Consider the following 115,343-nt stretch of genomic DNA (forward strand, 5'->3'; position numbering starts at 1 on the left):
GGGCCAGCTCGCTGTCTATCGCGGCTGGGAGGACGGGCGCCCCTGCTACCGCTGCCTCGTCGGCAACGACCCCGATCGGCCGGACGTGAGCTGCGCCGACCAGGGCGTGCTCGGCGCGCTGACCGGTGTGCTTGGCAGTCTGGCGGCGATCGAGGCGGTGCGCCAGATCGTCCCCTTCGGCGAGGAGACGGCGGGCAAGCTGCTGCTGGTCGACGCCCTCGCCTTCCGCTTCCGTACCATCGCCGTGCCCAAGGATCCGGGGTGCCGGTGCGCGGCCTGACCATCATCGTGACCCGCCCGCAGGGCCTGCGCGCCGCACTCGAACTGGCGGCCGCCAATGCCGCGCTGGGCGGGCCTGCTCGCATCTTTACGCAGGGCGAGGCGGTGGTGGCGCTGGCGCAGCCGATGCTGGACCGCCACGACGAGGATTACCGCGCCGCCGGCCTGCCGATCCTCGGCGAGCTGTGCGAGGAGGCGCTGGCGCTCGGCGTCGGTATCATCGCCTGTCAGAGCGGTCTCGCCTTGATGGGGATCACCGCCGACCGGCTCGACGCGCGGGTGGAATATGGTGGCCCGGTGAGTGTGCTGGCGGCGCTGGGCGAGGATCGTCTCGTCACCATTTGAGAGCGGACGATCAGCCAGGAGGAAGCCATCGATGCCCGCATCCCCCGCCCCGCAAGACTGGCCGCTTCTGCCGCCGATCCGGACAGGCACAGGCGCCATTGCCCATGCTGCGGCGAGGGTCGGCTGGCGGCCGATGAGGAGGACAGGCGCCGATCGCCTTACGCCTGCGCCAATTCCTTGACCCGCATCGTGCTCACCCTTGCCGTGGTGATCGCACTGGCCGCCTGTTCCGATGGCCGTCCGGCACATCGCGTCGCGTCCAACGCGCCCTTGTCGAAGCGGCTGGCCGAAGCGGATGCGGACTATGGACGCCAGATCTTCTACCGCTGCGCCGCCTGCCACAATATCAGCGAGGGCGCGGGTGATCGGAACGGGCCGAATCTCTGGGCGATACTCGGCCGGCCGGTCGCGACCGGCAGCAAGCGGTTCGGCTATACCGGCGCGCTCAAGGCGTTCGGCGGCACATGGACCTGCGCACGCCTGGACGACTGGCTCGCCGATCCGATGCGGACCGTGCCGGGCACACAGATGACCTTCGGCGGACTACCCGACGGCGCCGACCGGGCGGACGTCATCGCGTGGCTGGCGCGCAACGGCGGCGTGCCCGCCGCTGCCCGGTGCCAGGGCCTGCGAACCGAGCGCTAGATACCCCTCCAGAACCCAGGCGCATACGCCGAACACCGCCGCCCCTCCCGCGCGAACCGGCGCGGCGGAGGATGCAGGCCAGCGAACATGAAAAAGCCCCGGAAAACCGAAGTCTTCCGAGGCTTGATCTGGTGGGCGTGGCAAGGATTGAACTTGCGACCCCTGCGATGTCAACACAGTGCTCTACCACTGAGCTACACGCCCGTGGGGGGTGCCTCTAGCCATGCTCCCCGGCGATGGCAAGCGGCTTTCCCGCCTTTTTTACAGGTCGCCCTCCGCAACGCTGCCAAGACCGAAGATTCGGTCCACTTCCAGCACGAGATCGCGCAGGTGGAAGGGCTTTGACAGCACCTTCGCATTGGGGTGGGTGATGCCGCCCTTCAGCGCCACCGCCGCGAAGCCGGTGATGAACATCACCCGCATGTCAGGCGCGATGCGGCCGGCCCGCTGGGCCAGCTCGATGCCGTCCATCTCCGGCATCACGATATCGGTGAGCAGCAGGTCGAACGGCTCGCTCTCCAGCAGCGGCAGCGCCGCCGTGCCGCAATCCACCGCGGTGACGTGGTAGCCGACCTTCTCCAGCGCGCGGGCGAGATACTCGCGCATCGAATTATCGTCTTCAGCCAGCAGAATCCTGATCATCGTCGCTTCCAAACGCCCCCGCCGGCCATCTTGATCCATGACGGGCCCGGCCCGTCCCTGGCGCGTCGATCGTTAAGATTCGGCAAGTGCCGAACGCTTGCCCGACGCGCCTTGCTTCCCTAGCAGATTAGCATGGCTACGCATCCGCCGGAACCGCGCGTCTATGCCAGGTTGGGACAGGTCGGCGCGCGCTCGCCGCTGGTCATCGCGGTGCCGCACGCGGGCCGCTTCTATCCGCCCGAGATACTGGCCGCCGCACGCCTGCCCCAGCACGCGCTGGAGACCATCGAGGATCGCCACGCAGACCTGCTGGTGGCCGACGCGGTGCAGGCCGGCGCGGTAGCGATCGTCGCGCGGATGGCGCGCGCCTGCATCGATCTCAATCGCGACGAGCGAGAGATCGATCCGGCGCTGCTGGGCGGCACCGCCGAGCCGGGCGCCCTGCTGGCATCGGTGAAGGTGGCGGGCGGCCTGGGGGTGATCCCGAGCCGGATCGCGGCCGGCGGCGCGGTCTGGGCGAGGCCGCTCGGCCCCGAGGAGATCGAGCGGCGGATGGATGAGATCCACCGCCCGTATCATGGCGCCATTGCGCAGGCGATGGACGAGGCGCAGGCGGTGCATGGCATCGCCATCCTGATTGATTGCCATTCGATGCCACCACTGGGCGGGCGGAGCGGCAACGCGCAGGTGGTCATCGGCGATCGCCACGGTCGATCGGCCGAGCCGCGCTTCGTGTCGGCCGCGATCGATGCCGCCCGGCGCGAGGGCCTCACCGTGGCGCGCAACCACCCTTATGCCGGCGGGCACACGCTTGATCGGCATGGCGCCCCCCGCGCCGGTCGGCACGCAATCCAGATCGAGGTGGATCGCAGCCTCTATCTGGATGCGAGGCTGCGCACGCCGACCGATGGTCTTGCCGGCGCGCGCCGCCTGATCGCCGCGATCGCCGCCGCGCTGGAGGATGAGGCGCCCGGCCATCTGCTCGCGGCCGAATAGGAGCCTGCCGGATAAAAAAACCGCCCCGCGTTTACACGCGGAGCGGCCAAGGTTCAGGGAGGAACGCACCCGAAGGTGCGTCATGCGCGATCACGAAGGGGGGCATGACCGCGCACTTGCTAAAATAGGCGAACGCGCGATTGGTTCAAGAGATTCGATGCAAAAAAATCACGGCTTCGACTAAATGTGTAGTCTGGCCGATAAAATGCTTGACTCAGGCCGGCCCCGCACCGGGCGCCATGCGATCGAGCGTACGGTCGCGATCGAGAAAGCGGTGCTTCAGCGCCGCGCCAATGTGCAGCACCAGCAGCGCGATCATCAGCCAGGCGAGTTGCTCATGCCGCTCGGCCACCGTGTGGCTGATCTGCTTGTCCTGCGCCACCGGGAACATCGGCAGCGGAAAGAGGCCGAAGAAAGTCAACGGATGACGCTTGGGGCTGGCCGAAGTGAACACCCAGCCCGATAGCGGGATCAGGATCATCAGCGCGTAGAGCAGCCAGTGCACGGCGTGCGCCAGCCCCTTCTCCCAGCGCTTGACGGTGGCGGGCAGCGGCGGCGGCCGGTGCGTGAAGCGCCAGACAAGGCGGATCACGGAAAGCAGCAGCACGGTCATGCCGATCGACTTGTGGACGCCGAAGGCGCCTGCAGGGAGCGAATCCCCGAACAGGCCGATGCCGAGATTGAGGATGATGAGGACTGCGATCGTCCAGTGCAGCGCGATGGCCACCCGCGTGTAGCGGGTCGTCCCGCCGGCATCGAACGCAGTCCCCATATCCCGTTCCCTTTTATCGCTCGTTTAGCCGAGCATCGTTCCATTCGGCGGCGGCAGCTGGCCGCGCTGCGCCTGACGGCCGAAGATATCGGCCATACGCTGCAGTGAGAAGAGGTGCGCGTAGACCAGCGGCATCAGGCCGTTCTGCAGCCACTTGCGGGCGACGTCGCCGCGCAGATTCTTCACCGCATCTTCCGAAATGATCTGGAAACCGCGATAGACGTAGGGCTGCGGCGCGCCGGTCGGCTGCGCGGTGAACTCGCCGTCGGTCAGCAGCTTCTGCTCCTTCACATCGGCGAAGAAGGCGTTGTTCAGCGTGCCGGCCTGCTCGATCTGCTCGCAGAACTGCAGGATCGCCTTGGTGCGCTCGCTGGGCGCGCCATCCTCGAACACCGGCTCGCCTTCGTCATACTGGCCGAACACGTCCGACGTCGGATCGACGCAGAGCGACAGATCGTCGCTGTCCGGGCGCAGGCGCGCGAGCAGGAAGGGATAGCGGCGGACATAGGCCGGCACGTACCAGTCGTCCGGAAACATGCCGCGCTCGTCGACCACGGCGTTCACGCCCTCGTTCAGGCCCATCAGCGCCAGCGGCACCGGATTCTCGCCCAGCGAGAAGACGATCGGATAGAAGCGGCTCGCCTGGATGAACTCCTCGACCAGCAGCGGCACGGCGTGCGCGTTCTTGAGGAAGCTCGCCCCCTCGATCGCCCGCAGCTTCCAGTCGGCATGTTCTTGGTTCGAGATCGGAATCAGATCGTTGTAGAAAAGCGGCAGGCCCTGCTCAGGTGCGCTCGCCATGACATCATACTCCTGACAAAATCCGGTCGGCACGGCCCCCCGCCCCGACGAAGCACCGTCGTCTATTGGCCGGGGGCGTCTTCTGCAAGCGGCAGCAAGGCTCCGGGGTTCATGATTCCGGCCGGATCGAGCGCCGCCTTGATCGCGCGCATCGCCGCGAGGCGAACGGGATCGGCCAGCGCCGCGAAGTCCGCGCGCTTGAAACGGCCGATGCCGTGCTCGGCCGACATGGTGCCGCCCGATTCGGTGACGAGGCCGTGGACGAAGCGCGAGACGGCGGCCGCCTGCGCCTTGAACCAGGCCTTGTCGTCGCCCCCCTCCGGCGCGCGGACGTTGAAATGGACGTTGCCGTCGCCGAGATGCCCGAAGGCGATCGGCCGTACGCCAGGAAAGCGCGCCGTCACCGCGGTGCTCGCCCGCGTCATGAAGCCGGGCATGTCGGCGACCGGCACGGCGATGTCGTGCTTGGCGGCCATGCCGTCTCGCGCCTCGGCTTCGGACAGGCTCTCGCGCAGCTTCCACAGCGCGTCCGCCTGCGCCTCGCTGGCGGCGATGGTGGCGTCACCGGCGAGGCCCTGTTCGATCGCGTCCATCAGCTCGTTCTGCAGGCGCTCACCGATGTCGCCGCTGCCGACGGCCTCGACCAGCACGTTCCAGGTCCAGCTTTCCGCCAGAGGCGCGCGCGTATCGGGGATATGACGCAGGACCAGCGCCAGCCCTTCTGCCGGCACCAGCTCGAAGCTCTCCACCGCCTCGCCCAGCCGGTCCTCCAGCCGCCGAAGCAGCGTGAGTGCGTCCTCCGCCGAACGCAGGCCGATCCAGCCGACCGAACGCGTCTCGAACGCCGGCACCAGCCGCAGCGTCGCGGCGGTAACCAGCCCGAGCGTTCCCTCCCCGCCGATCAGCAACTGCTTGAGATCGTAGCCGCGATTGTCCTTGCGCAGCGGCGCGAGGCCATGGAGCAGCGATCCGTCGGGCAGCACCGCCTCCAGCCCCAGCACCAGCGAGCGCATCGGCCCGAAGCGCAGCACCTGCGTACCCCCCGCATTGGTGGAGACCAGCCCGCCGACGGTCGCATTGCCCTTCGCCGCGAGCGACAGTGGAAAACGGCGTCCTTCGGCCTCCACCGCTTCATGCAGATCGGCGAGCACGACCCCGGCCTCGGCGACCACGGCATTGTCGGCCGGCGACACCGATCGGATCGCACGCATCCGCCGCATCGAGACGAGCAGCGCGCGCCCCTCGGCGGGGCCGGCGGGCGTCGCGCCCCCCACCATCGAACTGTTGCCGCCCTGCGGCACGATCGCCACGCCTTCCGCCGCCGCACGGGCCACGACGAAGGCCGCCTCCTCCGCGCTCGCGGGCGATACCAAAGCCGCGGCCGCCCCCGTCACCCGCCGCCGCCAGTCGGTCAGCCACGGCGCAAGATCGGCGGGATCGACGGTGAAGCCCTGCGGACCCAATCGTCCGGCGAGATCGCCCAGCAGGGCGGCGGAAGGCGCGGGAAAAGGCATGGCCCCGTCCTAGACGTTTGCCCCGCCGTGAGACAATCTCATCGACGTGACAGTGCATTTCACCGCTGAAATTCATCGACTGTTCAAGGCGAGCCGGTCAGCGTCCGCCCCTGTCATGACCAAATCGCCTCTGGGCCGCCGCCGGTGATCGCCGTCGCATTGGCCTCCCTTCTCGCCTTCGGCTCCCACCCGGCACCGCCGCCGCGTGGCAATGCCACCTCGGGCAGCGCTTTCGCCAGCGTGACGACGTTCGTGCAGTCGGTCATCATCCGTATCCCCGCGCGCAAGTCGGCGCGCTATCGACCTGCGGGCGATCCGCCGCCGTCCCCGGCGTTCAAGGAACATAAGGGACCGAAATGTATCGATTCCGCCGCGATCGGCGGCGCCGCGATCACGACGCCGGACAGCGTCGACTTCATCCTGAAGGGTGGCAAGCGCGTGCGCGCCAAGCTGCAGGACGAGTGTCCGTCGCTGGATTATTATTCGGGTTTCTACGTCCGCGCGCCGCAGGACGGGAAGATCTGCGCCGATCGCGACTCGGTCCACACCCGATCGGGCGGTGACTGCCAGATCGACAAATTCCGTGCCCTGACGCCGATAAATCCGGCCAAATAGCCCGTTTCGCTTGACTCTGGCGGCTCAAACCTTAAGCGCGGCGACGCTTCCGCGCGCAGGCACGTGTGCGGACCAATCCGGATTCCTGCATGAGCTTCGCCGATCTCGGCCTGTCCGACGAAACCCTCCGCGCCGTCACCGAGGCCGGCTATACCGAGCCGACGCCGGTGCAGGCGGCCGCGATCCAGCCGGTGCTGATGATGCGCGACCTGATCGCGATCGCGCAGACCGGCACGGGCAAGACTGCCTCGTTCGTGCTGCCGATGATCGACATCCTCGCCCACGGCCGCGCCCGCGCCCGCATGCCGCGCTCGCTGATCCTCGAGCCGACGCGCGAACTGGCCGCGCAGGTCGCCGAGAATTTCGAGAAATACGGCAAGTATCACAAGCTTTCGATGGCGCTGCTGATCGGCGGCGTGCAGATGGGCGATCAGGTCGCAGCGCTGGAAAAGGGCGTCGATGTCCTCATCGCCACGCCGGGCCGCCTGATGGACCTGTTCCAGCGCGGCAAGATCCTGCTCACCGGCTGCTCGATGCTCGTCATCGACGAGGCGGACCGGATGCTCGACATGGGCTTCATCCCGGATATCGAGGAAATCTGCACCAAGCTGCCGACCAGCCGGCAGACCCTGCTCTTTTCCGCGACCATGCCGCCGCCGATCAAGAAGCTGGCGGACAAGTTCCTGTCCAACCCGAAGCAGATCGAGGTGGCGCGCACCGGATCGACCAACGCGTCCATCGAGCAGAAGCTGGTCACCACCACGTCGCGCGGCAAGCGCGGGACCCTGCGCGACCTGCTGCGCGCCGACGACGTGAAGACCGCGATCATCTTCGCCAACCGCAAGACCACGGTGCGCGAGCTTAACCAGTCGCTCCGCCGCCACGGCTTCGCGAGCGGGGAAATCCATGGCGACATGGACCAGTCCTCGCGCCTGAAGGAGCTGGACCGGTTCAAGGCCGGCGAGATCAACATCCTCGTCGCGTCCGACGTCGCGGCGCGCGGGCTGGACATCAAGGGCGTCAGCCACGTCTACAATTTCGATGCGCCCTGGCACCCGGACGATTACGTCCACCGCATCGGCCGCACCGGCCGCGCGGGTGCCACCGGCAAGGCCTTCACCCTCATCACCGATGAGGATGCCGAGAACATCGCGAATATCGAGAAGCTGACCGGCCAGACCATCCCGCGCATCGAAGGCGCCAAGGCCGAAAAGGCCGAAGCATCGGCACCCCGCGCGGAACGGCCAGCGCGTGCGGAGCGCGCCGAGCGCCCGGCCCGTGAGGAGCGCAGCACCTCCAGCCGCCGCGAGCGCGCGCCGCGTGAACGCGACCGCCGCGACGCGCCCGCGCCGCACCACAACACGCCCGAGCCGATCGCGGCGGACGCCGACATCAGCTGGAACGGCCCGGTCCCGGCTTTCCTGTCGGTGCGCATCCTCGACTGACGTCGAAACCCTTTTCGGCATTTCTTAACGCCTGCGCGCTACACCTCACTCCTGCACACGGGAATCCAGACCGCCGGGGGGCGGTGACCGTGGGCTTGAGGGATGGGACGGCCACGCCAGTGAGCGAGAGCAGAGGCACATTCGATCGCATCCGTGCCCTTCTGGAGGAGGGCGCGATCGCGCCCACCCCGTCCAACTATGATTTCCTCTATCGCTACGTGACGGCGGCCGATCCGCAGCTGGTCGACGCGGTGGACATCGCCCGCCGCAACCACGGCACGCTCGCCGATCGCCTGATCGCCAACATCCGCCGCGATCTCTACGGCACCGGCCGCCAAGGCGTCAGCCGCATCCTCGAGGATACCGAGGCGCAGCTTGCGCGCATGAACGATTATGTCGAGCGCCAGGATGCCGGCGCGCGCGACTATGTCGTCAGGCTCAGCCGTTCGGACATCGACGCGTCCGCCACGCTGGAGCGCCAGCGCCAGATGCTCGCCGAGATGATCGACGCGACCAATCACATGCTCGCCACCACCGAGCAGCTGCAGGCCGAACTCGCCGCCTCCAGCCGCGAAATCGACGTGCTGAAGCAGGATCTGGAGATCGCCCGCGTCGATGCGCGATCGGACGCGCTCACCGGCCTGTCCAATCGCAAGGCGTGCTGCGACTATCTCGACGCGCAGCTGGAACGCGCGCGCAAGGAAGGCCGGCCGCTCAGCCTGATCTTCCTCGACATCGATCACTTCAAGAAGTTCAACGACAATTTCGGGCATCGCATGGGCGACGAGGTGTTGCGCCTCGTTTCCGCGAGCCTCGAGCGCTTCTTCCACGGTCGCGGCTTCGTCGCGCGCTGGGGTGGCGAGGAGTTCGTCATCGTCATGCCCGCGCATGAAGCCGAAGAGGCGTTCCAGTTCGCCGACCGCTTCCGCCAGCATATCGGCAGCCGGGCGGTGAAGGCCCGCAATTCCGGACGCGAAGTCGGCCGGGTGACGCTCTCGCTCGGCGTCGCCGGCCTGCTCTCCGACGACAGCGCGCAAACGCTGATCGACCGCGCCGATGCCGCGCTCTACGACGCCAAGGCCGACGGCCGCGATCGCGTCGTCTGCTGGAAGGCGGCGGCGTAAAAATCGTCGCGAGCGCGATCCGCCGCGCCATTCCGGCTTGACGCCCCTCACCCCCGATTTTGTATGACAACGGCTCCACGCAGGAGTCTTCGGTGCTGGTGTTCCTTGCCGCGGCGCAGTTGGCCGCTTCCTCGACTGCGTCCGATACGCAATCCGAGCAGGATCGCGTCACCGCGACCGAGGTGTTCGCCTATGCGCAGTGGCGCAACTGCGTGCTGAAGGCGACGCACCACAAGGCGTCCAAGATCAAGGATCACGACAAGGTGGCCGATGCCGCCATCGCCGATTGCGGAACGAAGGAGGCGAATTACGCCTCCTCGCTCAGCGCGCTGGCGCAGCTCTACAAGCTCGCCAATGCCGCCGATTTCGTGAAGGGCAACACCGACAAGACCCGCAAGACCCTGCGCGACATGGCGATGAAGGAGCTGAAATAGCTCAGCTTTTGGGTCGCGTGTACCGCGCCCGGAAATCATCCGCGAAAGCGGTCAGCCGCCCGTCCGATATCGCATCGCGCAAACCCTGCATAAGTCGCTGATAGAACCAGAGATTATGCTCGGTCATCAACATCGCGCCGAGCATTTCGCCCGATTTGATGAGATGATGGAGATAGGCCTTGGTCCAGGGCGCCGTCGGACTTTCAAGATCGAGCGGGGTCTGGTCCTCGGCGAATTTTGCGTTGCGAATGTTGATCGGCCCGTCCCAGGTGAAGGCCTGCCCGTTGCGGCCCGAGCGGGTCGGCAGCACGCAATCGAACATGTCGATGCCGCGCTCCACGGCCCCCACGATGTCGTCGGGCTTGCCGACGCCCATCAGATAGCGGGGCTTCATTGGATCGAGTTGACCCGGTGCGTAATCGAGACAACCGAACATCGCCTCCTGCCCCTCGCCAACCGCGAGGCCGCCGACCGCGTAGCCGTCGAAGCCGATGTCGAGCAGCGCATCGGCCGACGCCTTGCGCAGCCGCTCGTCGAGCGCGCCCTGCTGGATGCCGAACAGCGCGGCGCGCTCCGCATGGTCGCCCCCCGCATCGAAGGCGGCGCGCGATCGCCTCGCCCAGCGCATCGACCGTTCCATCGCCGCCGCCTGCACCTCGCGGGTCGATGTGGTCGGCACCAGTTCGTCGAACGCCATCACGATGTCGGAACCGAGCAGGCGCTGGATCTCCATCGATCGTTCCGGCGACAGCATGTGGCGCGATCCGTCGAGATGGCTGGCGAAGGCCACCCCCTCCTCACTCCGCTTGGTCAGAGCGGATAGCGACATCACCTGATAACCGCCTGAATCGGTGAGGATGGGCCGGTCCCACTGCATGAAGCGGTGCAACCCGCCCAGCTTCGCGACACGCTCGGCACCGGGCCGCAGCATCAGGTGGTAGGTGTTGCCAAGGATGATGTCGGCGCCCGCCGCACGCACGTCCGCCGGCTTCACCGCCTTGACAGTACCGGCGGTGCCGACGGGCATGAAGGCGGGGGTACGGATTTCGCCGCGCTGCATGGCGATGGTGCCGGTGCGCGCCTTGCCGTCGGTCGCCGCGATGGTGAAGGAGAAACGGGTCATGCGGGGCCTGTAGGGCAACTCTCCCCTGTCCGAAAGGGAGAGGGCTTCAGGCGGCGCGAACCAGCCCTTCCAGCGCCCTCACATCCACCGGCGGCGAGCAGAGGAAACCCTGATAGTAAGTGCAGCCCTCCGCCGCGAGCAGGCTGAGCTGTTCTTCGGTCTCCACGCCCTCCGCCACGACCGCGAGGCCCAGCGAGCGCGCCATGTCGATCACGCCGCGCACCACGATGCGATCGCGCGGAGAGCCGGCGATGTCCTGCGTCAGCCGGCGATCGATCTTGATCGTATCGAGCGGCAGCGCCTTCAGATAGGCGAGGCTCGAATAGCCGGTGCCGAAATCGTCGATCGCGACCCGCAGCCCGCCGGAACGCAATTCGGCGAGCAGTTCGGCCGCACCGCCGAGATCCTCGATCAGCCCGCCCTCGGTGATCTCCACCGTCAGGCGGTTGGTCAGGCCGGCCTCCGCCGCCATCGCCAGCATCCGCGTCGCGAAGCCCGGCTCTGCGATGTCGGTCGCAGTGACGTTGATCGCGACGCGCAGGCCGGCGAGCGCGCCCGTCCAGCCGGCGGCGGCGGCGATTGCCTTGGCCTGCACATGGCGGGAGAGTTCCGCCAGATAATCCGATCGCTCGGCCGCCGCGAACAACGCCTCGGCACCGAGTTCGCCCAGCACCGGATGGTTCCAGCGCGCCAGTGCCTCGACGCCCGCGATCGCGCCGCTCGCCACGGCCACCTGCGGCTGCCAGACGATCTCGATCCGGTCCTCGTCGAGCGCGAGGCGCAGGTCCAGCTCCAGCCGGCGATTCTCGGCGCGGCGCTCCTCCTGCGCGTCGCCGAACACACGCACCCGCGCCGCCTCGCCGTCACGCGCGTCGGCGAGCGCGAGACTGGCGTGGCGAAGAAGCTGCCCCGCATCCGCCCCACCGGCCGTCGCGATGCCGATGCGCGCGGTCAGATTGACGACATGCTCGCCCGCCACGAACGGCCGCGCGATCGCCGCGACCAGTTCGCCCGCCAGCATCTCCGCCTCGTCCAGCGAGGCGGGCGGCGGCAGGCCGATCGCGAATTCGGCGCCCGCCAGCCGCGCGACCAGCCGCCGCCTCGCACCGCCGCTCCCCGCCGCCAGTCGCTCGATCCGTCGCGCCACGGAGCGGATGATCGCGTCGCCCACCGGGCGCCCGAAGGCGGCATTGACCATATCGAAACGCGACAGGCCGATCACGATCAGCACGGGTGCCTGCGCCTGCGCCAGCCGCCCCTCGATCCAGCGCCGCGCGCCATAGCCGTCGTCCAGCCCCGTCAACGGATCGCGCGGGTGCGTATCGGAGGCGCGCATCGCGTCGAGCGGCTCGACATGGCCGACGATCGCATCCTCCTCCAGCATCAGATGGTGCGCGACGCGGCGCCCGTCCTGCGCATTGTGCGCGAAGGGCGAGACGCCCCCCTCCTCCCGTAGCCGGGCGACCGCGTGGAGCGCCGATCGCAGCCCGCCACGGCCCAGCAACCGCTGCGCGACATGACGGGAGAGATCGGTTTCCTCCTCCGCGTGGCCCGTCGCCTGCGCCAGCGCGGGGCTGAGCGCGACGCGCGCCGGGCTGGCCGGCGTCCAGCGCCAGGTCATCGCCTCGCTCTCCACCAGCTTGGCTCGCCCCGCCGCCGCGCGATGCCCTCCGGCCAGCCGCTCGGCATGACGCTGCGCGAAGCGGAGCGCCTGCGCGAACTCGCCTTCCGCGAACGGCATGGCGAGATAGTGCGTCGCCCCCGCCTCGAACGCGGCCGCCACCGCCGAGGCCTCGCGGCGGCCGATCAGGAAGAGGAGGGCCGCACCGTTCGCCTGCACCGCATCGGCCAACTGGCGCGCGGCGGCGAGTCCCTCGGCCAGCGTCGCGCGCGCGTCGATCACCACCACCGAAGCGCCGCTGGCAAGGAAGCGTCTCTCCAGCCCCTCACTGCGCCGCGCCGCGATCGCCGCCCAGCCCGCGCGCTCGGCCATATGCGCCAGCTCGTCACGCTGCCGGAACGACAGCAGAAACAGAGGCGCGGAACCCGCCGGAAACTCGTCGCTCGCCGAAATGGTCGCTCTCCCCCGTCCGGGTGTCAGTGGGCCCGGAGCGGAAGCACGCTAACGCCGCCGCCTCAAGCCTCCAAGCGGCATCGCCGCTCCATCTGTCCCGCTTCGGGCGCGGCTGGGCTTGCTGGAGCGCGGCAGACGCCCTAACTCCGCTTCATGACGAACCCGCCTCCCGTCCCGTCGCTCAGCGACGCCTTCGGCCGGCGGATCAGCTATGTCCGCCTCTCGGTGACCGATCGGTGCGATCTACGCTGCCGCTATTGCATGAGCGAAGCGATGAGCTTCCTGCCGCGCCGGGAAGTCCTGACGCTGGAGGAACTGGCGGAGCTGGCCGACGCCTTCGTCGCGCGCGGCGTCACCCGCATCCGGTTGACCGGCGGCGAGCCGCTCGCCCGGCGCGGCATCGACGATCTCGCCCGGATGATCGGCCGCCAGATCGGCAACGGGCTGGAGGAGCTGACCCTCACCACCAATGCCACGAAGCTGGCAGATCATGCCCAGGCGCTGTTCGAGGCCGGAGTGCGGCGGGTGAATGTCAGCCTCGACAGCCGTGATCCGGACCGCTTCCGCCACATCACCCGCACCGGCGACGTGAAGCAGGTGCTGGACGGCATCGCGGCGGCACAGGTGGCGGGATTACGCATCAAGATCAACATGGTGGCGCTCAAATCTCTCAATGAGGACGAGATCGCGCCGATGCTGGAATGGTGCGGCGCCGAGGGGCACGACCTGACGCTGATCGAGACGATGCCGCTCGGCGTCGTCGACGAGGATCGCACCGATCGCTACCTGCCGCTCGACGGCGTCCGGACGAAACTGGAGGAGCGCTTCACGCTCACGCCCGAGCAGCATCGCACCGGGGGGCCGGCGCGTTATCTCCGCGTCGCGGAGACGGGCGGGCGGCTGGGCTTCATCACACCCCTCACCCACAATTTCTGCGACGGCTGCAACCGGCTGCGCGTCACCGTGGACGGCAAGCTCACCATGTGCCTCGGCCATGACGATCATGTCGACCTCAAGCAGGCGCTGCGCACCGGCGGCCGCGCTGCGCTGGACGAGGCGATCGACGAGGCGCTGCGCCTGAAGCCGCGCCGCCACCATTTCGAGATCGCCGGTCGCGGTGCCGCGCCGGCCGTCGCCCGTCACATGAGCGTCACCGGCGGATGAGCGACCCGATTCATGACTGATCAGCGTGGTCGGGATACCCGGCAGGAGCTTCGCCGCATGGCACTCGTCGCCTCGCCCGCACCGGCCGCGCAGGCGGCGGAGGCGGAGTTGCGCCAGCGCTACGAATTCGTCACGCCCGCCGAAGCCGACGTGGTGATCGCGCTCGGCGGCGACGGCTTCATGCTCCAGACGCTGCACGGGATGCTCGACCAGCATCGCGTCCGCCCGGTGTTCGGCATGAACCTCGGCACGGTCGGCTTCCTGATGAACGAGTGGCGGCTCGATGCGCTGTCCGATCGGCTCGCCCGCGCCCGCGCTTTCTCGGTCGCACCGCTGCGCATGGAGGCCGAGACGATCGACGGCGAGCGCTTCGCCTCGCCCGCGATCAACGAGGTCTCGCTGCTGCGCGAAACCCGCCAGACCGCCTGGGTGGAAGTCAGCGTCGACAATCGCGTAGTGCTGCCGGAGCTGGTCTGCGACGGCGTGCTGGTGGCGACCGCCGCCGGCTCCACCGCCTACAATCTTTCCGCGCAGGGGCCGATCCTGCCGCTCGGCTCCGGCCTCGTCGCCCTCACCCCGATCAGCGCCTTCCGCCCGCGCCGCTGGCGGGGCGCAATCCTGCCCGAGACGGCGCGCGTCTCCTTCCGGGTGATCGATCCGGTCAAGCGCCCGGTCTCCGCGGTGGCGGATCAGCGCGAGATTCGCGACGTATCGGTGGTCCACGTCTCGATGGATCGCTCGATCGCGCTGACCCTGATGTTCGATCCGGAACACGCGCTCGACGATCGGATCACCATGGAGCAATTCGCGGTTTAGCGGTTGTTTACCGCAGCCGTGCAAAGGGGCTTGCAACGCCCCGACGGAAGTTGCATAGGGCGCGCCTCGCTTGGAAACGGGCGGCGGAAATGGTCATTCCTCGGTAGCTCAGCGGTAGAGCTCTCGACTGTTAATCGAGCGGCCGTAGGTTCGAATCCTACCCGGGGAGCCATTTCACACAGGATTATTCCTCCATCGGCGCCACCAGCCGCCGTGTTCCACGGAGAGCAGCGCCGTGCCCATCGCCCTTGATCAGCAAGCCACTCTCCTCGATCTCGACGGCACCGCGCCGCTGGTCGCGCCCCTGTCCGAGTGCATCCGTCATTTCGCGGCGCTCAAAGCTTCGGCGAAGGCGGATCATCGCATCCTGCTGACCCAGCCGGTGCCGCGTAAGGATCGCCCGACGCGGAGGTGGATCCTCAATCCGGACGATATCGAGGCGCTGGCCGCCGAGCAGGCGCAGGGCTGATGCGGGGACTTCGCTACCGCCTGTGGTGGGCGTGGGCGAAATTCCGCTTCGGGTCGGACGTGCTGAAGGCGGCGGGTTACGCGCCGCCGCCCCGCCGCATCAGGTGACCGCCGCGCGGGCGTGAAACGCCGGGTCGTCCCATGCGCCCGTCGTCAGGATGTCGCGCAGGATTTCGGCAGCGTTCCAGACATCCTCGAAACCCACGTAGAGCGGCGTGAAGCCGAAGCGCAGGATGTCCGGCGCGCGAAAATCCCCGATGACGCCGCGCGCGATCAGCGCCTGCATGATCGGCCAGCCCTGTTCGTGGCGGAAGGATACGTGGCTGCCGCGTGTGGCCCCCTCGCGCGGCGTCGCCAGCGTCAGGCCGAGACCGGCGCAGCGATCCTCCACGACATCGATGAAGGCCGAGCAGAGCGCCTGCCCTTTGGCGTAGAGCGCCGGCAGATCGGCGCCGAGCAACAGGTCCACCCCCTCTTCCAGCGCGGCGAGGCCGAGGATCGGCGGGGTGCCGCACAGGAAGCGCGAGATGCCCTCGCCCGGCGCGTAGTCGTCGCCGAAGTCGAACGGCGCGGCGTGGCCCATCCAGCCCGACAGCGGCGATCGCAGCGCCGCCTGATGCCGCTCGGCCACGAACAGGAAGGCGGGCGCGCCAGGGCCGCCATTCAGATATTTGTAGCCGCAGCCGACCGCGAGATCGGCATTCGCGGCGTTGAGATCCACCGCCACCGCGCCCGCGCTGTGGCTGAGGTCCCACAGCACAAGCGCACCCTTGGCCTGCGCGGCGCGGGTGATCGCCGCCATGTCGAACATCGCGGCGCTTTGATAGTGGACGTGGGTGAGCAGCAGGACGGCGACATCCTCGTCCAGCGCCTCGACGATCGCCTCGCGCGGTGCCAGCCGCAGTTCGGCTCCCAGCGTCTCCGCCACTCCCTGCGCGACATAGAGGTCGGTCGGGAAATTGCCCGGCTCCGACAGGATCACGCGGCGCCCGGGCTGCGCCTTCACCGCCGCTGCCAACAGCTTGAAGAGATTGACCGAGGTGGAATCGGCGACCAGCACCTCGTGGGCTTGCGCGCCGATCAACTGCGCGATTTTGCCGCCGACACGTGCCGGGGCATCGATCCAGCCGGCCTTGTTCCAGCTGCGGATCAGGTCGCGTCCCCACTCGCCGCGAACCGTGCCCGCCAGCCGCGCCACCGTCGCGCGCGGCAGGGCGCCTAGCGAATTGCCGTCCAGGTAGATCTCGCCCGCCGGCAGATCGAACGCATCGCGATACGTCCGCAGCGGATCGGCTGCGTCGAGCGCCCGTGCCTCGTCCAGCGACTTCACAGCGCGGTCCTCACGCTCAGCAGTTCGGGGAAGAAGGCCTTTTCCAGCACCTTGGCGAGATATTGCACCCCCGCCGTACCGCCGGTGCCCGTCTTGAATCCGATCACCCGCTCCACCGTCTTCAAATGCCCAAAGCGCCAGAGCTGGACGTGATATTCGATATCGACCAGCTTCTCGGCCAGTTCGTAGAGATCCCAGTAGCGGTCGGTGTCGGCGTAGACCTCCGCCCAGGCGCGCTCCACCTCAGGCGAGGCGGCGTAGGGCTGCGTGAAGTCGCGCTCGGTGACGCTCGCGGGAATGGCTAGCCCGCGCCGCGCCAGCAGCCGCAACGCCTCGTCGTAGAGGCTTGGTTGCGCGAGCCGCATCTTCAGCCGCGCGTGCGTCGGCGGATCGTCGGCGTGGATCTCGACCATCGCCGCATCCTTGTTGCCGAGCATGAACTCGATCTCGCGATACTGGTCGGACTGGAAGCCCGAACTGGTGCCGAGCTTGCCACGCATCTTGGTATAGTCGGCGGGCGTCATGGTCGCCAGCACCTCCCAGCTGCGGATCATCTGCTCCTGAATACGAGCGACGCGGGTCATCATCTTGAAGGCGGGGCGCAGATCGTCGGCGGCGACCAGCGCGCGCGCGGCGTGCAGTTCGTGCAGCGCCAGCTTCAGCCAGATTTCGGAGGCCTGATGGATCGCGATGAACAGCAGCTCGTCATGCGCGTCGGACAGCGGATGCTGGCAATCGAGCAGGTCGGGTAGGCGGAGGTAGCTGCGATAGGTGATCGTGTCGGGCATGGGGCGCTTTAGGCCCGCCAGAAGCGCTTCACGTCAAGCAGTGTGTCGAGCGCGTCCTCCGCCCCCTCCAGCATCCGGCGTCGTTCGCGCTTGCCGGGCACGGGCAGGGCCTCCTCGATGCCGAGCGCGGCGAGCACCTGCGGGCCGGTGACGAGATCGTTCAGTTCGCCCAGCACGTCCTGCAGATCCCCGATCCTCGAAACGAAATCCTTGTGCCGCCGCCGCGCCTTCCTGCCCGGATAGAGCGAGCCGAAGAATTCGGCGGCGTAGCGCATCTTCTTGCCCTCGATGCGGACCTCGTGCCGGTGCGCGTCGTCGAGCTTCGCGAGGCCCTTGCCGCGTTTCTTGAGCTTGCGGCGATGGCGATCGAGAATATCGGCGGCGAAATCCGGAGCCGCCCGCGCGGCGAGCGCCGTGTCTCGCGGATCGACCCGCCATCGCCCGATCGCCAGCCACTCGGCGAGGTCGATCATCAGCAGCCGGGTGCGCGCCGAGGCGAGCGAGACACGCACATGTTCCAGTGCCTGCCCGCGTGCAGTCTCAAGCTGGCCGCGCACATTCTCCGGCATGCGCGGGATCAGCACGTCGAGGTTGCGCACCTCGCCCAGTTCGGCGGCGAGCCATTTCAGCTCCAGCTTGAGCAGGGCGGCGCGATCGTCCCCTTCCAGCAGCGGCTTGAACAGCGAGAAGGCGGAACGCAGCCGCCGCAGCCCGACGCGGGCCTGATGGACTGATCCCGCCCCGCCTTTCTCCATCACGCCGCGCTCGTTCAGGCGGAACTGGCGGATGCAGCTGTGCGCGATCGCAGCGAAGGCGTCGCGCGCGTCCCCTTCGCGATCGAGCACGACCGGTTCGGCCTTGGCCGCGCCGCGCTTCGCATCGCCGGTGAGGCCGTAACCCGTTTCGGACTTGGAGCGGACGCCGAGGCGCAGCGGCACATGCTCGTCCAGTCGCCGGGCGAGATCGAACAGCACGCGCGGATCACCCGATTTCAGTTCCAGCTCGATCTCGCTCAGCGCAGCCCGATGCGGACCGGCGGCCGCTTCGCCGATGTCGAGCGCGAGTTCGATCGCCGCGCCCTCCATCTCCGGCTCGAACACGGTGCGCGTCACGCGCGTCTCGAACAGGGGCGCCAGCATTTCCAGCACATCGGCCGCGAACAGTTCGGCCAGCGGGCCGGCCGAGGCATCCAGCACCGGCCGGTCGCCCTTGACCTCGCATTCCCATTCGGGACGCACGAACAGCCCGGCGGCGCCCTCGCCCTCCGCCTTCACGGTCTGGATGCGCCTGCCTGTCTTGCGGCGGATGCGCAGGCCGAAGCCCTTGCGGCGGAGATCCTCGTCCGGCGTGTCGAAATAGGTGGAGAGCAGCTCCTGCCGCTTGCCCGACAGCCCCGCCAGCACGGGCGCGTCGGCCAGCCGCTCCGCATCAGCCGGATCGATCTCCAGTTTCAGCTCGACTTCGAGAGGTTCGATCACCATGCGGCGCCCACTCCGGTTCGACGACATCCTAGCCGCATCATGCCGGCCAGGGAAACCGATCGTCGCATCCGACGTTCCGGCTCATCCGGGGTTCAGGATGACAGGAGCAGGTTACGCCGCGATGGCTTGGATTCCGTCCCCTTCCGCGCACATGCGCATCCCGCCCATGGGTCAGGGCCTTGCCGTGCTCGCGGCGCTGGGCGGTGTGGCGGTCCTGTCGATCGGGGGCGTCGCCGGCTATCTCTTCTCGCTGCACACCGCCTCGTGGAGCAGTCAGAACCGCGCGCTCGACGCCCAGATTCTCGCCAAGGAGCAGGAAGTCCGTCGCCTGCGCTACGAACTGGAATTCCGCAGCCGCTTCCCCGAACTGGAACGCTGGAGCGATCCGCTTGGCCTGCAACCCGCCGACGGGCGGCAATACGGCCTCAACGTCCACCAGATCGACACGCTGGCCGCCCAGCGCAACCAGCATATCGCCGATCAGCTTCCCCGCGTCGGCGGCGCCAAGGGCTATACCCCGCAGGCGCGCGACCAGATCGATACGCTGATCGACAGGGTCGCGACCAACTGACCTTTTCGTCATTGCGAGCGTAGCGAGGCAATCTACCCGCCAGAATGGATCGCCACGGCGCTACGCGCCTCGCGATGACGGCTTCATCTCACTCCATCGGCCCCAGCTTCTCGGTCAGGAATCGCGCGGTCGCGGCGTCGGCCTTCAACCAGCTGTCGTGGCGCAGGAAGCCGTGGATCTCGTTGGGCAGCACCAGCTCCTCGAACGGCACGCCCGCCTGAGTGAGCCGCCCCGCAAGGTCGACCGTCTGGTCGAAGCGCACGTTGCGATCGTCGTCGCCCTGGATCAGCAGCACCGGCGAGCGCCAGCCGGCGATCTGAGCATCGGGTGAGGATTCGAACGCAACCTTCAGGAATTGCTGCCAATCGCCCTGTTCGTAGCGCTTCGCCGGCTGCGTTTCCTCGGCCACGTCGCGAGACCAGTCGTGGACGCCGTGCAGGTCCGATCCCGCCTTGAACACGTCCGAATTGCGGGACAGCGCCATGCCGGTGAGATAGCCGCCATAGGAGCCGCCCCAGATGCCGATCCGCGCCGGATCGACACCCGGCTGCTGCTGGAGCCAGCGGGCGCCGGCCAGCACGTCCTGATATTCCGATCCGCCGGCCGGCCCCGCATGGTCGGGCTGCTCGAAGGCGCGGCCATAGCCCACGCTCAACCGGTAATTCACCGACAGCACGACGAAGCCCCGGCTCGCCAGATACTGGTTCAGCGCGTAAGCGTTGGAATAATAACCCATATAGTGCCAGCCGAGCAGCATCTGGCGCGGCGGGCCGCCATGCACGAAGATCACGGCGGGGCGCTTCTTCTTCGGCCCCGGCGGCTCGAAGAGCTGGCCCTGGATCGACAGGCCGTCGGGCGCCGCCCAGCTCACCAGCTTCGGCGTGACAAGCGCGGCCGCCGGATAGGCCGGCACCGCAACGTGGAGCGGTTTCAGCGCCTTGCCATCGACCAGCGCCACCGCCTGCGGATGGGTCGCATCCGCCGAAACCAGCGCCACGCCGGAGCCGGCCGCGACCGGCGAGGTCTCAATGCCGGCGCCGCCGCTCAACGCGACCGGCCCGCCGGAAAGCCCGACCCGGAAAGCGTGCCGGCGATCCTCGTCGTCCTTCGCGGCGCCTGTATTCGCCGCATAATAGAGCGTCTTGCGGTCGCGGCTGGCCGAGACATGCTCGACCATGAACCTGCCCGGCGTCAGCAGCTTCGGCGTGCCGCCATCCGTCGGCAGCGCATAGAGATGCTCCCACCCGTCGAGCGTCGTCAGGAAGGCCAGCGTGCCGCCCGCCATCCAGCGCAGGCCGAGGCCGTCGCCGCCTTGTGGATAGGAGCCGTCGAGCGTCACAGGGCTGGCCCATGCCCGCTTGCCCTCGCCGGTGGCGACATCGGCCGTCCAGATCGCGAAAGGATGCGGCACGCGGGTCAGCAGCGGCTCGGGCGCGCCGCCGTCTCCGGGCTGGCGGCTGAACGCGATGCGCGTGCCGTCCGGCGACCAGACCGGATCACCGTCACGCCCGGTCGATGGCGCGAGATAGGTGAGCGGCGTCGCCGCATCCTTGTAGACGGTGATGAAGCTGTGATCGCCACGCCCGGAGACGAAGGCGAGCCGGCCCCCGTCGGGCGACCAGAGCGGCTGGCTATCCTTGCCGCGATCGAACAGCAGCTTCGCCGGCTTGGCCGATCCGTCGAGCGGGACGGACCAGAGCTGATGCTCCTTCACGAAGGCGACGATGCCCTTCGCCGAAACGTCCGGCTCGTCGCCCTCGGCGAGCAGGCGCGGCTCTCCGCCGGCGAAGGGGACAGCGTAGATCCCCACCTTGTCCTCGGTGGCGGTGCTGGCCGGATCGGGCGCGAGATCGCCTTCCGCCGGCCAGTTCGCATCGTGATCGCCGCCGCGCACGAAGACGATGGTGTCCGCCGCGTGATCGAAATGGAGCTGGGTGATCTCCTGCCCATCATCGGCCGTGTAATGCGTGACCGGATGCGCGGCGAAGCCCGGCCCGGCGGCGGCCCAGACGTTGCGCACGCCGTTCACCTCCTCCACCCAAGCGATGCGATCGGCATGATCGGCCGAGACCAGTGTGTCGATGAAGCTGTAGCCGAGGATGTCGGACAGCGTCGGCCTCGCGATCGCCGGCGCCGCGACGCCCGCCAGCAGCACCGCACCCATCACCCATGCCCGAGCCGCCATGTCGATCGCCCCTTTCGTCGTGTCCGGGCGAGACTAGGCCCGGCGACGGCGATCGCAAGCTACCAGCGCGTCACCAGCGGCAGCAGCGCCCGGCCAGCGAACGCGATCAGTACGCAGCCCGATCCGTACCAGAACACGATGTAGAGCGGATCGTCATGCCCGCAGCGAAAGAAGAAGACGAATGCCCCCCAGGCGGCGGCACCCAGCCCCGCCGCCAGCGCGCTCTCGCGACGGTCGGTCGGTGCGCCGCGGCGCATCAGCACGGTCAGCGCGATCAGCAGCGGCAACGACAGCATCACCATCGAGCCGAGGCAGGCCACGCCCGCCTGCCAGTCGAGCCGGGCCAGCAGCGGCGCGTCGGCGTGATGCGTCGTGTCGATCCCCCAGCCGGTGAGCAGCGCGACGCCGCCGAGCCACGCCGCCCAGCGCAGGCCCTTCATCGGCGACACCGACGGATCGAACGAACGGACCGCCGTCACCACCGCAACGCCCGCCAGCAGGCCGAGACTGACGAGCTTCCACCAGAAGGACATCTGCCCCATGGCGTGCGGCAGATCGGGCCGATGGAGGCCCATCATCAGGAAGAGGACAAGCTCGATCGCCGCCAGCCCTGCGATCGCCATGCCATCGCGCATGGCGCTGCGCGAGCGCACCGGGGTGAGGCCCGAGGCCAGTTCGTCGAGCAGCCGCTCACTCGTCATCGCCGCTTACTCTTCATCGGACGTGTCCCGCACGATCGCGGCGAGTTGCTTCAGCCCGCGATGGATGTTCACCTTGATCAGGGAGGGCGACTGGCCTGTTTGTGCCGAGGCTTCCTCGACGCTGAATCCGTCGAGCTTCACCAGACGGATCGCCTGCTGCTGCGCGGGCTTCAGCCGATCGATCAGATCGCGGAGCAGGATGGCGCTGGTCACCTCGCTCTCATGGCCCTCGACGCCGATCGTGTCGGGCAGTTCGTCGCCCCGCTCGCGCCCCATGGCGCGCAGCCGGTCGATCCACTTGTAGCGCGCCACCGCCGCCAGCCACGGGCGGAACGGGCGCGCCGGATCGTAGGTGTGGCGCTTTTCGTGGATCGCGATCAGGGTTTCCTGCACCGCGTCCTCCACCTGCCCCGGCGGCAGGCGGCGCGCGAAATAGCGCAGCAGCCAGATGCGGATGTCGCCGAGCAGCCGGCGATAGGCGCCGCCATGGCCGGCCTGCGCAGCCGCCATCCACGCCCCCCACTGATCGGCTTGCTCGTCGGCCATGCCCGCTCCCGCGCGGCCGGGATCCCCGGTCGCGCGGACGGAATATCGGAAAGGATGCGCCGCTGCCATATCCGGTCGTTCGGCGGCAGCGGCGATCCGGTTACATCAGCGGCAACGCGTGACCTTGTGATGATGCACCCAGGTGGTGTGGCACACGCGATGATGCGGATGCGCCTGCGCGGCGGCAGCGACACCGAAGGAAGCCACAAGAGCGAAGGCGGTGGCGATGCGAAGGGTCTTCATCGGCAAATCTCCTGCTAGCCGCCCGGAACGGGGCGGCCGACGAGAATGGCCGGAGGATGTTTCCAGCCATGTGCAGCCTCGCCACATCACGTCGCCGCTGAAATGTTCAGGCGAACACGTCCGACAATGCGGGCCTGGCCATGCCGTCGCGGATGCGGCGCAACTCGACATACAGGCCGGCGAAGAAGCCGGTCTGGAACGCGGCGAGCACGACCCCCAGCACGACGGTCCAGATCGAGCCGAACAGGCCCGGCGTCGCGGCCGGTCGGCCGGTCAGGGCGCCGCCCAGCGCACCGCCCGGTATCGAGAGCAGGATGACCGCGACGATGTAGAGCAGGAAAAGCACGAAAATACGCCCCCGCGACCCGACCGCCAGAGACCTGCTGCGCGCAAAGCTGCCGAAGAAACCGGCATCCTCGCAGGAGATAACCGGAACCAGCAGCATCCAGTTCAAGCTCAGGATGATGCCCGGCAGCAGAAACAGCATCCAGCCGATGCCGATGCCGATGACCGCAACGATCAGCGCGCCGAACGCGATCGCCGCTCGGGCGGGAGATCGCGCCAGCGCCTCGCCGATCGTTACCGGCGCGCCCTCGTAGCGGGACACCAGATAGATGGTCGATGCCACGTAGAAGACCATCATCAGCGCGAAGCCGATCACCATGCCGATCATGAAGGGCACGGTCGCCATTGCCTTGAACAGCGCGAACGGGTCGCCGGGGCTGGCGGCGGCCAGTTCCTGCGATCGCGCCAGCATCATCGGCTTGGTGACAGCCACCGACAGGATCTGCGGAAGCCCGACGAACACGGCGGCCAGCGCCACCACCGGCCATCCGTCCGATCCGAACACGCGGAAGCCCGAGGAGAAGACCCGCCCGATCTCGAGCGGCTCGACCAGCGCGACCGGATCACGCCGCGAACGCAGCCACAGCCAGATCCCCAGCACCACCAGCGGGCCGGCCACGAACAGTAAAAGCATAATTAAAGACGCCATGTCTCGCCCCCGAGATTATCCCCCCGCCTCATGCTTCTCCGGTCGCAACGATCTGTCCAGCCCCTTTTCTTGCCTTGCGAACGAATTGGAAACCTATAGGCTCGCATCAGCCTGGGGGCAGGCAGGGGGTGTAGACGGGCGTGACACCAGCGACGGGTCCGGTGGCCAAGGGTGGAGACGCCTTCGCGAAGGCGCACGCGCACCTGCTCGCCGATTCGCGCATCCAGTTCGCGCTGCCGCAGGCGCCGAAGCCCCATACGCCCGAATGGATGCGCGCGCTGGCGCAATGGCTGCACCATGCCTGGCCGGTGCTGAAGGTGCTGACCTGGATCACGCTCGGCGGGATCGGCCTGTTCATCCTCTATATGATCGTGAGCCAGTTCGTGGACCTGCGCTGGCCGTGGCGCCGGACGACGGAGGAGGTCGCCGAAGAGCCGGAATGGCGCCCTGACGCCGCGCCCGCGCGCGCGCTGCTGGAGGAGGCCGACGCGCTCGCCGCCGCCGGTCGCTATGCGGAGGCCGCGCGGCTGATCCTGCTGCGATCGGTGGAGGACATCATGAAGCGGCGACCGGGCCTCGTCCGCCCCGCCACCACCAGCCGCGATCTGGCCGCGACGCCCGAGATACCGCCATCCGCCCGCCCCGCCTTCGCCTCGATCGCCAACGTGGTGGAGATCAGCCTGTTCGCCGATCGCGGCGCCACGGCCGAGGCGTGGACGCGTGCGCGCGGCGCCTATGCCGACTTCGCGCTGGCGGGGAACTGGCGATGAGCGTGGAACAGGCGCCCTTCCGGTCGCGCACCGTGTTCATCATCATCGCGGTGGCGGTGGTGGCCTTTGCCGGCTTCCTGCTGCTTATCGCCTTCGCCCCGCAGTTCAAGAGCGGGCATGACGGGCGGGGCCACGCGCTCTCCACATCGGGCAACGGCTATGCCGGCCTCGTCGAGCTGACCGACGCGGTCGGCGCGCACTCGCTCATCGTGCGCGACGAGGGCGACCTTGCGACGCGCGATCTGCTGATCGTCACGCCCGAGATCGACAGCGACGCGAAATCGCTCGTCAAGCTGCTGACCGCGCGCGGCGATGCGCCGACCCTGATCGTGCTGCCCAAATGGTGGACGCTTCCGCTGCCCGGCCGGCAGGACTGGTCGCAGCGGATCGAGATGATCTGCCCGTGCGGCGGCCTTTACGGGCTGGAGAAATACGCGCCGAAGCTGCTGGTCGAGCAGACACCCTTCAAGGCGGCCCCCGCCGCTCCGGGCGGCACGCCGCGCATGGCCCACGCCAAGGTCGGCCGGATCGACGAGCAGCAGCGCCTGACCGGTAGCGGCTTCGTGCCCATGCTGCTCGATGCGGACGGCCGGGTGATCCTGGCGCAGCTGGAGCATCGCCCGGTCTACGTGCTGGCCGATCCCGACCTCATCAACAACCAGGGCCTCGCCGATCCGTGGACAGCGCGGCAGGGCTGGCGGATCATCGACGACCTCGCCACCACCAACGAAATCGCCTTCGACCTGACGCTCAACGGCTTCGGCGCATCGAAGAACGCCAAGCATCCGCTGCAATCGGTGTTCGAGCCGCCGTTCCTGCCGGTGACGCTGATCATCGTCGCGGCGGGTTTCCTCGCCGGGCTGCACGGCGCGATCCGCTTCGGCGCGCCGGCGGCAGCCGGGCGGGCGATCGCGATGGGCAAGCGCACGCTGGTCGACAATGCCGCGATGCTGTTCCGCGCCGCGCGCAAAGAGCATCGCGTCGGCGCGGCCTACGCCTCGCTCACCCGCGACCTGACCGCGCAGGCGACGCACGCGCCGGCCCGCCTCTCGGGCGAGGCGCTGGACCAGTATCTTGATCGCTCGGGCAAGGCCGAGGGCGATCCCCCCTACGCCACCCTCGCCTGGCAGGCCGAGACGGCCGAGGACCGTGACCAATTGCTGAGTGCGGCGCGCGCGCTGTACCGCTGGAGAAGGAACCGCACACGATGACGCTCGATGAAGTCAAAGGCTTGGGCGAGCGCATCGCCGGCGAGATCGGCAAGGCGGTGGTCGGCCAGGAAGCGACGGTGCGTCACCTGCTGATCGCGCTCTTCTCGGGCGGGCACGTGCTGCTGGAAGGGCCACCGGGCACCGCCAAGACCTTTCTCGCGCAATGCTTCGCCGCGACCCTGGGCCTCGATTTCAAGCGCATCCAGTTCACGCCGGATCTGATGCCGGGCGACATCACCGGCTCCAACGTCTTCAACTTCCAGACCAGCAGCTTCAGCCACATTCGCGGCCCGGTCTTCTGCGACCTGCTGCTCTCCGACGAGATCAACCGCGCGCCGCCCAAGACGCAAGCCGCTTTGCTGGAGGCGATGCAGGAGCGCTCCGTCACGCTCGACGGTGTTTCGCACCCGCTCTCCGACCGTTTCATGGTGGTGGCCACGCAGAACCCGATCGAGAATCAGGGCGTCTATCCGCTGCCCGAAGCGCAGCTCGATCGCTTCCTCTTCAAGCTGCTGGTCGATTATCCCGACGAGGCCGAGGAAATCCGCATCGTCGCCGGCCATGGCAAGGATCGCGGCACGCCCTCGCCGACACGCTGGGGCGTGACGCAGCAAGCGGATAGCGCAGCGATCGGCGCGGCGCTGGAGGCGGTCTCGACGGTGACATTGGTGGACGAGGTGGTCGCCTACATCGTCCGCCTGATCCGCGCGACGCGCACCAGTGTCGAACTCACCGCCGGCGCCTCGCCGCGCGCCGCCGCGATGCTGGCCGGCGCCGCCCGTGCCGCCGCCGCGCTCTCCGGCCGCGACTATGTGGTGCCGGACGACGTGCGCGCGCTCGCCCCCGCCGTGCTCCGCCACCGCATCGCGCTCTCGCCCACCGCCGAGATCGACGGCCGCAAGCCCGAGGAGGTGGTCGCCACCCTGATCGCCGAGACCGTCGCCCCGCGATGAGATCCGGCGGCGGCCTCTATCCTACCGCGCGCGCGGTGCTGCTGATGGCGGCGGGCGCCCCGGTGGCGCTGATCGTCGGCGTGGTCGCACCCGCGCTCTGGACGATCGGCTTCGCGTGGATGCTGCTGGTCGCTCTGCTGCTCGCCGCCGACGCGATGCTGGCGCCGGGCCGAGCCAAGGTCACCGCCGACCTTTCCGTGCCGGGCAGTGCGTCGGTCGGCAGCCGGATCGAGGCGACGCTGCGCCTTTCCGCGCGCACCCGCGTCCAGTCGGCGATCGACATCGACGATCGCCTTGCCGCTCCCGACGGTGTTCGCCGCGATCTGGATGGCGACGGAGGCACGCCGATCGCGCTCGACACGATACGGCGTGGCACCGGCCATATTTCGGCGCTGTGGCTGCGCTGGAAGGGGCCGCTCGGCCTGATCTGGAACCAGCGCCGCGATGACCGCGACCATGCCGTGCTGATCACGCCGGACCTCCGCCCGGTGCGCGAGGACAGCCAATTGCTCATCCAGCAGGCGATCACCGGCGAGACGGCCCGGCGCGAGATCGGCACCGGCTCCGAATTCCAGTCGCTCGTCCAGTGGCAGGCCGGCATGGACCGCCGCGCGATCGACTGGAAGCAGTCCGCCCGCCACGCCACCCTGCTTGCCAAGGACTGGCAGATCGAGCGCAACAACCAGATCCTGCTGGCGATCGACGCCGGCCGCGCCATGGCCGAGCCGCTGGGCGGCGTGCCCCGCGTCGATCGCGCCGTCACCGCCGCGCTGCTGGCGGCCTATGTGGCGCTGAAGCTCGACGATCGTGTCGGCCTGTTCGCCTATGCCGAACAGCCGATCGTCTCGTCCGCCATCTCGCTCGGTATCCACAGCTTCCCGACATTGCAGAGGCTTGCGGCGGGTATCGACTACGGAACGCGAGAGGCGAACCACACGCTCGGTCTCACCCGCATCGCGCAGAAGCTCGACCGGCGGACGCTGATCGTCCTGTTCACCGAGTTCACCGATCCGACCAGCGCCGAGCTGATGGTCCGCGCCTGCGCGCCTTTGCTTGCACGCCACCTGCTGATGTTCCTGATCTACCGCGACGAGGAACTGGAAAACCTCGCCGCCGCCGAACCGACCGAGCCGGAGGACGTCACCCGCGCCGTCGCCGCGCAGGCCCTGCTGCGCGAACGCGCGATCGTTGCCGCGCGGCTGAAGCGAATGGGCGTGCATATCGTCGAGGCGCGCCATGACACGGCGGGCACGGCGCTGGTCGAGGCGTATCTTGGCCTCAAGCGGCAGGGGGTGGTGTGATGGGCGACCTCTCCCTTGCCCCTCGCGATCCGTTCGTCCTGAGCGAAGTCGAAGGACGGACAGCAAGCGCTTTCCTCCGTGGCCCGTCCTTCGACAGGCTCAGGACGAACGAGGTTTTTGGGGCAAGCGGATCGGAGGGCCGGTACTGATGGCCATCTCGCTGCCTTTCCGCCGCAAGCGCGATGCGCATCTGCCCGACGACGAGCGCCCGCCCACCACGCGCCGGCTCGATCCGCTCCCCTCCGCCAAATTCCGCGCCGAGCGCGAGGGCGACTGGCGGCGGCTGGAGGAGTTGCTCGGCCGCGCCGAGCGCCGCTCCGCCGCGGCGCTGACCGACGAGGAACTGCTGGCGCTGCCCACCCTCTACCGGGCCACCGTGTCCGCGCTGGCGGTGGCGCGCGAGACGTCGCTCGATCGCGCGCTGATCGATTATCTGGAGGGGCTGTCCACCCGCGCCTATTTCTTCCTCTACGGCGTGCGCGGCCGGATCGGCCCGCGCGTGCGGCAATTCTTCCGCCACGACTGGCCCGCCGCCGTGCTGGCGCTGTGGAAGGAGACGCTCGCCTCGCTGCTGCTGCTCGCCGCCGGCACGCTCGCCGGCTACCTGCTGGTGCGCGCCGATTCCGGCTGGTTCATGGCGCTGGCTGGCGGCATGTCGCAGGGGCGCACACCGGATTCGTCGACCCAGCAACTGCGCGACGTGCTCTACAAGGGTGGTACCGACGGGCTGGAACTGCTCGCCGGCTTCCTGTTCACCAACAACGCCAAGGTCGCGCTGCTCTGCTTCGCCTTCGGTTTCCTGATGGCGGTGCCGAGCACGATCCTGATCCTGATGAACGGCCTGACGCTCGGGGCATTCCTCGCGCTCTACGCGAACCACGGGATTGCGGGCGAACTGACCGGCTGGCTGTTCGTCCACGGCACCACCGAATTGTTCGCGATCGTGCTGGCGGGCGCGGCGGGCATCCGCATCGGTTGGGCGGTCGCCTTCCCCGGCCGCCTGTCGCGGATGGACGGCATGGCGGCGGCGGGCAAGCAGGCCGGCACCGTCATGGCCGGCGTCGTCGTGATGCTGTTCGTCGCCGCCCTGCTCGAAGGCTTCGTGCGCCAGCTCGTCACCACCGAATGGCTACGCTTCCTGATCGGCGGCACGATGCTGGCACTGTGGCTCGCTTATTTCTACGGACCGGCGGGGCGCCGGCCATGAGCGCGCGGATCCCCAGGGAGACGAAGCGCGTCCGGATGCTGGTGACGCCCGAGGGCGTGCCGCTGCCGCTGGAACTCGCCGATGCGGGGCAGCGCGCGGGCGCCTTCCTGCTCGATATCCTGATCCTGTTCGGATCGATCATCGCGGTGACCATCTTCCTGTTCTTCGTCGCGAAGGCGGTCCCCGGCCGGGCGACCGATCGCGCGGCGATCCTGCTCTGGACGATCGGCCTGTTCCTGCTGCGCAACTTCTACTTCACCTGGTTCGAGGCGCGGCCGAGGGGGCAGACGCCCGGCAAGCGCGCGCTCGGCCTCAGGGTCATCGCGCGCCATGGCGGGCGGCTGACCCTCGACTCGGTGATCGCCCGCAACGCGCTGCGCGAGGTGGAGGCGTTCCTGCCGATCACGCTGATGATCCAGACGCTGGCGACGCAGGGCTACGACACGCTGATCGTACTCTTCGGCCTCGGATGGACGGCGATCTTCCTGTTCCTGCCGCTGATGAACCGCGACCGCCTGCGCGCGGGCGACCTGCTGGCCGGCACCTGGGTGATCCGCGTGCCCAAACGGCCACTGCTGCCCGAACTGTCCGCCCACGCCGAGGAAACCGAATTCACCGACGCCGAACTGGATGCCTATGGCGTTTTCGAGCTGGAGACGCTGGAGCAGGTGATCCGCCAGGCGCACGCACCGGCCGTCGCCACCGTCACCCTCACGATCTGCCAACGGATCGGTCGCCAGCATTGGAGCGACGACGGCGGGGAGCGCGATCTCGCCTTCCTCCAGGCCTATTATGCGGCGCTGCGCGGGCGACTGGAGCAGAAGCTGCTGTTCGGCAAGCGGCGCGCCGACAAGCACGATCGGACGTGATCGAGACGCACTTTCAAAACGTTGCGGCTTTCTTGCAACATCATACATCCATCGTTCAGTTTATCGACTTCGCGGCGGGTTGACCCGTGCCTCCACTGCGGCCAACCTGCCCGGATGCCATTGAGGGATGGCGAAAAAGCAAGGGGACTGAACGACATGGGTATCGGCAAGGCTCGCCGGGCGGCGCTCGGGGCGACGGCTATTGTGGCGCTCGGCGCGGCGCTCGCAGCGGCTCCCGCCAGCGCGGTCGTGATCAACGACGGCTACACGCCGGGCGATGTCGTCGATCCCAACAACATCACCGGCGTCGGCCAGATGGTGACCGATCAGGGCGATGGCTATGTCGGCCTCTGCACCGCGACCCTGATCAACCCGCGCACCGTGATCCTCGCCGCGCACTGCGTCAACGACGCGCCGGCTTCTTCCTATGGCTCCGGCCATGGGGGCACGGCGATCGGCGTCGGCTTCCAGGCGGACAACCTGCCGTCAGTCCGCGACTGGTTCGCCGCCGGCTTCCAGACCATCCAGTCCGACTATTTCTACAACGGCAGCTACGTCGTCTATAACCAGCACTCGCTGGATCTCGGGCCGGACAACAACTTCCTGCAGGGCGACGTCGCGATGATCGCGTTCGACACGCCCGTTTCCGGCGTGCCGACCCACGACCTGCTGTTCAGCCCGCTCGACGGCCCGACCCACGCCACCATCACCGGCTACGGCGACAACGGCACTGGCACTACCGGCCAGCAGGGCCTCGATTTCAAGCGCCGCGTCGCCGAGAACATGGTGAGCGTGCTGGGTTCGCTCGACGACGTCGACGGCGCGCTGTTCGGCGTGCCCGACGGCCTGCCGCAGAATCTCTACCAGATCGACTTCAACGATCCCAAGTACGGCACCCCCGGCGCCAGCCCGTTCGATTTCAACATCTTCGGCGACAGCGCGTTGACGAAGGAGGGCATCACCGCGCCGGGCGACTCCGGTGGCCCGCTGATCATCGACCAGGCATTCGCCAAGCCGGTGATCGCGGGCGTCCTTTCGGGCGGCAGCGACTATTATTATCCGGTCGGCCCGCGCGCCGGCTACGGGACGACCAGCTTCTACCAGCCGCTCTACCTGTTCTGGGACTGGATCGTCGCCAACAACCCGTACAAGTACGTCTCCGCCAAGGCGGGTGACGGCAGCTGGACCGATCCCAACCACTGGGTGATCAACCTCGATCCGGTCTACCAGGTGATCGGTGCCGACGGCCAGCTCGTGAACGGCCTGCCGACCACGCCGGCCGCCGGCATCGACGGCACCAGCCCGAAATTCGGCAACGTCTGCTATTACGACAGTTGCGTCGACATCTCGCAGAACGACACGGCATCGGCCGGCGCTTCGGCGAAGTCGAACGACAAGGGCAGCGCCAAGATCTCGCTGGACGACGCGACGCACGCCGCGCAATCCGGCATCGCCAACATCGACGGCACGCACAGCGCCACCGCCGATCTCGATCCGGTCGGCGATCCGCCGGCGGAAGGATCGGCGACGGTCGGCGGCGAGGTCGTGCAGGGTGCGCCCGGCTCGTCGGGCTTCGTGCCCAACGATACGGACGGCGACGGCACCTCCGCCCACCCGGCGCGCTATTACGACGTCACGCTCTCGGCCGACGGCACCACCACGTTGTCCGGCGCGGACATCATCATCGATCGCCTGACGCTCTCGGGCGCCAATTCCGGCCTGACGATCGCCGCCGACGCCAATCTCGGCACGCTGATCGACACCACCCAGACGGCCGGCATCATGACGGTTGACGGCGGCTACGTCTCGATCGGCGAATATTATCTGGCCGGCGGTCTGCTCCAGGGCAACGGCACCGTCGTCGCGCCCGACGTGATCTCGATGCTCGGTGCGATCGCGCCGGGTCGTCTCGGCACGATCGGCACGCTGACGGTCGGCGGCAACCTCATCATGACGTCAGGCACCCGCACCTACATGGATATCGGTGCGACCACTGCCGACAAGCTGGTGATCACCGCCAATCCGTTCATCGATCCCACGGTCGAGGATTCGGTGACCGGCGTCGGCGCGCTCGGCGGCATCCTCGCGCTCGCGCCGGCCAAGGGCTATCACTACGACCCGAACCGCACCTACACGCTGATCTCCGCCACGGGCGGCCTGCAGGACCAGTTCGCGGCGGTCACCGAACTGTCCGCGATCCTCTACCCGGTCGTCACCCAGACGGCGGACACGCTGTCGGTACAGATCCGCGCGCGGCCCTACAGCAGCGTCGTGAGCGGCTCGCCGGTTCAGGATGCCTATGCCAAGCTGCTCGATCACAGCCGCGCGGGCGGGTCGCTCGTCCAGGCTTTCTACGACCAGACCGACGTGATGGCGCTCGATCCGCTGAAGGCATCGCTGGAGGCGGCCGGGCCGTTCGCCCAGCAGACCGAGGTGGGCCTGACGCGGATGCAGGACGAGGCGATCGCCAAATTCTACCGCGATCGCCTGAGTCTGCTGCGCAGCGGTGGTGCTACCGAGCAGCTCGCGGTGCTGGGCAATCCGCTCGGCGTGGTCCGCACCGGCTACCAGACCGCGCAGGATGTCGCATCCGGCCTGATCCAGGCGCCGACCAATCCGCGGCAGACCTCGGTCAAGCTGCCGGAAGGCGTCAGCGCCTATCTGGCGGGCGGCTATCTGGACGGTTCGTCGCGGCCGCTGCCGAACCTGATCACCGGCAAGAAGGATGATCTGTCGGGCTGGTACGTCGCGGGCGGCATCGAAAAGCAGATCGACGAGCGGACCATCACCGGCGTCTCGGCCAGCTACTCGCACGGCAAGGGCGATACGGTTCTCTCCGAGCGGGCGCGTAGCAACATGTTCCAGCTCGCCGCCTACGGCACCTACAGCTTCGGCAACGGCGCCTTCGTCAACGCCACCGTCACCGGCGGCCTGCTCAACATCAAGACGCGCCGCCAGTTCACGCTGGGCGACGTCACCGCCAAGCTGCACAACGAAGAGAACAGCCCGATCATCTCGGGCGAGCTGGCGCTCGGCTACGACATCAAGACCGCCGGCTTCACGCTGACGCCGATGGCCTCGTTCCGCAGCAGCCACCTCCAGTTCGAGGGCGGACAGGAGAGCGGCGGCGTCGGCTCGCTCACCTACGCCACGCGGAGCTTCAACAGCCTGCAGGCGCGCATCGGCGGCAACATCGCGATGGACATGGGCGGCAATATCCACCCGCACGTGGACGCCGCCTTCGTCCACGACTTCAAGAAGAGCAGCGCGGACGTCCTCGCCCGCTTCACCGAAGCCCAGGGCGCGGGCCTCGGCTATGCCGACTTCGGCTCGTTCGGTCGCGACCAGAATTGGGGCGAGGTCGGCGGCGGCCTTACTCTCGTGAGCGGCTCGACGGATATCGGCGTCTCGGCCGACACGGTCTTCGGCCGGCAGGATCTGAGCTACCAGGTCTATCGCGGCTCGGTGACCTTCCACTTCTAAGACTCTCCCCCTCCCTTGAAAGGGAGGGGATCGAGGGGTGGGTCTTGGGTCTCGGTACGGGAACCAAGGGGGACGAGATCCAAGTCACGCACGCCTCCACCCACCCCCAACCCCCTTCCTTTCAGGGAGGGGGCTTTTCTTTTCTGGGGATGGTTCGGCCCGACTCGCTTGGCCTCGCCGCCCCCGCTCCCTAGAACGGCCGGCATGACCGTTGCCGTCGACATGGGCACCGCGCCGGACGGCGCCGTCGCCCCCATGGATCTGGAGGAACTGCTCGCCACCCGATTGCTCGTTCAGGGCAATAGCGGGTCCGGTAAGTCGCACCTGCTGCGCCGCCTGCTCGAAGGATCGGCCAAGTGGGTGCAGCAGGTGATCGTCGATCCCGAGGGCGATTTCGTCACCCTGTCAGATCGCTTCGGCCATGTCGTGGTCGATGGCGGCGCGCACAGCGAGATCGAGCTGCGCCGCCTTGCCCTGCGCATCCGCGAGCAGCGCGTCTCGGTGGTGCTGACGCTCGAGGGGCTGGAGGTCGAAGGCCAGATGCGCGCCGCCGCCACCTTTCTCTCGACCCTGTTCGATGCCCCGCGCGAACATTGGTATCCGGCGCTGGTGGTGGTGGACGAAGCGCAGCTCTTCGCCCCTTCTGTGGCCGGCGAGGTGTCGGACGAGGTGCGGCGCCTCTCGCTCGGCGCGATGACCAACCTGATGTGCCGCGGCCGCAAGCGCGGCCTTGCCGGGGTGATCGCCACACAGCGCCTCGCCAAGCTCGCCAAGAACGTCGCCGCAGAGGCCAGCAATTTCCTGATGGGCCGCACCTTCCTCGACATCGACATGGCGCGCGCCGCCGATCTGCTGGGGCTGGAGCGGCGGCAGGCCGAGCAGTTCCGCGATCTCGCGCGCGGCCACTTCATCGCGCTCGGCCCGGCGCTGTCGCGGCGCCCGCTGCCGATCAAGATCGGCGAGGTGGAGACGCAGGCGCGCTCGTCCTCGCCCAAATTGATGCCGCTGCCGGTCGTGCCCGACGACGAAGCGCGTGCGCAGCTCTTCGAGCGGCCGACGGAACTGGATCTGCCGATGCCGGCGCCCGCTCCCCCGCCTCCACCGCGCCCGAGCATGGAGCAGCTGCTCCGATCGATCGAGGCGCCCGCCACCAATCCGGCCGACGAGGCGAGACCCGAAAAATCGCCCGAAGAGCGCGACGCGATCGTAGCCGCCTGCCTCGCCGAAATCGTCGCTGACGAGGGCGAGAGCTTCCGCCCGGCCGCCGTGCTGTTTCAGGATTTCGGCGTGCGCTGCCGGATGCGCGGCCTTGCCGATTCCGGCCTCGACCTTGCCGGCTTCCGTACCCGCCTGTCGCTGGCCCGCGCCGGGCTTTACGAGGCGATCGTGGAGGGCGACCCGATGGCCGACGCCGCCCGCGAAGCCGAGGCGCTGCCGGAGGATGCACGCGGCGTATTCCTGCTCCTCGCCCGCGCCGCGCTGGAGCGCGCGATCTGTCCCTCCGACATGGAGATCGCCCGCGTCTACGGCACGCATTCGACCGGCCGGGCGAAGCGCCTTCTAGGGTTTCTCGAACAGCAGGGCGCGATCGTCATCCGCATCGACCTGCGCGGCGGACGGGCAATCGCGCTCCCCGCGCTGGGCTGGACGACGGCTGTGTCGGAGAAGGCGACGGCGGAAGCCTGATCCACATCGCGCGCTAAAACCCGCTCGCACTGAGCGAAGTCGAAGTGCGTGCCACACGCACCACACTTGCAGCACGTCCTTCGACTACGCTCAGGACGAACGGATCAATACAGGAAGGTTTAATCCAGCTTTCCACACTCGGGCAGCTTCAGCGCCTTCATGTCGCCGCACTGGCGCACCTGCACGCTGCCGTCCGGCCCGGTGAAGATCGCAAAATCGCCACCCGGCTGGCAGTGCGCCACCCAGAAGCCGAGATTGCCGTGCGGCCCGCGATAGGCGCTCTTGGAGAGCCGCCCGCATTTCTCGTCGCTGTTGGTGATCGCACGGCGGAGCGCGCCGTTGCGGTCGGCCAGCCCCAGCGCCATCAGCTTCTGGTTGAACGGGTTTGCCCATTGCGGCACCGCAGCCACTGCCGGCGCGGTGAGAACCAACCCGATCAGGCCACCGATCAACGCACGCATTTCCAATCTCCTTTCGCAACCGAACCATTTCATGCGAACCCGTCGCGCGATTCGGGCGTTCATTATGCCGATAGGCTAAACCCTTCAGGAGACACAGACCATGAACGAGGACGAGATCAAGGGCACCGCCAAGAAAACCGTCGGCACCGTGCAGGAGGTCGCCGGCAAGGCGATCAACGACGATCAGCTGGAGGCGAAGGGCTACCTCAACCAGGCGCTCGGCACCGTGCAGGACGGCTACGGCAAGGTCCGTGACAAGGTGAAGGACATCGTCGACGACGCCCCCGCCGCCGCCAAGACCGCGATCGACACGGGCCGCGATTATGCGCGCCGCGGTTCGGCAGTGATGGCGCGCGCGACCGGCGACAACAATGTGCTGGTCGCGGCGGTGGCGGCGGGCGTCGCCGGCCTCGCGCTCGGCTGGTTCGCGTGGAGCCGTCGCGGGGGCCGCAAGACCGGCGAATGAGCGCCGCGCCCAGGGCCTCGATCAAGGTCGCCAGCTACAATATCCGCAAGGCCGTCGGCACGGACAGGCAGCGCCGCCCGGAGCGTATCCTGTCCGTGCTGAACGAGATCGGCGCCGATATCGTCTGCCTGCAGGAGGCCGACCGGCGACTGGGCGCCCGCCTGAGCGCTCTGCCGTTCGAGGCGATCGCGCGGGAAACGCCTTACAAGGCGGTGCCCTACGAGATCCGCCCCGGCGGCATGGGCTGGCACGGCAATGCCATCCTCGTGCGACGCGAGGCGGAAATCCTGAACCACCGCGCGCTCGTCCTTCCCGTGCTGGAGCCGCGCGGCGCGGTGATGGCCGACATCGCGCTCGATGGACTCACCTTCCGCGTGGTCGGCATGCACCTCGATCTCTCAGGCCTGTGGCGCCGCAAGCAGGCGCGCGCGGTGATCGATCATGTTGCGGATTGCGACGGTCATATCCCGGCGGTGCTTATGGGCGATCTCAACGAATGGGGATCGGCCGGCTGCCTCAAGGATTTCATGAGCGCCTTCCAGTTCGCGCCGACCGGCCCCAGCTTTCACGCCAGCCGCCCGATCGCCCGGCTCGACCGGATCATGACCACCCCCGATCTCGCGGTGATGGATGCGGGCACCCACCACTCTTCGCTGGCAAGACGCGCGAGCGACCATCTGCCGATCTGGGCGACGGTGGGGCTGCGGTAGGCTCATCCTCCCTGCGCGAAGCGTGGGGAGAGGACCGCCGAAGGCTGTGGAGGGGCGGCAGGCTTGGCTCGCCGTCTGCGACGGCAGCCCTCCCCCATGCTTCGCATGGTCCCCTCCCCATATTCGATGGGGAGGATGAGGTTTTACCAGTCGCCCAGCCCGGTTTCGCCCCTTCTCCACTCTTCGATCCGGCGCAGCGAGGCTGGCGAGATGTCCGCCGGCAACGCATCCAGCGCGAACCATTGCGCCGCCTCGATCTCGAACCCGTCTGCCGCGCGGATCTCGGCGGCCGGCGTCAGCGTGCGCACCACGAAGATGGCGACGTGATCGTCCTTATACTCGCTGCCGTTACGATAGATGCCGAGGATACGCTCCATCCGGAAATCGGGTAGGCCGATCTCCTCGCGCAATTCGCGGGCCAGCGCGGTGCCTAACGCCTCGCGCCGCTTGACGCCGCCGCCCGGCAGATACCAGTCGGGCAGATAGGTGTGCTTCACCAGGGCGACGCGATCCGCGCCGTCCAGCACCAGCGCCCGCACACCCTTGCTGGAGGGCCGCCGGACCATCCAGTAGGCGCGTGCGAGCTTGCCGATCAGGCGGTGGTGGAGCGCCATCTCAATATTGCTTGGAATATTTCAGCGTCACCGAGGGGCCGACCGCGCCGCCCGCCTGGCTCAGGATGCTGAGCGCGCGGGAGAGCGCGATGGTCAGCTGGGTCTGGGTGAAGCCCTTGGCGTCGCTGATCACCTCCACATAGATGTTCTTGGAGATGTATTTGCCCGCCGCGAGACTGGTGCCGCGCCCGGTCGTGTCGTCACCGCCGAGCACGCGCAACCGGTCCAGCCCGGTGGCACCGCGCAGCTTGCCGAGCGCGCCCGCCCCGCCCCCGCCCGTCCTCAGCGAATTGAGCGCGGCGGCGAGCTGCAGCGCCTCCATCGGCGACAGCGAGGTCACCGAGGAGCCGAACAGCAGCCGCGACAGCACCTCGTCCTGCGGCAGCGACGGCGTCGAGGTGAAGGTGATTTGCGGATGCGTGCCGGTGCCGCCGATGTTGATGCCGATGTTCACGCTCTCCACGGTGGTGGTCGCCGTGATGTTGAGATCGGGATCGAGCAGCGGGCCGTTGAACTGCACCGTGCTGGTGTCCGCCACGTCAAGGCGGCGGCTGGCGAAGGTGTAGGTGCCGCGTACCACCTGCAGCTTGCCCACGACACTCGGCGCGGTGACGGTGCCGCCGATCCGCATCCGCGTGCTCCATTCGGATTCGAGGCCCATGCCGGACACGAAGATCTGGTTATCGCCGCGGATCTTGATGTCGAGCTTCCAGTTGCTCGGCGCCGGCCCCTGCGTGGCGGCGGCGGCGTTGGGATCGAGCGGGGCGTCGCCCTTGCGGCGCACGCCGGTCAGCTCGGTGATCTGCGCGGCGTCGTTGCGCACGTAATTGTAGCGCGCTTCCTGGATGCGGATGTCGCCCTGGATCAGCCCGCCCGCTGCCTTCGAATTGGTGACGTGGACGGAGCCGGACGCGGTGCCGCTCATCCCGTCCGAATGGGCGAGCTGGGCATTGTCGAGCTTGGCGGTGATATCGATCGGGAAGCCGCTATCCGCCGCGAAGCCGACCGAGCCGGAAGCCTGGATCGTGCCCTTGCCGGCGGTGCCGGTCAGGTTGTTGAGCTGGAATTGCGACTGGGTGAAGCGCCCGTCGATCGCGAGGTTGGTGATCGTCGTGCCGGTCGACGTGTTCTCGTAGCGCAGCTGGTTGGCCTTGATCACGCCCGTCACCTGCGGGGCCGAGACGCGGCCCGAGAAGTCCGCGCCGATCGCGATCGGGCCGGCGAGCGTCTGGCCGCCGATGCCGGTCAGCGTCCACAGCACCTCGGCCGGGCCGTTGTAGCGGATGCCGCCCGAGATCGGCCCGGCCATCAGCCCCGAGAAGTCGGACGCCGCCGCCATGCGCACCTGCACGCGGCCGATGTTCGCGCCACCACGCCGGATCAGCGCGTTCACCGCATTGCCCTCGCGCCCCAGCGTGCCGAGGATCGCGATGTCGACCGGATCGGAGATGACCAGCGCGCCGGTCCGCGTGAAGCCGCTGATGTCGATGCGCGCGCGGGCATCGGGGATCGCCGATCCGTGCATGGCGAGGTCCACCGTACCGTTCGCCTTGCCCGACAGGCCGAGCGAGGGCGCGAAGGCCTGCGCGATGCCGATATCGACATTGTTCAGCTTGGCGTGCGCCTCGGTGGTGGCGCCGTAGCGGCCCCACAGATCGACGCTGCCCTGGTTGGTGACGATCGTCGCGGGCTGGAGGACGTAGTCCTTGCCCTGCTTCGTCAGCACCGCAGGCCGTGCGAGGCTGAACGGGATCGAGTTGGCCGAACCCTTGAGGTTGGCGAGGATGCGGTCCGGCGTGAACTGGGCCTGCGCCGCGACGTCGAACGGCACGCCGCTGGTGCCGCTGGCGGTGACCGCCGCCGTACCGCGCCCACCCGCGTAATTGATCTTCGCGCGTGCCGAACGGACCAGCAGGGAGCCGCTGCGCACATCGACGAAAGCGGCCGAACCGTTGATCGAGGGGCCGGCCGGCAGCACCAGCACGCTCGCCCGGATCAGGCCGGAGCCGATCGTGACCGGCGCCTTGCCGGGCAGCTTCGCCTGATTGGCGGTGAGGTTGACGTCGGCCTTCTGGTTCTTGCCCGCCGCCGCCAGCGCGACCTGCCCGTTGAGGCCGGATCCGGCGACGAACAACGTGCCAGCGAACGGCCCGGCGGCGGTCTGCACGATATTGCCGTGGACGGTGATGCCCGCGACGAGCAGCGAATTGATGTTGACAGCGAGCGGGCCCTTGCCCGCCTTGATGAGAACGTCGGCGGTGAACGGCCCGTAGTCCGATCCGCCCTTGGCTTGCACACGATAACCCGCCGCCGATCCGGTCAGCACCGCATCGAGATTTGCGAGGCCAATGCCGACGCCGGGATGTGCGGCCTTCAGCTCGGCGCGCGGATTGGCGATCGTGCCGGACGCCGTGATCGTCGCGGGGCCATAGGTGCGCGACCAGGCGCTCGCCTGCGCGCGGATCTGGCCGGTGGTGAGGTTGTAGGAGCCGCTGCCGTGATCGATCCGCAGGTCGGGCGCCACCATGCGGAGATTGCCGATGGTGGCGCCTGCGCGCGGATCGTAGCCGACATCCGCCGTGATCACCGCATTGCCGCCGAGCTGCTGGGCGAGGCTGGCGTTGGTGATCTTCTTCGTGTCGATGCGGACATGGCCCTTCACGCCGAAGCCGCCATTGTCGGTGGGCACCAGCTTCGCGTCGGTGACGAGATTGATCCGGCCGAGACCGTTCACATCATAATCGTTCACCCGCCCCTTGAGCGCGCCGGTGTAGGTGCCGGTCGAAAGGTCGGCGAGGATCAGCGCCGTCGCGTCGATCTTGTCGGAGCGCAGATGCAGGTTGTCGGAGAAGACCTGCTGCTTGGCGTAAGCGATATCGCCGTCGAGCCGGATGTTGGTGACGAGGCCGCCGGCCGCCGCGTTGAGGCCTGTCACCCGGCGCGCGGTGGCGTGGATGGGAACGATCCACTTGTCGGCCTGCGTGTGCGCGGCGCCGCTCGCCTGCAGCCCGTCGATACCGGTGGCGCCGAAGGCGATGCTGTCGGCCGATGCCTTGTAGGCGATGTTGGGCGCGAGGAAGCCGCCGTCCAGCGTGGCCTGCACCTGCACGTTGCGGCCCGCGAGGTTCGGCGCGATCGCCCCCGGCGTAAGCAGCCGCGCGGCGACTTCGAAATTGCCGAAGCGGCTCTTGTCGAAATCGAGGATGCCCTGTGCGTGCGCCGCGAACGCCGCCGAGGCGAGGCTGAGATTGGTGTTCGCCACCCGCTTGTCGAGCGCCACGGTGCCGTCAATGCGGATCGCGGGCGAGGTCATGCGGGCGGCCGGGCCGGTCAGCATGATCGCCGGCTTCACCTGCCCAAGCGCGTGGAAGGTGCCGTCCTTGCCGGTCAAGTCGATATCCATCAGCGGCTGGCCGCCCAGCGTCGCCGCCGCCTTGCCCTGCCACAGATGCCAGTCGCCTTGCCCGCCGACCGAGAGCGTCAGCGGCCGGCCGAGCTTGCCATAGCTGTCGACGAGACCACCGGCCGGTGCGTTGAGCTTCACGTCGATCTTCAGGCGATTGTCCGCCGGCACCGCGTCGATCAGCGCGTGGAGCCTGTCGCCCCCCGCCACGCCCGGCGCGGCGATCGTGTCGGCATCGACCAGCAATTGCGCGCGACCGTCCGAGATCGCGGCATTGCCGTCGATCTTCACGATCGATCTTTTGCCCGTCACCGGCGGCTCGAGGATGAAGCGATCGACGTGGAGATGCTTCAGCGTCAGGTCGATATCGGGGATGGTCGGCGCATTGGGATCGCTCGGCACCGGCTTCAGCGCCGGGTTGCGCAGCATGCGGATCTCGCCCGCCGTCACGCTGTCGAGATCGATCCTGGAGTGGATGTAGGCAAAGGGGTGCCACTGGATATCGACCGACGGCGCGGTGATGAACACGCCCTGCTGGTCGCGGATTTCCAGCCCGTGCAGGATCATGTGGCTGTAGATCGATCCCTCGATCTCGCGGACATGGATGTTGATGCCGGACGCCGTGGTGTAGGCGCCGAGCTGGCTCGCGAGGAAGCGCTTGCCCGGCCCGGTATTCAGCCCGAGGATCAGCGCCACGATCAGGCCCAGCAGCACCGCCAGCGCGACCGCGACTCCGGCCACGATCCGCTGCCACAACGGCTTGCGCTCGACGATGACGACGGTTTCGGTCTCGGCGGGCATCGGCTCCTCGGCCATCAGAATGCCTGCCCGATCGAAATGTAGAGCGCGATCTTCGATTCACCCTTCTGCCGGTTGATCGGCGTCGCGATGTCGAGCCGCATCGGTCCGAAATTGGTGTAGTAGCGCCCGCCGATGCCCGCGCCGTAGCGCATACCCGAGATGCCGGGTGTGGAGCTTTCTCCCAGCCGTCCGCCGTCGAAGAAGGGCACGATCCCGAAATTGCCGAAGCGGTAGCGCACCTCGGCGGCGAACTCCGTGGAGGACAGGCCGCCGATCGGATTGTTCTGCGCGTCCTTGGGGCCGAGCTGCTGGTAGCCGAAACCGCGCACCGATCCGCCGCCTCCGACATAGATGCGCCGCGACGGCGCGATCTCGGCGATGTCGTTCACGCCGACGATCGAGCTGACCAGCGCGCGCCCCGCCAGCACGATCGAGCTGCCGATCGGGACATAGCCGGTCACCTGCCCGGTCAGCCGGCCATAGCCCTTCACGCCCTTGTGGATCGAGCCTTCGGGGCTGACCCGCGCCAGCACGCGAAAGCCCTTGGTCGGGTTCAGCAGGTCGTTCGAGCGATCGTACTGCACCTGCATCGGCAAGGCGGCGATCAGGTAATTCTTGCGCGGCCGGTCGCCGGTCGCGTCGAGCGCCGCGCCCTGCTCGTTCGATCCGACCAGCTCGGCGCCGTAGCTGTAGGTCCACACCTTCTGCCAGATCGGCGTCGACTGGCGGGACCAGTTGATGCCGAGGTTGATCGTCTTGGCGTCGTAGGCGTCGTAGTTGGAGCGATCGAAGCCGCCGGTGATCTGGAAGGTCTTGTCGCGCTGCCCCGCGTTGGAACGGCGGAAGGTGGCGTTGGCGCCCTGTTCCTGCGTGCCGCCGATCACGCCCAGGATCAGCGCGCCTTCGGGCGTGAACATGTTTCGGTGGGTCCAGGTGACCTCGCCCTTGATGCCCTGGCCGGTGCCATAGCCGCCCTCGGCCGCCCAGCTGCGCCACGGCCCCTTGGCCTGCGTGACCTCCAGATCGGTGATCTCGGTACCGTCGGGGGCCTTCACCCCGGTATCGACTGGCTGCACCGCCACCGTCGAGAAGATGCCGGTGGCGACCAGCGCCTGCCTGAGATCGTCGGCCTTGCGGCTGTCGTAGAGGTCGCCCGGCTTGAAGCGCGGGAATACGGCGAGATGCTTTTCGGTGAAGATCTTGGCGCCCTTGCCCGACGGGCGCACCTTGCCGAAGCTGGAACGCGGGCCGGCGGTGAGCGGCAGGGTATAGTCGCCGGTGTGGGCCTGATCGTCGAGCAGCACGTCGCGGTCGCCGAGCTTGGCGAAGGGATAGCCCTGCTCGGGCAGCGCGAGCGAGATCTGCGCCTCGCCGCCGGTGATTGCGATCGAGCGGATGGGATCGCCGACCTTCACCTGACCGGTCAGCGCCTTGGTGGCGATGCCGGTCGGCTCCGGCTCGGCGCCGGCGATCGCGATGCTGGAGAGGCTGTAGCGCGGGCCGGGCGTGACGCTGATCGTCGCCACCACCTGCCCCGGCTGGTTGGGCACGGCGACAACGGTAGAAGTGGCGACCCCGTCATAATAGCCTTCGGAGCGCAGCAGCTTGCCGGCAAGCGCCTCGTCATCCTTGGCGCGCGCCGTCACCTGCGCGGCGTTGGCGGCCTTCTTCTTGCCGTTCTCGAGTTCGGACAGGCTGCGGAATTCGTCCTCCAGCCCGATCTTGGACAGCCCCTCCACCTTCATCGTGTAGCGGATGCGGGTTTCCTCGGTGGTCGGCACCGCCGCCTTGCTGGTGTCCGGCGTCGGATCGAAGCCGGCGAGCGGCGGCAGCGGCTGGGCGAGCGCGGGATCGTTGGCGACCGGCGGCGTGGCCGGCGTCGAGGGCGCCACGGTGGCCGGCGGCGCGGCCATGCTGTCGAGCGGCGGCAAAGCAGCGTTGAACGAGGGATCGCTGGCAGGATCGACCGCTTGATCCGCTGGCGACCGGGCCGTGGGGAAAGCCGGCGCATCCTTGCGGGCGTATGCGGGCGATGCGATCGCCAGCGCCAATGCCAGGGCAGAGATCAGCGGGGTGCCGGCAGGCTCGCGAAAATCACCCCCTGAACGCACCCCATACCCCTTCATCGACGCGACACGTCGCTCCCGTTGGGCCAACGTCGCACCGCAGCAACGGTTCCGATCAAAGTTAACAGCCTGTCCCGGCGGAAATATCAAGCGGCTCGCGCATTGAGGAGACCATGCAGGACGAGACCGCACCCGCCCCGCACCGCCACCGGCTGGAGCGTACCCGCGATTTCGCGCATCGCGCGGAGAAAGCCGGCAAGGGCTTCTTCGGCACGCTGATCGCGAAGATCAGCCGCGACAATGTCGCGCTGATGGCGGCCGGTGTCGCCTTCTACTGCTTCCTGTCGCTGGTGCCTTTGCTCGCCGCCGTGATCCTCACCTACGGGCTGATCGCCGATCCGGCGACCGTCGCCGACCATATCCGCACGATCATCACCGTGGTGCCGAAGGACGCAGCCAAGCTGATCCTCGACCAGCTCGTCGCGGTGGTGACGGCGTCGTCCGGCAAGACCGGCTTCGGGCTGATCGTCGCGCTGCTGATCGCGGTCTACGGCGCCACCCGCGCCTCCACCGCGATCATGGCGGCGCTCAACGTCATCTACGGCCAGCAGGACGAGGGGCGCGGGTTCATCATGGGCACGTTCGTGTCGATGGGGATCATCGTCGGCGCGGTCGGCGTGGCGGTGACCGGGCTGATCTCCGCGACCATACTCGGCTGGCTGCAGACGGTGCTGACCAGCCTCGGCCCGGTGGCGCTGATCGTGATCAAGGTCGGTACGTGGATCGTCGCCGCCCTGCTGGCCAGCGCGGCGATCGGCGGCGCCTACCGCTTCGGCCCCAACCGCGCGCCGACCGGCTGGCAGTGGATCAGCATGGGATCAGGGATCGCCACCCTGCTGTGGCTGGCGGCGACGGTGGGCCTTGGCCTCTACGTCTCCAGCTTCGGCAATTACAACGCCACCTACGGGTCGCTGAGCGCGGTGGTGGTGCTGCTGATGTGGTTCTACGTCTCGGCCTACGCGATCCTGCTGGGTGCCACGATCAACGCGATCCTGTGGCCGCAGAAGCGCCGGAAGAAACTGGCGGAAGCGCAGGCGGCATCCTGACCGATCCTCCCCCGCCAGGGGAAGGTGGCGCCCCTCGGGCGTCGGAGGGGGAAGACGGCGGGGCCGTGTCGGGAACTCCGCCGCCCTCCCCCTCCGTCAGGCTTCGCCTGCCACCTCCCCCTGGCGGGGGAGGATTTCGTCTTCGGCGTCCGCTTTCTCGATCTCGCGCCACACCAGGAATGCGCCCAGCGCCGCGACCGCCAGCCCGATCGGGCGGCGGCCCCTCGTCAGCATCAGCGATGCCCCACTCGTCAGCAAAGCGGCGGGAATCGTGCCGATCGTCGCCACTCCCGCCTTCTTCCGGACGAAACCGACCAGCGCCGATGTCGCCAACCCCCTGATCATGACCGTATCTCCCCGGTGGACACGCTACCATCGCTTGCGCGACGATCCGGTTCCGCGCAATAGGATCGCGTCGGGGGATTTTGCGTATGCACGAGCCTGTTCACCACTATCTCGATCCCTTTCTCGACAAGATCGAGACACGGGACAAGCTGACCGAGGATGAGAAGGCGGCACTGCGCGCCCTGCCTCAGAAACTGGTCCGCACCGCCGCGCGCAGCCGCATCGTCGAGGAGGGCGAGAAGCCCACCCACGCCTGCATGGTGCTGGAAGGGATCGTCTACCGATCCAAGATCGCATCGACCGGGCGGCGCCAGATCATCTCCTTCCATGTGCCGGGCGACATGGTCGATCTGCACACCGTGCTGTTCAAGGTCGCCGATCATACGATCGAGACGGTGCGCAACGCGGCTGTCGTGCTGGTGCCGCACAAGGCGATCCTGGAAACCGCAGAGGAGGTGCCGGCACTGGGCCGCGCCTTCTGGTACGACACGCTGCTCGATGCCTCGATCCAGCGCGAGGCGCTGCTCAACATCGGCCGGCGGGACGCGCGCAGCCGCACTGCGCACCTGTTCTGCGAGCTGGCCGTCCGTCTGAAGCGGGTAGGCCTCGTCACCAACGGCAGTTTCGAGCTGCCGATCACCCAGACCGACATCGCCGACGCGCTGGGCGTGACCCCGATCCACACCAACCGAGTGCTCGCCCAGTTCCGCAAGCAGGGCCTGATCACGGCGACCGGCAAGTCCGTCACCATCCACGACTGGCGCGCGCTGGTCGCGATCGGCGACTTCGACGCCACCTATCTCCACCTAGAGGGGCCGTCCGACCTGCATCTCTGATGGACGATAGCGGACCGCCGGTCCGGCGGATCATTCACGTGGATATGGACGCCTTCTATGCGTCGGTCGAGCAGCGCGATAATCCCGAACTGAAAGGGCATCCCGTCGCGGTCGGCGGATCGCGGGAGCGCGGCGTGGTGGCGGCGGCCAGCTATGAGGCGCGCGTGTTCGGGGTACGCTCGGCCATGCCGTCCTCCCGCGCGCGGCGGCTATGCCCGGATCTGATCTTCGTGAAGCCCCGCTTCGAGGTCTATCGCGACGTCTCGCGCCAGATCCGCGCCATCTTCGCGCGCTACACCGCGCTGATCGAGCCGCTGTCGCTCGACGAGGCCTATCTCGACGTCACCGCCGACATGGCCGGCCTGGGCTCCGCCACCGCGACCGCCGAACGCATCCGCGCCGAGATCCGCGCGGAAACCGGCCTCACCGCGTCGGCGGGCGTCTCCTACAACAAGTTCATCGCCAAGATGGCGTCGGACCAGAACAAGCCCGACGGTCTGTGCGTCATCCCCCCGCACAAGGGTCCGGACTTCGTCGCCTCGCTGCCGGTCAAGCGCTTCTACGGCGTCGGCCCGCGCACCGCCGAGAAGATGGCGCGGCTCGGCATCGAGACTGGCGCGGATTTGCGCGCACAGTCATTGGAATGGCTCAACCGCAATTTCGGCAGCTGGGGCGACTATCTCCACGGCGCCGCGCGCGGGATCGACCATCGCGAGGTGAGGAACGATCGCCCGCGCAAGTCGGTGGGGGCGGAGAACACCTTTTTCCGCGATCTCGTCAGCCCCACCGAACTGATCGAGGCGCTGGACGAGATCATCGACACCGTCTGGCCGCGCATCGAGAAATCGGAATCGCGCGGCCGCACGATCACCCTCAAGCTGCGCTACAATGACTTCCACACCATCACACGCGCGAAGAGCTTCGCCGAGCCGGTACGAGACCGGGCGCAGTTCACCGAGGCGGGGCACGCACTGCTGCTGGCACTCTGCCCGGTCGATCGGCCGATCCGCCTGCTCGGCCTCACCCTCTCAGGCCTCGAGCAGCCCGACGATCCTCGAGCGGGGCAATTGGATCTGGGGCTATAGTATAAATCCTCTCCCGCCAGGGGGAGGTGGCACGCGAAGCGTGACGGAGGGGGCGGGCTGCGGAGTTCCCGAGACGGCACCGCCGCCCTCCCCCTCCGAAGCCTGCGGCCCCACCTCCCCCGGGCAGGGGAGGATTGCGGCGTTATCCCTCGTCGGAACTGTTCGCCGCCGCCGCCGCCAGCGCCGTCATGTTGACGATGCCGCGCGCCGTCGTGCTGGCGGTCAGCACATGCACCGGCTTTGACATGCCGAGCAAAGCCGGCCCGACCGGCAGCGCGTTGGTCGCCGCCGCCAGCAGGGTGAAGGCGATGTTGGCGGCATCCAGCGTCGGCATCACCAGCAGGTTGGCGCTGCCCTTCAGCGTGCTCGATCCGACGAGGATGTCGCGGATCGCCGGGATCAGGGCGGAATCGGCGTGCATCTCGCCGTCGATCTCCAGCTCGGGCGCATCCTCGCGGATGTGCTTCAGCGCCTTGCGCATCTTCTTGGCGGAGGGCGAGTTGGACGCGCCGAAATTGCTGTGGCTGAGCAGCGCCGCGCGCGGCGTAATGCCGAAGCGGCGCACGGCGTCGGCCGCCAGCAGCGTCATCTCCGCGATCTCCTGCGCGTCGGGATCGACGTTCATGTGCGTGTCGCAGAAGAACAGGGTCCGGTCGCCGACGATCAGCGCCGACATCGCATAGACACGCTTCAGGCCCGGCAGGCGCGGGATGATCGGCAACACGTCGGCGGTCTGCTGCCACCAGTCGGCGGTGCCGCCGCACAAAGCCGCATCGACCAGCCCCTCGTTCAGCAGCATCGCCGCCGTGATCGCCGGGCGCCGACGGACGCGATAGGCCGACGCGCCGGGCGTGACGCCGCGCCGCTCGACCAATCGGCAATAGGCGGCCTCGAGGCGCGGGATCTCCGCCTCCTCGCTCAGCGGATCGAAGATATCGAAATCTCGACCCTCGACCATGCGCAGGCCGAGCGCCTTGATCTTGCGCACGAGTATCTCGCGCCGGGCAACCAGCACCGGGCGTGCCAGCTTCTCGTCGATCACGACCTGCGCGGCGCGCAGCACCCGCTCGTCCTCGCCCTCGGCATAGGCGACCTTCTTGAGCGACGCGCGCGCCTGCTCGAACACCGGATGCATCAGCTGGCCGGAACGATAGGCGAAGCGCATGAGCTGCTGCTCATAGGCCGGAAAATCGTCGATCGGGTGCTTGGCCACGCCCGTGCGCATCGCCGCCCGCGCCACCGCCGGCGCGACCAGCAAGGCGAGGCGCGGATCGAACGGCTTGGGGATGATATAGTCCGGCCCGAACAGCATCTGCGCGCCGCCATAGGCACGCGCCACGCTCTCGTCCGGCTCGATGCGGGCCAGCTCGGCGATCGCCTCGACCGCGGCGACCTCCATCTCGGCGTTGATCGTCGTCGCCCCGCAATCGAGCGCGCCCCGGAAGATGTAGGGGAAGCACAGCACGTTGTTGACTTGGTTCGGATAATCCGAACGGCCAGTCGCCATGATCGCATCGGGGCGGATCTGCCTGACGATCTCGGGGCGCACTTCCGGCTCGGGATTGGCGAGCGCGAGGATCAGCGGCTTCTCCGCCAGCAGCGGCAGCCACTCCTCCTTCAGCACCTTCGGCGCGGAGAGGCCCAGGAAAACGTCGGCACCCGCGATCACGTCGCCCAGCGTGCGGGCGTTGGTCTCGCGCGCGAACGGCTCCAGCTCCGGCGTCAGCCCCTCGCGGCCCTTGTAGACCACGCCCTTGATGTCGGTGAGCGTCACATTGTCCTGCGGCAGGCCCATCGAGATGAGCAGCCGCACGCAGGCCATCGCCGCAGCGCCCGCGCCCGACGTCACCACCTTCACGTCGGCCAGCGTCTTGCCCTGGAGAAGCAGGCCGTTCCGAACGGCCGCCGCGCAGACGATCGCGGTGCCGTGCTGATCGTCGTGGAAGACCGGGATGTTCATCCGCTCGCGCAGCTTCGCCTCGATCGCGAAGCATTCCGGCGCCTTGATGTCCTCCAGGTTGATCGCGCCGAAGGTCGGCTCCAGCGCCGCCACCACGTCGACGAAGCGATCGATGTCGGTCTCGTCCACCTCGATGTCGAAGACGTCGATCCCGGCGAACTTCTTGAAGAGCACGGCCTTGCCCTCCATCACCGGCTTGGAGGCGAGCGCGCCGATATTGCCGAGACCCAGCACCGCCGTGCCGTTCGACACCACGCCGACGAGGTTGGCCCGCGCGGTATAATCCCGCGCCTTGTCCGGGTCCGCCGCGATGTCGAGGCAGGGCGCGGCCACGCCCGGCGAGTAAGCGAGCGCGAGATCGCGCTGCGTCTCCATCCGCTTGGTCGGCTCGATGGTGAGCTTACCGGGGCGCGGCTCGCGGTGATAGCTGAGCGCGGACTGGCGGAGCGTCTCGTCCATGATGTCTCCAGAAGGCAGGGCTTGGCGCGTCCCATAGCCGTAGCGTCCGGGCGGGTGAACCCGCTTATCGGGAAAGTTTGCACGCCCTCTGGCGCAGCCGTCCGCGCGATCCCATCTGCCCGCCATCGCAAGAGACGAGGAAGGGGAGCGATCGTATGATCGACCTGTATTACTGGACCACGCCGAACGGCCACAAGATCACGATGTTTCTGGAGGAAGCCGGCCTCCCCTATCGCATCCACCCCGTGAACATCGGCAAAGGCGAGCAGTTCGCGCCGGATTTCCTGTCCATCGCCCCCAACAACCGCATCCCCGCCATCGTCGACAACGAACCCAAGGGCGGCGGCGCCCCAATCCCGCTGTTCGAGAGCGGCGCGATCCTGCTCTACCTCGCCGACAAGATCGGGCGTTTCGTGCCGTCCGACCCGCACGGACGCGCGGAGGTGCTGCAGTGGCTGTTCTGGCAGATGGGCGGGCTTGGCCCGATGGCCGGGCAGAATCATCATTTCAGCGCCTATGCGCCCGAGAAGATCCCCTACGCGATCGATCGCTACGTGCGCGAGACGCGGCGGCTCTACGGCGTGATGGACAAGCGGCTGGCGGACCGCGCCTTCCTGGCCGGCGACAGCTATTCGATCGCCGACATGGCCTGCTATCCGTGGATCGTCCCCCATGAGCGGCAGGGACAGGATCTTGCCGACACGCCGAACCTCAAGCGCTGGTTCGATGCGATCGCCGAACGCTCGGCGACCCGGCGCGCTTATGCGCTGTCGGACACGATCAACACGGTTCCCAGCGTCAGCGACGAGGAAAGCCGGAAGATCCTGTTCGGCCAGGGGGCTAAGTAACCTCTTCCTCCCTGCGCGAAGCGTGGGGAGGGGGACCGCTCGCGCAGCGAGTGGTGGAGGGGCCGCCGGCGAAGACGGCGGTGTGCCACCGCCGCCCGTCCACCACCCTGCGGGTGGTCCCCCTCCCCATCTGTGATGGGGAGGATGAAGTCAGGCCATCTCCACAACATGCGCGGCGAGGCGATCGACCTCGCCGCGATCGTGGCTGACGTAGAGGATCGGCAGGCCGAGTTCGTCGCGCACGCGCTCGATCAGCGCCATGATCTCCTGCCGCCTTGCGACGTCGAGCGAGGCCAGCGGTTCGTCCATCAGCAGGAAGCGCGGGCCGGACAGCAGCGCGCGCCCGATCGCCACCCGCTGCGCCTCGCCCCCCGAAAGGGTGCGCGGCCAGCGATCGAGCAGATGCGCGATGCCGAGGAAGTCGGCGATCTCGTCCAGCCCCATACTGACACCCCCGGCGCGCCGCGCGCCGTAGAGCAGGTTGCCGCGCACCCGGTAATGCGGGAACAGCCGCGCATCCTGAAACACATAGCCGGCGGCACGGCGATCGGCGGGAACGTTCACGCCCTCGCCGAACAAGGTCTCGCCACCGACCCGGACGTGCCCTGCATCGGGCCGGATCAGCCCCGCCACCATCGCCAGCACGCTCGATTTGCCGGCGCCCGACGGGCCGAACAGGGCGGTCAGCCCCGCCCCGCTCGAAAAGCGCACGGCCACCTCGGTATCCGGCCCCATCCGGCGGCGGACATCGACATCAAAGGACATGCTGGCCCCGCCCCGCGCCCGCCCGCCGCGCCAGCACCTCGGACACCACCAGCGCCCCCAGCGACAGCACCACGGAGATCACCGCCAGCCGCGTGACCGCCCCCTCCGATCCGGGCACCTGCAGCGCCGCGTAGATTGCGATCGGCAGGGTCTGCGTCTCGCCGGGGATGTTCGAGACGAAGGTGATGGTCGCGCCGAACTCGCCGATCGATCGCGCGAAGCCCAGCACCGCGCCGGCCAGCACGCCGGGCAGCGCCAGCGGCACGGTGATCGTCCAGAACACCCGCCACGGCGAGGCGCCGAGCGTCCGCGCCGCGCCCTCCAGCCGGCGATCCACCGCCTCGATCGAGAGGCGCATCGCGCGCACCATCAGCGGCAGCGCCATGATCGCCGATGCCAGCGTCGCCCCCGTCCAGCGGAAGATCAGGGTCAGCCCAAACCAGTCGTGGAGCAGCGATCCGATCGGTCCCTTCACGCCGAAGCCGATCAGCAGCAGCCACCCCGTCACCACCGGCGGCAGCACCAGCGGCAGGTGGACCAGCGCATCGACCAGCACCTTACCCGGAAAGCGTGCTCGCGCGAGCAGCAGCGCCAGACCGAAGGAAACCGGCGTCGCCGCCGCCACCGCGACGATCGTCACGCGCAGCGACAGCTCGACGATACCCCACTCTTGCGGCGTCAGCAGCGCCACGTCAGTTGGCGTTGGGGAAGTGCGCGAGGAAGCCGTATTTCCGGAAGATCGCGCGGCCGTCCTTCGAGATCACGAAACGGCGGAAGGCTTCCGCATCGGGGCTGGAGGCGGCACTCAACCGCGCGATCGGATAGGTGATCGGTGCGTGGCTCCTGGACGGGAAGACGTTGACGATCCGCACCTTCTTCGATGCGAAGGCGTCGGTCGCATAGACGATGCCGTAGGGTGCCTCGCCGCGCTCCACGAAGGCGAGCGCCGCGCGCACGCTGTCGCCGCGTACCACCTTGCCTTGCACCTGCTGCCAGACGCCGAGCGCGGTGAGCGCCGCCTTGCCGTATTTGCCCGCCGGCACGGAATCCGGGTCTGCCATGGCGAGCTTGCCGTCGCCCAGCGCCCTGGCGAGCGGGAAGCCCGGCTTGATCGCAATGGTGCCGGTCGATCCGGCGGGCGCGACCAGCACCAGCGTGTTGGCGAGGAACGATACGCGCGTGCCCGGCGCGACGAGGCCGTTCTTCTGCACGTCGTCCATCCACGGCTCGTCCGCCGAGATGAAGATGTCGGCCGGGGCGCCCGCATCGATCTGCTTGGCGAGCGCGGAGGAGGCCGCGAAGGAGATGGTCGGCCGCTCGTGATGCTTCGCCGCCCACGCATCGGCCACGGCGTTGAGCGATTCCTGCAGGCTGGCGGCCGCGAACACCAGCGGCGCTTTGGCGAGCAGCGCGGAGGGCAGCGAGACGGCGGCGACCAGCGACAGGATCAGGCGGGACATCGGGCGCATGACGGAGGCTCCGGAGAATTATGCGCTGTGCATGGCGGGATATGACGTGGAGCGCAACGCCCGAAATTAGGGCTGCGTCGGCAGAGGTTCCGTGCGGGCGAGCCGCGCCAGCGTCGCCTCCCCGTCATGCGCGGCACCGGCGATCGCCGCCTCCAGCGCGCGATAGGCGGTCAGCACTTCGCGCCCCGTCTCGCTCAGCCGCGCGCCGCCGCCCTTCGCCCCGCCCGCCGACGTCTCGACCAGCGGCGCGGCCCAGCAACGGTTCATGGCATCAACCAGCAGCCAGGCCCGCCGGTAGCTCATGCCCATCGCCCTGCCCGCTTTGGTGATCGATCCCTCGCGGTCGATCGCGTCGAGCAGATCGGCCTTGCCCGGCCCCATGGCGATCTCCTCGCCACACAGGATCTGGGCCTTGAGCTTGAGCGTCACTTGCGCGTCACCGGGGTGCCGCCTCCGCCCGTCTGGCTTCCGCGCCGTTGGTGATGTCGGCCGCCTGCCAGCCGCCGCCGACCGCCTGGATCAGCGCCACCGCCGCATTCTGCCGGTCGACCTGCGCCTGGATCAGCGCGCGCCGCGCGGACAGCGCGCTCGCCTGCACCGTCACCACATCCGTATAGGCGACGATGCCGGCCTTGTATTGATCGAACAGCGACGTCTCGCTCTTGTCGGCGGCGATCGAGGCCTGCCGCTGGAAGTCCTCCTGCTTCTTCAGCACGACGCTCGCGACGAGATTGTCCTGCACATCCTGAAAGGCCGTGAGCGTCACCTGACGGTAGTTCGCCACCTGCGCGTTGAAGGCCTCGCGCGCCTGCCGCACGCGGGCAGAGCGCGCGCCGAAATCGAGCAGCGTCTCGGCGACCTGCCCGCCCACCGACCACAAGGAGGCGGAGGACGCGAACAGGCCGGCGAGCGACCCGTTATTGAAGCCGCCATCCGCCGAGAGGCTGACCGTCGGGAAGAAGGCCGCCTTCTCGACGCCGATCTGGGCGTTGGCGGCAGCGACCTGCCGCTCGGCCGATGCGATGTCGGGGCGACGCTGGAGGATGACGGAGGGCAGCGCCACGGGAACGTCAGGCACCACCGGGGTCCACGCCGTGCCGATCGACGGCAGCGTGAACACCGCCGGATTGTCGCCGACCAGCACCGCGATCGCGGTCTCGAACTGGGCGCGCGTGCGCTTCTCGCCCTCGAGATCGGATTGCGCGGAGGCGAGCTGGGTCTGCGCCTGATACACGTCCGAATGGGGCGCGATGCCGGCATTATACTGGTTGGACGTGATGGTCAGCGCGCGCTGGTAGGCGGCGACCGTCGCGGTCAGGCTGTCGATCTGCGCGTCGGCGGCGCGCAGGCTGAGATAATCGGTGGCCAGTTCACCCTGCAGCGCCAGGCGCGCATTGGCGAGATCGGCGAGCCGCGCCTGTTCGGTCGCCTTGGCATTGGAGACGGTGTTGGCGATGCTGCCGAACAGATCCGGCTCCCAGCTCGCGCCGAGCTGGACCGAATAGTTGGTGGATTTCTTCGATCCGCTGGAGGTGACGCCGCCCTGTACGATCGAGCGGGCGCCGCCGGATTCGCTGTGCGTCACCGATCCGTTGGCGGTAACCGTCGGGAAGAAGCTCGCCCGCGCTCCCTTCGTCGCGGCGCGCGCCTGCCGATAGGTGGCGGCCGCCTGCGCCACGGTGTTGTTGTGCGCGTCGGCGCGGACCATCAGGTCGTTGAGCGTCGCGTCGCCGAACGCCGTCCACCAGTCGCCGCGGGGCCTGTCGTCGGCGGGCGTCGCGGGCTGCCAGCCCTCGACCGGCTTCCACTGGTCGGCGGGCGGGGTCGTCGGCCGCTCGTAATGCGGCGCGAACGAACAGCCGGCGAGGAGCACAGGCAGGAGAAGGATGCTTTTCTTCATACGCGGATTTCTCTGAGCGGTCGGCGGCGCTTCGCATTGCGACGATGCGCCAGCTTGTCGAGGCAGACGTATACCACCGGCGTGGTGATCAGGGTGAGCAGCTGGCTGGCGATCAGCCCGCCGACGATCGCGACGCCGAGCGGCCGGCGCAGCTCCGCCCCCTCGCCGAAGCCGATCGCCAGCGGCAGCGCGCCGAGTGCGGCGGCGAGCGTGGTCATCAGGATCGGGCGGAAGCGCAGCAAGGATGCCTCGCGCGCCGCCTGTTCGGCGGTCAGCCCGCGCGCGCGCTGCGCCTCCAGCGCGAAATCGATGATCAGGATCGCGTTCTTCTTCACGATGCCGATCAGCAGGAACACGCCGATCAGGCCGATGATGTCGAACTCCATGCCCAGGATCATCAGCGCCAGCACCGCGCCGACGCCCGCCGCCGGCAGGGTGGACAGCACGGTGATCGGGTGGATCAGATTCTCGTACAGCATCCCCAGCACGATGTAGATCGTCACCAGCGCGGCGAGGATCAGCAGCGGCTGCGAGCCCTGGTTCTGCTGGAAGGCGGCGGCCGTGCCCGCGAAGGTGCCGTGGACGTTGTTGGGCAGGCCGATCCGCGCTTCCGCCGCCTCGATCTCGGTCTGCGCGTCGGACAGCGCCTTGCCGGGCTGGAGATCGAAGGAGATGGTGGCGGCGACCTCGGTGCCCTGGTGGTTGACCGAGGCGGCGGTCGGCGCCTGCGAGAAGCGCGCGATCGTATCGAGCGGGACCATGTTGTGCGCGGTGGTGCTGAGCGCCGATCCAGTCGAGGGGTCGCGCAGCGCCGGGTTGGTCGGCACGGCGGTCGTGGCGCCGCCGGTGCTCGTGCCGGTGCCGCTGGTGCCGGTGTTGCTCTGGCTCTGCGTCGCGATCGGGCTGACGACCGCGCTCGCCGATCCGGATGCGCTGGTGTTCGCCGCCTGCGCCGCGGCATCGGCGGCGACGGAATCGGCGGGGATACGCACGTCGGGCAGCGCGTGCGGACCGGTGGTCGCATCCGGTCGCCAGCCGAGGATCACGCTATACTGGTTGATGTCCTCGTAGATCGTGGCCGCCGCGCGCTGGCCGAAACTGTCATAGAGCGCGTTGTCGACATCGAGCGGGCTGATGCCGAGGCGCGCTGCCGCATCCTTGTCGATATTGACGAAGCTTTCGACGCCATTCTCGGCAAGGTCGCTGTCGACGTTGGTGACGACCTTGCTGTCGAGCAGCGCGTCGTTGAGCTTCTGCGCCCATTTCTGCAGATCGGCGGAGCTGTCCGCCATCAGCGTATATTGATAGGTCGAATTGCCCTGCCGCCCGCCGATCCTGAGATCCTGAACCGGGCTGAGGAACAGGCGGATGCCGCTGACCGGCTGGAGTTTCCTCTGCAGCCGCTGGATCGCATCTGCGCTGGTCAGGCCATGGCGCTGCCCGACCGGTTTCAAGGCAATCATGATGAAGGCGCCGCCCGCCCGGCTGCCGCCCGTGAAGCCCACGACGCTCTGCACCGCGTGATCGGACTTGATGATCTTCACGATCGTCTGCAGCTTGGTCTGCATCGATTGGAACGACACGCTTTCGTCGGCGCGCACGCCCGCCATGATCAGCGGCGACTGCTGTTGCGGAAAGAAGCCCTTGGGTACGACGACGTACAGATAGGCGGTGAGCGCCATCACGACCACGAGCAGCACCAGCACCAGCGGCTTCATCGCCAGCGCCCAGTCGAGCGCGATCGCATAGCAGCGCTCGGCGAAGCCATAGCCCCGCTCCAGCGCGCGGGAAACGCGGCCCGGCTCCTTCTTGCGCTCCGGCCGCAGGAACCAGGCGCAGAGCATCGGCGTCATGGTCAGCGACAGGACGAGGCTGATCAGCACCGAGACCGAGAGCGTCACCGCGAACTCGCGGAACAGGCGGCCGACGATCCCGCCCATGAACAGCAACGGGATGAACACCGCGACGAGGCTGACCGAGATCGACAGCACGGTGAAGCCCACCTCGCGCGCGCCCTGCAACGCGGCCTCGAACCGGCCCATTCCCTGCTCAAGATGCCGCGTGGTGTTCTCGAGCACGACGATCGCGTCGTCCACCACGAAGCCGGTCGCCACCGTGATCGCCATCAGCGACAGATTGTTCAGGCTGAATCCCAGCAGGTACATGACACCAAAGGTGCCGAGCAGCGAAACGATCGTCGCCACCGCCGGGATCATCGTCGATCGCAGGTCGCGCAGGAAGGCGAAGACCACGATCACCACCAGCGCCAGCGCGATCCACACCGTCACCTCGATCTCGCGGATCGAGGCGCGGATCGAACTGGTGCGGTCCACCGCGATGCTGACCTTGATGTCGGCGGGCAACTGCGCCTCCATCTCGGGCAGCTGCGCCTTGATGGCATCGACCATCTCGATCAGGTTGGCGCCCGGCTGCTGCGTGATGTTGACGATGATCGCGCGCTTGCCGTTGTAGAGGCCCATCGTGTGGACGTCCGCCACGCTGTCGGTCACGTCGGCGATGTCGCCCAGGCGGACGGCGGCATTGTTGCGCCACGCGATCACCAGCGCGCGATAATCGACCGCGTGGCGGCCGGCGGCGTTGGTGTAGATCTGCCAGCTTCGCCCATCGGGCGCCTGCAGCAGCCCCTTGGGCCGGTTGGCGTTGGCCGCCTCGATCGCGGCGCGGACATCCTCCATCGCGATGCCGTAGCTGTTGAGCCGGTAGGGGTTCACGTCGACGCGCACTGCGGGCAGCGATCCGCCGCCGACCTCGACGTCGCCGACGCCCTGCACCTGCGAGATGCGCTGCTGCACGATGTTGGAAACGGCGTCGTAAATCTGCCCCGCCGTCATCGTGTCGGAGGTGAGCGCCAGCGTGACGACCGGCTGATTGGCCGGGTTCATCTTGCGATAGGTCGGGTTCTGGCGGAGCGTCGCGGGCAGATCGACACGGCTGGCGTTGATCGCCGCCTGCACCTCGCGCGCCGCGCCGTCGATATTCTTGCTGAGATCGAACTGCAGCGTGATCCGCGTCGAACCGAGCGAGGATTGCGAAGTCATCTCCGTAATGCCGGCGATGGTCGAGAGGCGGCGCTCCAGCGGGGTCGCCACGCTCTGCGCCATCACTTCGGGGCTGGCGCCGGAGAGGTTGGCGGTCACCGCGATGGTCGGGAAATCGACCTGCGGCAATGGCGCCACGGGCAGCGACAGAAATCCGGCGATCCCAGCCAGCGCCAGCCCGATCGTCAGCAGGATGGTGGCGATCGGCCGCCGGATGAAAGGCGCGGAAAGGTTCACGGCCGCGCTTCGGGGCCTACGTCGGGGGACGAGCGCACGCCCCAGCCGCGCCGCGCGAAGAATTGCTGGCCGCGATCGAAATAGAGGTAGACGATCGGTGTCGTGAAGATGGTCAGCATCTGGCTGACCAGCAGGCCGCCGAAGATCGCGATGCCGAGCGGACGGCGCAGTTCCGCCCCCTGCCCCATGCCGACCATCAGCGGGATCGCCGCGAACAGCGCCGCCAGCGTCGTCATCAGGATCGGCCGGAAGCGCAGGATCGCCGCCTGCCGGATCGCCTGCGCGGGCGGCAGCCCTTCGTCGCGCTCGGCGGCGATGGCGAAGTCGATCATCATGATCGCGTTCTTCTTCACGATGCCGATCAGCAGCACGATGCCGATGATCCCGATGATATCGAGATCATGCCCCGTCACCCACAACGCGAACAGCGCGCCGACGCCGGCCGACGGCAAAGTGGAGAGGATCGTCACCGGGTGGATGAAGCTCTCGTAGAGCACGCCCAGCACGATGTAGACGCACACCACGGCGGCGAGGATCAGCGCCAGCTGGTTGTCGAGCGATCCGGAGAAGGCCCCCGCCGCGCCGAGGAAGGTGGTGGAAACGCCACGCTTCAGCCCGATCGCGTCGATCTTCTTCTGGATCGCCTTGGTCGCGGTACCGAGCGAGACGCCGGGCGCCGTGTCGAACCCGATCGTCGCCGCCGGGAATTGCGCGACGTGCGTGATCTGGAGCGGGGACTTGCCCTCCGTGATCGTCGCCACGGCGTTGAGCGGCGTCGCCCCGCCGGACGCGGGCAGGTGGAGCAGCCCCAGCGACTGCGGATCGGTCAGCAGGCCCGGCGCCGCCTCGAGGATCACGCGATACTGGGTGGTCTCGGTGAAGATCGTCGAGACGATGCGCTGGCCGAACGCCGAATAGAGCGTGTCGTCCACCGACGAGGCGGTGATGTTGAGACGCGCCGCCGCGTCGCGATCGATCGCGATGTTGGCGGACGCGCCTTCCTGCCCTGCATCGGTGGTGACGTTGCGCACCTTGGAGACGGATTGCAGTGCCTGCACGATCCGCTTCGCTTCGGAATTGACGTCGGCCGTGTTCGATCCCTCGACCGACAGGCGATATTGCGTCGGCCCGCTTTCGGCATCGATCGTCAGGTCCTGCGTCGGCTGGACGTAGAGCGTCAGGCCGGGGATCTGCCCTACCGCGCGCTTCAGCCGCTGCATCACTTTTTCCTGCGCGGGATGGCTCTCCTTCAGGTTGATCAGCATCGTACCCGAATTGAGCGAGGCGTTGTTGGAGCCGTCGACGCCGACGAAGGAGGAGAGCGAGTCCACCGCGCTGTCCTGCAGGATCACGTCCGCCGCGCGCTTCTGCAGCTCCGCCATGCGATCGTAGGAGATGCTGGAGGTCGCGACGATGCGCGCCTGAATCTGCCCGGTGTCCTGCGTCGGGAACAGGCCCTTGGGGATGACGAGATACAGCAGCACCGTCAGCACCAGCGTGCCGATCGCGACGATCAGGGTGGCGAAGCGGCGCGCCAGCACGAAATCGAGCGCGCCTTCGTAGCGGCGCTCCACGTAAGCGAAGGCGGCGGCCGAGCGCTCCGCGATCCGGCTCGGCTTCTCGTCCTTGGGCGCCTTGAGCCAGCGCGCGGACAGCATCGGCGTCAGCGTCAGCGACACCACTGCCGAGATTAGGATCGTCACGGCCAGCGTGACCGCGAACTCGCGGAACAGGCGGCCGACGATGTCACCCATGAACAGCAGCGGGATCAGCACCGCGATCAGCGAAACGGTGAGCGAGATGATCGTGAAGCCGATCTCCCCCGCGCCCTTCAGCGCCGCCTCGAAGGGGGGCACGCCCTCCTCGATATGGCGCTGGATGTTCTCGATCATCACGATCGCGTCGTCGACCACGAAGCCGGTCGCAATGGTCAGCGCCATGAGGCTGAGGTTATCGAGACTGTAGTCGAGAAGGTACATCACCCCGAACGTGCCCATCAGCGAGATCGGCACGGCGAGGCCCGCCACGAGCGTTGCGCGCGCGGAGTGGAGGAAGAAGAAGATCACCAGCACGACCAGCACGACCGCCAGCACCAGCTCGAACTCGACATCGTGCACCGAGGCGCGGATGCCGGTGGTGCGATCGGCCAGCACCTGCGTCTTGAGGCCGGCGGGGAGCTGGCGGAGCAGATCGGGCAACTGCGCCTGGATCGCGTCCACCGTGGCGATCACGTTGGCGCCCGGCTGGCGCTGGACGTTGAGGATGATCGCCGGCGTCGAATTGGCGAGCGCGCCCAGACGGGTATTCTCGGCTCCTTCAACGACTTGCGCGACGTCCTTCAGCCGCACCGGTGCATTGTTCTGATAGGTGACGATCAGGTTCTTGTAATCGTCGACCGTCTCCAGCTGGTCGTTGGCGTTGATCTGGTAGGATCGGTTCGGCCCGTCGAAGCTGCCCTTGGCGCTGTTGGCGTTGGCGTTGTCGATCGCGGTGCGGAGCTGGGCGAGGCTGAGGCCGTAGCTGCTGAGCGCCTGCGTGTCGGCGCGGATGCGCATCGCCGGCTTCTGCCCGCCGGCCAACGTGACGAGGCCGACGCCGCTGATCTGGCTGATCTTCTGCGCAAGACGGGTGTCGACGATCGACTGCACCTGCGTCAGCGGAATGGTCGTCGAGGTGACGGCGATCGTCAGGATCGGCGCGTCGGCCGGGTTGATCTTGGCGTAGACCGGCGGCGCCGGAAGATCGGCCGGCAGCAGCGCGTTGGACGCGTTGATCGCCGCCTGCACCTCCTGCTCGGCGACGTCGAGCCCCTCGGTCAGCCCGAACTGGAGCGTGATCACGGACGAGCCGGCCGAACTGGTCGAGGCCATGCGAGTCAGCCCCGGCATCTCGCCGAAGTTGCGCTCCAGCGGCGCCGTCACCGTCTGGCTCATCACTTCGGGGCTGCCGCCCGGATAGAGCGTCGTCACCTGGATGGTCGGGTAATCGACCTCCGGCAGCGCCGAGAGCGAGAGCGAGCGGAAGCCCACCAGGCCCGCCAGCACGATGGCGACCATGAACAGGGCCGTGGCGACCGGCCGCAGGATGAAGATGCGCGAGGGACCCATGGCCTAGGCGATCAGCCGCCGTTTCCGCCGCCGCTCCGGCGGTGGCGACCGCCTTTGCCCTTGCCGCCCGCACCCGCCGCCGGCGCGTCACCCGGTAGCGCCACGGTCGTGCCCTCGGTCAGCCGGTCGCCGCCGTCGGTGACGACGGTGTCGCCGACCGCGAGGCCGCTGGTCACCTGCGTCTTGTCCGACGAGCTCACGCCGATCTTGACGACCCGCTGGGTGACGGTGCGATCGGGCTTGAGCAGCCAGACGAAATCGCCGTCCGGCCCGGTGCGCACGGCGGCGGGCGGCACGGTGATGGCGTTCTTCACCGTATCCACGGTCAGCCGCACGTTGACGAACTGGCTGGGATAGAGCTGATAGCCCGCATTGGGGAAGCGCGCCTTGCCCTTGATCGTGCCGGTGGTGGTATCCACCCGGTTGTCCAGCGTCGAGAACTTGCCCGTATCGAGCGTCTGCGTGCGCGTGCTGTCGAGCGCGATCGCGGGGATCTCCGCCCCTTGCGCGATCCGCTTCTGGATGGCGGGCGCCTGCTGCTGGGGAATGGCGAACTCGACGTCGATCGGCTGGAGCGTCGTCACCACCGCGATGCCGGTGGAGCTGCCCGCGCCGACATAATTGCCGATATCGACCACGCGCAGGCCGATCCGGCCCGAGACCGGCGAGACGATCTTCGTGAAGCCCAGGTTCACCTGCGCCTGCTGCACGGCGCCCTGATCGCTCATCACCGTGCCTTCGAGCTGGTGGACGAGCGCCGCCTGCGTGTCGCGGTCCTGCCGTGCGATCGAATCCTGCGAAATCAGGATGTCGTAGCGCTTGAGCTGGACGCGCGCATTTTCGAGCTGCGCCCTGTCGCGGGTCAGCGACCCCTGCGCCTGCAGCAGCGCCGCGCGATAGGGGCGCGGATCGATGATCGCGAGCGTCTGGCCCTTCGCGACCTTCTGGCCTTCCTGATAGAGGATCTGGGTGATCGTGCCCGAAACCTGCGGGATCACCGTCACCGTCGCCGCCGGTGTCACCGTGCCGAGCGCCTCGGTCTGCACCGGCAGGTCGGCGGTCGCCGCCTTGGCGGTGCCGACCGTCGTGGTCTGGCTGCGGAAACTGAACGGACCGCCGCCCCGGCCTCCGCCGCCTCCACCACCGCGATGCCGGCCGCCGCCGCCCGATCCTCCGGCGGCACCTTCCGAGGAAGAGCTGTGCGAGAGCCAGAAAACCAGCCCGACCAGCGCCAGCACGCCCAGGATTCCGGCGACCCAGCTGATCGCCCGCGCGCGGCCGGAGAAGCGGCGCGGCTCCTCGTCCACCCAGTGGGCATGCTCGTGTGCGGGCTGGTCGTGCTCGGGCACGCGATCGTCGGTCATGAAGGTTCCGTGATGAATGTTCGGCGCGGCGTTAACGGCCAACGGATGCAGCCTGATGTCAAGCCTGCAACGCTGGTGATCCCGCCGCTGAATCGCGGAAACACCCGATCGCGCATTTTTATCCGTCGGAGAGTTCCTTAATCGGATCGCGCGGCCTATGTGCCTCGCAACCCATGATCGCACCCGCCCCCTCCTCCCGCCCCGAGGCCTCGCCATGCTGAGGCCCAGGCGGCGCGGGATGGCCTCGGTCAATGCCGAGACGCGCGACGGGATCGTGCCGGCGTCCGGTGCGCTCGCCAAGACGCTGGACGAAGGCCCCGAAACCTCCGGCATCAACTATCGCATCGTCGCGCTGATCATCGCCTGCGCGCTGTTGATGGAAAATCTCGACGCCACCGTGCTGGCGACCGCGCTGCCGACGATGGCGCACGATTTCGGCGTGCGCGCGCCGCAGATGAGCATCGCGCTCACCTCCTACCTGCTGGCGCTGGCGGTGTTCATCCCGGCGTCCGGCTTCGTCGCGGACCGGTTCGGATCGCGGCCGGTCTTCCAGGCGGCGATCGCGCTGTTCATGGCGGGATCGATCGTCAGCGCGCAGGCGCCGGCCCTGTGGGTGATCGTTGCCGCCCGCTTCGTGCAGGGCATCGGCGGCGCGATGATGCTGCCGGTCGGGCGGCTGGTGCTGCTCAGGAGCGTGGCGAAGAAGGACATGGTCAACGCCATGTCGTGGCTGATCATGCCCGCGCTGATCGGCCCGGTGCTGGGGCCGCCGCTCGGCGGCTATATCGTGACCTATCTGGACTGGCGCTGGATCTTCTACGTCAACCTGCCGATCGGGCTGCTCGGCTTCGTGCTGGTCGGCCGCTACATCGCCAATTTCAAGGAGGAACGGCCCCACCCGTTCGACCGCCAGGGCTTCGTGCTGAGCGGCGTGTCGCTGGGCTGCCTGCTGTTCGGCTTCGAGATGACGAGCCGCCCCGGCGCGCTGGCGCTGGCCGTCTCGCTGATCGTAGTCGGCGCGGTGGTCGGTATCTTCTATGTCCGCCATGCCCGTCGCCACGAGGCGCCGATCGTCGATCTCGGCCTGCTCGGCGACGACAATTTCCGCCTGTCGATGATCGCCGGATCGCTCACCCGCATCACGCAGGGGTCGCTGCCCTTCCTGCTGCCGCTGATGATGCAGCTGGGCTTCGGCCTCACCGCGGCGGAGAGCGGCACGATCACGGTCGGCCCGGCGGTGGGTTCGCTGCTGATGAAGGCGGCGGCGCCCCGCCTGCTGCGCCGCTTCGGCTTCCGCAACGCGATGATCGGCGCGGGGCTGGTCGGCGCGCTCGGCTATGCGGTGGTCGGGCTGTTCCGGCCGGACTGGCCGATGTGGGCGATCGTCGTCACGCTGACGATCTGCGGTTTCTTCTTCTCGCTCCAGTTCACCGCCTACAACGCCATCGCCTATGACGGCATCGACAAGCAGCGCATGTCGGCGGCGACCAGCTTCTATTCGACGGTGCAGCAGCTGATGCTGTCGCTCGGCATCTGCGTGGCGGCGAGCGCGCTGCACCTGTCGATGCTGACCCACCATGCCGAAAAGCCGGCCTTCGCCGATTTCAGCGCCGCCTTCTGGACGGTGACCGCGATCTCCCTGCTGGCGACGATCTGGAACCTGCGCTTCGAGCGCGACGCGGGCGCCGAAATCAGCGGACGCAGCCCGACCCCGGCAAAGGCGATGGAACCCGCCCCTCGCCTGCGCTAACCCGCTGTCATGAGCGACGGCCTGCAGGCGATCTTCCTGAGCAATCGAGCGACCCTGCTGCGCTTCGTCGCGGCGCGCGGGGCGGGCGACGATGCCGAGGATGTGCTGCAGGAATTGTGGATCAAGGTGGCGGCCGCCCCCGCCGGCCCGATCGCCAGCCCGCTCTCCTACCTGTTCCGCGCCGCCGAGAACCTGATGCGCGACCGGCATCGCGCCAGCCGGCAGGCGATCCTGCGCGATCGCGCGTGGGACGATACGCACAGCCCGGCCTCGCCCGGCATATCCGACGCGCCGTCCGGCGAGCGGCTGCTGATCGCGCGCGAGGAACTGGCGCGGATCGAGGCGGCGCTCGCCGCGATCGGGGAACGGGCGCGCGACATCTTCCGGCTGCACCGGATCGAGGGGATGGCCCAGCGCGACATCGCGACGCGCATGGGGGTGAGCCTCAGCACGGTCGAAAGCGACATGCGCAAGGCCTATCGGGCCGTCACAGAGGCGCGCGAGGGGGCGGAATGAGGTTGGTGGGCACCGACTCCGTCCTTGGCTCGAAAGGACAGGAATGACGGATCGTGGGGATATCCGCGCACAGGCGGTCGACTGGGTCGTGGCCCAGACCGATCCCGCTTTCGGCGATTGGGACGGCTTCCTGGCCTGGCTGGAAGCCGATCGCGCGCACGCGTCCGCCTACGAAGCCGTACTCGCCGCCGGGGATGCCGCCGATCCGGTGATCGCGCAGCATCCCGTCGCCGACCCTGCGCCCTCGCGCCTTCCGATCTGGCGCCGCCAGGCGACGGGCGGGCTGCTCGCCGCCGGCATCGTCGCGGCGGTCGGCCTCGGCTATGTCAACCTGCGCCCGCAGCCGATGGTGATCCAGACCGGGCCGGGCGAGCATCGTACCGTCACGCTCGACACCGCCACCATCGCGCTCAACGGCGACACCCGGCTGGTGATCGATCGACGCAACCTCCACCTCGCCACGCTCGATCGCGGCGAGGCGCTGTTCGACGTGAAGCATGACGAGACGCACCCCTTCGCGGTGAAGGTGGGCGATGACGAGGTGCAGGATGTCGGCACGCGCTTCGACGTCACGCGCGACACCGCCGGCACCCGCGTCGCGGTGGCAGAAGGCATGGTGGTCTACAATCCGAAGGCGGAAGCCGTCCGCCTCGGCCCCGGCCAGACGCTGGATGCGCGCCACGACGAGGCGGAGCTGCGCGTCGCCACCGCCCCCACGTCGGACATCGGCAGCTGGCGGGAGGATCGGCTGAGCTACCGCCAGACGCCGCTCTCCGTCGTCGCCGCCGATCTTGGTCGCGGGCTCGGCACGCAGATCGATGTGCAGGCCGATGTCGCGACCAGACCGTTCACCGGCGTGATCGCCTATGGCGGCGATAAGGCGCTGTTTCTCGATCGGCTCGGTCCCCTGCTTGACGTCGAGGTGAAACGGGATCAGGGGCGCGTCACCCTGGCCCGAAAGGCCGACCATCGCCTCTAGGCCCCCGCCACGGCAGTGACACACCGCACCGCGTCTTTCCTGTCCGCCGTCGCGCTGCTGGCGCCCGCCACCGCCCATGCGGAATCGCGTGATCGCATCGATCTGCCGTCCGGTCCGCTCGGCGAGGCGATCGTCGCGCTCAGCCGCAGCACCGGCGCCAGCATCCGCCTGAGCGACCCGGCGCTCTGGCAGCGGCCGGTTCGCGCGATCCGCGGACGGATGAGCGTCGGGCAAGCGCTCGACCGGCTGCTCGCCGGCAGCGGGGCGCGGCCGGTGGCGCTGGGCGGCGACACCTGGCAGATCGCGCCGGCCGCGCCCCCGCGCCCGAAGCTGATCCCCGCCGTGCTCCAGACGGTCGATCCGCCCAGCCCGGACATCGTGGTGAGCGCCAGCAAGCGCGGCGTCAGGCTGGCCGATTTTCCCGGCTCGGTCTCGGTCTTCTCGGGCACCGACCTCGGCACCAGTGGTGCAGCGGGCAGCGACGCGATCGCCAACCGCGCCTCCAACGTCACCTCCACCCATCTCGGCGCGGGCCGCGACAAGCTGTTCATCCGGGGCGTCGCCGATTCCGGCCTCGTCGGGCAGAGCCAGGCGACGGTCGGCCAGTATTTCGGCGACCTGCGCCTCAGCTACAACGCGCCGGACCCGAACCTGCAGCTCTACGACATCTCCTCGATCGAGATCCTCGAAGGGCCACAGGGAACGCTCTACGGCGCCGGATCGCCGGGCGGCATCATCCGCATCGTGCAGAACGAGCCGATCCCCGGCCGGTTCGAGGCGGGGGTGACCGCCGGCGTCTCCGCGATCGAGCACGGCGCCATGGGCGGCGACGGATCGGCGATGCTCAACCTGCCCGTCATCGACGATACGGTGGCGCTGCGCCTGGTCGGCTATGCCAGCACCGACGGCGGCTATATCGACAACGTCACCACCGGCAAGAAGAACATCAACCGCACCTATACCGAGGGCGGACGCGCCTCGCTGCGTATCGAGCCGGGCAGCGGCTGGTCGATCCGGCTGGGCACGGTCATCCAGAACATCCATGGCGACGACAGCCAGTATGCCGACAAGAACGGCCCGCCGCTGACCCGCGCCAGCACCATCGCACAGCCCTATGACGACCAGTATCGCATGGGCCAGGCGACGATCACCAAGGATCTCGGCGATCTGCGCTTCACCTCGTCCAACGCCTTCGTGCGACAGGACATAGACGAGCGCTTCGACGCGACGCTGCCCGGCGACAGCCCGCGCCTGTTCCGCCAGCAGAACCACACCACCCTGTTCACCACCGAGAACCGGCTGGCCAGGCCTATGTCCAACGGCTTCGGCTGGGTGATCGGCACGAGCTTCCTGCGCAACAGCGCGCGGATCACGCGCGAGATAGGGCCGGTCGACCAGCTGTCGCCCGCCGCCGGCGTGCTCAACACGATCAACGAGGAGACGGCCTATGGCGAGATCTCCGCGCAGCCGATCCGCGGGCTGACCATCACCGCCGGCGCCCGCCTCACCCATTCGCGCCTCTCCGGCCACGCGATCGGGGACATGATCGGCCAGCTTCCGGCCGATTTCCGCGGCGACTTCACCGCACCGACGGCGACGACCCAAAGCCCGTCCTATCAGACCGTGCAGAGCGACGCGGACATCGCGGCGGTGCAGCACAACCGGTCCGAGACCAAGTTGCTGCCGTCCATCTCCGCCTCGGTCGAGCCGGCGCGCGGGCTGATCCTCTACACGCGCTTCCAGCAGGGTTTCCGCCCCGGCGGCCTCGCCATCGGCAACAACCTCGTCCGCCGTTTCCGCAGCGATCGCGTGTCGACCGGGGAAGCCGGCTTTCGCTACGATCGCCCCGGCGACGACGCGTTCAGCATCGCCGCCTCGGTCGCCTACACCGACTGGCGCGACATCCAGGCCGATTTCGTCGATGCGGACGGCCTGCCCGTGACCACCAATATCGGCGACGGGCGGATCTGGTCATTCGACGCGCGGGTGGCGTGGAAGCCGGTTCCGTCGCTGCGTCTCGAAGGATCGGTGGTGGTCAACGACAGCCGCCTCACCCGCCCGGACTACGGCCCGCTCCAGTTCTTCCGCCTCGTCGCCACCGAGGAGAAGGTGCATGAGCAACTGCCCAACGTGGCCGAGCTCAGCGGGCGGATCGGCTTCGACTGGCAGCACCGGATCGGCGACTATCAGCTGAATGCCGGCGGCTGGGCGCGCTATATCGGCAAGTCGCGGCTCGGCGTCGGCCCGGTACTGGGCGGCAAGGAAGGCGATTATGTCGATACCGGCTTGTCCGTACGGATCGGCAAGGGCGGCTACGGCGTCACGCTGTCGGCCACCAACCTGCTCGACACGGTGGGCAACCGCTTCGCGCTCGGCACCCCGATCGACGTGATCCGCAACACCGAGATCACGCCGCTCCAGCCCCGCACCATCCGGCTGGGCTTCGACGCGCATTTTTGACCACCGCGGATCCTCCCCCTGGCGGGGGGAGGATCAGAAAGGAACAAGGCTCCTCCGCTCCGTCTCCGTCTTCGCTCTATCGGGGTGACGGCAAAGGCCGCTCCCAACAAGAGCCGGAAGGGGTTTCATGCGTCGTCTGTTCGCTTCCACCTGCCTGACGCCGATCGCGCTCGGGCTGATCGTTTCGCCGTCCATCGCCGCCACCGTCACGATCGGCGCCGCGCAGACAACCCCGGTCAACACCTCCACCGCCGACAGCGGTGCGGCGGCCGACATCAGCATCACCAGCGCCGGCTCGATCACGCCGACCAGCGCCACCGCCGTCACCATCGACAGCAATAACAGCGTCACCAACGCAGGCGCGATCACGATCAACGGCGTGAACAACGTCTCCGGCATCCTCGCCAATGCCGGCACGGCGGGCACGATCACCAACAGCGGCACCATCACCAACAGCGAGACGTACACCCGCACCGATACCAACGGCGACGGCGTGCTCGACGGTGCGTGGGCAGAAGGATCGGGCCGCTACGGCATCCGGACCGCGGGCGCCTTTACCGGCGACGTGATCAATTCGGGCACGATCACGGTAGAGGGCAACAATTCGGCCGGCATCGCGCTGGGCGGCGCGCTCACCGGATCGCTGACCCAGAGCGGCACCGTCAGCGTCATCGGCGACAACAGCGTCGGCGTCAGCGCTGGCGCCGTTTCGGGCAACGTCGCTCTTTCCGGTACGATCAGCGCGACCGGCGGCAGCAGCTCGGCGGTGTTGCTCAACGGCGATATCGGCGGCACCCTGGTCGTCCAGGCGGGCCTGACGACCACGGGCTACAGCTCGACCACCGTTCCCACCGACACCAGCCTGCTGACCGCGCAGAACCTGCTTCAGGCAGGGCCGACCATGCAGATTTCGGGCAGCATCGCCGGCGGCGCGCTGTTCACCGATGCCACCTCGACCACCGATTCGAGCGGCAATACCGTGACCACCACCGCATCCACGCTCACCTCCTACGGCAGCGCCCCGGCACTGCTCGTCGGCGCCAGCGATCATGCGATCACGCTGGGCGCGGTCACGTCGGATAGCGCCAGCCATGGCCTTGTCATCAACGGCACGCTCTCCGGTTACGGCATCTATGACGGGATCACCGCGAGCGGCCTCGTCATCGGCGGCCAGGGCGGCGCGGTGACGATCACCAACGGCATGACGGTGGGCGGCACCATCCTCGCCAGCGCGAACGACGCCAGCGCCACCGCGATCCGCATCGGCAGCGGCGCCAGCGTGCCGGAGATCACCAGCAGTGGCTCGATCAGCGCGACCGGCGCCACCGCGGCCGGCGACAGCAGCACCGCGCTGCAGATCGACGCCGGCGGCACCGTCACCAAGCTCACCAATTCCGGATCGATCGTGGCGGGCACGTCCGGCACCGCCGCCAACGCATACGCCATCCTCGACAAATCCGGCACGCTGACCTCCGTCACCAACACCGGCAGCATCTCGGCGACCGGATCGGCCGCGACCAATGTCGCGATCGACCTTTCGGCGGCGACCGCCGACACCAGCGTGACCCAGGCCCTCGCCTCGTCCGACGCATCCGCGCCGAGCATCACCGGCGACATCCGCTTCGGATCGGGCAATGACACGCTGTCCGTTTCGGCCGGGTCGGTCACGGGCAATGTCAGCTTCGGCGCCGGCACCAACACGTTGGCGCTTTCCGGCACGTCCACCTACAGCGGCGCCGCCGATTTCGGCAGCGGCGCGGGCAGCCTGACGATCGGCGACACATCGAGCTTCAGCGGCACGCTCGCCAATGCGGGCAACGTCGCGGTGCAGGTATCGGGCGGCACGCTGGGCCTCACCAGCACCGGCGCCACGGCGATCGGATCGCTGCAAGTGACCGGCGGCGGCACGCTCGCGGTCAACGTCGATGGCACCACGGGCGCTGCGACGCTCTACCAGGTGGCGGGTGCCGCGAGCTTCGACACCGGTTCCAAGCTGGCGCTGCATTTCTCCGATCTCACCCATACGGTCGGCACCTACACGGTGGTCGAGGCCGGATCGCTCACCGGCGTCGGCAACCTCTCGACCACCGGCGTCACCCTGCCGTGGCTGTTCACCAGCAGCGTGACCACCAACACCGCCGGCAATGCGGTGGACGTCGTGGTGGCGCGCAAGACCGCCGCCGAGCTGGGCCTCAACCGATCGGAAGCGGCCGCTTACGACGCCGTCTACACCGCCATCTCCGGCGACAAGCCGATCGGCGACAGCTTCCTCGCGATCAACGACGGCAGCAGCTTCAAGACGGCGCTGCGCACGATGCTGCCCGATCATGCCGGCGGCGCGTTCGACGCGGTGACCTCCGGCTCGCGCGCCACTGCCCGCTTCCTCGCCGATCCCGACGCGCCGATCGCCGACGAGGGCAGCTGGGGCTTCTACCTGCAGCAGGTCGGCTGGGGCCGCACCAAGGCGATCGACGACACCGCCGGCTACAAGATCACCGGCTGGGGCGCATCGGGCGGCGCCGAGATCAAGGCCGGCGGCTTCGGCAATTTCGGCCTGGGCCTCGCTTATCTTTCCGGCACGAACGACGACGAGGGCACCGAAAACAGCGTCGATTCCGACCAGTATGAGCTCAGTGCCTACTGGCGGGGCGACTGGGGCGGCCTGCACGCCTGGGCACGCGGTTCGGCGGCGACGATCGACTTCAAGAGCCATCGCCGGTTCGAGGGGATGGACGGCACCACGCAGGTCATCCGATCGGCCGACGGCAAGTGGAACGGCAAGCTGTTCTCGGGTTCCGGCGGCCTGTCCTACACCCTTCAGCTCGGCGCCTTCTCGATCCGGCCGCAGGGCTCGATCGATTATTACCACCTGCACGAGAAGGGCTATACCGAGGATGGCGGCGGCGTCGGCATGGATCTGATCGTCGACGGCCGCACCAGCGACGAATTCGCCGCCAACGGCACCGTTGCGCTGGGCTACAAATTCTTCGACGATCTCGCCAACGACGGTGGCTTCCTGCGCGCCGAGATCGAGGGCGGCCGCCGCCAGCTGATCAGCAGCAAGCTCGGCGACACCGTGGCGCATTTCGCCGGCGGCGAGGACTTCACCCTGATCGCCGACGATCGCACCAGCGGCTGGACCGGCGCCTTCCGCCTGAAGGGTGGCAACAGCGCCTATGTGATCAGCGGCGAGTTCGATGCCGAACAGCAGCAGGATCACGTCTCGGTCGCGCTGCGCGCCGGGCTGCAGGTCGGCTTCTGACGCGAACGCGCCGCCGGGAGGGCATCCCGGCGGCGCATCGCTGGCGATGGGGTCGCTCAGGGCTGCGGGGTGGATGCGGTGCCGTGCGCCGATCCGCTGGCGGAACCGTTCGCCGACCCCGAAACGTCCGTCCCGCTGACCGTACCGGCGAGAGCGCCGGCCGTATTCTGGGCCGTCGCCGTGGCGCCCGTCGCACGGTTGCGTACACTCGATACGGTCGAGGTCGCGCGGTTGCCGACATTGCTCGCGGTGGTCGTGGCACGGCTCCGGACATTGCCCACGGCCGAGGTCGCCCGGTCGCGCACCGTGCCGGCGGTCCGGCTCAGCTGATCGGTGCCGATCGTGTTGGCGTTGACACCGACGCTCTTGTCGATGCTGCCGCTGCCGGCCAGCGAGCCGCTGCTGCCCACCGTGTTGCCGGCCGGGCCGGTCACGCCGGCGGCACTGCCCACCGCGCCGGAAACCGTGCCGGCGAGGCCCGCATCGGCGCTGGCATTGCCGGATTTCGCATCCACCGACTTGGTCGCGTTGACGCTGCCCGAGCCGGTGACGCTGTGGCTGAGGCTACCGGTCGCCGATCCCAGCGAGCCGGCCCCGCCGGTGACCGAGTTTGCGCCGGACATGGTGCCGGACACCGCACCGTTGAGGCCGCCAAGCCCGCCGGTCACGCCGCCCACGGCACCGCCGAGGCCGGCACCACGACCACCCAGCAGCTGCGCGCTCGCCGGCGCGGTTGCAAGGCCGGCCAGCGCCACTGCGACGAGCAGGCGGGTCCGGATATCGTTACGCTTGGTCATGATGCTCTCCATGTTTCGCCGGACGATCGGCCCGGCCTGCAAGGAGAGGAACGACGCCTCTCGCGGGTTTAATCCGGCGTGCGGATTATTTTATCCCGACCGCTTTCGGAGGGGTCGCGCAGTCGCCGCAGACGATCCCACGACCGACCTTCCTGCCCGGCTTCGCCTCGCCCGCCAGCACGGCGACGGCATCGCCGCGATCGAGCTTCGCGAGGCTGGCCGCCACCAAAGGCGCGGCGAAGGAAGTGCCGCGCAGCGCCTCCCACCTGCCGCCCGGCACCGCGCCCGCCATGTCCGCGCCGGGCGCCGCGAAATCGAGATGCGTCGGCCTGCCCGCCTCGATCAGCGCGCGCCCCTTCGCATCCACCCCCGTCACCGAGATCACGCCCGGATAGGACGCCGGATATTGCGGCGGCGCGGCTGGCCCGTCGTTACCGACCGCCGCGACGATCAGCACGCCCTTCGCCTGCGCCGCCTTCACGGCGGCCGCCAGTAAAGGGTTGGGCGGCCCCACCAGGCTCATGTTGACGACCTTCACGCCGCGCACCGTGAGCCAGCCGAGCGCGCGCGCGATCGCCTCGGCCGATCCGTTCGCCTCCGATCCGCCATAGATGTCGGCGGCGAGCAGCCGGCCGCCCGGCAGCACGCCGCGAAAGGCGCCCGCCTGCCCGACCATCAGCGATGCGACGGCGGTGCCGTGGCCGCTCGGCTTCACCGCACCGGCGAAGCCGCGCTGCTCGATCGCGGCACCGGCGAAGGCGGGGTGCGCGCCGACGCCGCCGTCGATCAGCCCCATGAGCGCACCGCCCGCACGCCCCTCCGCCGCCTTGCCGCCGCCCGGCTCCAGCGCCGCGTAGGCCGGCTCGTAGATGTGGTTGAGCGCATAGTCGCCCTGGGACAGACGCTCGATCGCCTTGCGCGCGGGCACGCCTTTGGGGGGAGCCAGCACGACCAGCGGCAGGTCCAGCCCCTCCACCGTCTCGCGCCGGAGCACAGTGAAACCCGCCGCCTTCGCCGCCGCCAGGGCGGCATCGGAGGGCGCAGTCGCGACGATCTCGTCGCGGCGGATCGGGTTGCCGTCGTCATCCATGTCGAGCGCCGGGCGATTGTCCTTCACCAGTTCGCGCAGCCGCTGGCGACGCAGCGAAAGCAGATCGGTCGGGTTCAGATCGCGCGCGACGCCGCCGACGAAATCGAGACCGCCCTGTACCCCACCCAGCACGGTCGACTGGCTCCCCGGCTGGCCGAGCAGCCCGCCGGTGACCCCGCCAAGGGGCGCACCGAGACCGCCTCCCCCCAGTGCAGGCAGCAGCTGCGCCACCGCCGACATCGCCAGCCCGGTCGCCACCACCGCCATCATCCACCCACGCCGCATCGCTCTTTCCTTTTTCCGTCGTCCGGTGGATGAAACGTCGCCACGCCGTCGTTTCATCCCCATGCCGGAGAAACAAGCCCTTGGACGATTTCGAGACCGCGCTGGCGGCGTTGCTTCCGCGCCTGCGCCGCTTCGCGCACGGGCTGGCGCGCGACCCCGCCGACGCGGACGACCTGACGCAGCAGACCGCCGAGCGCGCGCTCAAGGCGCGGGATCAGTGGCAGGAAGGCACCAGCCTCACCGCCTGGTCCTACCGGATCATGCGCAACCTGTGGATCGACACGGCGCGCAGCCGCCAGCGCCGCGACAGGGTGCTGGCTCCGCAAGAACTGGGCGAGACGGTCGGCGTCTCCGGCGAGGCGGAGGGCCGGGCGGAACTGCATTTCCTGATGCGCGCGATGGATCGCCTGCCCGACGAGCAGCGCGAGGCGGTGGCACTGGTGATGATCGAGGGGCTGGCCTATGCCGAGGCAGCCGAATTGCTGGACGTGCCGATCGGCACGCTGACCAGTCGTCTGGTGCGTGGCCGTCAGGCGCTGGCCGCCACGCTGGGAGATTGAGCGATGGATGAGACGAGGATCATCGCCTGGGTCGACGGCGAGCTGTCGCCCGAGGAGGCCGCCGAGGTCGAGGCGGCGGTCGCGGCCGATCCGGCGCTCGCCGCGATCGCCGCGCGTCATCGCAAGATCCGCGCGCGGTTCGCCGCCGCCTTCACGCCGCTGCTGAACGAGCCGGTGGCGATGCCGAAGCGCCGCTCCGCCCGTATCGTCTCGCTGGCGGCGGTGCGCGAGGAGCGCGCGGCACCTCCTTCTCCACCCGCCCCGCGCTGGCGGAGCTGGGCCTGGCCCTCCGCCGTCGCGGCGAGCCTGCTGGTCGGCGTGATCGTCGGCCAGGGCCAGCAGACGGGCGGTGTTGCCGATCGCGGCGACGCGCTGGCCTTGTCCGCCCCGATAGCGCAGGCGCTCGACACCCAAAGCTCAGGGCAACTCGCCCCGGTCAGCGTCGCGGTCAGCTTCAAGGATCATGACGGCCGCTACTGCCGCGGTTTCGTCGCGCAATATATCGGAGGGGTGGCCTGCAAGGAGGCCGGCGGATGGCAACTCCGCTATGCCGCGCCGGTGGACCCGCAGAAGGGCGATTATCGTCAGGCGGGCGGCGATGCCGCCAGCGCGAAGGTGATCGCCACGATGATCGCAGGAGACCCGCTCGACGCTGCCGGCGAACGCAAGGCGATCGCGGCAAAGTGGCGCTGATCTAGCGCACCGTGAACAGGGCGCGGTCGATCACCTTGCCGGCGGGATCAACCAGTTGCAGCCGGTGCGCACCGGGGCCGGGCAGCACCATCGGGCTGGCGTCGGCCGGCCCCAGATCCTGCGCGTCGAGCCGCAGATGCTCGCCCGACACCGCGCCGGTCGCCGCCAGCCGGATGCGCTGGCGATCCACCGGGATGTCTGGATCGAGCGCGTAGACCGCCCCCGACACCGGGTTGACGATGCGCGGCCGCCGCGCGGTGGCGGGCGCCTCGACCAGATCGGACTGGCCGGTGCGGCCGAGGAAATATTCGGTACGGTCAGGCTCGACGCCATCGGAGAAGCGCACCGCGCGCCGCTCGATCCCGGCGGGCATGGCGGGCTGCACGCCGGGGCGGTGGCGGTGGAGCGCCAGCATCACCTCACGCCAGACTGGCGCCGCGCCGCTGGTGCCGGAGACGCGAGTCATGCTGTCGCCCTCCGCATTGCCGACCCAGACCGCGACGGTGAAGCGATCCGAGAAACCGATGCACCAATTGTCGCGCATCGCCTTGGACGTGCCGGTCTTGGCCGCCGCCCAGAACGGCAGGCGCAGCGCGCTATCGATCCCGAAGGTGACAGCACGCGCGTCGGGATCGGACATCATGTCGGCGACCATCCAGGCGGCGGCGGGCGACATGATCGCCTTGCGCGCACCCGCCGGATCGTCGGCACGCAGGCGCAGCGGCAGCACCTGCCCGCCATCTTCCAGCGCACGATAAGCCTGCGCCTGCTGGAGCAACGTTACCTCCGCCGATCCCAGCGCCAGCGAATAGCCGTAATAGTCGCCATCCTCGGTCAGCCCGCGATAGCCCATGTCCCACAACCGGTCGCGGAAATCCTCCACGCCATCGAGCAGCAGCGCGCGTACCGCCGGCACGTTGAGCGACCCGGCCAGCGCGGTCCGCACGCTCACCGGCCCCTTGAAGTCGTGGTCGTAATCCTTGGGCACGTAAAGGCCCGAGGCGGTGTCGAGCTGCACCGGGCTGTCATCAAGGATCGAGGCAGGGGTGAGGAACCCGCGCTCAATCGCCTGCCCGTAGAGGAAGGGCTTGAGCGTCGATCCGGCCTGCCGATAGGCGTCGGCATTGTCGACGGCGGGCGCGGTGGAATTGCCGCCCTGCACGCCGCCGACATAAGCCAGCACGTCGCCGGTGGCATTGTCGACGACCACCACCGCCCCGTCCCGCGCGCGATCGCCACCGAGACCGAGCAATTGGCGACTCAGCGCGCCGGTCGCCATCGCCTGCACGCCCATGTCGAGCGTGGTCGTCACCGTCTCGCCGGGATCGCGCAACAGGTCGTAGGCGAGGTGCGGCGCGAGGCCGGGATCGTCGGCGAGGCGGCGGCCCGCGCCGGTCATCGCCTCGGCCTCGGCGATCATCGTGTTGCAGTCAGTGCGCGCGCCGAGCCTACAGGCGCGGCGTGCGACGGTGATCGGATCGGCCTGCGGCGAAGGCAGCAGGGCCGCGAGCAGCAGCGCATCGTCCTGCCCCAGCGCATCGGGCGCCTTGCCGAACAGCGCGCGCGACGCGGCGCCCACCCCCTGCGTCTCGCCCCGGAAGCTGGCGAGGTTGAGATAGGCTTCGAGGATCTGGTCCTTGCTCCAGTGCGCTTCGATCGCGCGCGCGGCGCGGATCTGGCGGAGCTTGTCGCGGAACGAGCGCGCGCCCGGAGCGTCCAGCTGCGGCGCGAGGAAGCCGGCGAGCTGCATCGTGATCGTGCTGGCGCCGCGTGCGCTATGCCCGTGCAGCGCCGCCCAGAGCGATCCCGCCAGCCCGTGCCAGTCGACGCCATTGTGCGCAGCAAAGCGCTTGTCCTCCGACGCGACCACCGCCTTCTGAAGCGCGGGCGCGATATGATCGAGCGGCACCCAGTCGAGCCGGCGGACCTGGAAATTGATTCGCACCGTCTCCAGCAACCGCCCGTTGCGATCCCGCAGCCACGCCTCGCTCGGCCGCCACGCCGCACGGGTGTCAGCGTAGGAGGGCATGGCGGGCGGCAGGCACCAGAGGCTGATGCCGACCGGCAGCATCGCGAGCGCGACAAGCCAGACCAGCGGCCTGCGGCGGAGCCATGCGAGAGCGGTGTGGAGCCTCTCCACTAGTACGCCTCAAGACCCCGTTCGCACTGAGCGTAGTCGAAGTGCGTGCCCCAAGCGCCACGCCTGTAGCACGTCCTTCGACCACGATCCGAAGGATCGTGGTTTATCCTGAGCGCCTGCCTTCGCAGGCAGTCGAAGGGCTCAGGACGAACGGAACGTTTGTGTCGGACGGTCACGGCGCCACCACCATCGGCCGGTTCGGCAGCGCCGCATGGATCTCGGGCGAGTACATCGCCTCCACCCGCGTCGGCGGCAGCAGGAAGCGGCCCGCGCCGTTCACCCGCACCACATATTCGGCGGTGGTCGTCCCCTTGGGCAGCCAGTCGTAATAGCCGCGCCACGCATCCAGCCCGCGCTCGACATAGCTCGGCCACGCGCCGTCTCCGCCATTGGCCTGCCCCGCCAGCAGCGCGGACTGCCCGCCCTCGCCGCTGACGATCGAGGCGCCGGCCGGGATCGGATCCTCGATCACCACCCACGTCCGATCGACCGGCGCCTCCACCGTGATCCGCACCTTGAGCACATCGCCCCGGCTGATCCGCCCCGCCGCCTTGCGCTCGACGAAGAAGACCTGCTTGGTCACCCGATAGCCCGCGAAGGCCGGCGCGGTCAGCGGCACCGCTGCCTTGACCGAAACGGTCGCCCACGGCCCCGGCTGGCTCGAATGGGAGAGCAGCAGCGAGGCGGCGGCGCTCGGCGCCCGGAACATGATCGGCGCCGGCGTCGGCCAGTCGCGGCTGATCGACTGGCCGCCGAGCTTCGCGGTGGTCACGCCCGTCGCCGTGCCCGGATAGGCGGCGGCGAAGCGATGCACCGCGACGGTGCCCCAGGCGTTGGACGGCGTCGTGTCCCAATGGCCGCGCATCTGGCGGAGCGACACGCCGATCATCATCTTGGGCGCATCCTGCTCCCAGCCCTTGCGGCCGGTGACCGCCATCAGCGCCTTGATCGCCATCTCGTCGTCCGAGACCATCATCCACCACGGCGCCACCTGTCGATCGACCAGATCGAGGCGCGTGCCCTCATAGACGATGCGCGAGCGGAGAGCGGCTTCCGCCTGCGCCTTCTGCGCGGGATCGGCGCCCGTCGTCCGGTCAAGCGTCACCAGCCAGTCGGCCAATGTCGCGGTCGGCATGTCGGCGACCGGGATCGCCACCTGCCCGAGCATCGCCTGCGTGGACGCCCCGTTGCGGGCCAGCGCGGCGAGCGCGGCGAGCCGCAGCAGGCGCTTGTCGGACGGCCCCTCGCCTTCCTCCGTGATCCGCCCGTCGACGACACCGCGCAGCGCGTCCATCACCTTGGCCTTGCCGTCCTCCGGCCAGGGCAGCCCCGCCTCCGCCGTGATCGACAGCGCATAGGCCGAGAGCGCGATCGACCCCTGCATGTCGCTACTCGGCCAGTAGCGCAGCAGGCCGTTGTCGGCGGTGTAGGTCGGCAGATCGGCCATCTGCTGCGCCCACGCCGCGCGATCGTCGAGCGAGATGGCCTTGGACAGCCGCTGCTCGAAGCAACCGAACGGATAGGCGAGCATGTAGGCCCGCACGCCGGACAGTGGTGCTGCCGGCGAAGAGGTCAGCGCCACCTCGACCCCGCCGCGACCGGGCAGCGCGCCCGCCGGCATCGTCACCGGAACCTGCGTGCCATCACCGATGTGGAGGAAGGTGGCCGCCCACGTCTCCTCCGGCACGGCGGGGACGATTTGCTCGTCCACCTGCATCCGGTCGCCCGCGCGGCCGTCGGCGGATTTCGCGGTCACCGTCCAGCGCAGCGAGGAGAGATGCTCGGGCGCGGTCAGCCGCCACGTCACCGGCACCGCGCTGCCCGGCGGAATCGTCACGGTCAGCGGATGGCCGTGCGCGATGGCGGGCTGGACGTCGACATTCGCCGTCACCGTCATCGGCCTGTTCGATCCGTTGCGCAGCGTGAAGGTCGCGCCGTAGAGATCGCCCGATCGCACCAGCGGCGGGATGCCGGAGAAGATCTGCAGATCCTGCGTGGTACGGATCGTCGTGGCACCCGTTCCGAACAGCTCGCCCCCCGCCGTCGCCACCGCGACCAGCTTGTACGAGGAAAGCGAGTCCGCCAGCGGCACGACCAAAGCCGCGCGGCCGTTCGCGTCCAGCTTCACCCGCCCCCGCCACAGCAGCACCGGCCGGAAATCCGCCCGCGTCAGCGCCGAGAGATCGCCGCCGCCACCGCCGCCCGAGGCCACCGCCTTGCGCCCGTAATGGCGCTTGCCCACCACCTGCATCTGCGCCGTGGAGGTCAGCACCGAAAGCGGCCGGTCGCCCATCATAGCGCCGAGGATGTTCCAGCTGTCGTTGGGCGAAAGCTGGAGCAGCGCCTCGTCCACCGCCGCGAAGGCGATCTCCGCCTCCTTCGGCGCCTTGCCGTCCGGCCCGAGCACCTGCACCGCCACCTTCGCCTTCTCGCGGATATGGTAGGTGGCGCGATCCGCGCGCATCGCGACGTGGAGCTCGTGCCCCTCCCAGCCGACCTGCACCTTGGTCATGCCGATGCGGTAGCTGGGCTTGGCGAGATCGACCAAGGCGGTCGGCGACGCGCCTTCGCGGCTGAAGAAGGGCAGGTGCCATTTGCGTGCGAGATCGGCGAGCCACAGCCGCCAGCCGGAAATCCGCCCGCGCACCGCCTCCACCGAGATGTAGACGTCGGGCGCGTAGCTGCCGGTCAAGGGCACATGCACCACCGGGTCCTTGCCCGAGAGCGTGGTGACGAACGAGGACATCACGCCCTCGCGCTCCACCGTCACCAGCGCGGTCGCGGTGCGGAAGGGCATCCGCACCTGCACGTGCGCGACGTCGCCGACATGATAGCTCTTCTGGTCGGCGACGATGTCCATCCGGTCACCATTGTCGCCGCCGAACCACCAGTCGTCGTCGCCCGCCAGATAGGTGGAGGTGACGGCCCGCGCCTCGTTGCCGTCAGCGTCGGTCGTGGTGGCGACGGCGATCACCTCGCCCGAGACGCCGGGATCGAGCTTGCAGGTGGCAAGGCCCTTGGCGTCGGTGGTCGCCGAGCAATCGACGTCCAGCTTCGTCGTTTTCGAGGTGTTGTCGAAGGCGTAGAAGCCGCCGATCAGCCGCCGCCGCGCCGAGAGTATCTCGCGCGTGTAGAGCGCGATCTTCACGCGCTGCCCCTTGATCGGGTTCCCCTTGAGGTCGAGCGCGGCGACCTGCAGCCGGTAATCCACTGCGCGCTGCATCCAGCCGTCGGCCTTGATGCCGAGGCGCACGGCGGAGGTGTAGATCGGCACCGAACCGGATGCGGTCAGCGTCTCGCCGTTCGCATCCTGATAGTCCATCTCCACCGTCATCCGCACCGCTTGGCTCAGCGTCGGGATGTCGAGCGAGGTGCGCAGCGCGCCGTGCGCGTCGAGCGCCAGCGGGATGGTCGTCGCGGCGGGAAGCTGCGGCGCGCTCCCCTCATTCTCGTCCTGGTCGAGCGGGACGGTGCCTTCCTTCACCGCCTGCCCGCCGAAGGTCCAGCCGTCCCACCCGTCGGGATTGTCGGAGAGCGTATCGTAAGCGGTGCGCAGCTTGATCGGCGCCTTGCCCGCGCCGCCGCCCGAGAGATAGCCGACATAGAGGTCCATAGGCACGCGCTTGGGATTGACCTGCTTCTCCTTCGGCCCGCTCACCGAGGCACGCATCGTCGGCAGGCGATATTCGTCCACCCGCACCGACTGGCCGGTGTAGATAGTCTTGTCGCCGATCTTCACCTGCAGGTTGTAGTCGCCCATCGGCGCGCCCTTGGGGGGCGTCCAGCTGCTTTCGCCGATGCCGTCGCCGCCGAGGCTGATCGGGATTTCGAAGCTGGTGTCCGATCCCGAATGGCTGAGCGTCAGCGTGCCGGAGACCGCGCCGCCCGATCGGAAGCCGGTCGGCGTCTGCGCGCGGTAGACATGCTTCATGTGCACCGTCTCGCCGGCGCGCAGCAGGGTGCGGTCGAAGATGGTGTGGAACACCGGCTCGGCCGGCGAATAGCCGAAGGGCTGGTCGAAATCGTAGGGCGCGATGCCCTTGTTCCAGGTCGTCAGCACGAAGGAATAATCGTCGCCATGCCGAGCCGAGACGATCAGCGGATGCCCGTCCGTGCTCTGGCAATTCTCGTAGGTGGAGGGATCGGGCAGGCCATTGGGCACGATCACCCGCCCGTCGCTCCCGGTCGTGCCGGTGGCGAGCTTGCGCCCGTCGCAGCTGTCGCTGATCGTCACCGCCGCGCCCGCGACCGGCAGCCCACTGTCGAGCGAGGTCACCCAGGCGAGCGAATTACCGCGCCCCCATTTGAAATGCACCGCCATGTCGGTGACGAGTGCCGCGGCATTGACGTAGCGCACCGCCTTGCGGCCGAGCAAAGCCTGCCCCAGCACAGGGCTTTGCAGTTCGACGACATAGAATCCGGGCTTGGCGAGCGGAATCCCGACCACCTCGAACTGCCGCCCCTTGCCCGGCAGCGCCAGCGACATGCGGCTGACCGGCGCACCCTGCAATATCGAGGTGTCGCCGGTATGGTTGACGCTGTGCTGGTGGCCCTTCGGCCCCTCCTGCGTGTAGACGTCGTCCTGCGCCTTGGTGATGCGGCGCACCCAGTCGGCGATCTTCCCGTCGTCCGGCTCGATCCGCGCGGTGCCGCCGGAGACGGCGCTGACCGCCTGCCCCAGCCCCGGCTCGACGCCGCGCACCGTCACCGGCAGCACGCCGCCCTGCTTCGCCTCGAGGATGCCGAAGGGCGCGGCGAACTTCACCAGCGGCGGCGCCTCGGCGATCGAGACGTCCAGCGGGAAGCGCCGGGCGTTGGCGAGCGGCCGCCCGCTCTCGTCCTTCAGATCGGCGGGCATCGTCAGCTTCGCGGTGATCGCGGGCGGCATGGGGGCTGCGAACTTCACGCTGGAGAGCGTCGTGTCATGCCCCTTGTCGTCGACCGGCTGGAGCACTTTGCCCCCGCCGACATCGAGCCGCACCGCCATCGCCTGCGCGCGCGGCACCGGCGCGGTGAACTCCACGTTGATCGGCTCGACCGGATTGCAGCCGGCATCGGCGTTCACCCGCGAGCAGGTGAGCTTGGCGGAGAACTCCTGCCGCACGGTGAAGTCGAAGCGTTTCTCGACGCCCGCCGGCTTGCCGCCCGGCGACCGGATGCCGGCGCCCCACACCAGCGCCATGTCGCGCCCCGGCGGCAGCGGGCGGCGGCATTGCAGCGCCACCACATTGGCGAGCGCCGCCGCCTTGTCCTGCGGCTTGGCGGGCAGCGGCGACGGCACGCCGGCATTGTCGAGGAAGTTGCTGAGCCGCCAGTTGCTGCCCAGCCCGGTGAACACGCGCGCCACCTCGCCCTGCGGCAGCACGTTCACCGCGATCCGCTCGCCGATCCCGTCCACCGCGCAATAGGCGCCCGCCGCCACCGATGCGCGATCGACCGGGCCGTTGGCGGCGACGAAGAAGGTCTGCCCCTCCTCGATCTCGCCGCCGCCATCCTCATCGGGCAGCACCGCCTTGGCGAAGGGTCCGCCACTGTCGATCACGAAGCGCTGGGCGCCGCGAATGTCGTGGCCGGTCAGCGTCTTGAGGCCGGGCTTCAGCGTCGCGGTGCAGGTGGTGCTGCCGGGCAGCGCACGGGCATATTCCCACACATAGGTGGTGGGATCGACCCAGCGGCCCGCACCATCGACCGCGCAGTCCATCCTGATCGGCGCATCGCCGCCGCCGAGCGGGACCATGTCTTCCGAAAAGCGGAGCGTGAAGCGGGCGATGGCATTGCCGTCGGTGCCGGGCGTCGCCTGCAGGACGCTGGCCGGCGAGTCGCCCGAAGCCGTCACCGGCGCAAGCGCAAGAAAGACCACCGCGACCCGTGCCAGCAAGCCCCGCATACCCATCTCCCTGATTGCCCCGATCATGCCCGAAGCGGAACGGACCGTCCAGCGGTGAAGCGTGCCATTTCATCGATGAAACGAAAAATATCAGATACGGTTTCGCTCCGCCCCTCGATCGTCATGCCAGCGAAAGCTGGCATCTTGGGATGGGGGGCGCTGCGTCCGCTTCACCGAGATCCCCGCTTGCGCTGGGATGACGCGGATGGTGAGGTTTACCTTGACATAACGAACCGTTTGGGTTATAAGCCATCGCGTTCTTCAAACCCGTCGTGCACCGGGAGCGAAGGACGGAACCGGGTCCAAGATGCTTGCATCGAAGCCCGGGCGGCCGGCGCGGAGTCATCCGGTTAAAAGCCGAAGCTTCGCGATCAAAGTGTAACCCTGGGACTGTCGTGACACCCTGCCGGGCCAACCGTGGGCAGGGGCTTCTGGTCCCGAACCAAAGTCTGGACGCGGCTCCGGTTACGATCCGCACTTGCTTACCCCAAGCCGTCCAGCAACCGGGTGCCATTGGCAAAGGACGCGCCGGCCGTGACCTTCCCCCTGTCCTCATTTTACGCCACAGGTGCGCCTACGATTCCGCCAAGGCCGTTACCGCCCCAGTTGCGGACATTCGCTTGATAGGTCAGCATGTTCGCCATCCAAAAGACGGAGCCGATCCGTGCGACTGCCAATCCGCAACTACCTCACAACACCACTGACCATCTTCATCGAGCCGGTCTGCGATCAATATGAGATTCCAGCCGGAGGCGAAGCCATTGTGACCCTTGACGATGGGCACCAGCACTCAATCGATATTCACCCTGAGAACTGGGTCTCGATCTGGAACGAGGGGCCGGATTGGGCGACCGTCGAGATATTTAACGAGCACCAATTCTCAAAGCTGGAGCACCAAAAAAAATAGCGATTGTAGAATGACCGCAATCCACCACTTCCCGCCCTTGCGAGCGGAGCGAAGCAATCTACCCGTCGCAGTGGATCGCCACGCCGCTTCGCGGCTCGCGATGACGAAGCGGTCGTGGCGATGCCCCCCTCAGAACCGCACCCACACCCCCGTGTACACGCCCCGCTCCCTCAGCGCGTTGCGGCCTGTCACCGTGGCGAGGCCGCCGAGTTGCAGCGCGAGATGCGGGGTCACATCGTACACCGCGCCCGCATAGACGCTGCTGTAGCGGTAGGAGGGATAGCGGCTCCCCGCCCCGTCCGACCAGGTGTTGTAGTTGTTCACCTGGAACATCAGCTTCTTGGTCGCGTGCAGCCCGATCTGCAGGTCGGCATGCACCTCGTTCGGCTCGCCGCGCGAGCGGAAGCGATAGCCGGCCTCGGCGATCGAATAGCCCTCTATCCCCAGGATCTTGAACGACTTGCCGACCTCGACGCGGGTATCCTCCTGCACGTCGGTCGATCCGATCTGCGCGGGAATGTCGTCGCGGCGCTTGCCGGGGATGAAGACGGTGCTCCTGAGCGACACCACCCAGTCGCCGCCGCCCGCCACCTTGTAGCGCGCGCCGAGCTCGGTGTAGCCGAGGCCGAAACTGTCCCTTCCGTTCTGCACTGTCACGCGGCGCAGGCTCGGCGTCGCGAGCAGCGAGAGATTGTCGGTCAGGCCATATTCAGTCGAAACATAGACGGTGTACTGGTTGTAGTTGTTGGCGTTGTAGAGGGTGCCATGGCTGTCATAGCTGTCGCCGGCGTGCGAATAGAGGGCGGTGACGATCGTGCGCCCCTGCCCCGCCGGCATCGTCCAGCCATCCGCGTGCGCGGCGGCGGGCAGCAACGCCCCCACCCCGACACCCGTCGCGATGGCGGCAAGACCCACCGCATGACGCTTGCGCATGATAACCCCTTTCCGGTTGGCTGCGATGAACCGCAGACGCTCTTTCCGGAGCTTGAACGCAACATTCATGGTTAACGACCCCTCGAAACATGGCTGACGCACGGACACCCGGCTGGAGCCGGCGCGCGGTGCTGGCGGGCGTGGGCGCCGCGCCGCTGATGGGCTTCGCGCCGGGACGCGAGGCGGTGAAAGGCGATGGCTCGCTCAAGGACCATGCCGGGCGTGCCGGTATGCAATATGGCGCGGCGGTGCGGGCGAGCCTGCTGGCGGAGCAGCCCGATTATCGCGCCGCCGTCACCCGCGAGTGCAACATCGTCACGCCCGAGCTGGAGCTGAAATGGGCGTGGCTGGAGCCGCAGCGCGGCCAGCTCAGCTTCACCAGCGCCGATGCGATCGCCAGCTTCGCGGCCGCGACCGGCAAGGCGATGCACGGCGCCGCCTTGCTCTGGCATCTCAGCATCGCACCGTGGGCAGCGGAGGCACTGGCCGACCAGCCCGACTGGATGATCGTGCGGCGCTTCCTCGCCTCGGTGATCCCGCGCTACGGCGAGGTCACCCACACATGGGACGTCATCAACGAGCCGATGGACATGGGCCACCGCATGGACGGCCTGCGCCCCTCGCCCTACCTCGCCGCCTTCGGGCCGGACTATATCCGCCGCGCGCTGGAGGATGCCCGCCTCTACGCGCCGCGCGCCAAGCTGTTCATCAACGAGTTCGGGCTCGACTATGATTTCCCTGTCGAGCGCGACAAGCGCTACCTGCTGCTCAAGCTGCTGGAAGGGCTGAAGACCAGCGGCGCGCCGATCGACGGCCTCGGCATGCAGGCGCATCTGGAACTCGCCAAGCAGGCGCATTTCGATCCGAAGGTGCTGGCGCAATTCTTCGACGATGTCGGCAGCCTCGGCCTCGAAATCCGGATCAGCGAGCTGGACGTGAAGGAAGCCAACGGCACGCTCGCCACGGCCGAGCGCGACGCGCGGGTGGCGGACGCGGTGCGGCGCTATCTGGACGTCGCGATGGCCAATCGCGCTGTCGGCAGCATCACCACCTGGGGCCTTTCCGACCGGTGCAGCTGGCTCGACTCTCCCGGCGGCAAGGCCGGCCCCAATCGCGGTCTGCCGCTCGACGCAGCACTTAGACCAAAGCCGATGTACCACGCCATTTCCGAGGCTTACGCGCTGCGCGGCGGCTGATCGCGGGCTGGTTAGCAGCAATTTAACGGTCGATGATTCCACCCGCTTAACGGGGCTCGAGGCAATCGCTCTCTCGGGGGAGCGCAGACTTCGGACTGCCTCGACATGCTTAACTCTGTATCGCGTCGCGGTGTGTTGACCGCGATGGCGGCTGCGCCGATGGGTCTCGCCATGGCCACCGCCGGAACCGCCGAGGCCGTGCCCACCTTCTTCCGGGGGTGTGGCGTGGTGCCGTCGCCGACCGCCGAGCCCGCTGCGCCGCAGCGTCTGTTCGGTGCCGCCGTGCGCCCGGACCAGCTGACCGACGAAACGCCGCTGCTCGCGGCGATCCGCGGCTGCGGCCTGCTCGTGCCCGAATATCATGGCCAGTGGAGCGCGGTCGAATGGCGGCGCGGCGATCCGTGGTACGGCAATTACGACGCGATCCTCGACTTCGCCGAAAAGCACGGCCAGCAGGTGCGCGGCCACTCGCTGATCTGGGAGCAGATGACCCCGGACTGGGCGCGCGAGGAAATGACCTCGGGCAAGGACTGGAAGACGATCGAGCGCCACTTCGCGACGTTGCTGCCGCGTTACTCCGGCCGCATCCGCGAATGGATCGTGGTCAACGAGATGATCGACACCGAGCATGGCGATCACGGCTTCCGTCGCACCAGCTTCCAGCGTGCCTATGGCAACGATTATGTCCGCCGCGCGCTGGAGACGGCGCGGGTGCTGGACCCGCAGGCCAAGCTGATGATCAACGATTATTCGCTGCTCTACGACAACCCCGTGGACGAGGCACGGCGCAACAAGATGCTGCGTCTCGTGGAGAGCATCAAGGCGAGCGGCACCCCGCTCGACATGGTCGGCATCCAGGGCCATCTGGAATTGCGCAAGGGCCGGATCTCGCAGCCCAAGGCGGCGCGGTTCATGACCGATCTCGCCGGCATGGGCGTGGAGGTGGCGATCACCGAGTTGGACGTGCTGGAGGACGATCTGCGCCGCCCGATCGGTGAGCGCGACCGGCTGGTCGCCGACGCCGCGCAGGATCTGCTCGATGTCGTGGCGGATCAGAAGGCGGTCGGCTCGGTCGTCACCTGGGGCCTGTCGGACAAGCAGAGCTGGCTGCAGGACCGGCTGGACGCCACCAAGGCCGCGCAGGCCTGCACGCCCGTAGACTGCGGCAGGATGAACCGCGGCCTGCCCTTCGATGGCGAGATGCGCCCGAAGCCGATGCACGCGGCGCTGCAGCGCACGCTGACGATGGCGTGAATTTTCGTCATTGCGAGCGCAGCGAAGCAATCCAGAGCCACGAGCGTGGCACTGGATTGCTTCGCTGCGCTCGCAATGACGAGGGCTGAAATCAGACAAGCAGCTTGCCTCGTTCCAGCTGCGCCATGCTCTCGCCGGACCGGTCGACCGGCTTCTGCGCGGTCTTCACCCAGTCGATCAGCTCGGCCATGCCGCTTTCGAAGTCGCGCTTGGGCGCGATGCCGAACACCCGCTCGATCTTGGAGATGTCGGCGAAGCAGTGGCGGATGTCGCCCACCCGGTAGCGGCCGAGGATCTCCGGCGCGATGTTCTTGCCGAGCAGCCGCGCCAGCACCTGCGCGATCTCGCGCACGGTGATCGACTTGCCCGAGCCGACGTTGAACGCATCCCAGAGCCGCTTGTCGCTCTCCAGCACCGTGGCGAAGGCTTCCGCGACGTCGCGGACATGGACGAAATCGCGACGCTGCTCGCCATCCTCGAAGATCAGGGGCGCGCTGTCGTTGACCAGCCGCGAGATGAAGATCGCCGCCACGCCGGTATAGGGATTGGAAAGCGCCTGCCGCGATCCGTAGGCGTTGAACAGGCGCAGCGCGACCGTCGGGATATCCAGCGCCCGCCCGACCGAAAGGAACATCTCCTCATGGTCCCGCTTGTTGATCGCATAGATCGATCCGGGCTGGAGCGGCTTGTCCTCGTCGGTCGGCAGGGGATCGAGCGCGGCACCGTTCTCGAACAGATCCCATTCCTGCGCCTTCAGCTGCCCGGCCGATCGCGGCAGCGGCGCGGCGCGTTCCCCGGACTCCGAATTGCGATAGGCGCCCTCGCCGTAGATCGACATCGAGGAGGCCACCGCGATCCGCTCGATCGTATGCCCGCCCTCGCTCAGCACCTGCAGCATCACGGCGGCGGCCAACGTGTTGTTGCGGGTGTAATCCACGATGTCGGTCATCGACTGGCCGACCCCCACCGAGGCGGCGAGATGCGCGAGGTGCGTCACCCCGTCCAGCGCATCGCGGAAGACATCGGCGTCGAGCACGTTGCCCTTGATGCGCAGCACCTTGGGGTTGAGGTAGACGGGCCATCCCTCGTCATCCATCTCCGCATCGCCGTGTACCTGCGGCAGCAGCGCATCGAGCACCGTCACCTGGAAGCCGCGCTCGATCATCACGTCGGCGAGGTGCGATCCGATGAAGCCGGCGCCGCCGGTGATCAGGACATGCTTGGTGGTCATGCGGTCTCCTCATTCCCGCCGCGGACGCGGCGCACGAGCTTGTTGTTGGCGTCGATCTTTTCGGTGCGTTCCCAGACGAGGCCGCCGTCCTTCCGGTACATCCGCCAGCCGATCCACAGCGGCGCAATCCAGATCAGGCCCCAGATCATCAGGAAGATCGGATTGCAGCGGACGAGGTAGCGCAGCCGATCGCGTTTGCGCTCCAGCACCAGCGCGGTTCGCCGCCACACCGACAAATAGAGCAGCACCATCGCCAGCCCGTAGCAGGTGATATTCGCCATCGAGAGCATCACCGTCCACGTCGGCAGCGGCCCGGTGCCATCCGCCCAGCGCCACAGCGCCCAGATACCGACGGGGATGCCGATCGGGTTGATCCAGTAGCTGAGGCAGGGAAGGAAGATCATCCACGCCTTCACCCGCTCCAGCCAGCTATAGCCGAGCGCCTTCAACGGCACATCGAGGCTCTGGAAGAAGCCCGCGACCCAGCGTTTTCGCTGCGTGATGCCGCGCCCGAAGGTGGACGGCACCTCCTCGATCAGCGGATTCTCGATGTAACCGAGACGCTTGCCGTTCTTCCAGAAACGCAGGCCGACTTCCGGATCCTCGATCGTGATCCACGGGTGGAAACCGCCGAGTTCGACGAGATCGGAGGCTTTGAAGAACAGCCCCTTGCCCAGCACCCAGAAGGGCTGTTTCCCGTCCGCCGTCAGGTGCGGATATTTCCGCCCGTCCCACGCCATGTGATCGAAGGCGTGGAAGCTGCACGCAAGGCTGTCGTTGAGGTTGCCGGCGATATTGCTCGCCTGCAGCACGTCGAAGCGCTTCATGCCGATCGCGGCGGCGATCAGGTGGTCGGACGGCGGGCAGCTGTCCGCGTCGATGTAATTGATGAGGAAGTCGCCCTCGGTGGCGAGCTTCTCCTTCGCCAGCGTGTAGAAGGCGTAGATCAGCTGGCGGGTCTTCTTGGGCGGCAGATCCTTCACCCCGACACGCGGCCCCTCGTGCCACCAATAGGCCTTGGGGTTCGCCTCCCACTGATCCCACACCGCGCTCCACGAGGGATCGGAGGTCTTGGGGATCTCCATCACCTCGAGGAAATCGAACTCCTGCTGCAGCCGGCGCAGCGCCGCCACCGTCACCGTGTCGTCCGCATTGGGGATCGAGACGACCCGGAACAACCCCGCCGGATAGCGAAGCTGGCGCAGCGAGATGAAGGTGGTGCGCATCGTCTCTTCCAGCTCCCGCAGCACGGGATAGAAAAGGATGATGCGCGGATAGTCCTGCGGCTGGAGATCCGCCTCCTCGCGCATGTCGACCCGTTCGATCGGCAGGCGGAAGAGGTAGATATCGACGCAGAAGGCGAGTGCGTACAGGATCTGCGTCACCACGAACGCGACGCACAGCAATGCCGTCAGGGTATCGGTCGCCCCCATGTCGGGCGGCCTCAGCCGGCCGCGGCCATGCCGCCCGCTTGGCTTTCGCGAAGCTGGCCCTGGAAATAGGCGATGGTGCGGTCCAGCCCCTCCGACAGCCCGATCTGCGGCTTCCAGCCGAGCAGCGCGATGGCGCGCTGGATGTCCGGCAGGCGGCGCGACGGATCGTGGATCGGCAGGTCGCGATGGACGATCGCCGACGCGCTGCCCGTGGCGGCGAGCACGGCACGCGCGATGTCGATCACCCGCATCTCGACGGGGTTACCGATATTGACCGGCACACTCGCCGGCACCGCCGATCGCATCAGGCGGATGATGCCTTCCACCGTATCCTCGACATAGCAGAGCGAGCGGGTGTGGGTGCCGTCGCCATAGACGGTGACGTCGCTGCCGGTCAGCGCCTGGGTGACGAAATTGGAGATCAGGCGGCCGTCGTCCATCCGCATCTTGGGGCCGTAGGTGTTGAACAGCCGCGCGATCTTGGCGTCTACGCCATGCTGCTCGGCATAAGCGTGGACCAGCGATTCCGCATAGCGCTTGCCCTCGTCGTAGCAGGCGCGCGGGCCGATCGTGTGGACGTTGCCGGTATAGTTCTCGACCTGCGGATGCACCTCCGGATCGCCGTAGATCTCCGACGTGGAGGCGTGGAACACCCGCGCGCCGTCGCGGATCGCGCGATCCAGCACGTTGCGCGTGCCGTCCGAACAGGTGCGCATCGTCGCCACCATGTCCGCCTGATAATGCGGCGGTGAGGCCGGGCAGGCGAGATTGTAGATCTCGTCGAACTTCGGCAGGTCCATCAGGATCGGATCGCACACGTCGCGCTCGATCACCGAGAAACGCTCGCCATGCGGCATCGAGCGGACGTTCTCCGCCATGCCGGTGGAGAAATTGTCGAGGCACACCACCCGGTGGCCTTCGCGCAGAAGTCGTTCGCACAGATGAGACCCGACGAACCCTGCGCCCCCTGTGACCAGTATCTGCAACGCCTTACTCCTCATGTTACGCATCCTGTCCCGGCTTGGCTTTCTTGATCGACGGCCGGAACGACCATGCGACGATCAGAATCCCGACCAGCAAACCCAGGGCCAGGAAGATCCACTGCTGATAGGTCTGCCACCACGGCGGCGGCGGCGGCGGGCCGATCAGGGGCGTCAGCCGGTCGTGCGCGGTCGACAGCGGCGTGACCGATCCATCCCCCGCGACGAAGGCGACATCGCCCTGATCGAGCCACAAAGTCGCCGGCACCGGCCCCTGCGCCGCCGGACGCACCCACAGGATCGGGCGGCCATTGGCGTCGAGCAGCTGCGCGAGCGTCTGCGTGCCGGCATCCGGAAGATCGATGTCGGCCTGTCCCTTGTCATCTGCGAGAGTGATGCGGCCATTGGCGAGGCCGAGCTTGGGCGTGGTGCCGGGCGGCGGCGTCGTGCCGATATAGAGGACCGGGCCGTCCGCCGGGATCGTGCCGTAGGAGACCTTGATCGGGACGTCTGCACCGACCAGCCCCGCCACCGCCTTGCCGGCAAGCGGCAGTGCCGAGGCATCGGGCACCACCACCGTCAGACCCTGCCCGGCGGCGGCGGCGAAATCGTGGAACGCCTCCAGCTTGCCCGCATCGCCGAGGACAATTTCGCTGGTGCCGAGCAACTGCACCGGGAAACCACGCGGAATATCGCCGCAGTCGTTATTCTGCTGGCGGGTGACGCGCACCTCGATGCCGTTCAGCGAATGGACCATGCCATCGGGCACCCGCACGTCGAGATGGGTGGTGCCGGGCTGCAGCGGCGCACTGCCGAGCAGCACCCCGTTCATCCAGGCCGAGAGGCTGGCGGCATGAGGATTGCCGTCCGGCACGGCCGACACGTCGATCGACAGACCCTTCACCGTCTTGCCCTTGGGCAGCCGCGAGGCGGGCAAAGCGATCGTCCAGCCGCCCTCATCGGCGATCTCGGTGGCACGCGGATCGACGCCGAGATCACTCAGATGCAGCCGGTCGTCGCGGTGCGGACGCAGCGTAAGCTGCTGGATGGCCGGCGCGGCGAGCAGATCGGAAAGACCGGAAAAGGCCGCCCGCGCCGCCGCCGCCGGATCCTGCCCGCCGATCGCGAGGCCGGGTTTACCGCCCGCAGCGATCGAGCGCAGCGCCGGGTCCGAGGCGCCGGCGATCTGCACGTCGCCCGCCGTCCCGATCGTGCCGCCGCCCCGCGCGGCGATGACGGTGAGCGCCGCTGCTGCCTGCTCGGGCGTGGCCGATGCCGGCAAGGCGATCGTGGGCTTCGGCCCGATCAGCGCGGCGGCAACGCCCACCGGCACCTGCGCGCCAGCCGCGATGTCGAGCGCGAGGCCGCCGGCGGGATCGAGGTGAAGATGATCGGCGCCCATGCGGCGATCGGCGCAGCGGTTCGCGCTCTCGCCGCCGCTGTAGATCAGGGTCGTGCGCAGCGCACCGCCGTCGATCGCATCGGCCGGCACCGGCACATCGGCGATACCCGCCCCGTCGGAAAGCGCGATCTGGCGGAGCACCTTGCCGCCCGCCATCACCGTCAGCGTGCGGCGGCCCGCACCGGTCGCGGCACTCGCCTCATAGGGCAACAGCAAGTGCGTGCCGCTCAGCCAGGCGCCGGCCGGCACGCGGAAGAACAGATCGCGCTTGCCCTCATATCCGGTGAAATCGATGCCATCGCGATAACCAAGCCCGGCCAGACTGAGCAACGGGGCGTTCGGTGCGATGGCGGCGCCAGCGGTCGATGAAGCGGCGGAAGACGGAGCGGAGGACAGCGGCGCCTGCGCCAACGCGGTGGGCACCGCGATCACCGTGGATGCCAGCAGGCCTGCGACGATCGCCGGACCACTCAAACGCCTTACACCCACCATATCGACTCCATTTTACGCCTTCGACAGATCGGCTGTTAAACAACGGGCCTCTCTGCCGGAGATGAAATGGGTTTCGATACCCTACCTATGTCAAGCGCGGTCGCCACCTTGCAGGACCAACCGCCGCCCTCGCGCGATGAACCGAATTGGTTAACCATTTCTGTTTACGGACGAGTATTTACAATTATTCGATCGCTTCTCACGACTACTTGTCATTGTTTGAGATATTGCTGATGACCTGTAGATAGGTTCGCCACGAATAGGCGAATCACAGTAGATGCCACAGGGATGGCGTTTACCATCTGGTCGAGCATAGCGCTTGAAGGAGGATCGGGTTCCGCAACCTCGATCAATTTATTGCAGCCAGGTGTCCGGCGTGACGAGGCCGAGCCTCTCCGCCGGGAGCATCGCACAGCGTCCCCGCTACGCCCTGACGCGATCCGGATCTGTTATATTCCGCCCAACCTCTTTGGCACGATCGGCCAGCGAAGTCGGTGAAGCCCTTTAACCAGCCGCATCACCCAACGGTTCCGTCCCTTGCTGGCCAGCCATCGCCGCGGTCGACGCCGCGACATCCGCAACGGCCAGGTTCACAAAGATCATCTTTGCCAACGCACCCTCTCTCGGATCGCTCCAACGACGCGCCCCCGTCGTGCTAGGGTGACGGGATGAGCGTGCCCCTCCTCTCTCGCCGCACCCTGCTCGGCATGGCGGCCAGCCTGCCCGCGATAGGCCATGCGGCGCCCCAGCACGGCCTTGCCGCCGCGGCGCAAGGCGTGAACCCGGTACTCGTGGCACGTGCGCTCGATGCGCTGGCCCGGCACAACAGCCTCGTGTGGTCGCGCGACGTGATCGGCATCGCCGATTTCGGCCTGCCATCGGCCACGCCCCGTCTCCACCTGGTGAACATCCTGACCGGCACGACGACCAGCCTGCGCGTCGCCCACGGACGCGGATCGGATCCGGATCATACCGGGATGCTGCAGTCCTTCTCCGACGCGGTAGGATCGGCCGCCACCTCGGAAGGCGCCTATCTCACCGGGCCGACCTATACCGGCGTCCACGGCCTCTCGCGCCGGCTCACCGGGCTGGACCCGACCGACGCCCATGCGGAGGAGCGCGCGATCGTCATCCACTCGGCCTGGTATGCCGATGCCGCGATCCTGCCGCAGCAGGGCAAGCTCGGACGTAGCGACGGCTGCTTCGCCGTCTCGCCCGCCGACATCGCGATGCTGCTCGCCACGCTCGGCGAAGGGCGGCTTCTCTACGCGGGACGGGTCACGCCATAAAAAATCCCGACATCGGTGACGGAAAGCGTGATCTGCGGCATCTAACGATCCAGCCATGGTCATGATGTCGCCACAGCTGATCGGATGGGTGGGCCGCCACATCCTGCCGCACGAGCGCCAGCTCCGGGCGTGGCTGCGCGCCGCCTTCCCGGCGATCGACGTCGATGACGTGGTGCAGGAATCCTATTGCCGGATCGCCACGCTCACCCGTGTCGAACATATCGACGATCCGCGTCGCTATCTCTTTCGTACCGCGCGCAACGTGGTGCTGGAGCAGATCCGCCGCGAACGCGTGGTCAGCATCGAGGCCGCGAGCGGCCTCGCCGAGCTGGAGCAGGCACCCGAGGACGGCGGCTCGCCCGAGCGGGTGGTCGCCGGCCGCCGAGCGCTGGAGCGGGTGGAGCGGCTGATCGAGGCGCTGCCCGATCGCGCTCGCCAGGTCTTCCGCCTGCGCAAGATCGATGGCGTGCCCCAGCGCGAGATCGCGCAGCGGCTCGGCCTCACAGAGACCGTGGTGGAGAATGAAGTGGCGCGTGGCCTGCGCCGCATCCTCGACCAGTTGACCGACGAGGAGCGCGCCGAAATGCCGACCCGGCGCAAGCCCGCCGCGCGCGCCAGCAGGACGAAGGAGCGGCGATGATCAACGACCTCGCCTGCCAGTGGGCCGCGCGGATCGAACGCGGGCTGGACGATGCCGAGCGCACCTCACTCGAAGAATGGATCTATGCCGACCGCCGTCATCGCGGCGCACTGCTGCGCGCGCAGGCGGCGCTGAGCCTGCTCGATCGCGGTCGCGCGCTGCCCCCCGCCGAAGAGCAGCCGGATGAAGCCGGGCCGGCGCCCGGCCGTCGTCGCTTCCTGCAATTCGGCGGCGGCGCCATCGCGGCGGCGATCGCCGGCGGGGTCGGCCTCCGGATGTGGCCGAAAGGAACGCCGATCAGCACCGGCGTCGGCGAAATCCGCCGGATGCCGCTCGGCGACGGTTCTGTCGCGGTGGTCAACAGCAGCAGCCGGCTACGGGTGGCCTTCACCCGCAACGCCCGCGACATCGAACTGGCCGAGGGCGAGGCCTGGTTCGAGGTCGCCCACAACCGCGCGCGCCCCTTCACCGTCCATGCCGGGCCGGTGCGTGTGCAGGCGGTCGGCACCGCCTTCGACGTGCGCCGCCGCGACGGCGGATCGGATGTGACGGTGACCGAGGGCACGGTGAAGCTCTGGTCCACCGCCAGCGGTGCCGAACCGGTGTTCGTCCGGGCGGGCCAGCGCGCGGTGATGACCGACGAGGCCGGCGTCGTCATCTCGTCGCTGGCGCCCGCCACCTCCGACCAGTCACTCGCCTGGCGCGAGGGGCGCATCGTACTCGACGACATGACGCTGGCTGCGGCAGCGGCGGAGTTCAACCGCTACCACGCCGAACAGCTCGTCATCGATCCCGCACTGGCGGACAAGCAGGTGGTCGGCTGGTTCCGCACCGACGATCTCGACGGCTTCGCTACCGCCAGCGCCGCGATGGTCGGCGGCCGCGTTGTGCGGGATCGGAACGTGATCCGGATCGTTCCCTGAAAAAATTTGCGTGAGCGCTGACGGAAGCATCGGCGCCGCGCATCTGGCTCGATGCGTCGCAAAGAAGCGCATGTGCAATGCAAGGGGAGATGATGATGTCGTTCGGCACCCGTTCGCCGTTCCTTTCGGTTTCGATGACAGCGCTGGCTGTCTCCACCCTCGCCATGCCCGCCTTCGCACAGGGGCAGGTGCGCAACTTCGACGTGCCGGCCCAGTCCGCCGCAGACGGCATCGTCAGCTTCGCGCAGCAGGCCGGCATCCAGGTTCTCGCGCCCAGCGCGGCGACGAAGGGCCGCAAGGTCGGCGGTGTGAAGGGCAATTACACGGTCGAGGAAGGCCTGCGCCGCCTGATCGGGCCGAGCCACCTGCGCCTCGTCTCCTTCGACGGCCGCACCGCCGTGATCGCCGAGCGCGGCGCGGCGACATCCGCCCCGGCCCAGCGTGGCGGCTTCACCAACGTCGCCTACGTGCAGTCCGCGCCCGCGCCGATGAGCGCGTCCGCCGCGGCTCCGGCCCAGCCCGACACCACCACCCCGCCGGGCGCCGAACCGCCGGTCGCAGACACGCAGGGACTGCAGGAGATCGTCGTCACCGGCAACACGTCGGGCAAGCGCACGCTGTTCAACTCCTCGTCCAACGTCACGCTGGCCAGTTCCGCCGACCTGCTGCGCAAGGCGCCGCGCTCCACCGCCGAGACGCTGGAACTGGTTCCCGGCATCTTCGTGGAAGGCACCGCCGGTCCGATTTCCAACAATTATTCGGTGCGCGGCCTGCGCGGCGGCGCGCAGACCTTCATCACGCTGGAAGAGGACGGCATGCCGATCCTCTACGGCGGCGGCGGCGCCGACTTCTACTTCCAGAACGACATCACCATCGACCGCATGGAAGCGGTCGAGGGTGGCACGTCGGGCATCCTCGCGCCCAACGGCGCGGGCGCCACGATCAACTTCATCTCGCTCAAGCCCAACCATGACAAGCCGACCGCCTCGGTGCGCTTCACCGGCGCCACCTATGGCGATCTGCGCGCCGACGGCTATTTCTCGGCCCCGATCGCGGATGGCTGGGCGTTCAGCATCGGCGGCTATGCCCAGTCGCAGAAGGGCGTGCGCCGCACCCCCTTCTCCTACAATGCCTACAACGTGAAGGGGATGCTGGAGAAGAAGTTCGACGATGGCGGCTTCGTCCGGCTGACGCTGAAGCATGGCGACCAGCACAATCCCTATTATGCCGACATGCCCTTCGCCGTTTCGGCGAGCGGCAAGATCAGCAGCATTCCGGGCCTGAACCTCAAGACCGACGACGTCGGTGGCAACAGCTTCGCCAGCTTCGACGTGCCGGACAGCCCGAATACCGGCAACGCGCTGCGCCGCTTCAGCTCGTCCAACGGCGTGCACGTCACCTCGTCGGTCTATCGCCTCGACATCGAAAAGCCGGTGAGCGAGGGCCTGCGCCTGTTCGCCCGCGCCCGCTATCTGGACGGCAAGTACGACTTCAACGGCATCTTCCCCGGTTCGGGCGCGGGCACGGCGGGGCTGACGTCGGCGGCCGATTATGTCGATCCGAACGCTTCGCCGCTCGCCAGCCTGACGCCGATCCAGGGCAGCAGCGAAACCTACTTCAACGTCGCACAGGCGATGTTCCCGACCGCCACCCAGTACGGGCTGAAGGATCTGCGCACCGGGCAGGTGATCTCCTCCACCGACGCGGCAGGCCTCGCCGCGATCGGCGGCAACGGCCTGCTCCAGCAGACCGTGCTCAACCACCAGACGCTCAAGACCAAGGATTTCGGCAGCGATTTCGGCGCCAAGTGGGATCACGACCTCGGCCCGGTCGACAATTCGCTGACCGTCGGGGGCATGGTCTACAACGTCCGCCGCTGGAACGATCAGTCGGCCGTCGCCACGGTGCTGAACGACGTGCAGAACAACTCGCACGTCTACGATCTCGTCGCGCTGGATGCAGGCGGCGGCGTGGTCGGCTCGCTCACCAACAACGGGCTCGTGAACTACGGCAACTGGGGCCAGGGCATCTTTAAGGACGAGGTGACCTCGCTTTCCGCCTACTTCAACGACGAGATGAAGATCGGCGACAAGCTGCACATCGATTTCGGCGCCCGCTACGAGCACCAGCACGTCAGCGTCGATATCGGCAACACCGCCCTCGTGAACGCGCCGGTCCCGGCCGGAACGCCGGGCCTGTACCAGGATGTCGGCAGCACCTTCGACGGCACCTACGCCCACTCCAAGGCGACCTATCACGACTGGGCCTATACGGCGGGTATCAACTACGAGCTGACCGACAACATCTCGCTCTATGCGCGCGGCGCGCGTGGTTTCCAGACCAACGGCGGCGACACCGGCGGCACCCACGCGCCGACCGATTTGACGCTGTACGAAGGCGGCGTGCGCTTCCAGGCGCATGGGCTGAGCGCCTCGGTGATCGGCTTCCGCACTATCTTCAAGAACCAGTCCTACCAGTTCGTCGATCCGAACGATCCCACCAACGCCGCCAACGCGCTCGCCAACAACGAGACCAACGGCGTGCAGGTGGATGCGACGTGGCGGCCGATCCATTTCTTCAGCCTCGACGTGCAGGGCGTCTATCAGGATCCGAAGCTCAGCAACCTGCGCTTCAACGGCGTCGCCCAGCCGCAGTATAGCGGCAACACGCCGGAACGGACGCCCAAGAAACTGCTGACCGTCACGCCGTCCTTCATTCTGCCGCACGGGTTGGGCGAAATCTACGGTCGCTGGAAGTATATCGGCAAGATCTTCGCCGATTCCGGCAACGGCATCGCGCTGCCGAGCTATTCGGTGTTCACCGTGGGCGCGAGCCTGAACGTGAGCGAGCGGATCAACGTCTCCGCCAGCGTCGACAACCTCACCAACGCGAAGGGCTTCACCGAGGGCAATCCGCGCCAGGGCCAGACCCAGACGATCGTCAACGGCTTCTTCTACGGCCGCGCGATCGTCGGCCGCAACGCGCAGGTCTCGGCGACGATCAAGCTGTAAACCTTTCCTCCCTGGCGGTCGGTCCCAAGCCGGCCGCCATTTCTTTTCCCGATCGAGGAGGCACGGTGGTGGCGCTTTCCAGTTGGCGACGGGCGGCATTCATCGGGCTGGCCGGCACGGCCCTGCTCGGCGCGGGCGCACCGCAGGATTTCGCCCAGCGCGAAGGCCTCAACCTCAACAGCTTCGTGCGCCAGGGGCCGGTTTCGGCGCATATCGTGCTGCGATCGGGCGACAAACCGCGCCTGATCGTCGCCTTCCCGGCGGGCAATAGCGGCGTCGGCCTGTGGTTCGACACGCTTGCGCAGGGTGCGAACTGGACAATGGCGGCGCCCGCCCGACCGGTGACGATGCCGGATGCGAAGGGCCGCCCGCTCCACGGCGTCACCTTCGACATCGCGATCAAGGCGCCGCGACTGGTCGCCAGGCAGGCGGTGCTGTCGAGCATTCGCGTTCTGCGCGACTATCAGGCGCTCGGCACCGCGCCCGCCGCGGTGCTGACCGCGCCCAAGGCACAGGGTGACACGATCGCCTGGGGCCGTGACCGCCTCGATGGAGCACCGGGCTATCGGCTGGCGGTGCGCGTCGTCGGCGGGCGGATCGACGGTCAGGCGATCACGGCCGGCGCCGATGGTACGATCCGCCTCGCTATCACCGCGCTGACCGGAGAGACGCCGCTGACGCCGGTTTCCGGCCCCGACCTGCTCGACGCGCAGGCCAATGCAGATCCTGCCGCGCGGCGCGCCCTCACCTTCCTCAGCTATCGCGAGAAGTATCTCGCCGGGTCGTGGCGCTTCGACACCTATTTCGGCCGCGATACGCTGATGTCCGTCCGCCTGCTGATGCCGGCGCTCCAGCCGGCGGCAGTGGAGACGGGCATCCGCTCGGTGCTGGAGCGCCTGTCGCCGCAGGGCCAGGTCGCGCATGAGGAGGATATCGGCGAGTTCGCCATCCTCGATCACCGCAAGACCGACGGCACCTCGTCCGATGCGCCGGTCTACGACTACAAGATGATCGACAGCGACTTCATGCTCGCGCCGGTGGCGCAGGCCTGGCTGCTCGACGATCCGCGCGGGAAATCCCGTGCGGCCGCCTTCCTCGCCGATCGCGATGCCGGTGCCGCGCTGATGCGCAACATCCGCTATATCGTCGGGCAGGCCGAACCCTTCGCCAAGGCGCCGACAACCAGCAACCTGATCGCTCTCCATCCCGGCGTCCCGGTCGGCGAATGGCGCGACAGCAACGATGGATTGGGCGGCGGGCGGATCCCTTACGACGTCAACGCCATCCTCGTCCCCGCCGCACTGGAAGCGGCAGAGCGGCTGAACGCGAGCGGCCTGCTGAAACCCTATCTCAAGGGCGACGACGCGGCGCTGCTTGCTCGTCTCGCCACCATCGCGACGGTGTGGCGCGACAAGGCGCCGGCGATGTTCGACGCCACTATCCCGTCCGCAGAGGCGAAGCAGGCGATCACCGCCTATGCTGCGAAGGCTGGCGTCCCGGCCAGCCCCGCCCTCCGCGCGATCGGCTCCACGCCGGTGCGTTTCCGTGCGCTCTCGCTCGATGCCGAGGGTCGCGCGATCCCGATCCAGAACAGCGACGAGGGGTTCGCCCTGCTCTTCGGCCATCCCTCGGCCGCCGAGCTGGACGGCACCGCCCAACTCTTCACCCGCCCCTTCCCGGCCGGCCTGCGCACCGGCGCCGGGCTGCTCGTCGCCAACCCCGCTTTCGCGTCGCCCGCGCTGCAGGAGAAATTCGGCGCCAACGCCTATCACGGCACCGTGATCTGGAGCTGGCAGCAGGCGCTCGCCGCCGCCGGCCTCGCCCGCCAGCTCGAACGGACCGACCTTCCGGCCGCGACCCGCCGCTCGCTCGCCATCGCGCAATCCTGCCTGTGGGACGGCATCGAGGCGACGCGCAGCGTGCAAAGCTCGGAACTCTGGTCGTGGCGCTATGCCGGTGGCCGTTACCGCGTCGAGGCATTCGGCGCGAGCGGCGGCGATGCCGACGAATCCAACGCGGCGCAGCTCTGGAGCACGGTCTACCTCGCGCTCAAGCGCCCGGCGGCGATCCCCGGCGCCGCCTGCCCGGCGGCTTGAGCCTCGACCCCGCACCGCGCGCCCTTTAGGAAAGCGCCATGAGCGACACCCGCATCCGCCGCATCGTCATCCTCGGCGGCGGCACCGCCGGCTGGATGACTGCCGCCGCGCTCTCCCGCGCGCTGGCGGGACAACAGATCGCGATCACCCTGATCGAATCCGATGCGATCGGCACGATCGGCGTTGGCGAAGCGACGATCCCGACGATCCACTGGTTCAACCAGATCGTCGGTCTCGACGAAGCCGCGTTCATGGCCGAGACCAGGGCGACGGTGAAGCTCGGCATCGAGTTCGTCGGCTGGAACGGGCCGGGTAGTTCCTACCTGCACCCCTTCGGCACCTACGGCCCGCCCGGCGACGGGGTAATGTTCCTCCACCGCCTGATCCGCGGGCGGCTCGACGGTGACACGACGCCGAGCGAAGCCTATTCCCTGACGGCCCGAATCGCCCGCGCCGGGCGCTTCACGCGGCCGGTGGGCGATCCCCGCTCGCTGCTCTCGACGCTCGGCTACGCCTATCATTTCGACGCCGGCCTCTACGCCCGTTACCTGCGCGGCCTCGCGGAGAAAGCCGGCGTCACGCGGATCGAGGGCAAGGTCAGCCGCATCGATCGCGCGCCGGACAGCGGCTTCGTCACCGCACTCGCCACCGATACCGGCGCCGAGGTGGCGGGCGATCTCTTCATCGACTGCTCGGGCCTGCGCGGCCTGCTGATCGAGGAGGCGATGGGATCGGGCTTCGACGACTGGAGCCACTGGCTCCCCTGCGACCGCGCCTGGGCGGCGCCTAGCGCGGCCGAGACGCAAGTGACGGCCTACACCCGCGCCACCGCCGCCGAGGCGGGTTGGCGTTGGCGCATCCCGCTGCAGCACCGGGTCGGCAACGGCTATGTCTATTCCAGCCGCTTTCAGGGCGACGACGAAGCCCGCGCCTCGCTGATCGCCGGGATGGATGGCCCGCCGACAGCCGAGCCGCGCCTGATCCGCTTCGCGCCGGGAGCGCGCAAACGCCCCTGGATCGGCAACGTCGTCGCGATCGGCCTGTCGAGCGGCTTCCTCGAACCGCTCGAATCCACCAGCATCCACCTGATCCAGAGCGGCATCGCCAAGCTGCTCGCGCTCTTCCCGGCGCGCGACTGCTCGGCCCTGCTGGCGGACCAGTATAACCGCGTCTTCGGCCAGGAAATGGAGGACGTCCGCGACTTCCTGATCCTCCATTACCACCGAACCACCGGCCGCACAGAGCCGATGTGGCTGGAGCGGCAGGCGATGGAGATCCCGGACACGCTCGCCCGCAAGATTGGCGCGTTCGAGCAGTCCGGCCGGATCATGCTCTCCACCGACGAGCTGTTCCGCGATGCCAGCTGGTTCGCGGTGCTCGACGGACAAGGCGTACGCCCGCGCGACTACAACCCGATGATCGACGGGGCCGGCGCCGCCGACAACCTCCGCCACCTCGCGGCCGTGCGCGGGGCGATCGCGGAATCGGTGACGAAGATTCCCGCGATCGCGCCTCGGCCCGGCGTCTAGCTCTCTCAGGCGATCGCCATCAGCGTCGCATTGCCGCCCGATGCCGTGGTGTTGGTCGATGCCGCCACCTCGTGCACCAGCCAGTCGACCCGATACGTCCCGCGCGCACCGCGCGACGCGGACTGGGTGAGTACCAGCGGCCCCGGCGCATCGGCCAGCGCGGCGAGCGCGGCCGAAACCTGCCCGGCCTCGCCCTCCACCAGCGCGCCGGCCGCCGCGCGGCGCTTCGTCACGATCCGCGCCGTGACGCTCGCCGGCAGGCTGTCCAGCGCATCGGTGACATCGGCGGTCGCTTCGATCATCGCATCGTTGCCGGTCGCCAGAACGGCGGCAAGCTGGTCGAACAGCCCCGCCTTGGTCACGGGCTTGAGCAGCACCGCGCCACGCGGATGCAGCGCATAGCGATTATCCTCGCCCACCGGCCCCGGCAGCGTCAGCATCTCGCCGACCGCCGTCTCCTCGCCATAACGACGCGCCGCGTCGGCCGCTTCGGCCTCGCCCTTGCCATCGAGCCAGCGCGCGAAATCGCCGAGCGCGCCACCGATCGGCCGCGCGTCCGCCACCGTCACCGCCGGCCCCGTCACCAGCCGCCCGAGATAGAGCGGCCCGCCCGCCTTGGGGCCGGTGCCGGAAAGGCCATGCCCGCCGAACGGCTGCACGCCCACCACCGCGCCGATCATGTTGCGATTGACGTAGAGATTGCCCGCCCCGATCCGGCTCGTCACATAATCGATCATACCGTCCAGCCGGGTCTGCACGCCGAAGGTGAGGCCGTAGCCGGTGGCGTTGATCGCGCCGATCAGCGCGTCGAGATCGCTCCGCTTGTAGCGCAGCACATGCAGCACCGGCCCGAACACCTCGCGCTCGATCTGCGCGATGTCGGCGATCTCGATGATCGTCGGCGCGACGAAGGTACCGTGCGTGGTCTCGGTGCCCAGCGGCAGGCGTTCGACGCGCAGGCCACGCGCCTTCATGCGCTCGACATGGCTCTCGATGCCGTCGCGTGCCTCCGCTGTGATCACCGGGCCGACATCCGCGGCGAGACGATCGGTAGGCCGCACGGACAGTTCCGCCAGCGCGCCCTTGAGCATGGCGAGCGTGCGATCCGCCGCCTCGTCCTGCACGCACAGCACGCGCAGCGCCGAGCAGCGCTGGCCCGCACTGTCAAAGGCCGAAGCGATCACGTCGGCGACGACCTGTTCGGTCAGCGCCGAGCTGTCGACGATCATCGCGTTCTGGCCGCCCGTCTCGGCGATCAGCGGGATCGGCCGGCCCTCGGGCGAGAGGCGGCCAGACAGCGTGCGCTGGATCAGCCGCGCGACTTCGGTCGATCCGGTGAACATTACGGCGGCCACCTCGGGCGCGCCGACCAGCGCCGCACCGATACGACCATCACCGGTGACGAGCTGCAGCGCATCCTCCGGCACGCCCGCTTCGTGGAGGATGCGGACGGCCTCGGCAGCGATCAGCGGCGTCTCCTCGGCGGGCTTGGCCAGCACGGGGTTGCCCACGACCAAAGCAGCCGCAACCTGCCCGGTGAAGATCGCCAGCGGGAAGTTCCACGGGCTGATCGCCGCGACCGGCCCGAGCGGGCGGTGATCGGGCAGCAGTGCGCGGCCCTGCACGGCATAATAGCGCAGGAAGTCGATCGCCTCGCGCACTTCGCCGATCGCGTTGGGCATCGATTTGCCCGCCTCGCGCATGATCAGGCCGAGCAGCACCGGCATCCGATCCTGCAGCAGATCGGCGGCGCGCTCCAGCATGGCGGCGCGGTCGGCGGGCGAAGTATCCGACCAACCCGATGCCGCCGCGCGCGACACCGCCGCGACCGCCTCGTCCGTATTCGCCTCGGTAACCGTACCAACGACATCGCGCTGATCGGCCGGGTTCAACACATTGCGTGACGCGCCCGACGCCCCGGCGGCCACCGCCGCCCAGCTTTGCTGCGCACCTTCCGCCAAGGCCGCATCGACGGCCGACAGCACGGTCTCATCGCTGAGGTCCAGGCCGGCCGAGTTGCGGCGGTTCGGATAGAGATCGCCGGGCAGAGCGATCTGCGGGTGCGGCGCGCCCGGCTCGGGCATGGCGCGCACCACCGTCACCGGATCGGCGATCAATTCCTCCACCGACACCGCATCGTCGGCCATCCGGTTCACGAACGAGGAGTTGGCGCCATTTTCCAGCAGGCGCCGCACCAGATAGGCCAACAGCGTCTCGTGCGTGCCGACCGGCGCATAGATGCGGCACGGGCGACCCAGCTTCGAGGCGCCGACGACCTGCGCATAAAGCGGCTCGCCCATGCCGTGCAGGCACTGGAACTCGTAATCGCCCTGCGCGAAATCCTTGCCGGCCAGCTCGTAGATCGTCGCCAGCGTCTGCGCATTGTGCGTCGCGAACTGCGGGAAAACATGGCTACGCGCCGCCAGCAGCTTCCGCGCGCAGGCGACATAGGCGATGTCGGTGTGGATCTTGCGCGTATAGACCGGGAAGCCCGGCAACCCGTCCACCTGCGCACGCTTGATCTCGGCATCCCAATAGGCGCCCTTGACGAGCCGCACCATGATCCGCCGGTTCGCGCGCTTGGCGAGGTCGACGATCCAGTCGATCACGAACGGGCAGCGCTTGCCATAGGCCTGCACCACGAAGCCGATGCCGTTCCACCCTGCCAGATCGGGATCGAGCGCCAGGCTCTCCAGCAGATCGAGCGAGATCTCCAGCCGATCGGCCTCCTCCGCATCGATGTTGAGGCCGATGTCGTAGCTCTTCGCCAGCGCCGCCAGCGCCTTCACGCGCGGCAGCAACTCACCCATCATCCGCTCCACCTTGGCGCGGGCATAGCGCGGGTGCAGCGCCGAGAGCTTGATCGAGATGCCCGGCCCCGCGACGATGCCGCGCCCCGCCGACGCCTTGCCGATCGCGTGGATCGCCGCCTCGTAATCGCGATAATAACGATCGGCATCCGCCGCCGTCATCGCCGCCTCGCCCAGCATGTCGTAGCTGTAGGCGAAGCCCTTGGCCTCCATCACCTTGGCCCGGCGCAGCGCCTCGGCAATCGTCTCGCCGGTGACGAACTGCTCGCCCATCATCCGCATCGCCAGTTCGACGCCCTTGCGGATCACCGGCTCGCCGCAGCGATGGAGGAGGCGCGTGAGCGCCGCGCCAAGCCCCGCCTCGTTGACGCTCGACGTGAGCTTGCCGGTGACCACCAGCCCCCAGGTCGCCGCATTGACGAACAGCGAGCGCTCGCCGCCGAGATGCGCCTTCCACTCGCCGGGCGCGATCTTGTCGTGGATCAGCGCGTCGCGAGTGGCGTTGTCGGGGATGCGCAGCAATGCCTCGGCGAGGCACATCAACGCCACACCCTCGCGGCTGGAGAGCGCGAACTCCTGCACCAGAGCGGCGACACCGCTCGCCTGCTGGTTGGTCCGCAATCCCTCGACCAGCTGGCGCGCCGTCGCCGCGACCGCCTGCCCCGTGGCAGGTTCCAGCGCCGCCGCCTCGATCAGCGGCGCCATCGCCTCGGCCTCGGGCCGGCGATAGGCGGCAGTGATCGCGGCGCGCAGCGGCGTGGACTGGCTGACAGCGGGCGCGAAGGCGGCAAAGGAGAAGGGCTTGGTCATGCCCGCTTATATAGCCGATCTCTAGGCGGAAATTTGCCTTGTTGAAGGGCACAGGATACGCTGTTTTCCTATAAATAGCCTTCCAAGGCGATCATTCGATCCGGAATATGCACATGACCAGTGATTTGGACGAGTTCGACCGCAAGATCGTCTCCGCGCTCCGCGCCGACGGACGGATGACCGTCACCGATCTCGCCGATCGCATCGGCCTGTCCAAGACGCCGACACAGATGCGGTTGAAGCGGCTGATGGAGGGCGGTGTAATCCGGGGATTTCGCGCGATCGTCGATCCGGCGCGGCTCGGCCTCGATCATGTCGCCTTCGCGGAGGTGAAGCTGTCGGACACGCGCGAGAAGGCGCTGGGCGAATTCAACGCCGCCGTGCTGCGCGTGCCCGAGATCGAGGAATGTCACATGATCGCGAGCAGCTTCGACTATCTGCTCAAGGTGCGCACCGCCAACATCCGCGACTATCGCCGCGTGCTGGGCGAACGCATATCGAGCCTGCCCCACGTCGCCAGCACATCCACCTACGTCGCGATGGAGACGGTCCGCGAAAGCGCGTGATGCGCGATCAGCCCGCTTCGGCCATCCACTGCACCGCGTCCTCGCCGGCCGGGATCCTGAGCGGCGCGGCGGGATCGGTCGCCGCCCGCCAGACAGCCTCCGCCACGTCGATCGCGTGCGTGACCGGCCCGCCGCCATCACGGAAATTGGCGATCATACCCTCGATCAACGGCTTGTAGTCGGCATTGTCGAGCCCGCGCAGGTGCGGCATCGCATTGTTCCCGAAGCTCGTCTCCGGCGAACGGCCGGGCAGCACGATGTGCACGCGCACGCCGAACGGCTCCATCTCCACCGCAAGGCTCTCGGTGAGCGCGTTCACCGCCGCCTTGCTCGCGCGGTAGACGCTGACCAGCGGCAGCGGCTTGAGCGTCGCCGTAGAGGTCACATTGATGATCGTGCCGGCGCGCCGCTCACGGAATTTGGGCAGCACCGCCTGGAGCATCGCCAGTGTACCCAGCGTGTTGGTCTCGAACAGCTGGCGCGCCGTATCCGGCTCGATCAGTTCGATCGGCACGGCTGCGCCGAACCCCGCATTGTTGACCAGCACGTCGATATCGCCGGCCTTGTCCATCGCGCTCGCGATACTGGCCGGATCGGTGACGTCGAGCGGCAGGATGGTCAGATTATCCGCAGGCGGGAGGATGTCGGCACCGGGCTTGCGCATCGTGGCGATCACGGTCCAGCCCCTTTCGACGAAGAGCTTCGCGGTTTCGAGGCCGAAGCCGGACGAGCAGCCGGTAATGAGGACGGTAGGCATGCCATTCTCCGAAATTGTCGATGACGATCGGAAGATGGCGGCCGTAAGCAAGACCTTCTATAGCCCGAAATCCGAAATCCTTTCGCGAAAGTCCTGCCATGACCGTCGATCCGCTGGCCGAGATCGTCACTCTCCTCCAGCCGTCGGCTAGCTTCTCCAAGCTCGTCGAATATACCGGGCGCTGGCGTATCGACCGCAACGTGGAGGGGAAGCCCGTCTATTTCGCGGTGCTGGAAGGCGAATGTCGGGTCATATCGACCGAACAGCCTCCCTTCGTGGTGCGTGCCGGCGATTTCGTCTTGTCGCCATCCGCCAACGACCAGGTGATCGAGAGCATCGATCCGCCGCCGCACGGGATCGACATGATGCCGACGGAACTTGGCGAGGGCCGCTTCCGGGTCGGCCGCGCGGACGATCCGGTCAACCTGCGTATGCAGGTCGGCCTGTGCAGCTTCGCATCGCCCGACGCCGCCCTGCTCGTCTCGCTGCTGCCGTCAATGGTGATCGCGCGAGGCGTGCCGCGGCTGGCCCAACTGCTCCAGCTTGTCGATGACGAAACCCGGCATTCCCGCCCGGCGCGCGAAATGGTCCTCGAACGCCTGCTCGAAGTCCTGCTGATCGAGGCGCTGCGCTGCGGGACGGACATCGCCGCCGTCCCCAGCCTCTCTCGCGGATTGGCCGACGCGCGCCTCGTCGCTGCGCTGCGCGCCATGCACGCGCGCCCGGCGCACGGCTGGACCATCGCCGATCTCGCCGCCGAAGCCGCGATGTCGCGCTCGGCCTTCTTCGCCCGATTCAGCCGGATCGTCGGGCTGCCACCGATGGAATATCTGCTGTCCTGGCGCATGGCGCTCGCCAAACGATTGCTGCGCCGGCGCGAGCTGGCGATCGATCGCATCGCCGCCAGCGTGGGGTACGGATCGGCGAGCGCGTTCAGCACGGCTTTCACCCGTCATGTCGGCATGCCACCGATGCGCTACGCCCGGACGGACGTGTGAGTTCGCGTCCGGTCGACGTGCGCGCCGCCGAGACGCGCACGAAACCGAGGTCGCGCCGTCAGCCGAGCGCCGCCGCGACGCTCACCTTCATCGGCAGGGTCGGTCGGCCGATCAGCCGACCCAGCACACCACCGTCGTCGAACAGCGTATCGGTGGACGCCTGCGCGCTGCTGTCCGCAAGCATCGCGGCAAGCGGCGCAGGAAGCCCCACCTGCTCCAGCGCGGCCCGGTAATCGGCCTCCAGCATGTCACGATAGACGACCGGCTTGCCGCTCGCGTCGGCGAGGAAGCCCGCGAAGTCGGACAGGGTGAAGGCATCGTCGCCGGCAAGCTCGAAGACGCCCGCACTTCCAGCGATCAGGATCGCCGCTGCCGCTGCGGCATAATCGGCGCGCGCCGCGGCCGAGATTCGCCCGGTGCCGGAGCTTCCGAGCACCGCGCCATGCTCTACCGCCGGAACGGCACCGGCCGTGTAATTCTCATTGTACCAGCCGTTGCGCAGCAAGGCGTGGCTGAGCCCGCTCGCCGCGATCAGCGCCTCGGTCTCGCGATGCTCGCCGGCGAGGCCGATCGGGCTGGTGTCGGCATGCAGGATGCTCGTGTAGGCGAGAAAGCCGATCCCAGCGGCCTTCGCGGCCTCGATCACGCCGCGATGCTGCGGCACCCGCTGGCCGAGTTCGTTGCCCGAAATGAGCAGCAGGCGATCCACGCCGTCGAGCGCCGGTACAAGCGAGGCGGGATCGGCATAATCGAAGCGACGCACGACCACGCCCCGATCCGCATAGTCCACCATCTTCGCCGGATCGCGGACCAGCGCGACGATCTGACGGGCGTCGATCCTCTCGATCAGGGCATCGAGAACGAGGCGGCCGAGTTGGCCGGAAGCACCGGTGACGGCAAACATGGGAAGCTCCTTCGGTGGTTGAAGCCGCCCATCTATTTGCCTAACTCACTATTCGTAAGTACGCACAGATTGGTAAGTGACAATATGCTGAAGCAGACATCGAACGGGCTGGCCGATCGCATGGCACGCGGCGATGTCTTCGCGCCCGATTGCCCCTCGCGCGTCGTGCTACGGCACATGACGAGCAGCTGGGGCGTGCTCAGCCTGATCGCGCTGCGTTCGGGCACCCATCGTTTCAGCGAGCTGCGCCGCAAGGTCAGCGGAGTCAGCGAGCGGATGCTGGCGCAAACGCTCCAGCAGCTCGAATGCGACGGCCTGCTCGTGCGCAAAAGCTATCCGGTCGTGCCGCCGCACGTCGAATATACGCTGACAGCCCATGGCGAGGAGGCCGCGAGGCTGGTCGAGGCGCTGGCTGACTGGGTGGAAGGCGCCATGCCCTCGCTGCGGCCGGACGACGGGCAGGACAAACGCTAGGCAGCCCAGGCCGCCACATCGTCCTCGAGGCCGATCAGCGCGAGGCCATGCGCGATCGACGTCAGTTCCCCGCCGGTCTCGATCCGCTCCTCGCCAAAGCGGTCGGTGAAGATGCGCCGGATGCGGGGAACGAGCGAGGTGCCTCCGGTCAGGAATATCCGGTCGATCGCCGATGATTCGAGGCCGGCCGCGTCGAGCGCCTGATCCACCGTCCGCTCGATCGCGGCGACGTCCTCGGCGATCCAGCCTTCGAAGTCCCCCCGACTGATCTCGGTTTCCAGGCTGAGGCCGCCACCGTCGAAGCGGAAGGTCGTGGCATCCGCTTCGGACAGCGCGCGCTTGGCCCTGCCCACCGCCTCGTAGAGCGGATAGCCCTGCTCATGCTCGATGATCGCGATCATCCGGGCGATGGCATCGCCGTCGATCGCGCTGCGGCGTAGCCGTTCCAGCTCGGCGATCGTCTTCGGGTTGCGCATCAGTGCGAGGCGCGACCAGTCGGCGAAATCGGAGAACCAGCTGCGCGGAATTTCCAGCACCTTGTCGAACGACCGGTATTGCCCGCCCTTGCCGAGCATCGGCAGCACCAGCCGATCAAGGATGCGGTAATCCAGCCGGTCCCCCGCGATGCCGATGCCCGCATGGCCTAGCGGCACGCAGCGCGGCGCCTCGCCAGCCGCCACCACCCGGACGACCGAAAAGTCGCTGGTGCCGCCGCCGAAATCCGCGACGAGAATGGTGGCCGGCTCGGTCAGCCTCGCGGCATAGCTGTAGGCCGCGCCGAGCGGTTCGTAGACATAGTGGATCTCGGCGCCGAAACCGACGAACATCGCGTCATAGCGTTCGCGCGCCAGAGCCGGATCCGGTCGCCCGCCCGCATATTCGACGGGCCGGCCCACGACGATCCGCGAAGGCCGATCGTCGAGACGGCGACCCGTGTGGCCGACCAGCCGATCGAGGAACAGCCGGCCCAGTTCCTCGAAGCGGAAACGCTTCTCGAACACGCTCGCCGTCTCGAACGTGCGGCTGGCGGCGACCGTCTTGAACGATTGCAGAAAGCGGCTGTCCTCGGGATATTCGAGATATTCGGAGATCGCCCAGGGACCGGCCTCGTTCGCCAGCCCGCCTTTCACTTCGTCATCGTGCCAGAAGCAGAGCGCCGAACGGAACACCGGCTGCGTGCCGCCGGGCGCCGCGAACGGCACCAGTTCCGATGCGCCATCCCCGCCAAGCGCGACGACGCTGTTGGTCGTGCCGAAGTCGAGGCCGAGGGATCGGCTGTTCACGTGCTGATGGCTCCCGAAGCGCGAGGCCGGCGCTTTGCCGACATGCCGCCCCGATCGCAACCCCGATATCCGGGCTAGTCAGCGCCGCGCATCGAAAGGCCGTTGGCGATCAGATCGGTCGCGGTCGCGGAAATGTCCTTCGGATCGCCGTCGTCGGTGAGCACGCCGTAGCGCAGGCCGAGGAACACGTTCATGCCCATGATCGCCCAGGCGCGCACCTCGTTGTCGCCGGGCTGGATCTCCCCCCTCGCCACCGCCTGGTCGAGACTGGCGCGATAGCCGTCGGCGATGCCCTGATAATGGTCGTGATGCGCGTCCGCCGCGACGAAGCGGGCCTGATCGATGATCGTGTAGAGCGCCTTGTGGTGCCGCACGAAGCCCAGGAACGCCTCGATGCCCGCACGCTCGCCGGACAGGCGATCCGGCTCGCGCAGGATGTGGGGCACGACATGCTCCTTCACCTGCAGGCTCATGTCCTGCACCAGCGCGCGGAAGATCGCCTCCTTGGAATCGAAATAGGTGTAGAAGCTGCCGATCGCGGTGCCGGCGCGCTCGGCGATCTTGGCGATCGCAGCGTCGTGAAAGCCCCGTTCCCCGAATTCGTCGGCCGCCGCGTCCAGCAGCGCGCGCAGCGTGCGACGCCCACGTTCGGTGCGCGGCACCTTGGCGCCCGAAGGCGACGCCATCTCCACCGGTCCCGGCCGCGCCTTCGGCCCAGCTTTGCGCCCTGTCATCCTCGCCTCGATATCGCGTCCGGCTGATTTTCCAAAGTTGAAAGCCGGTTCAGGTTTCAGTATAAGACATGAGACGCCGGAGCAACCCCAGTGCAGGAGGAGGCCCGGTTCAGGAGAAGGAACGCTTTCGATGGCTCGCAGCATCGCCGCTCTACGGACTCGTCTCGCGCTCGGCACCGCCCTGCTGGCGACGGCGCCGGCACTCGCCCAGCAGGACGCACCCGCCGGCCCGGCCTCGCCCGCGGCGGAGCAGCCGAGCGGCAACGAGATCGTCGTCGTGGCAAGGCGCCGCGCGGAGAAGCTGATCGACGTGCCGATCGCGGTCACCGCCTACACCGCCGATCAGCTGGCCAAGGCGCAGGCAATCGATCTTTCCGGCATCCAGGGCACCGCGCCCAACGTGAATCTGGTGCAGGGTCGCGGATCGACCAGCAACGCCAACATCTTCATCCGCGGCATCGGTCAGCCGGACGCGCTGCAGACTTTCGATCCGGCGGTCGGCATCTATGTCGACGGCGTCTACATCAGTCGCATCCAGGGCGCCCTGTTCAACCTGTTCGACGTCGATCATATCGAGGTGCTGCGCGGTCCGCAGGGCACGCTCTACGGCAAGAACACGATCGGCGGCGCGGTCAACATCATCTCGAAGAAGCCGGATCTCGAAGACTTCCACGCCAGCGGCAACTTCACCTACGGATCGTACAACCAGAAGCTCGCCAACGGCTACGTCACCATCCCGCTCGTCACCGACAAGCTCGCGCTCAGCCTCGCCGGCGTCTACGACCGGCGCGACGGCACGGTGGAGGATCCGCTCACCGGGCGCCACTATAACGACCGCAACACCCAGGCCGGCCGCGCCATTCTGCGCTACAAGGCGAGCGACAGGGTGGAGCTGACGCTGGAGGGCGATTACACCCGCCAGCACACAAGGCCGACGCTCGGCTATGCCACCGCACCGCTCACCAACGTCGATCTCGTCACCGGCGCGCAGCAGGTGATCTCGCCCGCTTATCCCTACGGCGCCTACGACTACAAGGCATCGACCAGCCTCCAGCCGGGGCAGGACCAGACGCTCCACCATTATGGCGTCGCCTTCACCGCGAACGTGGAGCTGAACGATGCCTTCACGCTCACCTCGATCAGCGCCTATCGCAAGCTGAAGCCCAATTACTGGCTCGATTTCGACGCGACCCAGCTCCAGCTCGCCGACGCCTATGTCGGCGTGCGCCAGCGGCAGATCAGCCAGGAGGTGCAGCTCAAATACGATCACGGCCCGCTGAAGGGCGTCGCCGGCCTCTATTACCTGAACGAGCATATCAGCTCGAACCAGGTGTCCTACGACGACGACTATCTAACGGTGCTGGGTACGCCGGCGACATTCCAGCGCTACATCACCGACTTCCAGACGACCAAGAGCTACGCCGCCTTCGGTCAGATGACCTATGATTTCACCGACAAGCTCTCGGCGACGGCGGGCATCCGCTACACCAGCGAGCGCAAGCATTACGTCCGCTCGACCTATACGGTGCTGGGCAACCCGCTGCTCGGCGGCACGATCACCAGCGCGCCGTTCGACTTCCCCGGTTCGCTGCCGGCCCCGTACGACGATCTCGACCACGTGAATTTCCACGCCTGGACGCCGAGCTTCACGCTCTCCTACAAGCCGACGCGCGATACGCTGCTCTATGCGTCGGCCTCGCGCGGCTTCAAGTCGGGCGGGTTCAATGGCCGCGTCAACGGGCTGGGCGACGTGACCCAGGTGATCGACGGCCAGACCGTCATCGTCCCCTATTTCAAGCCCGAGACGGTGTGGACCTACGAGGCCGGTGCCAAGGGCAGCTTCCTCGGCGGCCGCGTCAGCCTGTCGGGCGACGTCTTCTACAGCGACTACAAGGATTTCCAGGCGCGCGTCGGCGGCGGCACGACCGGTGTCGCGGGCGGCTCCTTCCCGGTGGTCAACGCCGGCAAGCTGCGCATCTGGGGCATCGAGACCGAATTGGCCATCCGGCCGACCAAGGGCTGGTCGATCCGCGCCGACGTCGGCTACCTCAACGCCAAATATCTGCGCTTCGACGACGCGCGCCGGGCGCCCGCTTTCTCCTGCAATCCGACCGGCGCCCACATCACCTGCAAGCCCGCCTTCGCGCCGCCGCTCTCCGCCAGCCTCGGCAGCGACTATGCGTTCGATCTGAACGGCGCCGGCACGATCACGGTGGGTGGCGACGCCCGCTTCGTGGACAAGCAGTGGCTGTCGGTCGACAACCGGCCGGGCCTCTACGAGAACGGCTACTGGCTGTTCAACGCCTATGTCCGCTACGATGCGCCGAACGGCCACTGGTACGTGCAGGGCGGCGTGAAGAACGCGGCCAACACCATCTACAAGACCGACGCGCAGGAATTCTCGTCGGTCGGCAACATCCAGACGGTCTATTACGGCGATCCGCGCACCTGGACGGGAACGGTGGGCTTCCGCTTCTGATGCAGACAGCACCGGCCGGGTTCAGACCCGGCCGGCGCTGTCCGGCAAACCTCAGATCTGCGCGAGCCCGCCGTCGGCGAACACCTCGCCGCCGGTCATGAAGCTGCTGTCCGAGGAGGCGAGGAACGCCACGACCGCAGCGACCTCGGCCGGATCGCCGACATGGCCGATCGGGGTGCCCGCCCCCATCTCGATCATCGCGTCGCGACCGACCACTTCGGACGCGAGCTCGGTCAGGGTCGGCCCCGGCGACAGCACGTTGACGCGGATGCCGGTGCCGCGCAGATCCTGCGCCCAGCTCCGTGCGAGATTGCGCACCGCCGCCTTCGACGCGCTGTAGACGCTGAACGATGGCGTACCCATCACCCCGGTGGTCGAGCCGGTGAGGATGATCGATCCGCCCTCACCCATCAGCTTCAGGCCCTTCTGAACGGTGAAGATCGTGCCCTTCACGTTGACGTCGAAGGTGGCATCATAATGCTCGGCCGTGATCTCCGGCAGCGGCACGATCGCGCCCGTGCCGGCATTGGCGAGCAGGATATCGAGCGTCCCGCGCTCCGCCTTCACCGCATCGAACAGCCGGTCGAGGTCGGCCGGATCGGCCACCGATCCCGCGATCGCGCGAGCATTCGGACCGAGTTCGGCCAGCGCCGCGTCGAGCGGAGCCTGCCGGCGCCCGAAGATGTAGACGAACGCACCTTCGGTGATGAAACGCCTCGCAGACGCCAGCCCGATGCCCGTGCCGCCGCCGGTGACGATCGCCGTCTTGCCTTCCAGTCTCTTCATACAAACCTCCAGTCAGGATTGCGCCTAGCTGGAGAGGTGCCCACCTATGGACAAGTATGCACCTTTTGGTAAGTATCGAAAATGTCCGGCGCTCTCTCTGAGACTGGCGAAGCGTCCGATGATGCGTTGATCGCCCCCGCCTTCACCTGCGGACTCGATGCGACGCTGCGCATCATCTCCGGCAAGTGGAAGCCGCTGATCCTGTATTTCCTGCTGCGCGGCCCCAACCGCTACGGCGAACTGAAGCGCGCTGTGCGCGACGTCAGCGACAAGGTACTGATCCAGCAGTTGAAGGAACTGGATGCCGACGGCGTACTGCTCAGGACCGACTACAAGGAGGTTCCACCGCGCGTCGACTACACACTGACAC

At 68.2% G+C, this 115,343-nt stretch carries 90 protein-coding genes and 2 tRNA genes (2 of these 92 only partly in view); 48 read left to right on the top strand and 44 right to left on the bottom strand.

Features of this window, described 5'->3' with window-relative positions:
• The 3 genes from QGN17_RS08285 to QGN17_RS08295 form a co-directional block, all read left to right on the top strand.
• Positions 1-280: the final stretch of a HesA/MoeB/ThiF family protein gene (locus QGN17_RS08285; RefSeq protein ID WP_281044009.1), read on the top strand. The gene continues 470 nt to the left of window position 1, outside the view; the window shows 280 of its 750 coding nt (coding positions 471-750); its start codon lies beyond the left edge, outside the window; it ends in the stop codon at positions 278-280.
• Positions 268-624, top strand: coding sequence for a DsrE family protein (locus QGN17_RS08290; RefSeq protein WP_390902647.1), 357 nt, complete (start codon positions 268-270; stop codon positions 622-624). Before QGN17_RS08285 ends, QGN17_RS08290 begins: the two co-directional genes overlap by 13 nt.
• A 189-nt stretch (positions 625-813) precedes the next feature.
• The gene (locus tag QGN17_RS08295; RefSeq protein ID WP_281044011.1) at positions 814-1,269 is read left to right on the top strand and encodes a c-type cytochrome; all 456 of its coding nucleotides are present in this window, start codon (positions 814-816) and stop codon (positions 1,267-1,269) included.
• 129 nt (positions 1,270-1,398) lie between these two features.
• On the opposite strand, the gene QGN17_RS08300 is transcribed toward QGN17_RS08295, so the two are convergent.
• Positions 1,399-1,473, bottom strand: a tRNA-Val gene (locus QGN17_RS08300).
• A gap of 57 nt (positions 1,474-1,530) precedes the next feature.
• Entirely contained in the window at positions 1,531-1,911 is a 381-nt protein-coding gene (gene cpdR, locus QGN17_RS08305) for a cell cycle two-component system response regulator CpdR (RefSeq protein WP_022689131.1), read from the bottom strand.
• A 132-nt stretch (positions 1,912-2,043) separates the two neighbouring features.
• On the opposite strand from cpdR, the gene QGN17_RS08310 reads away from it, so the two are divergent.
• The gene (locus tag QGN17_RS08310; RefSeq protein WP_281044012.1) at positions 2,044-2,907 is read left to right on the top strand and encodes an N-formylglutamate amidohydrolase; all 864 of its coding nucleotides are present in this window, start codon (positions 2,044-2,046) and stop codon (positions 2,905-2,907) included.
• Positions 2,908-3,121: 214 nt separating this feature from the next.
• On the opposite strand, the gene QGN17_RS08315 is transcribed toward QGN17_RS08310, so the two are convergent.
• The 3 genes from QGN17_RS08315 to QGN17_RS08325 form a co-directional block, all read right to left on the bottom strand.
• On the bottom strand, positions 3,122-3,679 hold the full coding sequence (locus QGN17_RS08315) for a cytochrome b (RefSeq protein ID WP_281044013.1): 558 nt from the start codon (positions 3,677-3,679) through the stop codon (positions 3,122-3,124).
• Between the two features lie 24 nt (positions 3,680-3,703).
• Positions 3,704-4,480, bottom strand: a complete 777-nt coding sequence (locus tag QGN17_RS08320; RefSeq protein WP_281044014.1) for a SapC family protein — start codon at positions 4,478-4,480, stop codon at positions 3,704-3,706.
• Between the two features lie 62 nt (positions 4,481-4,542).
• Positions 4,543-5,994 (bottom strand): FAD-binding oxidoreductase, encoded by a 1,452-nt coding sequence (locus tag QGN17_RS08325; protein WP_281044015.1) that lies wholly within the window; start codon positions 5,992-5,994, stop codon positions 4,543-4,545.
• Between the two features lie 144 nt (positions 5,995-6,138).
• Between QGN17_RS08325 and QGN17_RS08330 the strand changes: the two genes are divergently transcribed.
• The 4 genes from QGN17_RS08330 to QGN17_RS08345 all read left to right on the top strand — a co-directional run bounded on the left by QGN17_RS08330 (position 6,139) and on the right by QGN17_RS08345 (position 9,612).
• Positions 6,139-6,609, top strand: a complete 471-nt coding sequence (locus QGN17_RS08330) for a hypothetical protein (RefSeq protein ID WP_281044016.1) — start codon at positions 6,139-6,141, stop codon at positions 6,607-6,609.
• Positions 6,610-6,698: 89 nt separating this feature from the next.
• A complete protein-coding gene (locus QGN17_RS08335; protein WP_281044017.1) occupies positions 6,699-8,054 on the top strand; it encodes a DEAD/DEAH box helicase in 1,356 nt (451 codons plus the stop codon).
• Between the two features lie 119 nt (positions 8,055-8,173).
• The gene (locus tag QGN17_RS08340; protein ID WP_281044018.1) at positions 8,174-9,178 is read left to right on the top strand and encodes a GGDEF domain-containing protein; all 1,005 of its coding nucleotides are present in this window, start codon (positions 8,174-8,176) and stop codon (positions 9,176-9,178) included.
• A gap of 92 nt (positions 9,179-9,270) precedes the next feature.
• Entirely contained in the window at positions 9,271-9,612 is a 342-nt protein-coding gene (locus QGN17_RS08345; protein ID WP_281044019.1) for a hypothetical protein, read from the top strand.
• Position 9,613: 1 nt separating this feature from the next.
• On the opposite strand, the gene tgt is transcribed toward QGN17_RS08345, so the two are convergent.
• Together tgt and QGN17_RS08355 are read right to left on the bottom strand one after the other, a co-directional pair.
• The gene (gene tgt, locus QGN17_RS08350; RefSeq protein ID WP_281044020.1) at positions 9,614-10,735 is read right to left on the bottom strand and encodes a tRNA guanosine(34) transglycosylase Tgt; all 1,122 of its coding nucleotides are present in this window, start codon (positions 10,733-10,735) and stop codon (positions 9,614-9,616) included.
• 46 nt (positions 10,736-10,781) lie between these two features.
• A complete protein-coding gene (locus QGN17_RS08355) occupies positions 10,782-12,728 on the bottom strand; it encodes a putative bifunctional diguanylate cyclase/phosphodiesterase (protein ID WP_281044021.1) in 1,947 nt (648 codons plus the stop codon).
• Positions 12,729-12,962: 234 nt separating this feature from the next.
• Between QGN17_RS08355 and moaA the strand changes: the two genes are divergently transcribed.
• From moaA to QGN17_RS08375, 4 genes are all read left to right on the top strand, one after another.
• Complete coding sequence (gene moaA / locus QGN17_RS08360; protein ID WP_281044022.1) at positions 12,963-13,973, top strand: GTP 3',8-cyclase MoaA; 1,011 nt, start codon at positions 12,963-12,965, stop codon at positions 13,971-13,973.
• 12 nt (positions 13,974-13,985) lie between these two features.
• Positions 13,986-14,789 (top strand): NAD kinase, encoded by an 804-nt coding sequence (locus QGN17_RS08365; RefSeq protein WP_281044023.1) that lies wholly within the window; start codon positions 13,986-13,988, stop codon positions 14,787-14,789.
• A gap of 97 nt (positions 14,790-14,886) precedes the next feature.
• Positions 14,887-14,961, top strand: a tRNA-Asn gene (locus tag QGN17_RS08370).
• Positions 14,962-15,024: 63 nt separating this feature from the next.
• Positions 15,025-15,258, top strand: a complete 234-nt coding sequence (locus QGN17_RS08375) for a hypothetical protein (protein ID WP_281044024.1) — start codon at positions 15,025-15,027, stop codon at positions 15,256-15,258.
• A 99-nt stretch (positions 15,259-15,357) separates the two neighbouring features.
• Here the strand turns inward: QGN17_RS08375 and kynU are convergent, their stop codons facing one another.
• Genes kynU through QGN17_RS08390 form a run of 3 tightly spaced genes read right to left on the bottom strand, consistent with a single transcriptional unit; the run spans position 15,358 to position 18,856 of the window.
• Complete coding sequence (kynU, locus tag QGN17_RS08380; RefSeq protein WP_281044025.1) at positions 15,358-16,587, bottom strand: kynureninase; 1,230 nt, start codon at positions 16,585-16,587, stop codon at positions 15,358-15,360.
• Positions 16,584-17,375, bottom strand: coding sequence for a tryptophan 2,3-dioxygenase (kynA, locus tag QGN17_RS08385; protein ID WP_281044026.1), 792 nt, complete (start codon positions 17,373-17,375; stop codon positions 16,584-16,586). Before kynA ends, kynU begins: the two co-directional genes overlap by 4 nt.
• 8 nt (positions 17,376-17,383) lie before the next feature.
• Entirely contained in the window at positions 17,384-18,856 is a 1,473-nt protein-coding gene (locus QGN17_RS08390; RefSeq protein WP_281044027.1) for a CYTH and CHAD domain-containing protein, read from the bottom strand.
• Between the two features lie 151 nt (positions 18,857-19,007).
• On the opposite strand from QGN17_RS08390, the gene QGN17_RS08395 reads away from it, so the two are divergent.
• A complete protein-coding gene (locus QGN17_RS08395; RefSeq protein WP_281044028.1) occupies positions 19,008-19,427 on the top strand; it encodes a hypothetical protein in 420 nt (139 codons plus the stop codon).
• Between the two features lie 88 nt (positions 19,428-19,515).
• On the opposite strand, the gene QGN17_RS08400 is transcribed toward QGN17_RS08395, so the two are convergent.
• The 5 genes from QGN17_RS08400 to QGN17_RS08420 all read right to left on the bottom strand — a co-directional run bounded on the left by QGN17_RS08400 (position 19,516) and on the right by QGN17_RS08420 (position 24,081).
• Positions 19,516-21,612: a S9 family peptidase gene (locus QGN17_RS08400; protein ID WP_281044029.1), complete on the bottom strand. Its 2,097-nt coding sequence runs from the start codon at positions 21,610-21,612 to the stop codon at positions 19,516-19,518.
• A gap of 59 nt (positions 21,613-21,671) precedes the next feature.
• Positions 21,672-22,313, bottom strand: a complete 642-nt coding sequence (locus tag QGN17_RS08405) for a DUF1109 domain-containing protein (RefSeq protein ID WP_281044030.1) — start codon at positions 22,311-22,313, stop codon at positions 21,672-21,674.
• A gap of 6 nt (positions 22,314-22,319) precedes the next feature.
• Positions 22,320-22,859, bottom strand: coding sequence for a sigma-70 family RNA polymerase sigma factor (locus tag QGN17_RS08410; RefSeq protein ID WP_281044031.1), 540 nt, complete (start codon positions 22,857-22,859; stop codon positions 22,320-22,322).
• Between the two features lie 105 nt (positions 22,860-22,964).
• Positions 22,965-23,102 carry a hypothetical protein gene (locus QGN17_RS08415; RefSeq protein ID WP_281044032.1) on the bottom strand — a complete coding sequence of 46 codons (138 nt, stop codon included), beginning with the start codon at positions 23,100-23,102 and terminating at the stop codon, positions 22,965-22,967.
• 106 nt (positions 23,103-23,208) lie between these two features.
• On the bottom strand, positions 23,209-24,081 hold the full coding sequence (locus tag QGN17_RS08420) for a hypothetical protein (RefSeq protein WP_281044033.1): 873 nt from the start codon (positions 24,079-24,081) through the stop codon (positions 23,209-23,211).
• A gap of 155 nt (positions 24,082-24,236) precedes the next feature.
• On the opposite strand from QGN17_RS08420, the gene QGN17_RS08425 reads away from it, so the two are divergent.
• The 8 genes from QGN17_RS08425 to QGN17_RS08460 all read left to right on the top strand — a co-directional run bounded on the left by QGN17_RS08425 (position 24,237) and on the right by QGN17_RS08460 (position 35,576).
• The gene (locus QGN17_RS08425; RefSeq protein ID WP_281044034.1) at positions 24,237-24,866 is read left to right on the top strand and encodes a DUF4129 domain-containing protein; all 630 of its coding nucleotides are present in this window, start codon (positions 24,237-24,239) and stop codon (positions 24,864-24,866) included.
• Positions 24,863-26,077, top strand: coding sequence for a hypothetical protein (locus QGN17_RS08430; RefSeq protein WP_281044035.1), 1,215 nt, complete (start codon positions 24,863-24,865; stop codon positions 26,075-26,077). Before QGN17_RS08425 ends, QGN17_RS08430 begins: the two co-directional genes overlap by 4 nt.
• The gene (locus QGN17_RS08435) at positions 26,074-27,030 is read left to right on the top strand and encodes an AAA family ATPase (RefSeq protein ID WP_281044036.1); all 957 of its coding nucleotides are present in this window, start codon (positions 26,074-26,076) and stop codon (positions 27,028-27,030) included. The genes QGN17_RS08430 and QGN17_RS08435 overlap by 4 nt, the downstream gene beginning before the upstream one ends.
• The gene (locus QGN17_RS08440; RefSeq protein WP_281044037.1) at positions 27,027-28,331 is read left to right on the top strand and encodes a DUF58 domain-containing protein; all 1,305 of its coding nucleotides are present in this window, start codon (positions 27,027-27,029) and stop codon (positions 28,329-28,331) included. Before QGN17_RS08435 ends, QGN17_RS08440 begins: the two co-directional genes overlap by 4 nt.
• A gap of 148 nt (positions 28,332-28,479) precedes the next feature.
• Positions 28,480-29,538, top strand: a complete 1,059-nt coding sequence (locus QGN17_RS08445) for a stage II sporulation protein M (RefSeq protein ID WP_281044038.1) — start codon at positions 28,480-28,482, stop codon at positions 29,536-29,538.
• Entirely contained in the window at positions 29,535-30,407 is an 873-nt protein-coding gene (locus QGN17_RS08450) for an RDD family protein (RefSeq protein WP_281044040.1), read from the top strand. Before QGN17_RS08445 ends, QGN17_RS08450 begins: the two co-directional genes overlap by 4 nt.
• Before the next feature lie 156 nt (positions 30,408-30,563).
• A complete protein-coding gene (locus tag QGN17_RS08455) occupies positions 30,564-33,890 on the top strand; it encodes an autotransporter domain-containing protein (RefSeq protein WP_281044041.1) in 3,327 nt (1,108 codons plus the stop codon).
• Between the two features lie 204 nt (positions 33,891-34,094).
• Positions 34,095-35,576 carry an ATP-binding protein gene (locus QGN17_RS08460; RefSeq protein ID WP_281044042.1) on the top strand — a complete coding sequence of 494 codons (1,482 nt, stop codon included), beginning with the start codon at positions 34,095-34,097 and terminating at the stop codon, positions 35,574-35,576.
• Between the two features lie 119 nt (positions 35,577-35,695).
• Here QGN17_RS08460 and QGN17_RS08465 read toward each other — a convergent pair whose 3' ends face one another.
• Positions 35,696-36,037: a hypothetical protein gene (locus QGN17_RS08465; RefSeq protein WP_281044043.1), complete on the bottom strand. Its 342-nt coding sequence runs from the start codon at positions 36,035-36,037 to the stop codon at positions 35,696-35,698.
• Positions 36,038-36,137: 100 nt separating this feature from the next.
• Between QGN17_RS08465 and QGN17_RS08470 the strand changes: the two genes are divergently transcribed.
• Both QGN17_RS08470 and QGN17_RS08475 read left to right on the top strand, forming a co-directional pair.
• Positions 36,138-36,503, top strand: a complete 366-nt coding sequence (locus QGN17_RS08470; RefSeq protein WP_281044044.1) for a CsbD family protein — start codon at positions 36,138-36,140, stop codon at positions 36,501-36,503.
• The gene (locus QGN17_RS08475; protein WP_281044045.1) at positions 36,500-37,213 is read left to right on the top strand and encodes an endonuclease/exonuclease/phosphatase family protein; all 714 of its coding nucleotides are present in this window, start codon (positions 36,500-36,502) and stop codon (positions 37,211-37,213) included. The genes QGN17_RS08470 and QGN17_RS08475 overlap by 4 nt, the downstream gene beginning before the upstream one ends.
• A 143-nt stretch (positions 37,214-37,356) precedes the next feature.
• Here QGN17_RS08475 and QGN17_RS08480 read toward each other — a convergent pair whose 3' ends face one another.
• From QGN17_RS08480 to QGN17_RS08490, 3 genes are read right to left on the bottom strand one after another with little or no spacing between them, the layout of a single operon-like run.
• On the bottom strand, positions 37,357-37,827 hold the full coding sequence (locus QGN17_RS08480; RefSeq protein WP_281044046.1) for an NUDIX domain-containing protein: 471 nt from the start codon (positions 37,825-37,827) through the stop codon (positions 37,357-37,359).
• A 1-nt stretch (position 37,828) separates the two neighbouring features.
• Positions 37,829-42,046, bottom strand: coding sequence for a translocation/assembly module TamB domain-containing protein (locus QGN17_RS08485; protein WP_281044047.1), 4,218 nt, complete (start codon positions 42,044-42,046; stop codon positions 37,829-37,831).
• On the bottom strand, positions 42,046-44,142 hold the full coding sequence (locus QGN17_RS08490; RefSeq protein ID WP_281044048.1) for a BamA/TamA family outer membrane protein: 2,097 nt from the start codon (positions 44,140-44,142) through the stop codon (positions 42,046-42,048). The genes QGN17_RS08485 and QGN17_RS08490 overlap by 1 nt, the downstream gene beginning before the upstream one ends.
• Positions 44,143-44,270: 128 nt before the next feature.
• Between QGN17_RS08490 and QGN17_RS08495 the strand changes: the two genes are divergently transcribed.
• Positions 44,271-45,203, top strand: coding sequence for a YihY/virulence factor BrkB family protein (locus QGN17_RS08495; protein ID WP_281044049.1), 933 nt, complete (start codon positions 44,271-44,273; stop codon positions 45,201-45,203).
• Between the two features lie 96 nt (positions 45,204-45,299).
• On the opposite strand, the gene QGN17_RS08500 is transcribed toward QGN17_RS08495, so the two are convergent.
• Positions 45,300-45,548, bottom strand: a complete 249-nt coding sequence (locus QGN17_RS08500; RefSeq protein WP_281044050.1) for a hypothetical protein — start codon at positions 45,546-45,548, stop codon at positions 45,300-45,302.
• Between the two features lie 86 nt (positions 45,549-45,634).
• Between QGN17_RS08500 and QGN17_RS08505 the strand changes: the two genes are divergently transcribed.
• Together QGN17_RS08505 and dinB are read left to right on the top strand one after the other, a co-directional pair.
• A complete protein-coding gene (locus QGN17_RS08505) occupies positions 45,635-46,384 on the top strand; it encodes a Crp/Fnr family transcriptional regulator (RefSeq protein WP_281044051.1) in 750 nt (249 codons plus the stop codon).
• A complete protein-coding gene (gene dinB / locus QGN17_RS08510; RefSeq protein ID WP_281044052.1) occupies positions 46,384-47,469 on the top strand; it encodes a DNA polymerase IV in 1,086 nt (361 codons plus the stop codon). The genes QGN17_RS08505 and dinB overlap by 1 nt, the downstream gene beginning before the upstream one ends.
• Positions 47,470-47,611: 142 nt before the next feature.
• Here dinB and QGN17_RS08515 read toward each other — a convergent pair whose 3' ends face one another.
• Positions 47,612-49,888 carry an NADP-dependent malic enzyme gene (locus QGN17_RS08515; RefSeq protein WP_281044053.1) on the bottom strand — a complete coding sequence of 759 codons (2,277 nt, stop codon included), beginning with the start codon at positions 49,886-49,888 and terminating at the stop codon, positions 47,612-47,614.
• A 155-nt stretch (positions 49,889-50,043) separates the two neighbouring features.
• Here QGN17_RS08515 and QGN17_RS08520 point away from each other — a divergent pair, with 155 nt between their 5' ends.
• A complete protein-coding gene (locus QGN17_RS08520) occupies positions 50,044-50,736 on the top strand; it encodes a glutathione binding-like protein (RefSeq protein WP_281044054.1) in 693 nt (230 codons plus the stop codon).
• Between the two features lie 150 nt (positions 50,737-50,886).
• On the opposite strand, the gene QGN17_RS08525 is transcribed toward QGN17_RS08520, so the two are convergent.
• The 8 genes from QGN17_RS08525 to QGN17_RS08560 all read right to left on the bottom strand — a co-directional run bounded on the left by QGN17_RS08525 (position 50,887) and on the right by QGN17_RS08560 (position 62,637).
• Complete coding sequence (locus QGN17_RS08525) at positions 50,887-51,501, bottom strand: molybdenum ABC transporter ATP-binding protein (RefSeq protein ID WP_281044055.1); 615 nt, start codon at positions 51,499-51,501, stop codon at positions 50,887-50,889.
• The gene (modB, locus tag QGN17_RS08530; protein ID WP_281045183.1) at positions 51,491-52,186 is read right to left on the bottom strand and encodes a molybdate ABC transporter permease subunit; all 696 of its coding nucleotides are present in this window, start codon (positions 52,184-52,186) and stop codon (positions 51,491-51,493) included. The genes QGN17_RS08525 and modB overlap by 11 nt, the downstream gene beginning before the upstream one ends.
• A gap of 7 nt (positions 52,187-52,193) precedes the next feature.
• The gene (gene modA / locus QGN17_RS08535; protein ID WP_281045184.1) at positions 52,194-52,961 is read right to left on the bottom strand and encodes a molybdate ABC transporter substrate-binding protein; all 768 of its coding nucleotides are present in this window, start codon (positions 52,959-52,961) and stop codon (positions 52,194-52,196) included.
• A 75-nt stretch (positions 52,962-53,036) separates the two neighbouring features.
• Positions 53,037-53,351 (bottom strand): winged helix-turn-helix domain-containing protein, encoded by a 315-nt coding sequence (locus QGN17_RS08540; protein WP_281045185.1) that lies wholly within the window; start codon positions 53,349-53,351, stop codon positions 53,037-53,039.
• Between the two features lie 55 nt (positions 53,352-53,406).
• Positions 53,407-54,870 (bottom strand): efflux transporter outer membrane subunit, encoded by a 1,464-nt coding sequence (locus QGN17_RS08545; protein WP_281044056.1) that lies wholly within the window; start codon positions 54,868-54,870, stop codon positions 53,407-53,409.
• On the bottom strand, positions 54,867-58,166 hold the full coding sequence (locus tag QGN17_RS08550) for an efflux RND transporter permease subunit (RefSeq protein WP_281044057.1): 3,300 nt from the start codon (positions 58,164-58,166) through the stop codon (positions 54,867-54,869). The genes QGN17_RS08545 and QGN17_RS08550 overlap by 4 nt, the downstream gene beginning before the upstream one ends.
• Positions 58,163-61,273, bottom strand: a complete 3,111-nt coding sequence (locus tag QGN17_RS08555; protein ID WP_281044058.1) for an efflux RND transporter permease subunit — start codon at positions 61,271-61,273, stop codon at positions 58,163-58,165. Before QGN17_RS08555 ends, QGN17_RS08550 begins: the two co-directional genes overlap by 4 nt.
• A gap of 11 nt (positions 61,274-61,284) precedes the next feature.
• The gene (locus tag QGN17_RS08560; protein ID WP_281044060.1) at positions 61,285-62,637 is read right to left on the bottom strand and encodes an efflux RND transporter periplasmic adaptor subunit; all 1,353 of its coding nucleotides are present in this window, start codon (positions 62,635-62,637) and stop codon (positions 61,285-61,287) included.
• 214 nt (positions 62,638-62,851) lie between these two features.
• On the opposite strand from QGN17_RS08560, the gene QGN17_RS08565 reads away from it, so the two are divergent.
• The 5 genes from QGN17_RS08565 (at position 62,852) to QGN17_RS08585 (ending at position 71,604) form a co-directional block, all read left to right on the top strand.
• Entirely contained in the window at positions 62,852-64,387 is a 1,536-nt protein-coding gene (locus QGN17_RS08565; protein WP_281044061.1) for an MDR family MFS transporter, read from the top strand.
• A 9-nt stretch (positions 64,388-64,396) separates the two neighbouring features.
• On the top strand, positions 64,397-64,903 hold the full coding sequence (locus tag QGN17_RS08570) for an RNA polymerase sigma factor (RefSeq protein WP_281044062.1): 507 nt from the start codon (positions 64,397-64,399) through the stop codon (positions 64,901-64,903).
• Between the two features lie 43 nt (positions 64,904-64,946).
• Entirely contained in the window at positions 64,947-65,882 is a 936-nt protein-coding gene (locus QGN17_RS08575; RefSeq protein ID WP_281044063.1) for a FecR family protein, read from the top strand.
• 15 nt (positions 65,883-65,897) lie between these two features.
• Complete coding sequence (locus tag QGN17_RS08580; RefSeq protein WP_281044064.1) at positions 65,898-68,342, top strand: TonB-dependent receptor domain-containing protein; 2,445 nt, start codon at positions 65,898-65,900, stop codon at positions 68,340-68,342.
• 127 nt (positions 68,343-68,469) lie between these two features.
• Positions 68,470-71,604: an autotransporter outer membrane beta-barrel domain-containing protein gene (locus QGN17_RS08585; RefSeq protein WP_281044065.1), complete on the top strand. Its 3,135-nt coding sequence runs from the start codon at positions 68,470-68,472 to the stop codon at positions 71,602-71,604.
• Between the two features lie 56 nt (positions 71,605-71,660).
• Here the strand turns inward: QGN17_RS08585 and QGN17_RS08590 are convergent, their stop codons facing one another.
• Together QGN17_RS08590 and QGN17_RS08595 are read right to left on the bottom strand one after the other, a co-directional pair.
• A complete protein-coding gene (locus QGN17_RS08590; protein ID WP_281044066.1) occupies positions 71,661-72,401 on the bottom strand; it encodes a hypothetical protein in 741 nt (246 codons plus the stop codon).
• Positions 72,402-72,486: 85 nt separating this feature from the next.
• Positions 72,487-73,776 carry a S8 family serine peptidase gene (locus QGN17_RS08595; protein WP_281044067.1) on the bottom strand — a complete coding sequence of 430 codons (1,290 nt, stop codon included), beginning with the start codon at positions 73,774-73,776 and terminating at the stop codon, positions 72,487-72,489.
• A 29-nt stretch (positions 73,777-73,805) separates the two neighbouring features.
• Here QGN17_RS08595 and QGN17_RS08600 point away from each other — a divergent pair, with 29 nt between their 5' ends.
• The gene (locus tag QGN17_RS08600) at positions 73,806-74,336 is read left to right on the top strand and encodes an RNA polymerase sigma factor (protein ID WP_281044068.1); all 531 of its coding nucleotides are present in this window, start codon (positions 73,806-73,808) and stop codon (positions 74,334-74,336) included.
• 3 nt (positions 74,337-74,339) lie between these two features.
• A complete protein-coding gene (locus QGN17_RS08605; RefSeq protein WP_281044069.1) occupies positions 74,340-75,029 on the top strand; it encodes a zf-HC2 domain-containing protein in 690 nt (229 codons plus the stop codon).
• 1 nt (position 75,030) lies between these two features.
• Here QGN17_RS08605 and pbpC read toward each other — a convergent pair whose 3' ends face one another.
• Positions 75,031-77,100, bottom strand: a complete 2,070-nt coding sequence (pbpC, locus tag QGN17_RS08610; RefSeq protein ID WP_281045186.1) for a penicillin-binding protein 1C — start codon at positions 77,098-77,100, stop codon at positions 75,031-75,033.
• Between the two features lie 241 nt (positions 77,101-77,341).
• Positions 77,342-83,056 carry an alpha-2-macroglobulin family protein gene (locus QGN17_RS08615; RefSeq protein WP_281044070.1) on the bottom strand — a complete coding sequence of 1,905 codons (5,715 nt, stop codon included), beginning with the start codon at positions 83,054-83,056 and terminating at the stop codon, positions 77,342-77,344.
• 664 nt (positions 83,057-83,720) lie between these two features.
• Between QGN17_RS08615 and QGN17_RS08620 the strand changes: the two genes are divergently transcribed.
• On the top strand, positions 83,721-83,963 hold the full coding sequence (locus QGN17_RS08620; protein ID WP_281044071.1) for a hypothetical protein: 243 nt from the start codon (positions 83,721-83,723) through the stop codon (positions 83,961-83,963).
• Positions 83,964-84,092: 129 nt separating this feature from the next.
• Here QGN17_RS08620 and QGN17_RS08625 read toward each other — a convergent pair whose 3' ends face one another.
• On the bottom strand, positions 84,093-84,896 hold the full coding sequence (locus QGN17_RS08625; RefSeq protein ID WP_281044072.1) for a hypothetical protein: 804 nt from the start codon (positions 84,894-84,896) through the stop codon (positions 84,093-84,095).
• 89 nt (positions 84,897-84,985) lie between these two features.
• Here QGN17_RS08625 and QGN17_RS08630 point away from each other — a divergent pair, with 89 nt between their 5' ends.
• Both QGN17_RS08630 and QGN17_RS08635 read left to right on the top strand, forming a co-directional pair.
• Complete coding sequence (locus QGN17_RS08630) at positions 84,986-86,092, top strand: endo-1,4-beta-xylanase (RefSeq protein WP_281044073.1); 1,107 nt, start codon at positions 84,986-84,988, stop codon at positions 86,090-86,092.
• A gap of 144 nt (positions 86,093-86,236) precedes the next feature.
• Positions 86,237-87,346 (top strand): endo-1,4-beta-xylanase, encoded by a 1,110-nt coding sequence (locus QGN17_RS08635; protein ID WP_281045187.1) that lies wholly within the window; start codon positions 86,237-86,239, stop codon positions 87,344-87,346.
• A gap of 91 nt (positions 87,347-87,437) precedes the next feature.
• Here QGN17_RS08635 and QGN17_RS08640 read toward each other — a convergent pair whose 3' ends face one another.
• Genes QGN17_RS08640 through QGN17_RS08655 form a run of 4 tightly spaced genes read right to left on the bottom strand, consistent with a single transcriptional unit; the run spans position 87,438 to position 92,884 of the window.
• Complete coding sequence (locus QGN17_RS08640; protein ID WP_281044074.1) at positions 87,438-88,577, bottom strand: NAD-dependent epimerase/dehydratase family protein; 1,140 nt, start codon at positions 88,575-88,577, stop codon at positions 87,438-87,440.
• Positions 88,574-90,010: a glycosyltransferase family 2 protein gene (locus QGN17_RS08645; RefSeq protein WP_281044075.1), complete on the bottom strand. Its 1,437-nt coding sequence runs from the start codon at positions 90,008-90,010 to the stop codon at positions 88,574-88,576. Before QGN17_RS08645 ends, QGN17_RS08640 begins: the two co-directional genes overlap by 4 nt.
• Before the next feature lie 11 nt (positions 90,011-90,021).
• Positions 90,022-91,011: a UDP-glucuronic acid decarboxylase family protein gene (locus QGN17_RS08650; protein WP_281044076.1), complete on the bottom strand. Its 990-nt coding sequence runs from the start codon at positions 91,009-91,011 to the stop codon at positions 90,022-90,024.
• 1 nt (position 91,012) lies between these two features.
• Positions 91,013-92,884: a cellulose biosynthesis cyclic di-GMP-binding regulatory protein BcsB gene (locus QGN17_RS08655; RefSeq protein WP_281044077.1), complete on the bottom strand. Its 1,872-nt coding sequence runs from the start codon at positions 92,882-92,884 to the stop codon at positions 91,013-91,015.
• Between the two features lie 668 nt (positions 92,885-93,552).
• Between QGN17_RS08655 and QGN17_RS08660 the strand changes: the two genes are divergently transcribed.
• From QGN17_RS08660 to QGN17_RS08685, 6 genes are all read left to right on the top strand, one after another.
• Positions 93,553-94,173 (top strand): murein L,D-transpeptidase catalytic domain family protein, encoded by a 621-nt coding sequence (locus tag QGN17_RS08660; protein WP_281044078.1) that lies wholly within the window; start codon positions 93,553-93,555, stop codon positions 94,171-94,173.
• A 55-nt stretch (positions 94,174-94,228) separates the two neighbouring features.
• Positions 94,229-94,813: an RNA polymerase sigma factor gene (locus QGN17_RS08665; RefSeq protein WP_281044079.1), complete on the top strand. Its 585-nt coding sequence runs from the start codon at positions 94,229-94,231 to the stop codon at positions 94,811-94,813.
• On the top strand, positions 94,810-95,736 hold the full coding sequence (locus QGN17_RS08670) for a FecR family protein (protein WP_281044080.1): 927 nt from the start codon (positions 94,810-94,812) through the stop codon (positions 95,734-95,736). The genes QGN17_RS08665 and QGN17_RS08670 overlap by 4 nt, the downstream gene beginning before the upstream one ends.
• A gap of 95 nt (positions 95,737-95,831) precedes the next feature.
• Positions 95,832-98,747, top strand: a complete 2,916-nt coding sequence (locus tag QGN17_RS08675; RefSeq protein ID WP_281044081.1) for a TonB-dependent receptor domain-containing protein — start codon at positions 95,832-95,834, stop codon at positions 98,745-98,747.
• A gap of 68 nt (positions 98,748-98,815) precedes the next feature.
• The gene (locus QGN17_RS08680) at positions 98,816-100,843 is read left to right on the top strand and encodes a hypothetical protein (RefSeq protein ID WP_281044082.1); all 2,028 of its coding nucleotides are present in this window, start codon (positions 98,816-98,818) and stop codon (positions 100,841-100,843) included.
• 38 nt (positions 100,844-100,881) lie between these two features.
• Positions 100,882-102,372 (top strand): tryptophan halogenase family protein, encoded by a 1,491-nt coding sequence (locus QGN17_RS08685; protein WP_281044083.1) that lies wholly within the window; start codon positions 100,882-100,884, stop codon positions 102,370-102,372.
• Between the two features lie 5 nt (positions 102,373-102,377).
• On the opposite strand, the gene putA is transcribed toward QGN17_RS08685, so the two are convergent.
• Positions 102,378-105,992 (bottom strand): trifunctional transcriptional regulator/proline dehydrogenase/L-glutamate gamma-semialdehyde dehydrogenase, encoded by a 3,615-nt coding sequence (gene putA, locus QGN17_RS08690; RefSeq protein WP_281044084.1) that lies wholly within the window; start codon positions 105,990-105,992, stop codon positions 102,378-102,380.
• 113 nt (positions 105,993-106,105) lie between these two features.
• Between putA and QGN17_RS08695 the strand changes: the two genes are divergently transcribed.
• Complete coding sequence (locus QGN17_RS08695) at positions 106,106-106,558, top strand: Lrp/AsnC family transcriptional regulator (RefSeq protein WP_390902648.1); 453 nt, start codon at positions 106,106-106,108, stop codon at positions 106,556-106,558.
• 7 nt (positions 106,559-106,565) lie between these two features.
• Here QGN17_RS08695 and QGN17_RS08700 read toward each other — a convergent pair whose 3' ends face one another.
• On the bottom strand, positions 106,566-107,315 hold the full coding sequence (locus QGN17_RS08700) for an SDR family oxidoreductase (RefSeq protein ID WP_281044086.1): 750 nt from the start codon (positions 107,313-107,315) through the stop codon (positions 106,566-106,568).
• A 98-nt stretch (positions 107,316-107,413) separates the two neighbouring features.
• On the opposite strand from QGN17_RS08700, the gene QGN17_RS08705 reads away from it, so the two are divergent.
• Positions 107,414-108,313, top strand: coding sequence for an AraC family transcriptional regulator (locus QGN17_RS08705; RefSeq protein ID WP_281044087.1), 900 nt, complete (start codon positions 107,414-107,416; stop codon positions 108,311-108,313).
• A 58-nt stretch (positions 108,314-108,371) separates the two neighbouring features.
• Here the strand turns inward: QGN17_RS08705 and QGN17_RS08710 are convergent, their stop codons facing one another.
• A complete protein-coding gene (locus QGN17_RS08710) occupies positions 108,372-109,217 on the bottom strand; it encodes an NAD(P)H-binding protein (RefSeq protein ID WP_281044088.1) in 846 nt (281 codons plus the stop codon).
• A 69-nt stretch (positions 109,218-109,286) separates the two neighbouring features.
• On the opposite strand from QGN17_RS08710, the gene QGN17_RS08715 reads away from it, so the two are divergent.
• Complete coding sequence (locus tag QGN17_RS08715) at positions 109,287-109,691, top strand: winged helix-turn-helix transcriptional regulator (RefSeq protein ID WP_281044089.1); 405 nt, start codon at positions 109,287-109,289, stop codon at positions 109,689-109,691.
• Here the strand turns inward: QGN17_RS08715 and QGN17_RS08720 are convergent.
• Positions 109,688-110,974 (bottom strand): Hsp70 family protein, encoded by a 1,287-nt coding sequence (locus QGN17_RS08720; protein WP_281044090.1) that lies wholly within the window; start codon positions 110,972-110,974, stop codon positions 109,688-109,690. The genes QGN17_RS08715 and QGN17_RS08720 overlap by 4 nt on opposite strands.
• A 74-nt stretch (positions 110,975-111,048) precedes the next feature.
• Complete coding sequence (locus tag QGN17_RS08725) at positions 111,049-111,660, bottom strand: TetR/AcrR family transcriptional regulator (RefSeq protein ID WP_281044091.1); 612 nt, start codon at positions 111,658-111,660, stop codon at positions 111,049-111,051.
• A 178-nt stretch (positions 111,661-111,838) separates the two neighbouring features.
• Between QGN17_RS08725 and QGN17_RS08730 the strand changes: the two genes are divergently transcribed.
• Complete coding sequence (locus QGN17_RS08730; protein WP_281044092.1) at positions 111,839-114,187, top strand: TonB-dependent receptor; 2,349 nt, start codon at positions 111,839-111,841, stop codon at positions 114,185-114,187.
• Positions 114,188-114,238: 51 nt separating this feature from the next.
• Here the strand turns inward: QGN17_RS08730 and QGN17_RS08735 are convergent, their stop codons facing one another.
• Complete coding sequence (locus QGN17_RS08735) at positions 114,239-114,973, bottom strand: SDR family NAD(P)-dependent oxidoreductase (protein ID WP_281044093.1); 735 nt, start codon at positions 114,971-114,973, stop codon at positions 114,239-114,241.
• 81 nt (positions 114,974-115,054) lie between these two features.
• Between QGN17_RS08735 and QGN17_RS08740 the strand changes: the two genes are divergently transcribed.
• Positions 115,055-115,343 carry the 5' portion of a winged helix-turn-helix transcriptional regulator gene (locus tag QGN17_RS08740; protein WP_281044094.1) on the top strand. It continues 131 nt past the right edge of the window, so the window shows 289 of its 420 coding nt (coding positions 1-289); its start codon is at positions 115,055-115,057; its stop codon lies off the right edge, out of view.

The sequence above is a fragment of the Sphingomonas oryzagri genome, from assembly GCF_029906645.1.
Classification (GTDB): Bacteria; Pseudomonadota; Alphaproteobacteria; order Sphingomonadales; family Sphingomonadaceae; genus Solisphingomonas; species Solisphingomonas oryzagri.

What these genes read in the sequence shown, in the direction of transcription:
- QGN17_RS08420 (WP_281044033.1), bottom strand. Translation starts at nt 24,081, where the DNA reads ATGCTTTTACTGTTCGTGGCCGGCCCGCTGGTGGTGCTGGGGATCTGG.
- QGN17_RS08595 (WP_281044067.1), bottom strand. Translation starts at nt 73,776, where the DNA reads ATGCGGCGTGGGTGGATGATGGCGGTGGTGGCGACCGGGCTGGCGATG.
- QGN17_RS08475 (WP_281044045.1), top strand. Translation starts at nt 36,500, where the DNA reads ATGAGCGCCGCGCCCAGGGCCTCGATCAAGGTCGCCAGCTACAATATC.
- QGN17_RS08515 (WP_281044053.1), bottom strand. Translation starts at nt 49,888, where the DNA reads ATGGACGAGACGCTCCGCCAGTCCGCGCTCAGCTATCACCGCGAGCCG.
- QGN17_RS08635 (WP_281045187.1), top strand. Translation starts at nt 86,237, where the DNA reads ATGGCGGCTGCGCCGATGGGTCTCGCCATGGCCACCGCCGGAACCGCC.
- QGN17_RS08725 (WP_281044091.1), bottom strand. Translation starts at nt 111,660, where the DNA reads ATGGCGTCGCCTTCGGGCGCCAAGGTGCCGCGCACCGAACGTGGGCGT.
- QGN17_RS08540 (WP_281045185.1), bottom strand. Translation starts at nt 53,351, where the DNA reads ATGGGGCCGGGCAAGGCCGATCTGCTCGACGCGATCGACCGCGAGGGA.
- QGN17_RS08630 (WP_281044073.1), top strand. Translation starts at nt 84,986, where the DNA reads ATGGCTGACGCACGGACACCCGGCTGGAGCCGGCGCGCGGTGCTGGCG.
- QGN17_RS08325 (WP_281044015.1), bottom strand. Translation starts at nt 5,994, where the DNA reads ATGCCTTTTCCCGCGCCTTCCGCCGCCCTGCTGGGCGATCTCGCCGGA.
- QGN17_RS08640 (WP_281044074.1), bottom strand. Translation starts at nt 88,577, where the DNA reads ATGACCACCAAGCATGTCCTGATCACCGGCGGCGCCGGCTTCATCGGA.
- QGN17_RS08355 (WP_281044021.1), bottom strand. Translation starts at nt 12,728, where the DNA reads ATGGCCGAGCGCGCGGGCTGGGCGGCGATCGCGGCGCGGCGCAGTGAG.
- QGN17_RS08590 (WP_281044066.1), bottom strand. Translation starts at nt 72,401, where the DNA reads ATGACCAAGCGTAACGATATCCGGACCCGCCTGCTCGTCGCAGTGGCG.
- QGN17_RS08710 (WP_281044088.1), bottom strand. Translation starts at nt 109,217, where the DNA reads ATGTTTGCCGTCACCGGTGCTTCCGGCCAACTCGGCCGCCTCGTTCTC.
- QGN17_RS08645 (WP_281044075.1), bottom strand. Translation starts at nt 90,010, where the DNA reads ATGGGGGCGACCGATACCCTGACGGCATTGCTGTGCGTCGCGTTCGTG.
- QGN17_RS08400 (WP_281044029.1), bottom strand. Translation starts at nt 21,612, where the DNA reads ATGGCGGCTCGGGCATGGGTGATGGGTGCGGTGCTGCTGGCGGGCGTC.
- modA (WP_281045184.1), bottom strand. Translation starts at nt 52,961, where the DNA reads ATGTCCCGCCTGATCCTGTCGCTGGTCGCCGCCGTCTCGCTGCCCTCC.
- QGN17_RS08465 (WP_281044043.1), bottom strand. Translation starts at nt 36,037, where the DNA reads ATGCGTGCGTTGATCGGTGGCCTGATCGGGTTGGTTCTCACCGCGCCG.
- QGN17_RS08395 (WP_281044028.1), top strand. Translation starts at nt 19,008, where the DNA reads ATGCGCATCCCGCCCATGGGTCAGGGCCTTGCCGTGCTCGCGGCGCTG.
- QGN17_RS08735 (WP_281044093.1), bottom strand. Translation starts at nt 114,973, where the DNA reads ATGAAGAGACTGGAAGGCAAGACGGCGATCGTCACCGGCGGCGGCACG.
- QGN17_RS08665 (WP_281044079.1), top strand. Translation starts at nt 94,229, where the DNA reads ATGGTCATGATGTCGCCACAGCTGATCGGATGGGTGGGCCGCCACATC.
- QGN17_RS08485 (WP_281044047.1), bottom strand. Translation starts at nt 42,046, where the DNA reads ATGGCCGAGGAGCCGATGCCCGCCGAGACCGAAACCGTCGTCATCGTC.
- QGN17_RS08625 (WP_281044072.1), bottom strand. Translation starts at nt 84,896, where the DNA reads ATGCGCAAGCGTCATGCGGTGGGTCTTGCCGCCATCGCGACGGGTGTC.
- QGN17_RS08470 (WP_281044044.1), top strand. Translation starts at nt 36,138, where the DNA reads ATGAACGAGGACGAGATCAAGGGCACCGCCAAGAAAACCGTCGGCACC.
- QGN17_RS08545 (WP_281044056.1), bottom strand. Translation starts at nt 54,870, where the DNA reads ATGAAGAAAAGCATCCTTCTCCTGCCTGTGCTCCTCGCCGGCTGTTCG.
- QGN17_RS08430 (WP_281044035.1), top strand. Translation starts at nt 24,863, where the DNA reads ATGAGCGTGGAACAGGCGCCCTTCCGGTCGCGCACCGTGTTCATCATC.
- QGN17_RS08335 (WP_281044017.1), top strand. Translation starts at nt 6,699, where the DNA reads ATGAGCTTCGCCGATCTCGGCCTGTCCGACGAAACCCTCCGCGCCGTC.
- QGN17_RS08605 (WP_281044069.1), top strand. Translation starts at nt 74,340, where the DNA reads ATGGATGAGACGAGGATCATCGCCTGGGTCGACGGCGAGCTGTCGCCC.
- kynA (WP_281044026.1), bottom strand. Translation starts at nt 17,375, where the DNA reads ATGCCCGACACGATCACCTATCGCAGCTACCTCCGCCTACCCGACCTG.
- QGN17_RS08435 (WP_281044036.1), top strand. Translation starts at nt 26,074, where the DNA reads ATGACGCTCGATGAAGTCAAAGGCTTGGGCGAGCGCATCGCCGGCGAG.
- QGN17_RS08660 (WP_281044078.1), top strand. Translation starts at nt 93,553, where the DNA reads ATGAGCGTGCCCCTCCTCTCTCGCCGCACCCTGCTCGGCATGGCGGCC.
- QGN17_RS08450 (WP_281044040.1), top strand. Translation starts at nt 29,535, where the DNA reads ATGAGCGCGCGGATCCCCAGGGAGACGAAGCGCGTCCGGATGCTGGTG.
- QGN17_RS08415 (WP_281044032.1), bottom strand. Translation starts at nt 23,102, where the DNA reads ATGAAGACCCTTCGCATCGCCACCGCCTTCGCTCTTGTGGCTTCCTTC.
- QGN17_RS08705 (WP_281044087.1), top strand. Translation starts at nt 107,414, where the DNA reads ATGACCGTCGATCCGCTGGCCGAGATCGTCACTCTCCTCCAGCCGTCG.
- putA (WP_281044084.1), bottom strand. Translation starts at nt 105,992, where the DNA reads ATGACCAAGCCCTTCTCCTTTGCCGCCTTCGCGCCCGCTGTCAGCCAG.
- QGN17_RS08585 (WP_281044065.1), top strand. Translation starts at nt 68,470, where the DNA reads ATGCGTCGTCTGTTCGCTTCCACCTGCCTGACGCCGATCGCGCTCGGG.
- moaA (WP_281044022.1), top strand. Translation starts at nt 12,963, where the DNA reads ATGACGAACCCGCCTCCCGTCCCGTCGCTCAGCGACGCCTTCGGCCGG.
- QGN17_RS08460 (WP_281044042.1), top strand. Translation starts at nt 34,095, where the DNA reads ATGACCGTTGCCGTCGACATGGGCACCGCGCCGGACGGCGCCGTCGCC.
- QGN17_RS08555 (WP_281044058.1), bottom strand. Translation starts at nt 61,273, where the DNA reads ATGGGTCCCTCGCGCATCTTCATCCTGCGGCCGGTCGCCACGGCCCTG.
- QGN17_RS08520 (WP_281044054.1), top strand. Translation starts at nt 50,044, where the DNA reads ATGATCGACCTGTATTACTGGACCACGCCGAACGGCCACAAGATCACG.
- QGN17_RS08320 (WP_281044014.1), bottom strand. Translation starts at nt 4,480, where the DNA reads ATGGCGAGCGCACCTGAGCAGGGCCTGCCGCTTTTCTACAACGATCTG.
- QGN17_RS08495 (WP_281044049.1), top strand. Translation starts at nt 44,271, where the DNA reads ATGCAGGACGAGACCGCACCCGCCCCGCACCGCCACCGGCTGGAGCGT.
- QGN17_RS08505 (WP_281044051.1), top strand. Translation starts at nt 45,635, where the DNA reads ATGCACGAGCCTGTTCACCACTATCTCGATCCCTTTCTCGACAAGATC.
- QGN17_RS08650 (WP_281044076.1), bottom strand. Translation starts at nt 91,011, where the DNA reads ATGAGGAGTAAGGCGTTGCAGATACTGGTCACAGGGGGCGCAGGGTTC.
- QGN17_RS08500 (WP_281044050.1), bottom strand. Translation starts at nt 45,548, where the DNA reads ATGATCAGGGGGTTGGCGACATCGGCGCTGGTCGGTTTCGTCCGGAAG.
- QGN17_RS08455 (WP_281044041.1), top strand. Translation starts at nt 30,564, where the DNA reads ATGGGTATCGGCAAGGCTCGCCGGGCGGCGCTCGGGGCGACGGCTATT.
- cpdR (WP_022689131.1), bottom strand. Translation starts at nt 1,911, where the DNA reads ATGATCAGGATTCTGCTGGCTGAAGACGATAATTCGATGCGCGAGTAT.
- QGN17_RS08655 (WP_281044077.1), bottom strand. Translation starts at nt 92,884, where the DNA reads ATGGTGGGTGTAAGGCGTTTGAGTGGTCCGGCGATCGTCGCAGGCCTG.
- QGN17_RS08575 (WP_281044063.1), top strand. Translation starts at nt 64,947, where the DNA reads ATGACGGATCGTGGGGATATCCGCGCACAGGCGGTCGACTGGGTCGTG.
- QGN17_RS08570 (WP_281044062.1), top strand. Translation starts at nt 64,397, where the DNA reads ATGAGCGACGGCCTGCAGGCGATCTTCCTGAGCAATCGAGCGACCCTG.
- QGN17_RS08560 (WP_281044060.1), bottom strand. Translation starts at nt 62,637, where the DNA reads ATGACCGACGATCGCGTGCCCGAGCACGACCAGCCCGCACACGAGCAT.
- QGN17_RS08365 (WP_281044023.1), top strand. Translation starts at nt 13,986, where the DNA reads ATGACTGATCAGCGTGGTCGGGATACCCGGCAGGAGCTTCGCCGCATG.
- QGN17_RS08440 (WP_281044037.1), top strand. Translation starts at nt 27,027, where the DNA reads ATGAGATCCGGCGGCGGCCTCTATCCTACCGCGCGCGCGGTGCTGCTG.
- QGN17_RS08480 (WP_281044046.1), bottom strand. Translation starts at nt 37,827, where the DNA reads ATGGCGCTCCACCACCGCCTGATCGGCAAGCTCGCACGCGCCTACTGG.
- QGN17_RS08615 (WP_281044070.1), bottom strand. Translation starts at nt 83,056, where the DNA reads ATGCGGGGCTTGCTGGCACGGGTCGCGGTGGTCTTTCTTGCGCTTGCG.
- QGN17_RS08445 (WP_281044038.1), top strand. Translation starts at nt 28,480, where the DNA reads ATGGCCATCTCGCTGCCTTTCCGCCGCAAGCGCGATGCGCATCTGCCC.
- QGN17_RS08390 (WP_281044027.1), bottom strand. Translation starts at nt 18,856, where the DNA reads ATGGTGATCGAACCTCTCGAAGTCGAGCTGAAACTGGAGATCGATCCG.
- tgt (WP_281044020.1), bottom strand. Translation starts at nt 10,735, where the DNA reads ATGACCCGTTTCTCCTTCACCATCGCGGCGACCGACGGCAAGGCGCGC.
- dinB (WP_281044052.1), top strand. Translation starts at nt 46,384, where the DNA reads ATGGACGATAGCGGACCGCCGGTCCGGCGGATCATTCACGTGGATATG.
- QGN17_RS08310 (WP_281044012.1), top strand. Translation starts at nt 2,044, where the DNA reads ATGGCTACGCATCCGCCGGAACCGCGCGTCTATGCCAGGTTGGGACAG.
- pbpC (WP_281045186.1), bottom strand. Translation starts at nt 77,100, where the DNA reads ATGCTGCCGGTCGGCATCAGCCTCTGGTGCCTGCCGCCCGCCATGCCC.
- QGN17_RS08525 (WP_281044055.1), bottom strand. Translation starts at nt 51,501, where the DNA reads ATGTCCTTTGATGTCGATGTCCGCCGCCGGATGGGGCCGGATACCGAG.
- QGN17_RS08565 (WP_281044061.1), top strand. Translation starts at nt 62,852, where the DNA reads ATGCTGAGGCCCAGGCGGCGCGGGATGGCCTCGGTCAATGCCGAGACG.
- QGN17_RS08410 (WP_281044031.1), bottom strand. Translation starts at nt 22,859, where the DNA reads ATGGCCGACGAGCAAGCCGATCAGTGGGGGGCGTGGATGGCGGCTGCG.
- QGN17_RS08405 (WP_281044030.1), bottom strand. Translation starts at nt 22,313, where the DNA reads ATGACGAGTGAGCGGCTGCTCGACGAACTGGCCTCGGGCCTCACCCCG.
- QGN17_RS08670 (WP_281044080.1), top strand. Translation starts at nt 94,810, where the DNA reads ATGATCAACGACCTCGCCTGCCAGTGGGCCGCGCGGATCGAACGCGGG.
- QGN17_RS08730 (WP_281044092.1), top strand. Translation starts at nt 111,839, where the DNA reads ATGGCTCGCAGCATCGCCGCTCTACGGACTCGTCTCGCGCTCGGCACC.
- QGN17_RS08700 (WP_281044086.1), bottom strand. Translation starts at nt 107,315, where the DNA reads ATGCCTACCGTCCTCATTACCGGCTGCTCGTCCGGCTTCGGCCTCGAA.
- QGN17_RS08685 (WP_281044083.1), top strand. Translation starts at nt 100,882, where the DNA reads ATGAGCGACACCCGCATCCGCCGCATCGTCATCCTCGGCGGCGGCACC.
- QGN17_RS08600 (WP_281044068.1), top strand. Translation starts at nt 73,806, where the DNA reads ATGAAACGTCGCCACGCCGTCGTTTCATCCCCATGCCGGAGAAACAAG.
- QGN17_RS08695 (WP_390902648.1), top strand. Translation starts at nt 106,106, where the DNA reads ATGACCAGTGATTTGGACGAGTTCGACCGCAAGATCGTCTCCGCGCTC.
- QGN17_RS08675 (WP_281044081.1), top strand. Translation starts at nt 95,832, where the DNA reads ATGTCGTTCGGCACCCGTTCGCCGTTCCTTTCGGTTTCGATGACAGCG.
- QGN17_RS08315 (WP_281044013.1), bottom strand. Translation starts at nt 3,679, where the DNA reads ATGGGGACTGCGTTCGATGCCGGCGGGACGACCCGCTACACGCGGGTG.